This window comes from Pseudomonas sp. LBUM1640 (assembly GCF_059716225.1).
This window is the reverse complement of sequence record NZ_CP166816.1, coordinates 5624910-5736887: the sequence shown is the minus strand read 5'-3', so window position 1 is coordinate 5736887 and position 111978 is coordinate 5624910. Positions and strand designations below refer to the sequence as shown.

Here is a 111978-nt window from a genome sequence, read left to right as displayed (position 1 = left end):
TGCCGCCCAGGCCTCCTTTGGGCAAGTTGTCGAGCAAGGCTTTACGCCCGACCACCGCGCCCAATGGCACGCCACCGGCGATGCTTTTGCCGAGCAGGATCAAGTCCGGCTCGATGCCCAGGCGCGAGAAGGCGAAGCGCTGGCCGGTACGGCCGAAGCCTGACTGGATTTCGTCTGCAATCAGCAGGATGTTTTTTTCATCGCAAAAACGTCGCAGAGCGTGGGCGAACTCAATGTCCAACGCGAGGAAACCGCCTTCGCCCTGCACCGGCTCGATGATGAAACAGGCCACGTCCTCAACGTCGATTTCTACACTGAACAAACGCTCCATCGCCTTCAGCGCCTCAGCGCAGGTCACGCCGTTATCCGCGCTGGGGTAGGGCAGGTGATACACCGGGCCGGGCAGTACGCCGACCTTTTGCTTGTAGGGCGCCACCTTGCCATTGAGGTTGAGTGTGGCCAGGGTTCGGCCGTGGAAGGCACCGTCAAACGCGATAACCGCCGTGCGGCCGGTGGCGCCGCGCACAATCTTCAAGGCGTTTTCCGCCGCTTCCGCGCCGCTGTTGGTGAGCATGCCGCTCACCGGGTAATTCACCGGGATAAACGCAGTAAGACGATCCATCAGTTCGATGTAGGGCGCGTGCGGGGCTGCGTTGAACGCGTAGTGGGTCAGTTTGGTCGCCTGGTGTTGAATCGCCTCAACCACACCCGGGTGGCAATGCCCGAGGTTGAGCACGCCGATGCCGCCGACAAAGTCGATGTAGCGCTTGCCCGTGGCGTCCCAGACCTCGGCGTTTTTGCCGTGGCTGAGGCTGATGGGGTGAACGATGGAAATCGACTGGCTGATGGTTTCGCGGCTCATGAATCTCGGACTCGGCAATGGCGGGCGTCTTTTTATCTAAGCCGCGCGCCCGGCCTTGCCGCAAACGAAATAAAGTCGCCGGGTCATTATTAAAAGTCGGGATGTGCTCTTGAGTAGTCCACCATCCAGTTCAAGAAGGCTTTCACTTTAGGGACCTCGCCGGCATGTTCGGCGTGCGCGATAAAGTGCGCGCCGGCGCTGGGCATTGCGTAATCCCACGGGATCATCAAGCTACCGTTGGCCAACTCTGCGGCGACCAGATACTGCGGCACCAACGCGACGCCATAGCCCGATTGCGCCGCGCGAATGCACATGTAGAACGTGTCGAACCGCGGCCCGTGGTAGCTGTTCTGCGAATGCAGGCCTTGTTCCAGGAACCATTCATGCCAGGCTTCCGGGCGCGAGGTGCATTGCAGCAAGGTGTGGCGCGACGAGGCATCGCTGCCTTCGGCGACAAACCCAGGCGCGCAGACCGGCACCACGGCTTCACGAAATAGCTCGATGCACGTCGCCCCCGGCCACGAGCCCCGGCCGAAGAAAAACGCGATGTCGGCTTTGGCCTGCAACACGTCGAAGGGCTCCAGTTCGTTGCGCACATCCAGGTGAATGTTCGGATGCTTGGCCGCGAAATCCTTGAGCTTGGGCACCAGCCAACGGTCGCCGAACGTCGGTTGGGTGGCGATGCGCAGCACTTCGGTCTCGCCGCCATAGGTGAGGATATAGCGGCTGGAGATGTCCACTTGAGTCAGGATTTTGTGCACTTCGGCCAGGTACAGCGAGCCCGCCGGCGACAGGTACAAACGCTGGCGCACCCGTTCGAACAGGTTGTGGCACAGCATCTCTTCGAGCTGCGCCACCTGCTTGCTCACCGCACTCTGGGTCAGGTGCAGCTCTTCGGCGGCGCGGGTAAAACTCAGGTGGCGGGCGGCGGCTTCGAAGCATTGCAGGGCGGTCATCGAAGGGGTCAAGCGTTTTGAGATCATGCAGTTCATTCCAAATCGGAAGGAGCCTTTGCCTAAAGGTCGTTTGTGGCAGGCGTGTAAAGCCGTCGATACTGCGCGGCAACACTATAAACCGGCGCGGGCAGTGCGGCGCCGAATAATAAAGATCGACAGGGAGTGCCTCGCATGAACAACTTCAAAACCACCTTGGCCGCCATTACCGCCGCTGCGGTCGTCGGCCTGGCGGGCAGCGCCCAAGCGGGCGTGACCCTGGACGCGATCCAGAAAAAAGGCTTTATCCAGTGCGGTGTCAGCGACGGCCTGCCGGGCTTCGGCGTACCGGACAGCAAGGGCAAGATGACGGGCATTGACGTGGACGTGTGCCACGCGGTCGCGGCGGCGGTATTCGGCGATGCCTCCAAAGTGAAGTTCAGCCAGTTGACCGCCAAGGAGCGTTTCACTGCGCTGCAGTCCGGCGAAATCGACCTGATCTCGCGCAACACCACCTGGACCAGCTCCCGCGATTCGGGCATGGGCCTGGTGTTTACCGGTGTGACCTATTACGACGGCATCGGCTTTCTGGTGAACAACAAACTGGGCGTGACCGCCGCCAAGCAACTCGATGGCGCAACCATTTGCATCCAGGCCGGCACCACCACCGAACTCAACGTTTCCGATTACTTTCGCACCCACGGCATGAAGTACACGCCGATTACCTTCGACACCGCCGACGAAAGCGCCAAGGGCCTCGAAGCCGGGCGCTGTGATGTGCTGACCACTGATCAGTCGGGCCTGTATGCACAGCGTATCAAGATGGCTCACCCGGACGAGTTCGTGGTACTGCCGGAAGTGATCTCCAAAGAGCCGCTCGGGCCGCTGGTGCGCAAGGGCGACGATGAGTGGTTCAGCATCGTCAAATGGACGCTGTTTGCCATGCTTAATGCCGAGGAAATGGGTATTACCTCGCAGAACGTCGAAGAGCAGGCCAAGTCCACCAAGAACCCTGATGTTGCGCGGTTGCTCGGTGCCGATGGCGATTACGGCAAAGACTTGAAACTGCGCAAGGACTGGGTGGTGCAGATCGTCAAGCAAGTGGGCAACTATGACGAAGTGTTCGAACGCAATATCGGCCAGGGCAGCGTGTTGAAGATCAAGCGCGGGCTCAATGCGTTGTGGAGCAACGGCGGCATTCAGTACGCGCCGCCGGTGCGCTGATCACGTAAAGCTATCGTGGGAACTGTGGTTACTCCGACACCACATCCTTTCCCGCCGCCTTGGACCGATACAGCGCTTGATCGGCGCGGGCCACCAGGGCGGCCGGAGTTTCACCCATACGACGCTCTACCACACCCAGGCTCAGGGTCACTTTGAAGTCGCCCACGGCGGGTATCTCGGTGATTTTCAGCCGAACCCTTTCGGCCATTTGCTTGGCGGTATCCAACGTGCTTTTGGGCAGGATCACCATAAATTCATCACCGCCCCAGCGCGCCAGCAAATCACCAGCGCGTACACAGGCAGCAAGGCCCTCCACGACCCGCACCAGGGTCTTGTCGCCTATGCCGTGGCCATGTTGGTCGTTGATCGGCTTGAAGTCATCGATATCCATGGCCACCAGTGCCAGCGGCAAGCGGAAACGCTCGGCACGCTCGCATTCCTCCAGCAGTACTTTTTCCAGGCGATAACGGTTGGCGATACGCGTCAGGGCGTCCTGTTCGGCCAGTGAGCGGTTTTCATCCAGCTGCATTTGCAGTTGCTGATTGACCCGTGACAATTCACGGGTGCGTTCGGCCACCAGCGCCTCCAGGGATTGGTTGCGCTTCTGCAGTTTTTCGATGGAGTTCTTGCGGGTATGAATATCGCGGTGCGCGCCGACCATGCGCGCCACCGAACCGTCGTGGTTACGGGCAATCACGTAGCCCCGGTCTTCGATCCAGAGGTAGCTGCCGTCTTCTTTTCGGCAGCGATATTCGGCTTGGTAATGGGGCGCGCGTTGGCTGATGTAGTCATCAAACACGGCCATCACGCGGGGGTAGTCCTCGCTGTGAATCACGTTCTCCCAGGTGAACACGCTGTTCTCCAGGGAGTGGCGGGGGTAGCCCAGCATTTCGTACCAGCCGGGGTTGCGGTAGACGAAACCGGTGTTAGCGTTCCAGTCCCAGATGCCGTCACTGACCAGCTCCATGACGGCGTGCAACATATCGGCGTTGAGCTCGGAAAAGTCATTGCGTAGCGGTTTATTGCCGGAGGTATCGTCCATTTTTGCGCTTCCCTGCGTGTGCTGGCTTTCACGGCCAGTCTTCGTTGACGCCAATACTCCGTGGCTGGCGCTACTGTACATCGGGGCTTGCGCGGTTTGAATAGGGCGGGTGTGCTGCTTTAGTTGGGTGGCGATGAGCCATCATCTGCTTCGGTGCGGCACGCTCTATCGTGTTTGCCTGAGTTGATTTTCACGTCATCACCGGTCTTGCATTGGAATTGGGTACAAGCCGTACTTCTACCCGCTGGCCCAAGGCCCTTGCAGCACTCGCCAGGGTTGCCAGTGTCATGCCTGCATCGTTTTGATCCAGCGCACGATCTACTGCAGTACGGCTGGTGCACATACGTTCTGCCAGTGCTTTTTTGCTGACTTTTTGCGCCTTCATCGCTTGCGCCAACTGCCAGGCGATAACACGCTTCAATGCGGCGGCGGACACTTCTTCTATGAGCCCATCGGCGTTGAGGAAATCATCGAAGTTGGAGCCAATATGTTTATTCATGGAGATTCCTCAAAGCTTGTTTTTACGACGTCTGGCGGTGCTCAGGTCGACTGACGGAGTTTTCTGGCTCTTTTTGATGAAACCGTGCAGCAGCACTATTTCACGGTCAACTAACGTAAAAATGACCCGCGCAATGTTCTCATTGAGGTCACTTCGTACTTCCCAAAGCCTGTGCTCCAGCTTTCGAACCAACGGCATTCCCAGCGGCCATCCAATCTGGACTGCTTTGATGTCAATGCCTATGAGTTTGCGTGACTCTCTGGGCAGTTCCGTCAGCCATTCACGCACGGGTTCGTTGCCAGCCTCCGTTCTGAAAAACGCGACGTTCAACATTAGATGTAAGTCGTTCACAAAGAGTGCACCAAAATAGGTTCATATGGCAATCAGCGATTGATGAGGCATTTCGCAAAAAGCGGTCAGAGCCTGGCATTTTTTTTGTGAGCGATGGAGGTGGATGGTTTTCAGAAAATTTCATAAAAAACATATGTTTATGACTTTTCCTGAAGGTGAGTGCGAGGATGGTTTTTCTTATGTGAGAAAACTTACTCCGGCGCCAGCATCCGCGTCCGTGGCTTCCCATCTGCGTTGTGCTGGTAAATCGCCTCCGGCTGGCCCTGCTCATTGAAAAACACCTGGCCTATGCCTGCTGAATTCCACAGCCGCTCACCTGCCTCGGCATGCTGCGGAATATGCGGCACCACCTGCATGGTGCGCCGGCGAGTGAACCAGTTGAGTGGGGAGCGGGGCGAGTAGAGCCAGCGATTCAGGCGGTCGAACCATTCCAGCAGGCGAGGGGGGAATTCGTTCTTGACGCCGCTGCTGGTGATCTGCCAGATCCTGGGGCCGCCGTTGCGGTGGCGGATCAGCACTTCGTAGACGAACGAGTAATGCACGTCGCCCGAGAGGATCACGTAGTTACCCGGCGTGCGCGAGTGGCGGAAAATGTTCAGGATCACCTGGGCGGCGCCGCGATGGGCCATCCAGTTTTCGGCGTCCACCAGCAGCGGGTAACCACACCAGCTGAACACCTTCTGCACGGTCTCGATCAGCTTGACGCCAAAGATCGGCGCGGGCGAGACGATGATGGCCGAAGGGTGGTCCAGCAGTTCCTGTTGCAGTTCGCTCAAGGCTTCCCAGTCCAGCAGGCCGGAGGGTTGCTTGAGCGTGAACTCGCTGCGCCAGCGCCGTGTGCGGGTGTCGAGCACCACCAGGGCGGGCGTGGTGGGCAGTACGTAATGCCAGCGCTGGAACTTCAGCAGCGTTTCCAACAGGTCATCTTGCGCACCCGCCTGCAGATGATTGTCTTGCACCTGGGCGGTCAGTTTCTGGGTTTGGTTCAGCAGCTCGCCAAACACCTCCGGTTGGTTACCCCAGCCCTGGCACAGCAGGTAAGCGAGCAGGGCGTTGCCGATGATGCGCTTGGAGAACGGGTGGCCGTAGGCAGTTTGTTCCCATTGTGCGCTGAGGTTCCAGTCATCGGTGATGTCGTGATCGTCGAAGATCATCAGTGTCGAAAGGTGCGCGAAGACCCGCGCGACGCCTGGCAGGCCGTCACGGAATTGCTCTATGTGCACCAGCTCCTGGGCATAGCGCTGCTGCTCCTCGACGCTCAGTTGCGGCGGTTGCGGCGCGATCAGCGTCCAGGGCGTGGGCGACCATGCCAGCAGGTACATCGCGATCACTTCGGCAAAGGTCACCAGGTGATTGTCGGCGGTGCTGCTGGTGAAAATCGGCTTCTTCACGCCACCGAAAAACCGTTCGCGCAGCGTCTCGTTGCTGTCCAGCGCCGGGAGCAGGTCCGCTCGATGGTAGTAGCTGGCGCGATGCCCATAGAGGCTGGCGCTGTCATCCACCACCGCGCCTTCCAGGTATTCGTCGTACAGGCCCAAACACGCGATCAGTGCATGAATGGCGCGCAGCATCGGCCCGGCGACATCGTCGGCGTAGATCTGGTCGCCACTCATCATCAGCAAGGCTGGGCGTTCGGGCGGCGTGTGGGCGTCGGCCAGCAGGCGGTCGACGCACAGCAAGCCTTCGTCGGCTCGGTGGTGCGGTTTGCGGCACGAGCCATGCACCAACTGGTGAATACGGCTGTGCAGCACGAAATTGGGGTGTTGGTTTTCGGCGTACAGCAGGTGCGGTGCCCATTCGGCAATGCCGCGGCTGTCGATCAGCAGGTCATAGCCGATGACCACGTCTGGCGGCAGGGCCTCGTCCAGTCGCACGTCGATCAGGTGGATGAAGGCGTGGCGCCCCACCGGTACGACCTGGCACTGGTCTTTACCCAGCAGAATATCGCGAGTGTGTTCAGCAACGTGCAGGCGCAGGGTCAGCGACAGTTCACGGCTGCCCACCAGCCACAACACCAAGCGTTGCGACGTTAGTCGGCGTAACAGCGGCCCAGCAAGTACGGCGGGCAGGGTGCCTGCTTGAAGCATAGGGATGATGGCTCTGTGCGAGGGAGGCACGTAGGTTAACTCAGTGGATGTCAGTGTTTTGTTAAGCAATGGCGGGGAAGTGGAGAGCTGGCGCTCTCCTTTTTTCGCCCTACAGAAGATTACCTTTGCCCAGGCTATCAAGGCTGCCAGAGCGCCTGTTGTTTTTCGGTGCGCTCACACTGCTGACGTCTGCGCTCGCCCCCTGATCGCTGACGCTGACTAGCTTTGCCACGTGTGCGACCTGTTTGAAGTCGACTGGCTGGATAATGTTGATGTAGCTCGTGGCAATGTTGAAAAAAACATTCATCGTGGTTTTCTCGGTCAGGCTAAGAGAGTGTGGTTGAGTTATCGCGCTGTAAACGCGGACTGAACTTACAAAGCCTTGGCTGACGGAGCTATACACGTCTTTGATCAAAACGTGACAAGACTGCGCGCCCCTGAGTCGCTGCAGACGGCGTGAAAAGGCTTCAAAAATCATCCCCGGCGCCCGCCCCGCAGGTGTTCTGCGCGGGTATCGTCGCGCCTTCCTTACCCTCCAGCACAAAGGCCGCCCGGTGTTCGGCCACCCCATTTCGCAATGCGCTGTAGTAATCCGGCAGCTTTTGCAGGCTGTCGGTGAGGGGCAGCAGTGACGCGCGTGTATCCACCGTGCCACCCACCAGGCTGACGGTGCCCAGGGCCTGCACAGTGTCGCTGTCCCCCACTGCTGCAAACCTTGATCGACGACTATCGCGACCAAGGCATCGACATTCGGTTTTGCGGCCCGCCACGGCTGGTGTATTTCGGTCGCCCGCAGGGCCTCAAGCGTGTGATGACTAACTTGATGGACAACGCGATCCACTATGGCCAGGCGCCGGAAATCGAGCTGCTGCAACTGTCGGGCGAGGTCGTTATCCACGTGCTGGATCGTGGGCCGGGTATTCCTGCCGAGCATCGGGAACAGGTGTTCACGCCGTTCTATCGCCTGGAAGGCTCACGCAACAAAAGCACCGGCGGCGTAGGGCTTGGGCTCTCCACTGCGCGGGCAATTGTGTTGGAGCATGGCGGCACGCTGACCCTGGCTGATCGCCAGGGCGGTGGCTTGGTGGCGGTGGTGGTGTTGCCGGTTTAACAGGCGGGCTCTATGTGGCAAGCCCGTTCGCCATAGTCAGGTGTGTGAATCCTCGATGGCCTTTGGCACCGTAAAGCGAAACTCGCTACCCTGGCCCACCTCACTTTGCGCATCGATCCACCCGCCGTGTGCCTGCACGATCCCTTGGGTGATATACAGCCCCAGCCCGCTGCCAGTGGGGTTGTTTTCGGTCTGGGTCCAGTAACGATCGAACACATGCGGCAACTGCTCAGGCGCAATGCCTTCACCGGAATCGCGCACCGAAAACAGCACCTCTTGGGCGTTGCTCACGGCGCTGACCTCGATAGTGCCCAGACGCGCAGTGAACTTGATGGCATTGCCGATCAGGTTCGACAACACCTGGAACAGACGCTCCGGGTCGCCGTTTATCTGCAGCTGCGGCTCTGCGTTGAACGACAGCTCGATGCCTTTCTCCATCGCCAGCGGCGCGAGCAGGGCATAGGCTTCTTCGAACATCTGGCTGACGTCCAGCAACACCGGCTTGACCACGTAGCGGCCAGCCTCGATTTTCGAGGTGTCGAGCAAGTCTTCCAGCAGCACGTTCATACGCCCGGCGGCTTGTTGCATGGTGTCGATAGCCGAGGAGATGCGTCGCGACGTGTGCAGGCCTTCGGAGCTGAAAGCCTTTTGCATCATGCCGCAGAGCATCGAAATAACGGTCATCGGGTTGCGCAGGTCGTGGGACACCACCGCCACCAGGTCATCACGCGCGCGCACGGCCTGCTGCTCGCGCAACACTTGGCGGGCGAGGTCATTTTCCAGGGCGGAGCGGCGCAGGTCGTTGGCGGCGAAGCGGTCGCCATGGCTCCACTTGGTGGAGATGCCGGCCATTTCCACTTTCCAGATTTCAAACGAGGTACGTGGCCGAAGGCGCAAGCCGTCGTCGGAATTTTCCAGGTTGAGCGGTTTGTTCGGGTTGCCGCTCCAGTGGATGTTCTCTTTCACTTCCGGTCGAAACCACAGCACGCCGTTGTCCACAGGCTTGGGCAGGCTCATGGCCAACACCCCACTGGCGACCTGCTGGAACTCGGCGGCTGGCGGGTACACAGAGGTCAGGTTGTGGCTGGCAAACACCGGCTCGCCGCTGGCGTGCAGCCACCTGTGCAGGGCACGAATTTGTGCAGGTGTAGGACAGTTGCCGTAGCAGTGCAGCTGTTTGTCTTCAATGATCGCCACGCCGCCCGACAGGGTCAGGTCCATCAGCACATGCGGCTGCTGGGCCAGGCCATCAAACACGTTTTGTTCAGAGGCTTTCATCGCCCGGTCGAGCAGGGCCAGTGCCTCGACTTTTTCTTCGCGCTGACGGCTCAGGTCCAGGGCTTCCATGGCGCTGATCTGCAACGACAGCACCTGGCCGATGGTTTGGCAGGCGATGCGCAGGTCATTGGGCACCAACAGTGGCTCGCGGTGACCGCAACTGATCAGCCCCCAGAGCTTGTCGCCTGTCATCAGCGAGATGCTCATGGACGACAGCACGCCCATGTTTTGCATGTACTGGCAGTGAATCGGCGACACGCTGCGCAGGGTGGCAAAGCTCAAATCCAGTGGCTCGCCGGTGTGCGGATGCAGCTTGGGCAGCAATGGCACCGGTTCATAGGCCGCGTTCGGGATGATGCGCAACCAGTTGGTGCGGTACAGCTCGCGCGCTTGCTCCGGGATGTCGGATGCCGGGAAAAACAGCCCGTTGAACAGCTCCATGGACGGCGACGATGCCTCGGCGATCACTTGGCCGTGGCCTTCCTCTTCGAAGCGATAGATCAGCACCCGGTCGTAACCGGTGATGGCCTGGATTTCATTCACACTGATTTCGTACAGCGCTTGCAGGGTTTTCGCCGACTGCAGACGTTGCAGCATTTTGCCCAAGTCACTGGTGCGGCCGTTGCGCGCGTGGGGTTTGAAGTCTTCCAGGCGTGGTTCGAATTCCAGCACCAGTACGGCTTGATGGCGATGCAGCAGGCCTTCAAATTGCACACCCTTGAAGGTGACATGCAGCGCCTGCGCGTCAAAAAACGTGTTGTTTTCTGCCATGGCCTGCACGGCTTGGGTGTGTTCTGCGCCGATCAAGGTGTGCAGCGGCTGACCCAGCAGCGTCTCAGGGGCATGGCCAAACACGCTGCTTACGTTGGCGCTGACCTGCAGGATGTTCAGGTCAGGTTCCGACAACGTCAGCAATACGCCGTGGGGCTGAATCGCGCCTGGGATGCGAATCGGCTCGTCGGCACAGTTGGTAAGCAGTTCTTCAAAATCTGCGGGTTTCATAGCAGTACCTCCTGGCTGACGAGCCATTGCTCAAAGCCGCTGAATGTCGAACAGGCCGCCGCTACCGCACGCTGTTTGGCGTGTGCGTTGAGGGGCTGGCGGCCCAGGTAATCGAGAAAGTCTTTCCAGCGCCGACCCGTCTCGGCGCCGTACACGTTGAGAAACGCGCCGCCGTTATCCGCGTCGATGCCCAGCCGTTGGGCCATTTCCCGGCGCAGCACTTGGCCGCCCAAGGTGGCGCCTTCCAGCACATACAGGGCACCCAGGCAGGCGGCGGGGGTGTCGAGGGGCGGGAGTTCGGTGCAATGCGCCAGGGCACTGATGGCTCTGTCATTCAGGCCGAGGGCGTGGAGATCGCTCAGCAGTGTTGGCGTTTTCACACGCAACACAGCGTCGTATTCATTGGGGATCAAGCCGCTGTCGTACAGTGCCGCTTCGATTGGCGCATAAAAGCCGTAGTACGCCTGAAGCAGGCGCCGATACCAATCGGCATCCAGGTGATCAGAGAAAAACGGCAGGCGTTTTTCCAATGCTACATGCAGCAGGCTGGTGCCTGTGCGCAACGCTTCCAACAATGAGGGCGCACTAACATCAGGGGCCTGTGAATGCATTCAATGAGCTCGAACTGTGGGCCTTTCGGCCATGAATGACGCGAGTAAATGGGCGACGATTCTACACAACTCATTGTCGTCAACTGCGCGCACACGGCGAAAAGGTTGACCGGCGAATCAGAAAAGTCGCTCATGGCGTGATTAATGACCACGCGGCAGCTCATCAAGTTCGCTTTAAGTGATATTGCGGTGCTATCAATGCAGAGAGCTGACCCTTTGAGTCAGCGCGGTTTGCACGCACTCAACCAGGTGTTCGGCGCTCCACGGCTTCGGCAAAAACCGCACGGACCCGCCCAACTGCTCTGCCAGCTTGGTATTGCCGGAGGTCAGCACCACCGGCACCAACGGCCACCGATGCGCCACCACCTTGCTCAAGTCATACCCGTTGAGTAAACCCGGCATCTGGATATCGCTGACAATCAAATCCACGGGGTCATCGCCGCGTTCCAGGTAAATCATCCCTTCATCCGCTGAAGGAAACGAAGTGACATGCGCCCCGAAATCCTCCAGTACATCGACCATCAACAAGCGAATTATATCGTCGTCTTCCAGCACTAAAATCGATGGCTGAGCCATGATCCTTACTCCACCATCAGGGTTCAGTAAGGTGGAGTGGGGCGGGTGTGAATAGGTTCGATTGGATGTGTGCGGGGCGATGGGTGGTCGCTTTTGAGCGGTTCCACAGGGCGCGCGCGCTGCGCCATTGCGAGGTTGATACAGGCATAATTGACTCACCGTTGCCCGATGTGGAGCCCTTCATGAAGTACGCCTTATTGACCCTCGCCCTGATCCTCAACACCGCCCCGGCTTTTGCGGCGGGCGATGCCGAGGCGGGCGGCAAGCTCTTCAGCAAGACCTGCGGCGGCTGCCACAGCATTGGCGAAGGCGCGCGCGGCGGCTTCGGGCCTGAGCTTAACGGCATCATCGGCCGACCCGCCGGCACCACCACGGATTACCAGTACTCCGACGCGATGAAAAACTCCGGCGTGGTCTGGACCCGCGACAAACTCGCCGCCTACATCGAGGCGCCGAAGAAGGTGGTCAGCGGCACGCGCATGATCTTCTGGGGCATCAGCGACCCGGAAAAGATTGAAAACATCCTGGCCTACCTGGAAACCTTCCAGCCCAAATGATCACTCGCGCACGTTTTTGAACAGCATCAACCGCGCACTTTCATGCAGCCCGCGCGTCAGCCCCTGCAAGCGTTGAAACTCTTCAGGGTGCTGCTCGGCCACGTCATCCCGAGGGGTTTGCGACGCCAGGTCATGCAGGGTCGGTGAGCTGCCGTCGTGTTGCATCTGCAGCAGGAAGTCCTTGGTTACGCCGCCGATAATCGGGAACGTGCCCTCGTGCAACACCAGCGGCACCACACGTTCGCCTTCCGGCGCCGGTTGCTGGATGTCGCGGCCCATTGCGCCATTGCTAAACGGTACACCCGCCATGCCGGCCACCGTCGGTAACAAGTCCGCCAGGCCCACGGCCTCTTCAATCACCCGCGGTTGCAGGCCGGGTGCGTGGATCAACATCGGCACATTGTTGCTTTCCAGGCCCAGTTGCTCGAAGGCCGGCGCCATGTGCGGGATCTGGCTGATGCGCGTGTTGTGGTCGCCGAAGAACACGAAAATGGTGTTGTCGTACCAGCCGCCGACCTTGGCGATGTCCATCAGGCGGCCGATGTTGAAGTCCAGCAGGCGCACCGCGTTGTATTGCTCAACGCTGCGCGAACCGGCGGCCTGGGCTTGCTCCAATGTCACGTCACGCACCTTAAAACCGTCGTTTTGCTTGGGGATGGTGAACGGGCGGTGGTTGCCGGAGGTTTGCACGTAGGCGAAGAAGGGCGTGTCCTTGGGCACGGCGCGCAGCAGTTGGTCGCCTTCCTTGAACAGGTCCAGGTCGGAGATGCCCCACACGTCCACCCGCGGCGAGCGCCAGGCGCTTTCGTCAAACAGCTGCACGCCGTCGATGCTCTGGCGAATCAACGCATTGATATTCGCCCAGCCGGCATTGCCGTTGATCATGTAGAACTTCTGGTAGCCCTCGAACGCATTGATCAGCGTGTGTTGCCGGGTGATCAGCGGGTTACGCGTGGCGGTCTCCTGGCGGGTCACATCGGGCACGCCAGTGATGCTCGCCCACACGGTTTTGGCGGTGCCGGTGACGGGCACGTAGAAGTGTTTGAAGAACCAGCTTTGCGTCGCCAATTTGTCCAGGTTCGGCGTGGGGTTCAGCGGGTTGCCATAGGCACCGACGGCGCTGGTGCCGAGGGATTCGAGCATCACGAAAACCACGTTGGGCGGGCGCTCGCCTTGCAGACGATAGGGCTGCACGCCTTGCTCGCGGGTGAAGTTCAGTTGCTGGGGATCGGGCTGATCAACACCCAAATATCTAGCGACTTGCGGGTAATGCTCGCGCACTTTTGCTTCATCGTATTGCGATTGGCCGACCTTGAGCGTGTCGTACAAAAACAGCACCGGGTTCAGGCCCACGGCGGCGACCTGGCTGTTGCCGGAAAAGAATGCATCGCTCCAGCGCAGCGGCACCGGGTTTTCCAGGTTGAGGTTGGCCACGCGGCCGAGCAGGGCAAGCAATACGCCGACAACACCGACCACGGCGACAGACGCCACCGCCCATTTGCCGATGACGTTGGGTTGGCGATCCAGGGTCAACCGCTCCAGGCACACCAACGCCCACACCCACAGCGCCACCGCCGCCAGCCAACAAGCAGTTATCCACAGCACCGGGTAGGTTTCCCACACCATCTGCTGAGAAATCTGTGCGTCTTGCAGGTAGCGCAACACCGTCGCGTTGATGCGCACACCGAGGTAGGCGTAATGGCCGAAATCGATGATGTACACCAGGCCGACCACGGCCAGCGCCACCACCAGATAGCCGCGCGCCAGCCAGCGCAGGGCGGGCAGGGTGGTGAGGTTCCAGCGCGGGAACCAGGCCAGCAGCGCCAGCGGCAGCAGGATCAACACGGCCAGGCGCAGATCGAAACGCAGGCCGATGCCCAGGGTTTCCAGCAGCGCCGGGGTGTTTAAATCCAAGCCGGAAAAGCTGATCAAAAACACCAGCCGCAGGGCTGCCAACAGCATAAACACCAACCCGATCGCGCCCACGCCGTAGCGCAGGCGGCGTGATTGCAACACACCCATCATTGACCCCTATTCCATCTCACAAACACCACAAAGCAAATGTGGGAGCGGGCTTGCTCGCGAAAGCGGTGGTTCAGTGCCAAATATGCTGCCTGACCCACCGCATTCGCGAGCAAGCCCGCTCCCACAGTTTGAATTGCATTAATCCAGCGATTACGCAGTAGCCCGTCAGGAGCGGATCGACCAGATAATCCCAATAGTTTTCCGAAGCCTTGAGCCGCAGCGCGAACGCCAGGGTGCCCAGCGCCAGCATCCATACCGCCAGCGCATTACGCAGCCACAGCATCAGCAAGGCCACCGCGCCCACCAGCACAATCATCGGCCGGGGGTTGAAGCCCCAGCGGTAAGGGTCGTAATACGTCAGGCCCATCGTGGCCGGATACAACAACAGGCTCAGCACCCCAAACAGCACCAGCACTTGCACCTGATGTGAACGATTAACTGGCGCCACCACGCCCAATCGGCACAGGCTTACCCATGCCAACAACACCAACGTGCTGATCGCCAGGTCATCGGTGAAACTGCGCACATACGCCGCCAACGGCAGCTCATTCACCGGGATAAAGCTCACCACCACCAACACTGGCAGCAACCACGGGCGCCACGGCGCGGTAAATCGCAACATGCTTAAGAGCACAAACCCCAGCAGCACAAAACTCAAATGGGCTTGCCACACAGAAACCATCACAGATGCTCCGCCAGCCAGGCTTCGTTGAAGCTGACATGTTTGATGAAGGTGTTATTCCACGAGTACACCAAGTGGTACGTGCCGTCCGGGCTGCGGCTGAAGTACGGGTACTCGTATTCGAAATCGCAGCCACGCGGTTTGCACACGCGGTAATCCAGGTTGCTCAGAAAGCGCTGTTCCAGTGGCAGGCGCTTGGCTCCGCTGGAGGCGCGAAAGCCTTCGCCGATGATTTCTTTGTAGGCTTCGTGGGAGAACGGCTGGCCGAGCGGATCGGGCGACTGGTCCAGCTCTATCACCGTGCGCCATTGGCTGAACTGCGCGTTGGTGCCATAGAGGCTGAGCTTGAAGCGGCCGTCCTGCAGGTCGTTGAGGGCGACCAACAAACCGTCATCCTCAGTGGCCACCGCCGCCAGCGATGAGTTGGGGTTGGCCGGTTCCAGCGGGTACGGCTCGCTCCAGGTTTGCCCAGCGTCCTCGGTGCGGCTGGCGAGCACGCGGTGATGGGTTTCGCCGGCATAGCGCAACATCGCCACGGCGCGCTGGCCATCCTGCGGCACGATGGTCGGTTGCAGCGAATGCTTGCCACGGCTGATGCGGAATTTGTCGATCACCGCACCGTCGGCGCTCAAGTACAGGTACTCGGCAAACTTGCCCATGAACTCGTGATACACCGGCAGGCCGATAGAGCCATCGGCGTGGAACACCGGCGCCGCGCGCACCAAGGTGCTGATGTTGAAGAATGGCGATGTGATCAATTGCCGGGGCGCCGACCAGTTCGCGCCGAGGTCATCGGAGACCATCACGTTGATCGCACTGGTGGCCCAGCCGCCGACCGACACCGACACATAAAACATCCACAGGCGTTTATCCGGCCCCAGCGCAATCACTGGGTTACCCAGTTTGCGAATGTAGCGCTGGGTGCCGTCGCGGGTGCTTTCGCGCGTGGCCAGCACGTGCTCGGCACCCCATTCGCCGCTGCGCGCATCAAACCGCGCAGTGCGCACCTGCACATCAGCGGCGCCTTCGCGGCTGCCTGCAAACCACACGGCCATCAAGTCGCCGCCGGGCAGGGCCGTGACGGAGGAGGAGTGCACAAAGTCGGTGAGCTGCGAGGACACGAAGCGGCTGGTGTATTGCGGTGCCGTCGCGACTTTTGAGGGGGGCGGGCTTGCTTGGGCAAAGGGGGCTAGAACATGAGGCGGATGGCTAAGCCAGGCGGCGATGAAGACCCCTAGCAGGCTGCAGATCAGTAAAGCGGAGCGCATAGAGAACCTGTCGGAAAAAGGATAACTGCGCACGTTCACCCAGCAGGTGCTCCTGCGGCCGGTGAGCATGGATAACGAGGGGTTGTCCCGCACCTGGTCCCACAAGCGCAGGAGTATTTCCCTGCAGACGTGGGAAGGTTCACAGTGCAAAACCAACCTTAGCGCAACCTTAGTTGGCAACGTGTCGTAACATCTTTCACGCAAGGGCACCCACCAGAAACGGCATGATTCCGCCGTTTCCTACAGAGAATCTGCTATGCGCCTACTCCTAGTCGAAGATGATCGTGCCCTCGGCCAGGGTATTCGCGTGGCATTGGGCGCCGAAGGCTATACGCTGGATTATCTGCAAGATGGCCTCAGCGCCTTGCACGCTCTGCGCACCGAAAGCTTCGATTTGCTGCTGCTCGACCTCGGCCTGCCGCGCCTCGATGGCCTCGACCTGCTGCAGCAACTGCGCGCCGAGCAACACGACTTGCCGGTGCTGATCCTCACCGCCCGCGACGGCACTGCCGAACGCATCGCCGGGCTGGACGCGGGCGCCGATGACTACCTGATCAAACCCTTCGACGTCGAAGAGCTCAAAGCCCGCGTGCGCGCCCTGTTGCGCCGCAGCCAGGGCCGTGCCCAACCGATGCTGGAACACGCCGGCGTCAGCCTCGACCCGGCCACCCAGCAGGTGCGCTACCAGGACGCAGACATCATCGTCACCCCGATGGAATACCAACTGCTGCACCAACTGATGGTGCGCCCCGGCAAAGTCGTGACCCGCGAGCGCCTGGCCCGCGCTTTATATGGCTGGCAGGACCGCGTCGAGAGCAATACCCTCGAAGTACTTATCCACAACCTGCGCAAAAAACTCTGCACCGAACTGATCCGCACCGTGCGCGGCGTCGGCTATGTGCTGGTGCTTAAACCATGACTTCCGTTCGCGCTCGCATCCTCATCCCGGTGCTGATGCTGATCCTGCTGGGCGACGCCCTGATCAGCTGGCTGGTGCTGCGCGACAGCCACCACGAAATCGAAGAGGTCTACGACGCCCAACTCGCCCAAAGCGCCCGCCTGCTGCAAGGCGTGCTGCGCCAACGCGACCCCAGTGAAGCCGACTTTGAGCGTCTTTACCAGGCCTTCGACCACGCCATGAGCCGCATCGGCGAAGACGGCGCCGCCCACCCTTATGAAACGCCGCTGACCTTTCAGGTATGGCGCACCGACGGCCAACTCCTGGTGCGCTCCGCCCAAGCGCCGGTCCTCGACGCAGCGCCCACCCACCTTGGCGCCCACGACCTGACTAACAATGGCAACGACTGGTGCGCCTTCCTCCTCGTCGACCCACAACAGGGCCTGCTGATTTGGGTGGGCGAGCGCGACGACATTCGCCAAGACCTGATCCAGCGCATCGTCAGCCACACGCTTTGGCCCACGCTGATAGGCGTGCCACTGCTGACCGTATTGATTTGGCTGGCCATCGGCTGGGGCTTCAAACCCCTGCGTGCCATGGTGCTGGCGATTCGCGGGCGCAATACCGACACCTTGCAACCGCTGAACCTCAAGCCGCTGCCCACCGACCTGGAACCGATGCAAACCGCGCTTAACCAGCTGTTGGTGCAGATGGATGACCTGCTCGAGCGGGAGCGCCGCTTCATCGCCGACGCGGCCCACGAATTGCGCACGCCGTTGGCGATACTGCGCATTCATGCGCAAAACGCTCAAAGCGCCGCGAGCGAAGAGCAACGGCGAGAAGCGTTGGATTTTCTGGTGAGTGGCGTGGACCGCGCGACGCGGATTGGCAGCCAGTTGCTGACCATGGCGCGTATCGAACCGCAGCTGAGCAACCCGGTGTGTCAGCCTGTGCACCTGACGGAACTGGTGCGCGAAGAACTCGCTGAGCTCACACCGCTGGCCATGGAGAAAGGCGTAGAGCTGGTGTTGGAGGGCGAAGAGGAATGCTGGGTGCACACCGAGCCGGTAGCACTGGCGATTGCCTTGCAGAACCTGGTGACCAATGCGCTGAACTTTTCCCCGGCTGGCAGCGAGGTACGGGTGGTGATTGGCGCCAATGGCTTGAGCGTGGAAGACCAAGGCCCGGGGATCGACGAGGCGGAGTTGGGGCGTTTGTTCGAACGGTTTTACAGCCGGGATAACGCCAATGGCGCGGGTTTGGGCTTGGCGATTGTGGAGAGGATCGTGGCTAAAATTGGGTGCAGGTTGACGTTGCACAATCTGGAGCAGGGCGGCTTGTGCGCGCGGTTGGTATTCAACCAAACCTGAAGCGGCCCCCGGCTCAACGGTGGGGAATGTAGGCGTTGTCGAGCCCCGGCGAGGCTACGACAACTGCCAATGAACGCAAAATCTGTAGCAGGCGAGCTTTTGTGCCGAGCGGGGCAAGCCCTAATGCCATTCAGTTAAGGCGGAGCACTGTAATTGTGGCGAGGGAGCTTGCTCCCGCTGGGCTGCGAAGCGGCCCTGAAAATGGGACTGCTGCGCAGTCCAACGGGAGCAAGCTCCCTCGCCACGCAGGGTTGTGGCGTCATTAGAAAGTTGTGCAGGTACCAATATTACGAAGGGATCAGCTCGGTACGCCTGCCTAACCCAAGCGCCCGGATCGCTGCTCTGCTGCAGAACATTCGTTTAAACTCCGCTCCAGTCATCATCCCCTCACACCGATAAGGACATCCCCCTTGAAGCGAATCGCGCTGCTTTCCCTCACCCTCGCCCTGTGTGCCTGCCAGTCCAACCAACGCGACTCATCGCCCACCTTGCTCAAGGACGGCATCCAACTGCGTCAGAAAACCGTGGCTGTGGATGCAGACCACGCCAAAGTAGTGATGAAAGCCTACGGTGGCACCGCGCCTGTGGAATTCTCGGTACGCCGCGAAGGCGACGCCGACCAGCGCATGGAAACCCTCGGCACAGTGATGGATACCGGTGAAGGCCGAGTTTTCAACTGGATTGCCAAGCTCAACCAGACGGTCGCCAGTGCCGGATTGAAGCGTTTTCCGCAGTTGGAAATCCAGGCTGATCCGGGCAAGAAGTTGACCGTATCCAGTACCGCGAGAGAGTCTCGACCGGGTATCTACTCAATTTGCGGGCCGGTGCTCAGCAACTTCGTGCCCGAGCGGGCGAAGGTGTATCTGGTGGAGTTCCAGTTCAAAGGGGATATGTGTGTGCAGCAGGTGTTTGATGTGACGGATCCGGCAAATCGGGTGTTGGTTGAGGGGGCGGGGAGTGGGGTCAAGTCGGGGTGAGGTTTAGCTTTTATGTGGTGGAGCCTGCGGGAATACCACACCGTTGAAGGTGTGGGTGCAGCAGTCGCAAAATGGCTTCATGCGCTCAGGCGTCAACTGTGGGTTAACTTTTTGCAGCAGGCCTGCTTTGTCGACCCACAGACCGCTGTAGTAAGTGGATTCATCCGTTCGCACGTACTCCTTCTTGTCGCACTCGTGTAAGGCGACCATCCAGAACACTGGCTCCGGGCGGTCCAATCGGGCATTGGCTTCGCTGAAAACTTTGTCCCATGGGTGACCGATTTTGGACAGGAGAAAGCGGTGTAGCGGCGTGTAATCGAAACCGTGTCGTTGATGGCTGTGCATTGAACCGCGGTTGGACACTGCGTTCTTTTCGCTTTTGGTGTGTCGTTCATCCCGGTAAGTGCGACAGCTGCCGTGGCGCACGCCATGGGTTCGGGTGTTGACTGAGCGATAGAGGACGGGCTTTTTCATCGAGTCAAGATTCCTTCCTGGGCTGTTTTGGTAGTGGCGGCCAAGCACCTTGGTAGCGGAAAGAAATTTGGTAGTCGAAAAGGCTGGGCTCTATCACATGTTGAAAGTGCGGCTGGAGAATCGTTATCCAACTGGGGAGAACGTTGAAAACGTCGGCATATATCGCGGTTTCCTCGCTCAAGCCTAATGCTTCAAAGAAACTGTCTGCGTCATCGATATCCGCTGAGTACTCATCTGCTTTCAGGTCATTACTGAGTTTTTCGTACCACCGTAATCTGATTTTCATGACCATTTTCGCACTCCTCTTTATCTGTAAATTCGACGTTTTGGGTCTGCCGGCCCGCGACGTTCGGCGGTATAGGGATCAAATGCGCCCAGGTGTTCCAAATCACTGTTTCGGTAGACTTCCAGTTCCCCTTTCTTGGAATCCCATTCAAATAACTTTCTCCTTTTCGCATCTATCCAGCGATCACGTAAGCCACCCCCGCCTTGTCTTGGCGTCACCGGCCTTTGGGGAATCAAACCTGGAAAGCCCGTTATGTCTTCGGTTTTTGGCGCAGGAAAGTAATCATGATCCGGGTTTCTCAACCCCTTCCGAGGCTCATTCACCACCACATACAGCGGCCGAACCCCCGACTCCACCGGGAACACCAGAATAAAATCCCGATACCCCGGCGGATAAACCGGGTTCACCAGAATCTGCGCCGCCTTCTCCGTCGGCGGGTAAATCCAAATCACCGGCGCTTGCGGCGCAGCCTCCAACGCCGGAATACCCAGCGTGTCGCCTGGATCCACCGCAGGCGTCCAGATCAGCTCCACGCCCTCACCCAAATCCGCCACAAACTGATCGCCACGGCTTTGGAACTGCACCACATCAATCATCTGCCAATCGGCATGGTTGCCCGTGTAAAACCCATACCCCTTGAGCGTGCCGTCCTCAAGTTGCTCCACATGCAAACGCATCTGCGACCGCGCCCGTTGTAACGAACGCAGTTGCTCTTCGCTGTAAAGCGCGCTATCGCCCAGCTCCGAAGGCCAAGCCAACGCCACCAACCCCGCCAGCAGGCCACTGGCTACAGAGCCAGCGACGGTGGCTGCAGACTCCACCACCGCCGAGCGCAACGCCAACTGCCCCAAGCCAGCAGGCAGGGCGCTGCCACTGATCTTGCGCAGAGCAACCGCGCCTCGGCTGTCCACCTCACGGCCACCCAACAGGCTGAAATGGCCGTAGTCCTTGATCAGCTCCAACGGTACGTAACCGGTGGGGGTGTTGTAGCGAATGATGCCGTCAGCCAGTTGGCAAGGCTTGGCGAAGGTGCAGCCGGGAAGCTTTGCGGGCGTAGCTGCCGGGGCGGGTGTTGGGTCAAATAAGGCTATTGGCGGCGAATAGGGCTCCCGTTTCGGCTGCGGGGTCAGGATTCGCCGCTTGAGTTGTTCTTCTTCGGTGATGGGGTACGAGCGTTCTGGCATGACGGGCTCACTTCCTTGTGCGAGGGAGTGAGCGTACGAAGGGGAGTCAGAGGTTGATGTCGGCTTTGTTCGATGGTCTGCGTGGGAAAAGTGGACTGCTGCCTGATTCGACACAGTTGTTTCGATTATTGCGATTTTCGTTTGTTTCGTTTAGTGTTGGTTTCAACTGAGTTGCGTAACGCTGGAGCTACATCATGATCACCAACCAACTTCCCAAAACGATCCTTCCGCTGGAAAAGGAAGTCGAAGCGGCCGTGCAAGGCCAGCGCGAATTGGCGTCCCTGCTATCGACCAAATTTGAAACCCAACGCATCGACATCTTCGACAAAGAAGACAAACCCCACACCCTCGTACTCCCCACCTCAGCACTGCGCTTGCTGGTCGATATTCTCGGTGAGCTCGCTATCGGAAATGCCGTCAAGGTCGTGCCGGTGCATGCCGAATTGACCTCACAGGAGGCCGCTGACCTGCTTAACGTTTCACGCCCGCACCTGGTCAAGATGCTGGAGGAGGGCGCCATTCCTTTTACAAAAACGGGACGGCATCGGCGAATCCGGTTCTCGGACCTGATGGCGTTCAAGCAGCGCCGTGACGAAGAAAGCCAAGAGGCAATGGAAGCGCTGGCGCAACAAGCCCAGGAGTTGGGAATGGGGTATGACGGATGAGGTGTTCGCCTTTTACGGCTTATTATGAGGTTATATTCATTTTTCGTTAATGAGAGAAAAATTTACATGGCATGGAGTTGAACGGATAATCTGCAGTGACTAAATTTTGAGATTGCCCTAAGTTTCATAAGTTAGTTATTTTTATGGTTGTATAATTTATTATATTGCTTCCAGAGTCTTTTTCTTACTGCCGGGGCTATCTTGACAGATGGGCGGGCGCCTGCGGTCGTGACTATATGTACTCTGAAAAAGTGTATGCGTATCCAAGCGATAATGCGGCTTCTATGAAACACAAATCTCTCAGGTTCGTCTAGTGTAATAAAGAAATCATTTAAATAGAAGGCGCGGCCTTCTTCACCATCTGTTATTCTTATCGGGATCTTAGAACAGAATTTCCCTACGCTAGGATCTCTATAGGGGTGAAGAAAAATGAAGCCTTTTACGAATGGAAGTTTCCAGCAGTGATTTGTCACTGTAACTGGTCTAGGACCAATATTTGTAAAGGATAAAACAAATACCTCGCAGTCGAGTATATCCATATTGGTGGAGGGCAAAAGACCTAGGGTTAATATAGATTTCAGGCTAATCCGTTTGTCTCGAACAGAAAGCCAGAGTGCAAATCCTGTAATGAGCAGTGTTCCGATCGCTGAAATCCAGTTAGCAAAGCTGTTAATACACTCCCAAGTTTTACAAGTTTCTAAAATCATTTCTTGTGCTGCCTATAGTGACATTGTTTTTGGAGGGCCGCTTTCATGATTTATTGAGTACATTTCTGCGTTGTCAGAAAACTCGAAGAATAACGCCCAGTATTCTCTAGATATATTGATTCCTTCGTTGAAGTTTTTGCCGTGGCGTGCGCAGTTTGCGTAATAGCCGAACATATAAAATGCAACTGTTTCATCTATTTGTTTTGATTTGACGAGCAAGGCTATCTCTTCAAGAAATGCCATTAGTTTTCTTTTTTTATCCCACATGGCAGCTGCTGCCAAGTCTTCATGGTCCGAGTCAATCAAGCAAAGTATCTCATAAAGATCTTTGTCGTCGAACAAGCGCCTATGCTGCGCTAGGAAAAATTCAGTTCGTTTAAGTTTGGCTGAGATCTCCTTGTCTTGAATTTCCTTTATGCGCTGCTCATCTAGGCGCCTTAACTCTTGATATATTTTGTATAGACCTACTGCTCCGATAATGACTGTGGCCAATACACTGGCAGCTTGCCAATATACTGCCCACTCAGACATGGGCATGCATATGGATGTAAATATAGCGCAATAGCTTTCTGTGGTTGTCAATCAGATAACCTCAAGTATATCGTGAACGATATATCGTTTGACTATTCCCTGAGCACTTACGATCTTCGACACCTTAAGGTGGACTTTTCCTGTTTGACCTTCGTTATGCTCCTGCATTGACTTTAATGAAAGTCCTCTCACACGATTGTCGTCAGGATTTTTCAATGCGAAGGAAACTACTTTTTGATCCTCGTCAGAGTAAAGTCTGCCAAAGTGGCTGAGTATGTTGACTTTTGTTATGTTTCCGGAAATGTACTCCGTTTCGGTTTGCTCTTCTCTTGTGGTAACAAAGTCAAGTGTAATTTTGTCTAGTGTTATCGCATCCCCTACTCGTGGGCGATTAAAGAATATTTTCATTGTTGGGTCTCTTGTTATCGCTTTGTGAATCAGATTCATCGGCGACTCTAGAGCGTCAGCAATTTCATATATGAATAAGTCATTTTTTGCCGCGATTTTCTTTACGTATGATGTCTGAGGTTCTGTAATTATTCCTACAGATGCCGAGATGACCCACGTGAAGTAGTCCCAAAAAACGTTTGTTATCACAGATGGGCCTATTCTCTTTGCAACCTGTTCGTCGAATCGAATGTCTACCTGCTCTTCAAAGCATCCTTTTTTCGACGAGTGAACAAAGGCTCTTGCGCCTTTTGCACTTTGGTTTTTTAGACGTACCTCCTCTTTGTTTGATAGGGAGTGAGCTACTAGGTTGACCGTGCGCGCTAACCCGTAGATCGTATTGGCGGCGTCATAGACGTCTAATAGTCCGTCGTCAGCTACGCCGCCTTCAATGCGAAGTATTAAACTTAACTCTTTAGCTTCCATGCTTTACCTGTTGTGTAAATAAAGGGTTAGTGTTTTTTGAATTCCTGAATGGAAGGCTACTAATTTGCCATTACGTTGTCTATGCGAATTTCCCATTACGAGCGAAACGCTCGGTAATATTTTCCTTCAAAGAACTGATTTCACCTTCGTCCTCATACAGCTAATCTTTCCTACGTCGCTACCAACCCAGCGACCGGACTTGAGAATCCGAGAAACAATAGGCGCATAGGCGCCACCATCCATTAGACTGTTGGCGCTTTTTTGTGCTCGTATGTCTGTGTCATGGCGGCTATGCGTGGGAGGCCTTCGGGTCTGCCGGGTTCCTATTGTCCCGGTTTCTCAGCCCGCGCATAGCTGCCACCCATTCGCATGAGAAACGAACGTGGCGGCTCACTACATTAGGAGCTTAAGCAATGAGCGTTTCTGATAGGTCGTATCCTCGCAGCACCTTCATAACCACCTCCACGCAGCCCGGAGGTGCCCAATGATCAACCCACCCCTCAACAAAACCCTCGGCGTCATCACCTTCTCAACCTGCGGCCAACAGCCCAACCTCCACCGTCTATTCCGCGTCAACTCCGGCGTGCCCATTCGCGATGCCCTGGAGCACGCCTCCGAGCTGCTTCACTGTTCCAAAATGCTCGCCTTGGATGCCGCCATGGACAACAGCGCGGACCGTTATGCCTGGGCGGCGCATTATTTGGGGGAGATGGCGAAGGCAGTGGTGGATGATTTGGCGAATGGGATGTTGCCGAATGGGGTGATGGAGGAGGGGGAGGCTGTTGGTGTGTAGGCGGGTGAGGTGATGGTGTTTGGGCTGGCGTCTTCGCAGGCAAGCCAGCTCCCACATTTTGATCTTGGTACATCCGTGTAAATCGTTTAGCAGTAAAAGAGACCTTGGGACGCCAAGGTCTTTTTTTGCCTGCTGATCAGCTCAGCAGGTGCTTGGAAATGATCCGCGAGATTTCCACAATCGACGTTTTCCCGGTGAATTCAAACTTCACCTTCCCCAGCGACGAAAAGTAAATCTCCAGCTCCGAATCCAGATCAAACGTGCCGGACGTTTCCACCGAGTACGCGACGATGTTTTTGTACGGCAGCGAGGTGAAGTCCTTCTTGCTGCCGGTAATCCCCTGCACGTTCACCGCGATAATGCGTTTGGTGGTGAAGACCACGCCGTCGCGCATGGCTTTGTAGGCGTCGATCACTTCTTCGCCGTCGAGCAGCAGGGCCGAGACGCGTTCGGCGTATTCGTTGTTTTGTTTGAGCTTGAAGAAGCCTTTGTTGTTGAAGTCGATCATGTGCCTGTCCTTGGGTGAATGGGGTGGTAACCGCCTGCGTGTGTGTATGACGTTTTGCTCGCGGATCTGTATCTAACGGCCTGCTGTTCAGCGCCCTACCATAGCGCCCAGCACAACACTTAAGGAGCGATACCATGCCCGAACTGTCCAGCTGGCTGGCCTATGGCCTGATCTCACTCGGCATGGTGCTCACGCCCGGGCCGAATATGATTTACCTCATTTCCCGCTCGATTTGCCAGGGGCGTACGGCTGGGCTGATCTCGCTGGGTGGTGTCGCGTTGGGGTTTGTGGTTTACATGCTGTGCGCAGCATTGGGCATCACCGCGTTGGTGATGGCGGTGCCGTTTGCCTACGACGCGCTGCGGCTGGGTGGTGCGTTGTATCTGGTGTACCTGGCCTGGCAGGCGGTCAAGCCGGGTGGCCGTTCGCCCTTTCAGGTTCGCGATTTGCCCCAGGACAGCCCGCGCAAGCTGTTCATGATGGGCTTTGTGACCAACTTGCTGAACCCCAAGGTGGCGGTGATGTATTTGTCATTGTTGCCGCAGTTCATCGACCCGAACGGCCATGGCAGTGTGCTTGCGCAATCGCTGGTGCTGGGCTTTACGCAGATTGCCATCAGCGTGAGCGTTAACTCGGTGATTGCCATTATGGCGGGCTCCATCGCGGTGTTCTTCGTTACCCGGCCGAGTTGGCAGGTGGTACAGCGTTGGGTGATGGGCTCGGTGTTGATGGGGTTGGCGGTGCGTATGGCGGTTGAAGGGCGGCGGTAAGTCGGGCTCTACAAGATGGCTTTCAAGTAATCCTTGAGTGGGCTGAGTGAGGTATTTAGTTCCTCAAGTGTCGACGCTTGGCGCATGTCCTCCGCGAGCCGTTGCAGCTCGCGACCCATGACGGTATCGGCGCCACCCAAGGATTCAAGTGCTAACGCAATGCACTCATTAAGCTTGAGTTGAATCGTGGCCAAATCCCCTTGGCGCACCAATAACCCGAACACCTCCCGCTCATACCCATCCATCACCAGATCGTCCCGCAGAATCGGGCTCGCGCCTTCGGTCTCATGCGCCAGCTTGAGAGCAAAAAGCGCAACAGCTTCCAGCGTCAACTCCATGGTCCCGGCTCCTCAATGTCTGCGTTCGCCTGTGCATACTCACTTTTCTACAGGCGAAAAAAAAGACCTTGAATTTCAAGGTCTTTTTTTAAGATGGTGCCCCGAGGGAGACTCGAACTCCCACTCCTTTCGAAAACGGATTTTGAATCCGCCGCGTCTACCAATTCCGCCATCAGGGCTCAATGGCGGCGAAGTATAGAGATGAGATTACCGTTGGTCAATCACGTTTCATGGTCTATTTTCACTATTTCCGCTAGACTTCCCGGCCCTGCTAGACGAACCCCATCATGCGCGTTGCTGACTTTACTTTTGAGCTCCCTGATTCGCTGATCGCTCGCCACCCTTTGGCCGAGCGTCGCGCCAGTCGACTGCTGACCCTGGACGGGGTGAGCGGTGCCCTCGCACACCGTCAATTCACTGATTTGCTTGAGCATTTGCGCCCAGGCGATTTGATGGTGTTTAACAATACCCGGGTGATTCCGGCACGGCTGTTTGGCCAGAAAGCGTCCGGCGGCAAGCTGGAAATTCTGGTGGAGCGGGTGCTGGACAGCCATCGCGTGCTGGCGCATGTGCGCTCCAGCAAGTCGCCAAAACCGGGTTCGAGCATCCTGATCGACGGCGGTGGCGAGGCCGAGATGGTTGCGCGCCATGACGCGCTGTTCGAGCTCAAGTTTGCCGAAGAGGTGTTGCCGTTGCTGGAGCGTGTCGGCCATATGCCGTTGCCTCCTTATATAGACCGCCCCGACGAAGACTCGGACCGCGAGCGCTATCAAACGGTTTACTCCCAGCGCCTGGGCGCCGTGGCCGCGCCGACGGCCGGGCTGCATTTCGACCAGCCGCTGCTGGATGCGATTGCCGCCAAGGGCGTCGAAAGCGCCTATGTGACCCTGCACGTGGGGGCCGGCACGTTTCAGCCGGTGCGTGTGGATAACATTGAAGACCACCATATGCACAGCGAGTGGCTGGAAGTCAGCCAGGAAGTCGTGGATGCGGTGGCGGCGTGCAAGGCGCGCGGCGGGCGAGTGGTTGCCGTGGGCACCACCAGCGTGCGTTCGCTGGAGAGTGCGGCGCGTGATGGCGTGCTCAAGCCGTTCAGTGGTGACACCGATATCTTTATTTTCCCAGGCCGGCCGTTCCATGTGGTCGATTGCCTGGTCACCAACTTTCATTTGCCGGAATCCACGCTATTGATGCTGGTGTCGGCATTTGCCGGTTACCCGGAAACCATGGCCGCTTATCAAGCCGCCATCGCCAACGAGTACCGTTTTTTCAGCTACGGTGATGCGATGTTTATCACCCGAAACCCGGCGCCACGCGGCCCTGAGGAAAACTTATGAGTCGTATGTCGTTTGAATTGCTGGCCACGGATGGTAAAGCTCGCCGCGGCCGTTTGACCTTCCCGCGCGGCACCGTCGAGACCCCGGCTTTCATGCCTGTGGGCACCTACGGCACCGTCAAAGGCATGCTGCCGCGTGACATCGTCGCCACCGGCGCCGAGATCATCCTCGGCAACACGTTCCACCTGTGGCTGCGCCCGGGCACGGAAGTGATCAAGAAGCATGGCGACCTGCATGACTTCATGAAGTGGCAAGGCCCGATCCTCACCGACTCCGGTGGTTTCCAGGTGTTCAGCCTGGGCGCCATGCGCAAGATCAAGGAGGAGGGCGTGACCTTCGCTTCGCCGGTCGACGGTTCCAAGGTGTTCATGGGCCCGGAAGAGTCGATGCAGGTGCAGCGCGACCTGGGCTCCGACATCGTGATGATTTTTGACGAATGCACGCCGTACCCGGCAGATGAGGACGTGGCGCGTATTTCCATGGAGCTGTCGCTGCGTTGGGCCCAGCGTTCGAAGAATGCCCACGGCGACAACACGGCGGCGCTGTTCGGTATTGTCCAGGGCGGTATGCACGAAAGCCTGCGCAAGCGCTCGCTGGAAGGCCTGGACAAGATCGGCTTTGACGGCCTGGCCATCGGCGGTTTGTCGGTGGGCGAGCCCAAGCACGAGATGATCAAGGTGCTGGATTACCTGCCGGGCCTGATGCCGGCTGACAAACCTCGTTACCTTATGGGCGTTGGCAAACCAGAAGATCTCGTAGAGGGTGTGCGCCGCGGTGTGGACATGTTCGATTGCGTGATGCCAACCCGTAATGCCCGCAATGGGCATCTGTTCATCGATACAGGCGTGCTGAAGATCCGTAACGCGTTCCATCGCCATGATGATTCGCCGCTGGATCCCACCTGTGACTGCTACACCTGCCAGAACTTCTCGCGTGCTTATCTGCACCATCTGGACAAGTGCGGGGAAATGCTGGGTAGCATGTTGAATACCATCCACAATTTGCGTCACTACCAAGTCCTGATGGCTGGTTTGCGCGAGGCTATTCAACAGGGTACATTGGCCGCCTTCGTCGATGCCTTCTATGCCAAGCGCGGGCTCCCTGTGCCGCCCTTGGACTGAGTTTTCCGACCCTAAGATTCACTATTTGCAACTGGAGTGCTAAATGAGCTTTTTTATCTCTAATGCCATGGCTGACGCCGCCGCGCCTGCCGCTGCCGGCCCTATGGGCGGTGGTTTTGAGTGGATTTTCCTGGTCGGCTTCCTGGTCATCTTCTACCTGATGATCTGGCGTCCACAGGCCAAGCGCGCCAAAGAGCAGAAAAACCTGCTGGGCAGCCTGCAAAAAGGCGACGAAGTTGTGACCACTGGCGGCATCGCTGGCAAGATCACCAAGGTTTCCGATGCTTTCGTGGTTCTGGAAGTCTCCGACACCGTAGAAATGAAGTTCCAGAAGGGCGCCATCGCCGCCACGCTGCCAAAAGGCACGCTCAAAGCGATCTAAGTAACAACCTTTACCAATCGACGGGGCGCGCAAGGCGCCCCGCGTTATAAGCGGGCGGCGTGATGCTGAACAAATACCCTCTGTGGAAATACGTACTGATCCTGGCGGTGCTGGCGATCGGTTTTATTTATTCCGCTCCCAATCTTTATCCTGATGACCCTGCGATCCAGATCACTGGCGCCAGCACTTCGCTGCAAGTCAATCAGGCTGACCTGGACCGCGCGAGCAAAGCGCTCACCGACGCGGGCATCCAGGTTAAAGCGGCAACATTGGCATCTGATGCGAAGGGCGGCTTGCTGCGCCTGGCCAAGGCAGAAGACCAATTGCCGGCCAAAGACGTTGTGCGCAAGGCCATGGGTGACGACTACGTTGTCGCGCTGAACCTGGCACAAACCACGCCAAAATGGCTGCGCAGCATTGGCGCGCACCCGATGAAGCTGGGTCTGGACTTGTCCGGTGGTGTGCACTTCCTGCTGGAAGTCGACATGGACAAAGCCCTCGACGCGCGCCTGAAAGTCTACGAAGGCGACGTGAAGAGCCTGCTGCGCAAAGAGAAGTTGCGTTATCGCAGCCTGCCGCAGCTTAACGGTGCCATTCAGCTGGGCTTCTCTGATGAAGCGACCCGCGAACAGGCCCGTGCGCTGGTCCGCAAGAACTTCAACGATTTCGACATCGTACCGGCTGACCTGAATGGCCAACCTGTACTGCGTCTGGCGATGACCCCAGCCAAGCTGGCGGAAATCCGCGAATACTCCATCAAGCAGAACTTGACCACGGTACGTAACCGCGTCAACGAGCTGGGTGTGGCCGAGCCGATCGTTCAGCGCCAGGGTGCCAACCGCATCGTGGTGGAACTGCCGGGCGTACAGGACACCGCTGAAGCCAAGCGTATCCTGGGTAAAACCGCCAACCTGGAATTCCGTTTGGCGGCTGAGCCGAGTGCTTCCCGCGCGACTGCCGAAGAATTCGAGTTCCGCGAAGGTAACCGTCCTCCAGCGTTGATCGAGCGTGGCTTGATCATCACCGGTGATCAGGTCACCGACGCCAAGGCTGGCTTTGACTCGCAGCACGGCACGCCTGAAGTGAACATCCGTCTGGATGGCCACGGTGGTGAACTGATGAGCCGCGCCACGCGCAGCAACGTCGGTCGCAGCATGGCAGTGATCTTCATCGAGCAGCGCCCAGTCACTACCTACACCAAGCAAATGGTCAACGGCGTCGAGAAAGACGTGCCGGTGCAGACCTTCAAAGAAGAGAAGAAGATCATCAGCCTGGCGACCATCCAGTCGCCGCTGGGTGCTCAATTCCGCATCACTGGCCTGAACGGTCAGGGCGAATCGTCCGAACTGGCGCTGTTGCTGCGTGCTGGTGGCCTGGCGGCGCCGATGTACTTCGTTGAAGAACGTACCATTGGCCCGAGCCTGGGTGCCGACAACATCACCAAAGGTATCGATGCCGCCTTGTGGGGCATGCTGTTTGTGTCGCTGTTCATCATCGCCATCTACCGCTTCTTCGGCGTGATCGCCACCGTGGCCTTGGCGGGCAACATGGTGATGCTGCTGGCGCTGATGTCGCTGCTGGGCGCTACGCTGACCCTGCCAGGTATCGCCGGTATCGTACTCACCATGGGTATGGCGGTAGACGCCAACGTACTGATCTTCTCGCGGATACGTGAAGAGATCGCGGCGGGCATGACCGTACAGCGTGCAATCAACGAAGGCTTCGGCCGGGCATTTACCGCGATTCTCGACTCCAACTTGACCACCTTGCTGGTCGGCGGGATTCTCTTTGCCATGGGCACCGGCCCGGTCAAAGGTTTTGCGGTAACCATGTCCCTCGGTATCTTTACCTCGATGTTCACGGCCATCATGGTGACCCGCGCAATGGTCAACCTGATCTTTGGCGGGCGTGACTTCAAGAAGTTGTGGATTTAAGGGGCTGCCATGTTACGTACAATCAACTTCATGGGCGTTCGCAACGTTGCGTTCGGCGTCACCGTGCTCCTTACCGTTCTGGCGTTGTTCAGCTGGTTCCATAAGGGCCTGAACTACGGTCTGGACTTCACCGGCGGTACGCTCATCGAGCTGACTTACGAGAAGCCGGCCGACGTCACCCTGGTGCGCAACGAGCTGGTCAAGGCCGGCTATCACGAGGCCATCGTGCAGAGCTTTGGTGCGACTACCGACCTGCTGGTGCGTATGCCCGGTGAAGACCCGCAATTGGGTCACCAGGTAGCCGAGGCCTTGCAGAAGGTCGGTGGCGACAACCCGGCGTCGGTAAAGCGCGTTGAGTTCGTTGGCCCACAAGTGGGTGAAGAGCTGCGCGACCAGGGCGGCCTCGGCATGCTGATGGCGCTGGCCGGCATCATGATCTACCTGGCGTTCCGCTTTCAGTGGAAGTTCGGTGTTGGCGCCATTGTGTCGCTGATCCACGACGTGATCGTGACCGTGGGTATCCTGTCCTACTTCCAGATCACCTTCGATCTAACTGTATTGGCGGCGGTGCTGGCGATCATTGGTTACTCGCTCAACGACACCATCGTGGTATTCGACCGGGTTCGTGAGAACTTCCGCGTACTGCGCAAAGCGACGTTGATCGAGAACATCAACGTTTCCACCACCCAGACCCTGCTGCGGACCATGGCGACGTCGATCTCTACTTTGCTGGCGATTGGTGCGTTGATGATCTTTGGTGGCGACAACCTGTGGGGCTTCTCCCTGGCGCTGTTTATCGGCGTTCTGGCGGGCACCTACTCGTCGATCTACATCGCTAACGTGGTGCTGATCTGGCTCAACCTCAACAGCGAAGACTTGATCCCTCCTGCTGCTACCGGCAAGGAGGTCGACGACCGCCCTTGATGGGCGCTTGTTGACACGCTGTTACAAAGAAGGCGCGAGTATTGAACTCGCGCCTTTTTTTTTGCTCCAAGGCTGGGTATAGCGCGGACGTTTCAGTCCGCTTGTGATGGTCAGGAGGTTCACGTGAACAAGTCGTTGCTGGTTGGTGCAGTATTGGGTGCTGTCGGTGTGACTGCCGGGGGTGCTGTTGCCACCTACAGCCTGGTAAAAAGCGGCCCTGAGTATGCGCAAGTGCTGGCGGTGCAGCCGGTGAAAACCCAGATTAAAACCCCGCGCGAGGTCTGCAAGGACGTCGCTGTGACCCGGCAGAAGCCGGTGCAGGATCAACATCAAATCGTCGGCACCGTGGTTGGTGCGTTGGCCGGTGGCCTGTTGGGCAACCAGGTCGGTGGCGGTAATGGCAAGAAGCTGGCTACTGTAGCTGGCGCGGTGGGTGGCGGTTACGCCGGTAACAAGGTTCAGGAAGGCATGCAGAGCCGCGATACCTACACCACTACACAAACCCGTTGTAACACCGTCAACGATATCAGCGACAAAGTTGTCGGCTATGACGTGCGGTACAACCTGGATGGTAAAGAAGGTTCGGTGCGTATGGACCGTGATCCGGGCGGCCAGATTCCAGTGGATAAAGAAGGCCGCTTGATCCTGGGGCAGAACCAGCAGTAATTCCAGGTCGAGCACGGTTCAAAATGTGGGAGCGGGCTTGCTCGCGAAGGTGGAGTGTCAATCAACAGATTTATTGACTGGGCTACCGCTTTCGCGAGCAAGCCCGCTCCCACATTGGGTATGGGTTGAAGCTGCAATTGCCGTATCGCCCAAATCCCAGGCACAAAAAAAGCACCCCTAGGGGTGCTTTTTTGTGTGCGCTCGCTTAGCGCTTCAGCGAAGCCGGCAGGTGCGGCTGGATCGCCGTCAGTACTGCCTTGAAGCATTTGGTGTTACCGGCAACCACGTGGCCTTTCTCAAGGAAGTCGTGACCACCGGTGAAGTCGCTCACCAGGCCGCCAGCTTCTTGAATCAGCAGGGCGCCTGCAGCCATGTCCCACTCGGACAGGCCCGACTCCCAGAACGCATCAAAACGACCGGCAGCTACGTAAGCCAGGTCCAGGCTGGCCGCGCCAGCGCGACGGATGCCGGCGGTCTGGCCAACCAGGGCGCGGAACATGCCCAGGTAGTTTTCCAGGTTATCCATCTGGTCGTCACGGAACGGGAAGCCAGTGCCCAGCAGGGCGCCGTCCAGGCTGGTGCGGCCGCTGACACGCAGGCGACGACCGTTCAGCTGGGCGCCACGGCCACGGCTGGCGGTGAATTCTTCCTGGCGAACCGGGTCCAGGACAACGGCGTGTTCCAGGCGGCCACGGTATTTGCAGGCAATGCTCACGGCAAAGTGTGGGATGCCGCGCAGGAAGTTGGTGGTGCCATCCAGTGGGTCGATGATCCACAGGTAGTCTTCGCCTTCGCCGCTGCCTTTGTGCAAACCGGTTTCTTCGCCGAGGATGCCGTGGGTAGGGTAGGCCTTGCGCAGTGCGTCGATGATTTTCTGTTCGGCGGCGCGATCCACCTCGGATACATAATCCTTGGCGTCTTTTTCGTCGACCTTGATGGTATCCAGGCGCTCGATGGAGCGGAAGATCAATTCACTGGCGCTGCGGGCGGCGCGCAGCGCGATATTCAGCATGGGCTGCATGGATGTGTCACCTAAGGTTGTTAAAGAAAGCCGAGCATTCTAGCAGAAACTTTCTTCAGGTGAAGGACGACGTTACCTTTCATGGCATAACCTTAGGCTGTTCTGTAAGATTTGCTCCCCTTTCCCGTGTCCGAGAGCGCCTCCCTTGCTGCAAAACATTCGTGTCGTCTTGGTCAATACCAGTCATCCCGGCAACATCGGCGGGGTGGCGCGAGCCATGAAAAACATGGGGCTGACGCGCCTGGTGCTGGTCGAACCGCGCGTGTTCCCGCACCACGAGGCCGATGCCCGTGCATCCGGCGCCAATGACATCCTGGAAAAAGCCCAGGTCGTCGCCACGCTGGAAGATGCCTTGGTCGGCTGCAACCTGGTGCTCGGCACCAGCGCCCGTGACCGGCGTATCCCCTGGCCGCTGCTGGATCCGCGCGAGTGCGGCACCAAAGTGGTGGAGGAGGCGGCCGGCGGCGCTGAAATCGCGTTGGTGTTCGGTCGTGAAGACTCCGGCCTGACCAATGAAGAGCTGCAGCGATGTCATTACCACGTGCACATTCCATCAGACCCTGAGTTCAGTTCGCTGAACCTCGGGGCAGCGGTGCAGGTGTTGAGTTATGAAGTGCGCATGGCCTGGCTGGCCGCTGAAGGCCAGCCGAGCAAGGTAGAAAAGGATGAAGTCGCATCGACCAAAAGTGGCGAGTTGGCCACGATGGACGAGCTGGAGCGGTTCTATGAGCACCTCGAGCAAACCCTGGTGGCCATTGAATTCCTCGATCCGGAAAAACCACGGCACCTGATGGCGCGCCTACGTCGCCTGTACGGGCGCAGCTCGGTCAGCCGGGCAGAAATGAATATATTGCGTGGCATCCTCACGGAAACCCAGAAAGCGGCCCGTGGCGAGCTTCTTAAGCGGAAGGATTAAAAATGTTCGAGCGTTTGCGAGAAGATATCCAGAGTGTTTTCCACCGTGATCCGGCGGCGCGCAACGCCTTTGAAGTGCTGACCTGCTACCCGGGCATGCACGCGATCTGGATTCACCGCCTCTCCGGCGCCTTGTGGGGCATGGGCTGGAAATGGCTGGCGCGGCTGGTGTCGAACTTTGGCCGCTGGTTGACCGGGATCGAGATTCACCCCGGCGCCAAGGTGGGTCGTCGGTTCTTTATCGACCACGGCATGGGCATCGTGATTGGCGAGACCGCCGAGATCGGCGACGACGTGACGCTATATCAGGGCGTGACCCTGGGCGGCACCAGCTGGAATAAAGGCAAGCGCCACCCGACCCTGGGTGACGGCGTGGTGGTGGGGGCGGGCGCCAAGGTGCTCGGTCCATTTACGGTTGGTGCCGGTGCTAAAGTTGGCTCCAATGCCGTAGTGACCAAGGCCGTACCGCCGGGCGCCACCGTGGTAGGTATTCCGGGTCGCATCATCGTCAAGCCGCAAGTCGGCGACGAACAGGAGGCCAAGCGCAAAGCCATGGCCGAGAAGATCGGCTTCGATGCCTACGGCGTCAGCGAAGACATGCCCGACCCGGTGGCGCGTGCCATTGGGCAGTTGCTTGACCACTTGCAAGCGGTGGACGGCAAGCTGGATGGCATGTGCGGCGCACTGAAGGAACTGGGCAGCAGCTACTGTGCGAAAGATCTGCCTGAGTTGCGCGAAGAAGACTTCGCCGAGATCAAAAGTGAAGCCCCTACCACCAAGGCTGGTTGAGTACGATCCCCTGTGGGAGCTGGCTTGCCTGCGATAGCGGCGGGTCAGCAGCCTCTAAGTTAGCTGGCTGACCGCTGTCGCAGGCAAGCCAGCTCCCACGCTTGATCTGCATTGGTCTTGAGATTGAGCCCCTTCCCCTGTTCCTGCTGTTCGATCCCGCCCCGCCCTGCTATGATTCGCGCGCCCTTTTTACGGGTAATCCTGACTAAAGTACTAGGTCTTATAGTTGACTTAAATACTCGGGAATCGCATACTTGCTCCCATTCTGAAACACCTTGGTACTTGTCCATGAGACTGACTACAAAAGGCCGATACGCGGTAACCGCCATGCTAGACCTGGCCTTGCACGCGCAAACTGGGCCGGTGTCCCTGGCCGATATCTCCGAGCGCCAAGGCATTTCCCTGTCCTACCTCGAACAGCTGTTTGCCAAATTGCGCCGTAGCAACTTGGTTTCCAGCGTACGTGGGCCGGGTGGCGGCTACCAATTGTCCCGCGACATGCAGGGCATCCAGGTAGCCCAGGTGATCGATGCGGTCAACGAATCCGTCGATGCCACCAAATGCCAGGGTTTGGGTGATTGCCACGCCGGCGACACCTGCCTGACGCACCACTTGTGGTGTGACTTGAGCCTGCAGATCCATGAGTTTTTGAGTGGTATCAGCTTGGCTGATCTTGTGACTCGCCGTGAGGTGCAAGAAGTAGCCCAGCGTCAGGACCAGCGCCGTTGCAACACCAAGGCGCCGCGTCTGGACAAGATCGAAGCGTCCGCCGTCGAGTAACAGCCGCAGAGCTAACGGCACGCCAGCCAGCCTGATTTAGGAGAAAGTCCATGAAATTGCCGATTTACCTTGATTACTCAGCGACCACCCCGGTTGATCCGCGTGTCGCGCAAAAGATGAGCGAGTGCTTGCTGGTTGACGGAAACTTCGGCAACCCGGCCTCCCGTTCCCACGTTTTCGGCTGGAAAGCCGAGGAGTCGGTCGAGATCGCTCGTCGCCAAGTTGCTGACCTGGTGGGCGCCGACCCGCGCGAAATCGTCTGGACCTCCGGTGCCACCGAGTCCGACAACCTGGCTATCAAGGGCGCGGCGCATTTCTACGCGACCAAAGGCAAACACCTGATCACCACCAAGATTGAGCACAAGGCTGTCCTCGACACCATGCGCCAACTGGAGCGTGAAGGTTTCGAGGTCACCTACCTTGAGCCAACCACCGACGGTATCGTCACCCCGGCCATGATCGAAGCCGCGCTGCGTGAAGACACCATCCTGGTTTCCGTGATCCACGTGAACAACGAAATCGGCACCATCAACGACATCGCGGCCATCGGCGAGCTGACCCGTTCCAAGGGCATCCTGCTGCACGTCGACGCGGCGCAGTCCACCGGCAAGGTCGACATCGACCTGTCCAAGCTGAAAGTCGACCTGATGTCGTTCTCCGCCCACAAGACCTACGGCCCTAAAGGCATCGGCGCGCTGTACGTAAGCCGTAAGCCTCGCGTGCGTATCGAAGCCACCATGCACGGTGGCGGTCACGAGCGCGGCATGCGTTCGGGCACCCTGGCGACCCACCAGATCGTCGGCATGGGCGAAGCCTTCCGTGTAGCCAAAGAAGACATGGCTGCCGAAAACGTGCGCATCAAGGCGTTGAGCGATCGCTTTTACAAGCAGGTCGAGAACCTTGAAGAGCTGTACATCAACGGCAGCATGACCGCCCGTGTACCGCACAACCTGAATTTGAGCTTCAACTACGTCGAAGGCGAGTCGCTGATCATGGCGCTCAAGGACCTGGCGGTTTCGTCCGGTTCGGCCTGCACCTCGGCCTCGCTTGAGCCTTCGTACGTACTGCGCGCCCTGGGCCGCAACGACGAACTGGCACACAGCTCGATCCGCTTTACGTTCGGCCGCTTCACCACCGAAGAGCAAATCGACTACGCCGCGCAGAAAGTCTGCGAAGCCGTCAACAAGCTGCGCGTTCTGTCGCCGCTGTGGGACATGTACAAAGACGGTGTCGACATTTCCAAGATCGAGTGGGCGGCACACTAAATATAGAAGCCGCCACCCAAGCTCTGTAGGAACGTGGCGGAAAACGCAGGCGTTTTTACAGGGTTCCAGAGCGGCCCTGATGAGTGAGGATTCAGTACCATGGCTTACAGCGAAAAGGTCATCGACCACTACGAAAACCCGCGCAACGTCGGCAAGATGAACGCGGAAGACCCTGATGTCGGCACTGGCATGGTCGGCGCTCCGGCGTGCGGCGACGTTATGCGCCTGCAGATCAAGGTCAATGACGCTGGCGTTATCGAAGACGCCAAGTTCAAGACTTACGGCTGCGGTTCCGCCATTGCCTCCAGCTCCCTCGCTACCGAGTGGATGAAAGGCAAGACCCTGGATGAGGCTGTCACCATCAGCAACACCCAGCTGGCCGAAGAACTGGCCCTGCCGCCAGTGAAAATTCACTGCTCCGTACTCGCCGAAGACGCCATCAAGGCGGCCGTTCGCGACTACAAGCAGAAGAAAGGCTTGATCTAAGCATTTGGCGACGAGTAAGGAGTCAACGATGGCTATCAGCATGACAGAAGCGGCTGCGCAGCACATTCGCCGCTCCCTGAATGGGCGCGGTAAAGGTGAGGGGATTCGTCTGGGTGTTCGCACCACGGGCTGTTCCGGCCTTGCCTACGTGCTGGAGTTTGTCGACGAGGTAGTTGAAGAGGATCAGGTGTTCGAAAGTCACGGCGAGAAAGTGATCATCGACCCTAAAAGCCTGACCTACCTGGACGGCACCGAGCTCGATTTCGTCAAGGAAGGGTTGAACGAAGGCTTCAAGTTCAACAACCCCAACGTACGCGGTGAATGTGGCTGCGGCGAAAGCTTCAACATCTGAGGCTATTTGTGGGTACTCCTTGTCATTTCGCTTTATTCGAGCTGCAGCCGAGCTTTCGGCTGGACCTCGACCAGCTTGCCACGCGCTACCGAGAGTTGGCGCGTGGGGTGCATCCGGACCGCTTCGCTGACGCTTCCGAGCGTGAGCAACGCCTGGCGCTGGAGCAGTCAGCCAGCCTCAACGAAGCCTATCAGACGCTGAAAAACCCGCCCAAGCGCGCGCGTTACCTGCTCGCGATGAACGGTGGCGAGTTGCCGATTGAAGTTACGGTGCACGACCCGGACTTCCTGATGCAGCAGATGCAATGGCGCGAAGAACTCGAAGACTTGCAGGACGAGGCCGATGTGGCCGGTGTCGCAGTCTTCAAGCGCCGTCTGAAAGTGGCCCAGGATGAACTCAACGAAAGCTTCGCAGCCTGTTGGGATGATGCAGCGCAACGTGAACAGGCCGAGCGCCTGATGCGGCGTATGCAGTTCCTCGACAAGCTCACCTACGAAGTGCGCCAGCTAGAAGAGCGCCTCGACGATTAACCCAGTGCTGCCCGTGCACGCCTGATAGACAGATAAGACCTGATTACCATGGCCCTACTGCAGATCGCCGAACCCGGCCAAAGCCCTCAACCGCACCAGCGTCGCCTGGCGGTCGGGATTGACCTGGGCACCACCAATTCCCTGGTCGCTGCCTTGCGCAGCGGCCTGTCCGAACCGCTGCCCGACGCCGATGGCCAGGTTATCCTGCCGTCCGCCGTGCGCTATCACGCTGACCACACCGAAGTCGGTGAGTCGGCCAAGTTGGCGGCGTCTTCCGATCCTTTGAACACCGTGCTGTCGGTCAAGCGCTTGATGGGTCGTGGTCTGTCCGACGTCAAGCAATTGGGCGACCAGCTGCCGTATCGCTTTGTCGGCGGCGAATCGCATATGCCGTTCATCGACACCGTCCAGGGCCCTAAAAGCCCGGTGGAAGTGTCGGCCGATATCCTCAAGGTGCTGCGCCAGCGTGCAGAAACCACCTTGGGCGGCGAATTGGTCGGCGCGGTGATCACCGTTCCTGCGTATTTCGACGACGCGCAGCGCCAAGCTACCAAGGACGCGGCGAAACTCGCCGGTCTCAACGTACTGCGTTTGCTCAACGAGCCGACGGCTGCCGCGGTGGCCTATGGCCTGGATCAGCACGCCGAAGGTTTGGTTGCTATCTATGACCTGGGCGGCGGCACCTTTGATATTTCGATCCTGCGCCTGACCGGCGGTGTGTTCGAAGTGCTGGCCACCGGTGGCGACACTGCCCTGGGCGGCGATGACTTCGATCACGCCATTGCCGGCTGGATCATCACCAGCGCCGGTTTGTCTGCCGACCTGGACCCGGGCGCGCAGCGTAATCTGCTGCAAACCGCCTGTGCGGCCAAAGAAGCACTGACTGATGCCCGTTCTGTAGACGTTTCCTACGGTTCCTGGTCGGCCCAGCTGACCCGTGAAGCCTTCGACGCGCTGATCGAGCCGATGGTTGCCCGCAGCCTGAAAGCCTGCCGCCGTGCCGTACGTGATTCCGGTGTTGAGCTGGAAGACGTCGCCGCCGTGGTCATGGTTGGCGGTTCGACTCGCGTTCCGCGCGTTCGCGACGCCGTTGCTGAAGCCTTTGGTCGCGAGCCGCTGACTGAAATCGACCCGGATCAAGTCGTCGCCATTGGTGCCGCGATCCAGGCCGATACCCTGGCCGGCAACAAACGCGATGGTGGCGAATTGCTGCTGCTCGACGTGATCCCGCTGTCTCTGGGGCTGGAAACCATGGGCGGCCTGATGGAGAAGGTGATTCCGCGCAACACCACCATCCCCGTCGCGCGTGCCCAGGACTTCACCACGTACAAAGATGGCCAGACGGCCATGATGATTCATGTGCTGCAGGGCGAGCGCGAGCTGATCAGCGATTGTCGCTCCCTGGCGCGCTTTGAATTGCGCGGCATTCCGGCAATGGTCGCCGGTGCAGCGAAGATTCGTGTGACCTACCAGGTCGACGCCGATGGCCTGCTCAGCGTGGCTGCGCGCGAGCTGGCCTCGGGCGTTGAAGCCAGCATCCAGGTCAAGCCGTCTTACGGCCTGACCGACGGCGAAATCGCCAAGATGCTTAAGGATTCGTTCCAATATGCCGGTGACGACAAGGTTGCCCGCGTACTGCGCGAGCAGCAAGTCGACGCCCAGCGCCTGCTTGAGGCTGTACAGGGTGCCCTGGATGCCGACGGCGAGCGCCTGTTGGATGCCGAGGAGCGCATGGTTATCGACCTGCAGATGCAGGAACTGGCCGAACTGATGAAAGGCACCGATGGTTACGCCATCGAGCAACAGACCAAGCGCCTGTCGCAAGTGACCGATGCTTTTGCCGCCCGTCGCATGGACCAGTCGGTAAAAGCCGCCCTGGCCGGGCGCAATCTGAATGAAATCGAGGAATAATTAATGCCGCAGGTCATTTTTCTGCCACACGCCGAGCATTGCCCGGACGGTATGGTCGTGGAGGCTGAGACCGGCAAGTCCATCCTCGAAGTTGCCCATGACAACCACATCGAGATCGAGAGTGCCTGTGGCGGCGTGTGCGCTTGCACTACCTGCCACTGCGTGATTCGCGAGGGTTTCAACTCTCTTGAAGAAGCCGATGAGCTGGAAGAGGACTTTCTGGATCGCGCGTGGGGCCTGGAGCCGACTTCTCGCCTAAGCTGTCAGGCCAAGGTCGGCACTGAAGACATCACCGTCGAAATTCCGAAATATTCCCTCAACCATGCAGCCGAAGCGCCGCATTGATTCAAGGAAATGTCATGAGCCTGAAATGGGTTGATGTACAAGAAATCGCTATACAACTTGCTGAAGCTCATCCTGAGGTCAATCCTCTTACTGTGAACTTCGTCAAGCTGCGCGACCTCGTAATGGCGCTGCCGGAATTCGACGACATCCCGGATCGGGGTGGCGAAAAGGTTCTGGAGGCGATTCAAGGCCTGTGGATCGAAGAAGCAGACTGAGCCGCCTTTTTACGCAGTTAGGCAATACCCAATAACCCGCGTATAATTCGCGGGTTTAATTTTTCGTAAATTACCGTTTCTGGAGTTACACCATGGCTGTTCAACGTACTTTCTCCATCATCAAGCCTGACGCTGTTGCAAAAAACGTCATCGGCGAGATCACCACTCGTTTCGAAAAAGCCGGCCTGAAGGTTGTAGCTTCGAAACTCAAGCAACTGTCCAAAGCTGAAGCTGAAGGCTTCTACGCTGAGCACAGCGCTCGTGGCTTCTTCGGCGACCTGGTTGCCTTCATGATCTCCGGTCCTGTTGTTGTTCAGGTTCTGGAAGGCGAAAACGCTATCGCTCTGAACCGTGAGCTGATGGGCGCTACCAACCCTAAAGAAGCCGCTGCCGGCACCATCCGTGCTGACTTCGCTGAGTCCATCGACGCCAACGCTGTTCACGGTTCGGACTCCGAAGCCGCTGCTGCTCGCGAAATCTCGTACTTTTTCGCTGCTACTGAAGTAACCGCTCGCTAAGCATCGGCTTAAAGAGTGAGGGTGAATCCATGACTACATCGACTGTTAAAACCAACCTGCTGGGTCTGACTCAGCCGGAAATGGAGAAATTCTTCGACTCAATCGGGGAGAAGCGTTTCCGTGCCGGTCAGGTAATGAAGTGGATTCACCACTTTGGCGTCGACGATTTCGACGCCATGACGAACGTCAGCAAGGCCCTGCGCGACAAGCTCAAGGCCATTGCTGAGGTCCGTGGTCCGGAAGTTGTCAGCGAGGACATCTCCAGCGACGGCACCCGTAAGTGGGTGGTGCGCGTGGCGTCCGGCAGCTGCGTCGAGACCGTATACATTCCCCAGGGCAAGCGTGGCACTTTGTGCGTTTCGTCCCAGGCAGGCTGTGCCCTGGACTGCAGTTTCTGCTCCACCGGCAAGCAAGGCTTCAATAGCAACCTCACCGCCGCCGAAGTTATCGGCCAGGTGTGGATTGCCAACAAATCCTTTGGCAGCGTCCCGGCAACCGTCGACCGTGCCATCACCAACGTGGTGATGATGGGCATGGGTGAGCCGCTGCTGAACTTCGACAATGTGATCGCGGCCATGCACTTGATGATGGACGACCTGGGCTACGGCATTTCCAAGCGCCGTGTGACCCTGTCGACCTCAGGCGTGGTGCCGATGATCGATGAGCTGGCCAAGCACATCGACGTCTCCCTGGCGTTGTCGCTGCACGCACCCAATGACGCATTGCGTAACCAATTGGTGCCGATCAACAAGAAGTATCCGCTTAAGATGCTGCTCGAATCTTGCCAGCGCTACATGGCGACCTTGGGCGAGAAGCGTGTGTTGACCATTGAGTACACCATGCTCAAAGACATCAACGACAAGGTTGAGCACGCGGTCGAGATGATCGAGCTGCTCAAGAACACCCCGTGCAAGATCAACCTGATTCCGTTTAACCCGTTTCCACATTCTGGCTACGAGCGGCCGAGCAACAACGCCATCCGCCGTTTCCAGGATCAACTGCACCAGGCGGGCTACAACGTCACCGTACGCACCACGCGTGGTGAGGACATCGACGCCGCGTGTGGCCAATTGGTAGGACAGGTGCTGGATCGCACCCGTCGCAGCGAACGTTATATCGCCGTGCGCGAACTTAACGCCGCCGAAGATTTGCCGCAAATTGCTGTGAATCGAATCTGAGAGAGGATCTCTATGCCCCTGCGCCTTGCGCTGCTTTTACTTTTTACCGGTCTCGTGGCCGGTTGTGTTTCATCGGGCCATGACAGCCCTTTGCATACCGATAAAGGCCGTGATGAGGCGCGAGTTGCCTATGTGCAACTGGGCTTGGGTTACCTGCGCCAAGGGATGAGCGAGCAGGCCAAGGTGCCGTTGAAGAAGGCCCTTGAACTGGACAGCGACGATGCCGACGCGAATGCCGCCTTGGCCCTGGTGTTTCAGGCGCAGGCCGAGCCTGAATTGGCCGATCAATATTTCCACAAGGCCTTGGCCGCGCGTCCTGGCGACCCTCGGCTGCTGAACAATTACGGCAGCTTCCTGTTCGAGCAGAAACGTTATGACCAGGCCTCCCGTTATTTCCAGCAAGCCTGCGCAGATGTCCTCTACCCAGAGCGGTCGCGGGTGTTCGAGAACCTTGGGGTCACCTCGATGCGCCTTGGCCAGCGCGATAGCGCCCGCCAGCAACTGGAAAAAGCCCTGCATTTGAACGGTCGTCAGCCACGCGCGTTGCTCGAAATGGCTGAGTTGTCTTACGAAGACAGGCATTATGTGCCGGCACGTGACTATTACGAGCGTTTTAGCCTGCTCAGCGGGCAAAATGCACGTAGTCTATTGCTCGGTGTGCGCCTGGCGACGGTTCATGAAGAACGCGACACGGCCGCACGTTTTGGCCAGCAACTCGAACGACTCTATCCCGGTACGCCGGAATATCAGCAATACCTGTCGGAGCAATGATGAAAGCGGCGCACCCGGAAGTTGTAGCAGCTAATCGCGTAAACCCAGGCGAGACCTTGCGTCAGGCCCGCGAAAGCAATGGTTGGTCGCTGGCAGAAGTGGCCCTCAAGCTCAATTTGACCACGACGTCCCTGGGCAACCTGGAAGCCGGCGCGTTCGACAAGCTGCCTGGGCATACCTTCGCCCGCGGCTATATCCGCGCCTACGCCAAATTGCTGGGCATTGACCAGACCGTACTGGTACAGGAATTCGACCAATTCACCGGCACCGACTCCCAGGGCAGCAATGTCCATGGCCTGGGTCGTATCGAAGAGCCGGTGCGGGTTTCCCACACAATTTTGCGAATTGTCAGCCTGTTGCTGCTGATCGCCGTGATCGGCGGCGGTTTCGTCTGGTGGCAAGATCAGGCTTCCCAGCGCAGCAAGGACCTGACCAGCAACGCCATGGAGCACGTCGAAGTCGAAAGCGCCGACGGTACCACCCAGATTCATCCGCTGGATGAGCCGGAAGACCAAGCCGTTGCCGAAGGGCAGGCCGCGCCGCAAGCGCCGGCCACTGCCGAGCAGCCAGCGCCGGAGGCCGCCACTGCTCCTGCTGCTACCGCGGCTGTACCGGCGCCAGCTACCCCGGCCGCCCCAACTGCCCAGGCCCAGACGCCTGCGGCTGCGGCACAGGCGCCTGCGACCACCGCACCCACCGCGCCGGCAACACCAGCGGTTGCGCCGCCTGCCGCGCCTGCGCTGATCGCCGGTGACGGGCATATCCAGATTACCTTCGTCGCTGACTGCTGGACGCAAGTCACCGATGGCAACGGCAAAGTGCTGTTCAGCGGTTTGAAGCGTAAGGGAGATACGCTTGACCAAGGCGGCAAGCCTCCTTTGACGCTGCGTCTGGGCTTTGCCCGTGGCGCGCAAGTGGTCTACAACGGCCAGCCTGTGGACGTAGCGCCGTTCACCAGTGGCGAGACTGCTCGCCTCAAGTTGGGACAATAGTCATGCACGGCGAATCTCCAATCAAACGTCGCGTATCGCGCAAGATCTGGGTCGGCTCGGTGCCGGTGGGTGGCGACGCCCCCATCGCTGTACAGAGCATGACCAACAGCGACACCAATGATGTCGCCGCCACAGTCGCCCAGATCAACCGTCTGGAAGCGGCCGGCGTGGACATCGTGCGGATTTCCGTGCCCGACATGGATGCCGCCGAAGCGTTTGGCCGCATCAAGCAGTTGGTCAAGGTGCCGCTGGTTGCCGACATCCACTTCGACTACAAGATCGCCTTGCGCGTTGCTGAGCTGGGCGTCGACTGCCTGCGTATCAACCCGGGCAACATCGGTCGCGAAGACCGTGTGCGCGCGGTGGTGGATGCAGCCCGTGATCGCGGGATTCCGATCCGCATCGGCGTCAACGCCGGTTCCCTGGAAAAAGACCTGCAAAAGAAATACGGCGAGCCAACCCCGGCCGCGCTGGTTGAATCCGCGCTGCGCCACGTTGAGCACCTTGAACGCCTGAATTTCCAGGACTTCAAGGTCAGCGTAAAGGCTTCCGACGTGTTTATGGCGGTAGAAGCTTACCGCCTGCTGGCCAAGGAAATCGTGCAGCCACTGCACTTGGGTATCACTGAAGCGGGCGGTTTGCGCTCAGGCACAGTGAAATCTGCGGTGGGTCTCGGTATGCTGCTCGCCGAAGGGATTGGCGATACTATCCGCATCTCCCTGGCGGCAGACCCGGTTGAGGAAGTGAAGGTCGGTTACGACATTCTCAAGTCCCTGCATTTGCGTTCCCGCGGCATCAACTTCATTGCCTGCCCGAGCTGCTCGCGGCAGAACTTCGACGTGGTGAAAACCATGAACGAACTGGAAGGGCGCCTCGAAGATCTGCTGGTGCCGCTGGATGTTGCGGTGATCGGTTGCGTGGTCAACGGCCCGGGTGAAGCCAAAGAGGCGCACATCGGCCTGACTGGCGGTACACCTAACCTGATTTACATCGACGGCAAGCCGGCGCAGAAGTTAACGAATGACAATCTGGTGGATGAGCTCGAAAGACTGATCCGCCAGAAAGCGGCCGAGAAGGTCGCGGCTGACGCAGCGCTGATCGCGCGCGGCTAAGAACGAATTTAAGGATTAGATGTGAGCAAGTCTCTGCAAGCCATTCGTGGCATGAACGACATCCTGCCGGAGCAGACGCCACTGTGGCGCTACTTCGAGAGCACGGTCGCGCGCCTGCTGGATAACTACGGTTACAAGCAGATCCGCATGCCGATCGTCGAGTTCACCGAGCTGTTCAAGCGCTCCATCGGTGAAGTGACCGACATCGTCGAAAAAGAGATGTACACCTTTGAGGACCGCAACGGCGACTCCCTGACCCTGCGTCCGGAAGGTACTGCCGCGTGCGTGCGCGCCGTGCTCGAGCATGGCCTCACCGGTGGTGGCCAGCCGCAAAAATTGTGGTACATCGGCCCGATGTTCCGCCACGAGCGTCCACAGAAAGGCCGTTATCGCCAGTTTCACCAGATCGGCCTGGAGGTGTTCAACCTCGACGGCCCGGACATCGACGCCGAGCTGATCGTGCTGACCTGGCGCCTGTGGGGCCTGCTGGGCATCCGCGACGCGGTCAAGCTTGAACTCAACAGCCTGGGCACCAGTGAATCCCGTGGCCGCTATCGCGTTGCCCTGGTCGAGTACCTGTCCGCCCACCTCGACAAGTTGGACGAAGACAGCCAGCGCCGTCTGAAGACCAACCCGTTGCGCGTGCTTGATACCAAGAACGCCGGCACCCAAGCCGTATTGGTCGACGCGCCGAAAATGGCCGACTACCTGGACGACGAATCGCGTATCCACTTCGAGGGCCTGAAGGCTCGTCTGGATGCGGCCGGCATTCCGTACGTGATCAACCCGAAGCTGGTACGCGGCCTCGATTACTACAGCAAGACCGTGTTCGAGTGGGTCACCGACAAACTCGGCGCCCAAGGCACCGTGTGTGCCGGTGGCCGTTACGACGGCCTGGTCGAGCAAATGGGCGGCAAGCCGACCACGGGCGTGGGTTTTGCCATGGGCATCGAGCGGCTGATCCTGCTGCTGGAAACCCTGGAGCAGGTCCCGGAAGAAATTTCCCGTCAGGTGGATGTGTACCTGTGCGCCTTTGGCGAGGCCGCCGAACTGGCAGCCCTGGCCCTGAGCGAGAAAGTGCGCGACCAACTGCCAAACCTGCGTCTGCAGATCAATGCCGGCGCCGGCAGCTTCAAGAGCCAGTTCAAGAAGGCCGACAAGAGCGGTGCGCTGTATGCACTGATCCTCGGCGATGACGAACTGGCCCAGCAAGTGATAGGTTTCAAACCCCTGCGTGGCCAGGGCGAGCAACAGAACATTGCCTTTGATGCGCTCGCCGCGCACTTGGCCACCTGCGTCGTGCAGGGTTGAAGCTGTCGAACAGCCGAATTTAGCGATTAAGGAGTATTGGGGTGTCGAGTACTGATGATGAGCAGATGGCCGAGTTCAAGGACTGGTGGCAGCGTAACGGCAAACCCCTGGTTACCGGCGGTCTGCTGGCTTTAGTGGTGGTGTTCGGCTGGCAAGCCTGGCACAAGTATCAGGCCAACCAGTCCCAAGGCGCCTCGATCCTCTATCAGCAATTGCTGGAAACCACGCTGACGCCGGACGGCAAGCCTGATCCTGCCCAAGTGGCGGACCTGGCCGGCAAGCTGAAAAGCGAATTCGGCGGTAGCACCTACGCCCAATACGGCAGCCTGTTCGTCGCGAAAGTAGCGGTCGACACCGGCAAGCTGGATGATGCCGCTACCGAACTGAAGGCCATCGCCGACAAGCCGACCAACCCGACCCTGGGTGAAATCGCACGTCAGCGCCTGGCGCAGGTATTGGCGGCACAGAATAAGGCTGACGAAGCACTCAAACTGCTCGACGGCGATGCTGACAAGGCATTTGTGGCCACTCGTGAAGAGCTCAAGGGCGACCTGTTGGTCCAATTGGGTCGTACCGATGAAGCCTATGCTGCGTACCAAAAAGCCAAGGCGGCGCTGTCTGATGAAGCGGCGGTCGGTGGCTTACAAATCAAGCTGGACGACTTGGCCAAAGGGGATGCGTGACGTGATCCGTTGGAAACATGCAGCATTGCTGGCTCTGGCCGTTCTGGCCGCGGGTTGCAGCAGCAACAGTAAAAAAGAACTGCCTCCTGCCGAGCTGACCAGCTTCAAGGAAGAAGTGGTCCTGCAAAAGCAGTGGAGCCGCTCCGTGGGTGATGGCCAGGGCGACCTGTACAACCTGTTGCAGCCAGCGATCGATGGCGACAACATCGTGGCCACTGACTCCACTGGCGTGATCATTGCCATGGATCGCATGAATGGCGACGTTAAGTGGAAGAAAGACCTCGAGCTGCCGGTTTCCGGTGGCGTGGGTGTCGGCTACGGCATGGTGCTGGTGGGTACGCTCAAAGGCGACGTGGTTGCTCTGGACTCGGCAACGGGTGAAGAGAAATGGCGCGCTCGCGTCACCAGTGAAGTGCTCTCGGCGCCTGCCACCAACGGCGATATCGTCGTGGTGCAGACCCAGGATGACCGTGTGATTGGCCTGGATGCCGCCACCGGCAACCAGCGCTGGTTGTACGACAGCACCCCTGCGGTGTTGACCCTGCGCGGCACCAGTGGTCCGATTGTGACCAATAACCTGGCCGTTGCAGGCCTGTCGACCGGTAAAGTGGTCGCCCTGGATACCCAGAACGGCGTTCCGGCCTGGGAAACCCGTGTGGCCATCCCTCAAGGTCGTTCCGAACTGGACCGCGTTGTGGACATCGACGGTGGCTTGCTGCTGTCGGGCGAAACCATTTATGTGGCCACCTATCAGGGCCGCGTTGCTGCGCTGGACCTGCAAAGCGGCCGCATCAACTGGCAGCGTGATGCTTCCAGCTATGCCGGTGTCGCCCAAGGGTTTGGCAGCGTCTACGTAAGCCTGGCGTCCGGCACCGTTGAAAGTGTCGACGAGCGTTCCACCACTGCACTGTGGAGCAACGACTCCCTGGCCCGCCGTCAGCTGTCGGCACCGGAAGTGTTCTCCAGCTACGTAGCGGTAGGTGACTTCGAAGGTTACCTGCATCTGCTGAGCCAGGTGGACGGTCGTTTTGTCGGTCGCGAGCGTATCGACAGCGACGGCCTGCGTGCCCGTCCGCTGGTTGTGGGTAACATGCTTTACGTGTTTGGCAACAGCGGCAAGCTGGAAGCCCTGACCATCAAGTAAAGAACTATGCTTGGGGTAAAACCCAGGCGGCCCCGCTTCGGCGGGGCATGCGGCATTTGAATATGCTGCCCCGAGCACCAGCCGCTGCCTTGCAGCGGCTTTTGTATTTTCTGAAATAACGAAGTGGAGAGCCGCATGGTTCCCGTAATCGCCCTGGTGGGCCGACCTAACGTCGGCAAGTCCACCTTGTTCAACCGCCTGACCAGGACTCGCGACGCCATCGTCGGCGACTTGTCCGGTCTGACCCGTGATCGCCAATACGGTGAGGCAAAGTGGCAAGGGCGCTCCTACATTATTGTCGACACCGGTGGTATCTCCGGTGACGAGCATGGCATGGACGAAAAGATGGCCGAGCAGTCGCTGCTCGCTATCGAAGAAGCCGATGTTGTGTTGTTCCTGGTGGATGCCCGCGCGGGCTACACCGCTGCCGACCAGATGATTGGCGAGCACCTGCGCAAGCGCAACAAGCGTTCCTATTTGATCGCCAACAAGATCGACAACATCGATCCTGAAGCGGCCCGCGCCGAATTCAGCCCGATGGGCCTGGGCGACGCGATCCCGGTCGCCGGTGCTCACGGTCGCGGCATCACCCAAATGCTGGAAATCGCCCTGCGCGACTTCCCCAAGGATGACGCCGAGGAAGAAGAGGGCGAGGAAGAGATCGTCGCCGAAGGCGAGGAAGCCAAGCGCATTCCTGGCCCGAGCGAAAAAGACGGTATCAAGATCGCCATCATCGGCCGCCCGAACGTCGGCAAGTCGACCCTGGTCAACCGCATGCTCGGTGAAGATCGGGTCATCGTGTATGACCAGCCCGGCACTACCCGCGACAGCATCTACATCCCGTTCGAGCGTAACGACGAGAAGTACACGCTGATCGACACCGCGGGTGTGCGCAAGCGCGGCAAGATCCACGAGGAAGTTGAAAAGTTCTCGGTGGTCAAAACCCTGCAGGCGATCAAAGACGCCAACGTAGTGATCTTCGTGATGGACGCCCGCGAAGGCGTGGTGGACCACGACCTCAACTTGCTGGGCTTTGCCCTGGAAGCCGGTCGCGCCCTGGTGATTGCGATCAACAAGTGGGACGGCATGACGCCGAGCGAGCGCGATTTCGTCAAGATCGAGCTGCAACGCCGCCTGTTCTTCGTCGAATTCGCCGACATTCACTTTATTTCGGCACTGCACGGCACTGGTGTAGGCAACCTCTACGCCTCCGTACAGAACTCGTTCAAGTCTGCGGTCACCCGCTGGCCGACCAACCGTCTGACCCAGATCCTCGAAGACGCAGTCGGCGAGCACGCACCGCCGATGGTCAACAACCGCCGCATCAAGCTGCGTTACGCCCACTTGGGTGGTGCCAACCCGCCGATTATCGTGATCCACGGTAACCAGATCGAGAAGGTGCCAAAGTCCTATGTGCGTTACCTGGAAAACACCTACCGCCGTGTCTTGAAACTGGTCGGTACGCCGATCCGTATCGAGTTCAAAGGTGGCGAGAACCCATACGAAGGCAACAAGAACACCTTGACTGACCGTCAGGTGAACAAGAAGCGTCGTTTGATGACTCACCACAAGAAGGCCGACAAGAAGCGCCGCGACAAGAAATAAGCGCCGCTTCCAGTTGTAAGCTACATGCTGCAAGAGAGGGCTCCTTTGGAGCCCTTTTTTGTGCGCGACGGTTTGTGCCTTGACCCCATGCAGCCCGCAGCTTAAAACTTGGGGCTCACCTGCAGGGGCCTCCGATGATCACCAGTAAGCTGCCGAATGTCGGCACCACTATTTTCACCACCATGTCGCAACTCGCTGCCGAGACCGGCGCGCTCAACCTGTCCCAAGGCTTTCCCGATTTCAATGGCCCTCAGGCGTTGCTTGATGCGGTGGGCAAACATATCGCCCTCGGTCATAACCAGTACGCGCCGATGACCGGCCTGCCTGTGCTGCGCCAACAAGTGGCGGCCAAGATCGCCCGCAGCTATGGCGCCACGGTGAATGCTGACAGCGAGGTGACCATTACCCCTGGCGCCACCGAGGCGATTTTCTGCGCGATCCAGGCGGTGATTGGCAATGGCGACGAAGTCATCGTCTTCGATCCCTGCTACGACAGCTACGAGCCCTCCGTCGAGCTGGCCGGTGGCCGCTGCGTGCATGTGCAACTGAGCCTGCAAGGTTTTGCGCTGGACTTTGAAAAGATCAAGGCCGCACTCTCGCCGCGCACGCGCATGATCATCCTGAACTCCCCACACAACCCGACGGGCGCACTGATCAGCCGCGCCGAGCTGGACCAGTTGGCCGAACTGATCCGCGACCGCGACATTTACTTGGTCAGTGATGAGGTTTACGAACACCTGGTGTTCGACGGCGTGCCTCACGTCAGCGTGCTGGCCCACGAAGAGCTGTATCAGCGTGCGTTTGTGGTCAGCTCCTTCGGCAAGACTTACCACGTCACCGGCTGGAAAACCGGCTATGTGGTCGCGCCACCGGCGCTCACCGCCGAACTGCGTAAGGTGCATCAATATGTCAACTTCTGCGGCGTGACCCCTTTGCAGTACGCTTTGGCGGACTTCATGGCCGAACACCCGGAACATGTTGAAGAACTGCCGGCCTTTTACCAGGCCAAGCGCGACCTGTTCTGCGACTTGCTGGCGCCGTCGCGTTTCAGTTTTACTCGGGTGGCCGGTACTTACTTCCAACTGGTGGATTACTCACAAATTCGCCCGGACCTGGATGACGTCGCCATGTCACTGTGGATGACTCGCGAACACGGCGTGGCGACGATCCCGGTCTCGGTGTTCTACCAGAACCCACCCCAAGGCCAGCGCCTGGTGCGCTTGTGCTTTGCCAAACGCGAGGAGACGCTGCAACAAGCGGCGGAAAAACTATGCGTGATCTGAGTGCATTACCCGACCTGAACATCGCCTTGGTCCAGACCAGCCTGGTGTGGCATGACCGTCAAGCCAACCTCGAACATTTTGAATTGCTGCTGGAGCAGGCCAAAGGCGCCGATCTGATCGTATTGCCGGAGATGTTTACCACCGGGTTCTCGATGGAGTCGGCCACGCTTGCCGAGCGTGAACATGGCCCCACCCATGAGTGGCTACAGGCCCAGGCGGCGAAGTACGACGCGGTAATCACCGGCAGCGTGATTATCCAGGCCGCCGACGGCAGCCATCGCAACCGCTTGCTGTGGGCGCGGCCGGACGGCGAGGTGTTGCATTACGACAAGCGCCACCTGTTCCGGATGGCGGGCGAGCACGACCACTACACACCGGGCGAGCGTCAGGTGCAGTTCGAACTGAAGGGCTGGCGCATTCGGCCGTTGATTTGCTACGACCTGCGCTTTCCGGTGTGGAGCCGTGATGCCCAGGACACTGACTTGCTGCTGTACACGGCCAACTGGCCGGGGGCGCGGCGCCATCATTGGAACCGTTTATTGCCGGCGCGAGCCATCGAGAACCTGTGCTACGTGGCGGCGGTGAATCGGGTGGGCACCGATGGCAAAGGCTTTGCCTACACCGGGGACAGCCAGGTGCTGGATTTCCAGGGTGAGACTTTGCTGAGTGCAGGGGAGGCGGATGGGGTGTTTCAAGTGTGCCTGGAGGCCGCTGAGCTGGCGGCGTATCGCAGCAAGTTTCCGGCGAATTTGGATGCCGATCGCTTTGAGTTCGTCTGATACACCGCCTTCGCGAGCAAGCCCGCTCCCACATTTAGTTGTGTTCACAAATCAAAATGTGGGAGCGGGCTTGCCCGCGAAGAGGCGCTTACTGACAACACAAATCTTGCGCCCAACAAAAAAGCCCCTGAGTTCTCGCCCAGGGGCCTTTTGCATTGCTGCGAATCAGCTTACGCCGCTTTCGCTTCCAACTGGCTCAACGAACGGTTCAGCGCACTGAACAGCGCCTTGAAGCTCGCCGTGGTGATGTTTTCATCAATGCCCACGCCATGCACCGGGCGCTCGCCGTTCACGCGCAGTTCAATATAGGCCGCCGCCTTGGCGTTGGTGCCCGCACCGATGGCATGTTCGTTGTAGTCCATGATTTCCACGCCAATCGGCAGGCCAGCCACCAGTGCTTCCAGGGCGCCGTTGCCTTTGCCTTTCCAGTGCAGGTTGGTTTCGCCCTGGCCCTTGCCCGAGACTTCCACCTCGACAAAGCTGTTGCCGTTCTCTTCCTGCAGGCGATGGCTGACCAGCGCGTAAGGCGTGTTGGCTTGCAGGTATTCACGCTGCAGCAAGGCGTAGATCTGCGGTGCAGTCATCTCCAGGCCCACGCGGTCGGTTTCAGCCTGTACCACTTGGCTGAACTCGATCTGCATGCGGCGTGGCAGGCTGATGTCGTATTCCTGCTCCAGCAGGTAGGCGATGCCGCCTTTGCCCGACTGGCTGTTCACGCGAATCACTGCCTCGTAGCTGCGGCCGATGTCGGCCGGGTCGATCGGCAAGTACGGCACTTCCCACAGCGCGTCGGCTTTCTGCTGGGTAAAGCCTTTGCGGATCGCGTCCTGGTGCGAGCCGGAGAACGCGGTGTGCACCAGGTCGCCAACGTACGGGTGACGTGGGTGCACCTGGATCTGGTTGCACTCCTCGACGACTTTGCGCACGCCGTCGATATCCGAGAAGTCCAGCTGCGGGTCGAGGCCCTGGGTGTACATGTTCAGTGCCACGGTGACCAGGTCGACGTTACCGGTACGCTCGCCATTGCCGAACAGGCAGCCTTCGACACGGTCGGCGCCTGCCATCAGGCCCAACTCGGTGGCGGCCACGCCGGTGCCGCGGTCGTTGTGGGTGTGCAGGCTGATGATCACGCTGTCACGACGGTTGATATGGCGACCGAACCACTCGATCTGGTCGGCATAGATGTTCGGCGTAGCGCATTCAACCGTGGCTGGCAGGTTGAGGATCATCTTGTGCTCAGGCGTCGGGTTCCACACCTCGATCACCGCGTCACAGACTTCCTTGGCGAACTCCAGCTCAGTCGCGCTGAAGGTCTCCGGGGAGTATTCGAAGGTCCACTGGGTTTCCGGCTGCTGGGCGGCGTACTTGACGAACAGCTTGGCCGCGTTGACCGCGATGGCCTTGATGCCGTCTTTGTCCTGGTTGAAGACGATGCGGCGGAAGCTCGGCGAGGTGGCGTTGTACAAGTGCACGATGGCCTTTTTGGCGCCGCGCAGGGATTCGAACGTGCGTGCGATCAGGTCTTCACGGCCCTGGGTCAGCACCTGGATGGTGGTGTCCGCGGGGATGTGATTGTCTTCGATCAGGGTGCGCACGAAGTCGAAGTCGGTTTGCGAAGCGGCCGGGAACGAGGCTTCGATTTCCTTCACGCCCACCGCAACCAGGGTCTTCCAGAAGCGCAGCTTTTTCACCGCATCCATTGGCTCGATCAGCGACTGGTTGCCATCACGCAGGTCGGAGCTGCACCAGATCGGCGCTTCGGTGATGCTTTTCGACGGCCAGGTGCGGTCCGGGATATCAATGGTCGGGAACGCGCGGTACTTCGAAGACGGGTCTTTGAGCATGCTCATCGGGAAATCCTTTGTTGTAGGGGCCGAGAAAAGGCGGCCTGCCGTAGAACTGTTTTTAGGGATAAAGCGTAGAGACGAGGCAGATCGATTCAGCCTGGCAGTCGTGCGCTGACAAGGCACAGGCTGCGGTGCTGGCGGAGCTGAATGAGGGTGTGAGAGGTTTTCATAAGCTCAACCCTAACCGCAGAGGTGAAAGATGGCAAGCAGTCGAGAAAAATTGAGATAAGTTCTGCTATCTGGCGGGTGTGCGAGATTTTATGGCGGGTTTTTAGCTGAGAGTTGTTTTTAATTGCGTGGCCTTTATTGGGGGCGCAATTGTGTTGGCAGACCTGACGCCATCGCGGGCAAGCCCTGCTCCCGCAGGGAATCGCGATCACCTGTGGGAGCCGGGCTTGCCCGCGATGAGGCCGGTATGTTCAATATTTATATCAGGGCTGGAACGCGCCAATAAAGATCGCCGGGTCGACCCGCGCATCGTTAAGGCTGATGTTCCAATGCATATGCGGCCCCGTCGCACGGCCGGTCGAACCGACCTTGCCCACCACGGCACCGCGTGGCAGTTGGTCACCGACCTTCACGTCGATCTTCGACATATGGCAGAACATGCTGATAAAGCCCTGGCCATGGTCGACGAACACGGTGTTGCCGTTGAAAAAGTAATTACCGGTCAGGATCACCTTACCCGCCGCAGGGGTCTTGATCGGCGTGCCGGCACCGACGGCGAAGTCCAGGCCTGAATGGGGGTTGCGTTCCTCGCCGTTAAAGAACCGACGCACGCCAAACTTGCTCGACAGCGGCCCGTTGACCGGCTTGTCCAACAGCAGGTTGCTCGGCGTGTTCGGGCTGAAACTGCGGTAAGCCTTGAGCTGCACGGCCAGCTCGCCCTCGATGCGTTTAAGTTGCGCCGGGGCCGGGTTCACCTGGCTTTTGTTTTTCAGGGTGATGTGCTGCTCGGGGTATTTCTTGAAGCCCACCACAAACGGCAGGCTTTGCCCGCCGCTGGTGATGCGCTGGGTGCCGGGATTAACCGTCAGCGGAATCCCGACAATCGCCAGCCAATTGTTCTGTTCCTTGACCACTAATACCGGTCGATTCTGGTAGGTGGCCTTGGGCGCGGTGGCTGAAGCACCCAGGTCGACCACGGCGACGCCACCCGGCACCGGCTTGTTCAGCAGCCGAGTAATGTAGCTGTCGGCGTGGGCGTTGAAGGTGAGGCACATCAGCATCAGCAGGCTAAATAGACGAGGCATCAATCAATCCAATAACGAAAGGGTGACGGGCGTCAGGTGGTTATCTTCCACCCGAACCTGCAATTGGCCTTCACCGAGGCGCGCGGTCAGGCGCTGGCCGGTGTGGGTTTGCGCGGCATTGCGAATCGCCTGGCCGCGTTCGTCCAGCAAGATGCTGTAGCCACGGCCCAAGGTCGCCAGCGGGCTGACCACCTGCAGCGTCTGCACCTGGCTTTGCAGTTGCAGGCGACGCGCCTTGAGGCCTTCGCGCATGGCACGCGGCAGGCGTTCGGCGAGGCTGTCCAGGCGTTGGCGGAGCAGGGCCAGTTGGCGGCCGGGGTGTTGGCCGGCGAGGCGGGTTTCCAGGCGGATCAGGCGCTCGCGGCGGGTATTGAGGCTGCGCTCGAAGGCACGGCGCATGCGCATGTCCAGGTCGTCCAGGCGCTGGGCCTGTTGGCGCAGGCGCTCGCCGGGGTGGCGCAGGCGGCGGGCCATGCCTTCGAGGCGCAGCCGGTCGTGGCTGAGGCGATTGCGCATCAGCATCACCAGGCGGCGGTGCAGGTTTTCGACTTGGCGCACCAAGTGGCTGGCGTCGGGTGCGAGCAATTCGGCGGCAGCGGAGGGTGTAGGCGCGCGCACGTCGGCGACGAAGTCGCAGATCGACACATCGGTTTCGTGGCCGACGGCGCTGACGATCGGCGTGACACAGGCATCTACCGCGCGCGCCACGGCTTCTTCATTGAAGCACCACAGGTCTTCCAGCGAACCACCGCCACGCGCCAGGATCAGCGCATCAAAACCTCGCGCATCGGCCAGCTTTAGAGCGCGCACAATCTGCGACACGGCTTCGCGGCCTTGGACCGCCGTAGGGATCAATGTCAGTTCAACGTTCGGCGCCCTGCGGCCGAACACGCTGATGATGTCGCGGATTACCGCGCCCGTCGGCGAACTGATAATGCCAATGCGCCGAGGGTGCGCCGGCAGCGGCACCTTGCGCTCGGCGCTGAACAGGCCTTCGGCGCTGAGCTTTTCCTTCAAGGCATCGAAGGCCAGGCGCAGCGCGCCATCACCGGCAGGCTCCACGGTGTCGAGGATCAGCTGGTAGTCGCCACGGCCCTCGAACAGCGAGACCTTGCCGCGCACCTTGACCGCCAAGCCATCCTTCAACGCCTGGCGCACCCGCGCGGCATTGTTGCGGAACAACGCGCAACGCACCTGGGCGCCGCTGTCCTTGAGGGTGAAATACACATGGCCGGAGGCCGGGCGGGCGAGGTTGGAGATTTCGCCTTCGACCCAGATATTGGTGAACACGTCTTCCAGCAACACCCGCGCGCGGCCGTTGAGCTGGCTGACAGTCAGGACTTCGCGGTCCAGGCCCAGACGGGCAAAAGGATCTTTAATCATGGGCGGCAGTTTATAGGCATTCGTGCAAGGTTTGGCAGAATTGCTCGACCAGCGCGCTTGGCGTTTGCGCGCAGGCCAAGGCCACAGTGCTGAGGCAGCCCGGGTCGGCCAGGGGCAAAAAGTGCACGTTGGCGGGGGCGATGTCCTGCATGGATTTTGGTAACAAGGCAATACCGAAGCCGGCCTGGATCAATTGCAGCTGCGTGGTCTTGCGTGACATCACCCGCGCGGCCTTGGGGAAAAATCCTGCACGCATGCACAACTCGGCTGACAGATAGCTCAAGCCGCCGCGTTGCGGATGGGGAATCGAGATAAACGCTTCGTCCTTGAGTTGCGCCAGTTCCACCGGCGTATTGCTGCGTGCCAGCGGGTGGTTCGGTGGCACCGCCAGCAGCAACGCCTCACTGTATAAAGGCACCACGCGTACGCCTTCACGTTGGCGCAACACCGGCAAGCGCAACAGCCCGACTTCCAGGCGACCGTCAGCAATCTCCTCAAGCTGCGCTTCGGAGGACAGTTTGACGATATCCATCGACACGCCGGGGCAGCGCTCAAGCCAAGTACTGATGCCTTGCAGCAAGTGCCCGCTCATCGGCACGGTGCTCGAATGGCTCAGGCGCAGCGTGCCCAGTTGGCCATTGCCGACTTGCGTGGCCATTTCGCTGGCCTTGAGCAACTCACTCAGCAGGTTGCGCGCCCGTGGATAAAAGGCCTCACCGGCTGCCGTCAGCCGAGGTTGACGCGCGGTACGTTCGAACAGTGGCGTTTGCAGCTGGTTTTCCAGCTCTTTGATCTGTCGGCTCAGGGCCGATTGCGCCACAAATAAGCGCTCGGCCGCAGCGCTGAAGCTGCCACTGTCGGCGATTTCGACGAAGTAGCGCAGTTGGCGAGTGGAAATCACGCGTCATGCCTTTTCGAGATGGGTGGAGGGCTTTGAAGATATTAGTCGCAACACTCACCGATAGCTAAAGTGATGGCCATCTCTTTCAAGGACGTGCCCATGAACCCGGTTGAGCTGATGAGTCAGGGGTCGTTTGGCGGCGTTGATTGGCTGGTGATTGGCCTAGGCATCGTCGTGGCGTACATCGTGTTTGGTATCGCAGGTTTTGGTACGGCGCTGGTCGCGGGGCCGATTCTGATTGTGTTTATGCCGTTGTCGAAAATCATCCCGCTGCTGGTGTTGCTGGATTTTGTCGCCGCCTTTGGCAACTTGCTGCGATCGCGACGGGAGGTAAATAAACCAGAGCTGTTGCGATTGCTGCCGTGCATGGCAATTGGCTGCACGCTCGGCGTGGTGTTTTTGCTTAACCTGCATTCGGACCTGTTGCTACTCCTGATGGGGCTGTTTATCAGCGCCTACGCGATTTACAGCCTGGCGGTGACAGCGCGGCCGACGCAGTTGGCGGCGGGCTGGTCGGTTCCCATGGGCACCGTTGGCGGCTTGTTTGGTGCGCTGTTTGGCAGCGGCGGCTTTTTATATGCGATCTATCTGAACAGCCGTTTGCCCAAAGAGGCGGCGCGCGCGACCCAGAGTGCGTTGATCAGTTGCAGCACGGTGGTGCGCTTGAGCCTGTTCCTGATTGCCGGGGTATACGCTGATTGGCCGCTGTTGATGTTGGCGCTGTGCTTGTTACCGACGATGGCCCTGGGGCTGTGGGTTGGGCGCAGGCTGACGATGCGCATGTCCCGTGAGGCTTTTGTGCGGTTGGTGACGTGGTTGGTGTTGGCCAGTGGCATTGCGTTGATCGGGCGGTACTTGAGCACTTGACCTGATTTCTTCAGGGATTAAGCTGCCAGCCTTCAGGGCCTCTTCGCGAGCAAGCCCGCTCCCAAATTTGACTGTGTTCGCAAATCAAAATGTGGGAGCGGGCTTGCTCGCGAAAGCGCCAGGCGCCACACCGCAGGACTCCCATGAACTCCCAAAGCATCCTTGTCCCGAAAATCTCCACCTTGCCCGTCCACGAACCCCGCGCCCGGGCGATCGTGCGTTGGCTGGTGCGCAAGAACATCATCAAGGAAGAATTGACCACCTGCGGGCGCACCGGCAACCGCATGGCTTACGCACTGGCCGACGGCGCTCGCGCCGTGGTGCTGCACCCTGAGGCGCTGCCGTTCAACGAGCCGATCAATGGCCTGGAGATCATCTACAAACGCTGCATCTATACACCGGCCAAAGGCTTTCTCGAAGAAGCCGGCTGCCCGGAATGCCTCAAGGAAGTCGGCGAGGCGCTGTTCGAAAGCCTGGAAGACTGGATGCCCGGCCATACCGACAACTTCACCTGCCCGCTGTGTGGGCACGAAGATGACATCAATGGGTTTCTGTTCCTGCAGGAATGCGGGTTTTCCAACCTGGGTTTCATCTTCAACAACTGGGCGGAGGCGGGGTTCAAGCAGAGTTTTATCGACGAATTTGCCGACTGGCTGGACCAGAAGATGAGTTGGGTCAAAGTCGAGCTTTAACCCGATCGTTCCCACGCTCCTGCGTGGGAATGCATTCCGTGACGCTCCGTGTCGCCCTTGCGCTGGGGCAGGACGCGGAGCGTCCAGGGAGGCGTTTCCACGCAGAGCGTGGGAACGATCAATTATCCATCTATCAGTATTACCAAGTTTGTCAGAGTTTTACATTGAGCCCGACAGGGTGCATGTATATAATGGCGCGCTTCCATTTTCCCGCTCGGGAGCCCCCGCGATGCTGCGTATCAGCCAAGAAGCTCTGACATTCGACGACATTCTCTTAGTGCCCGGTTATTCCGAGGTGCTTCCTAACGAAGTCAGTCTCAAGACCCGCCTAACCCGTGGCATCGAGCTGAATATTCCCCTGGTTTCCGCTGCCATGGACACCGTCACCGAAGCCCGTTTGGCAATTGCCATGGCTCAGGAAGGCGGCATCGGCATCATCCACAAGAACATGACCATCGAGCAGCAAGCTGCCGAAGTGCGCAAGGTCAAGCGTTACGAAGCCGGTGTGGTGAAAGATCCAATCACCATCGAAGCCGACGCCACCGTGCGCGATCTGTTCGACCTGACCCGCCTGCACAACATCTCCGGCGTTCCGGTGCTGCACGATGGCGACCTGGTCGGCATCGTCACTTCCCGTGACGTGCGTTTCGAGAACCGTCTTGAAGTCACTGTCCGCGAAGTGATGACGCCTAAAGAGCGTCTCGTCACTGTCAAGGAAGGCGCCGACAAGAACGATGTGCGCGAGCTGCTGCACAAGCACCGCATCGAACGCGTGCTGATCGTCGACGACAAATTCGCCCTCAAAGGCATGATGACCGTCAACGACATCGAAAAAGCCAAGGCGTACCCGCTGGCCAGCAAGGACGACCAAGGTCGTCTGCGCGTCGGCGCTGCGGTCGGCACCGGTAAAGACACCGGTGACCGCGTTTCGGCCCTGGTCGCTGCCGGTGTTGACGTGGTAGTGGTCGACACTGCTCACGGCCACTCCAAAGGCGTGATCGACCGCGTTCGCTGGGTTAAACAGAATTTCCCTGACGTACAAGTGATCGGCGGCAACATCGCCACCGGCGCAGCCGCCAAGGCCCTGGCCGAAGCGGGCGCCGACGCGGTCAAGGTCGGTATCGGCCCTGGCTCGATCTGCACCACGCGTATCGTCGCCGGTGTGGGCGTGCCGCAAATCAGCGCCATCGCCAACGTCGCCGCTGCCCTTGAAGGCACAGGCGTACCGTTGATCGCCGACGGCGGCATCCGTTTCTCCGGTGACCTGTCCAAGGCCATCGTAGCCGGTGCTTCCTGCGTAATGATGGGCTCGATGTTCGCCGGTACTGAAGAAGCGCCAGGCGAAATCGAACTGTTCCAGGGCCGTTCGTACAAGGCTTACCGCGGCATGGGGTCGCTGGGCGCCATGTCCCAGGCGCAAGGTTCCTCCGACCGTTACTTCCAGGACTCCTCGGCAGGCGCCGAGAAGCTCGTACCGGAAGGCATCGAAGGCCGTGTGCCGTACAAAGGCACCCTCAGCGCGATCATCCATCAACTGATGGGCGGCCTGCGTTCCTCGATGGGCTACACCGGCAGCGCCGACATCGAAGAAATGCGCACCAAGCCAGAGTTCGTACGGATCACCGGCGCCGGCATGGCTGAATCCCATGTCCACGACGTGCAGATCACCAAGGAAGCGCCAAACTACCGCGTAGGTTGAGGCTTCCAGCAAAACGTTAAGTAACCGGGGCTGTTCTTTCAGCCCCGAGTTGTTTCTGATTCATTAGACGAGACTGACTTCATGGCCCTCGACATTCACGCCCACCGCATCCTGATCCTCGACTTCGGTTCCCAGTACACCCAGCTGATCGCCCGCCGCGTGCGTGAAATCGGCGTGTACTGCGAACTGCACCCGTTCGACATGGATGACGAAGCGATCCGCGAATTCGCACCTAAAGGCGTCATCCTCGCCGGTGGCCCCGAGTCCGTGCACGAAGCCAACAGCCCGCGCTGCCCGCAAGCCGTATTCGACCTGGGCGTGCCTGTCTTCGGTATCTGCTACGGCATGCAGACCATGGCCGAGCAACTGGGCGGCAAGGTTGAAGGTTCCGAGCTGCGTGAATTCGGTTATGCCCGCGTGGACGTGGTCGGCAAGAGCCGCCTGCTGGACGGCATCGAAGACCACATCGACGCAGACGGCCTGTTCGGCCTCGACGTGTGGATGAGCCACGGTGACAAGGTCACCAAGATGCCGGAAGACTTCCACATCCTGGCCAGCACCCCGAGCTGCCCGATCGCCGGCATGTTCAACGACGAGCGCGGCTACTACGGCGTGCAGTTCCACCCGGAAGTGACCCACACCAAGCAAGGCGGGCGCATCCTGTCGCGCTTCATCCTCGACATCTGCCAGTGCGAAGCGCTGTGGACCCCGTCGAAAATCGCTGAAGACGCCATCGCCAACGTGCGCGCCCAAGTCGGCACCGACAACGTGCTGCTCGGCCTGTCCGGCGGCGTTGACTCCTCCGTGGTTGCCGCGCTGCTGCACAAAGCCATCGGCGACCAGCTGACCTGCGTGTTCGTCGACAACGGCCTGCTGCGCCTGCACGAAGGCGAGCAAGTGATGGCCATGTTCGCCGAGAACATGGGCGTCAAGGTCATCCGCGCCAACGCTGAAGATCAGTTCTTGAACAACCTGGCCGGCGAGTCCGACCCGGAGAAGAAGCGCAAGATCATCGGCCGCACCTTCATCGACGTCTTCGATGCCCAGGCCAAACACCTGGACAACATCAAGTACCTCGCCCAGGGCACCATCTACCCAGACGTGATCGAGTCAGCCGGCGCCAAGAGCGGCAAGGCCCACGTGATCAAGTCCCACCACAACGTGGGTGGCCTGCCTGAGGAAATGAACCTCAAGCTGGTAGAACCGCTGCGCGAACTGTTCAAAGACGAAGTCCGCCGCCTGGGCCTGGAACTCGGCCTGCCGTACGACATGGTCTACCGCCACCCATTCCCAGGCCCGGGCCTGGGCGTGCGCATCCTCGGTGAAGTGAAAAAGGAATACGCCGACCTGCTGCGTCGCGCCGACCACATCTTCATCGAAGAACTGCGCAAGGCCGACTGGTATCACAAAGTCAGCCAGGCGTTCGTGGTATTCCAGCCGGTGAAATCGGTTGGCGTTGTAGGCGATGGTCGTCGTTACGCGTGGGTCGTGGCCCTGCGTGCCGTAGAAACCATCGACTTCATGACCGCCCGTTGGGCGCACCTGCCGTACGAACTGCTGGAAACCGTCAGCGGCCGTATCATCAATGAAATCGAAGGTATCTCGCGCGTGACGTATGACGTGTCGAGCAAGCCGCCGGCGACGATTGAGTGGGAATGATCCTGCGCTAGCAGGTAAACGCTAAATAACAAAACCCCGGCCATGTGCCGGGGTTTTGCGTTTCAGGCGTCAGGCGTTTAGAAAAACTCATCCAACAGGCAGTAAAACCTCATTCGCTGCTCATCAGGCTCAACCCCATAAAGCTCAAAGAATGGCTTTACCCATTCCGGCCCAGCGTTACGTTCGACGCTGCGTGCCGCCAGGGCCAGGTCTTGATAGCGGTCGCTGATGCCAAGGCGTCCGCAATCAATAAAGCCGCTGAAACGGCCGCCTTGCGCCATGAAATTTGGCAGGCAGGCGTCACCGTGGGCCACCACCAGGTCGTGGGTGTTGGGCTGGGTCGACAAGAGTTCGGCCAGCACATCCTCGGCGCTGCGCCCGAGGCGTTCGTCGTCGAAGTCTGTCTCATCGACCAGCCCGGCACTGACGTGCTGCCGAGCGAGCGCGATGCGCTGTTCAAGGGTGTGATCGAAGGGGCATTGCGCGAGGGGTATCTGGTGCAAGGTATGCAGGGCTGTCGCCAGAATGTCGATGGTCTGCGCGGCAGGCAGCGTGTTGGCGCTGGCCAGATCTTGCCCCGGTACGGCGGTCATCAGCAGCCAGTGGTGGTGGTTTTCTGTCAGCTCGGCCAGCACCACGGGCGCGGGCAAATTAACCTGCTGGAGCCACCGAAGGCGCTCGATTTCGTGCGCAAGTTCGCCGAACTCGTCCACAGGCTTGGCCTTCAGGAACAGGTCTGCTCCACCGCTCTGGCGCAGGCGAAACACGTCCGCCCGCGATTCACCGATGGCCTGTTGCTCAATCAACGCCTGCGGGAACTGTTCGCGCCACTTGCTGGGGATATTCACGGTGTTTGTCCTTTTTCGCCTCAGCGCCGCGCAATATCCGAAAAGTAAAACTTATCCAACGTATGCCGCGATTCGGTGTACTCGAACTGCCGCCCGTCCTGCAAAAACGTCTGGTTGCTCACCACGATCACATGGCTTTGCCCATCGAGGTCCAGGTGTGCCTGGTCGTCTTTGCTGCGGGGCAGGGCTTCGATGGTGCGCTGCGCGTAGCTGATCTGCAGCTGCAAGGTGTCTTCGATAAACGCATAGATCGACTGCTCGGCAATCGAGCGGTCCAGGCCTGGGATCAGGTCGGCGACGAAGTGGTTGATGTCGAGGATCACCCGTTTGCCGCCGATGCGCCGTACCCGTTTGATCCGCGTGATCAGGGTGCCGGGTTCGGCTTCGATATGAGCCAGCAGTGAACCTTCCAACGCGAACTGGCTGAATTCGACGACGTCGGTGCGCACGTCATCGCCCAGGTCTGCGTGGGTTTCGTGAAAGCTGACGATGCCACCCAGTTGGAACTCGATGGGGTTTGGCGACAACACAAAGGTGCCCTTGCCGTGGATTTTTTGTGCAAACCCACGCTCCTGCAACTGCTCGATTGCACGACGCACGGTGCCACGGCTGGCTTGGTAGGCGTCCATCAGTTCGGTTTCGGAGGGAAGGCGCGTGCCCCGTTGCAGGCGTTCAGTGGTGATGCTGGCAAGCAGATCCGTATAGATCTGGTTGTATTTGCTCATGGTTTGGCTCTATGCCCGACGTGATGAAGGTGAACTGCGCAGTTCAAGGCAGGAACCTTAGTGGCAGAGGTGAAATTTGTCCATTGGACCCACGTGGCACAAAAGGAAATGTCTGACTCAAAGTTCAGAAATATAAACAATTTGTGACTCGTACAGACGAGTTGTTGATTTAACTCGTACAGACGAGTACGTTTGGCCTCGGCGTGCTGCCAATGACTGCCCCCAAATAAAAAAATCAAAGTGGAAACCAAGCATGAGCCACGACTATTCGAATATTGCCCGCCAGATTCTCGAGAACCTCGGGGGCAGCGACAACCTTGAACAAGCTGCCCATTGTGTGACGCGCCTGCGCCTGGCGCTCAAGGACCCGAGCCTGGTCAACAGCAGTGCGCTGAACCAGGTCGATCTGGTCAAGGGCTCGTTCTTTACCGGCGGCCTGTTCCAGATCGTTATCGGCCCAGGTGAAGTGGAGCGGGTTTACGCCGCCTTGCGCGAGCAGACCGGTCTTGCCGCCTCCACCATCGCCGACGTGAAAAAGAAAAGCGCTGACAAGATCAACCCTATGCAGCGCCTGGTGCGGGTGTTCTCCGATGTGTTCATGCCGATCCTGCCGGCGCTGATCATTGCCGGCTTGCTCATGGGTGTGAACAACCTGATGGGCGCAAAGGGCATGTTCATCGCGGACAAGACCTTGCTGGAGGCCTACCCGAACCTGGACGGGGTGTGGAGCCTGATCAACCTTATGGCCAACACTTCGTTTGTGTTCCTGCCCGCGCTGGTGGGCTGGTCGGCGGCCAAGCGGTTTGGCGGCAGTGAAATCCTCGGCATCGTGCTCGGCCTGATGCTGGTGCACCCGGACCTGCTCAATGCCTGGAACTACGGTAAGGCGGTCAGCGGGCTTGATGGCCAGAGCATGCCGTACTTCGATATTTTCGGCTGGTTCAAAATCGAGAAGGTGGGCTATCAGGGGCAAATACTGCCGATCCTGATGGCCGCCTATGTCATGAGCGTCATCGAGAAATGGCTGAAGGCGCGTGTACCCAATGCCATTCAATTGCTGGTGATTCCAATCACCACCATTGTCGTCACGGGCGTGCTGGCGCTGGCGATTATCGGCCCTGTGACCCGTCACCTCGGCATCCTGATCACCCAAGGCTTGGTCACGCTGTTCGACCTGGCGCCAATGTTGGGCGGGGCGATATTCGGTCTGCTGTTTGCACCGCTGGTGATCACCGGCATGCACCACATGTTCCTTGCCGTGGACCTGCAATTGATCGCCATTCAGGGTGGCACCTTTATCTGGCCAATGATCGTCATGTCTAACCTGGCCCAGGGCAGTGCGGCGCTTGGGGTGTTCTACATGACGCGCAATGCACGAGACAAAAGCATGGCGTCCACCTCCGCAATCTCCGCCTACTTCGGCATCACTGAGCCGGCGATGTTCGGCATCAACCTGCGCTTCAAGTTTCCGTTCTATTCAGCGTTGCTCGGCTCGGCCATGGCCAGTGTTTTCCTGGCGATGAACCAGGTCCAGGCCTCTGCCATTGGGGTGGGCGGCTTGCCTGGCTTTATCTCGATTATTCCGCAGTTCATCCCGGTGTTTTTGATTGGGATGTCGATCGCGATTGTCGTGCCGTTTGTTTTGACCTGTGTGTTGAGCATGAAGATTGTTCAGCCCGGGTATCGCGTCGCCTGATCTATCGCTTTCGCGGGCAAGCCCGCTCCCACATTTGATCGTATTCCAAGCTGAAGGAGTCCCCATGCAAAGCTGGCAACACTCGGTGATCTATCAGATCTACCCTAAAAGCTTCCATAGCCACGCGGGTAACGCCACCGGTGACCTGCTGGGCATCGTGGACAAACTCGATTACCTCAAATGGCTGGGCGTGGATTGCCTGTGGATCACCCCGTTCCTGCGCTCGCCGCAACGCGACAACGGCTATGACATCAGCGACTACTACGCCATCGACCCAAGCTACGGGACCATGGCCGACTGCGATCTGCTGATCAGCGAGGCGGCCAAGCGCGGCATCACGCTGATGCTCGACATTGTGGTCAACCACACCTCCATCGAGCATGAGTGGTTCCAGCAAGCGCGCAGCAGCCTCGACAACCCGTACCGCGACTTCTACATCTGGCGCGACCAGCCGAACAACTGGGAATCCAAGTTCGGCGGTTCGGCCTGGGAATACGAGGCGCAAACCGGCCAGTACTTCCTGCACCTGTTCGATCACACCCAGGCCGACCTGAATTGGGACAACCCCAAGGTGCGCGCCGAGGTGTTCAAGCTGATGCGCTTCTGGCGCGACAAAGGCGTGGGCGGTTTCCGCCTGGACGTGATCAACCTGATCTCCAAGCCCGCCGATTTCCCGGAAGACAACAGCGACGGTCGCCGCTTCTACACCGACGGCCCGAACGTGCACGAATACCTGCAGCAAATGCACCGCGAAGTCTTCGAAGGGCATGACCTGATCAACGTCGGTGAAATGTCATCCACCAGCCTGGAACACTGTATTCGCTACTCCAATCCGGCGTCGAAAGAGCTGTCGATGACCTTCAACTTTCATCACCTGAAGGTGGATTACCCGAACCTGCAAAAGTGGGTGAAGGCCGACTTCGACTTCCTGCAACTCAAACAGATTTTCTCTGACTGGCAACTGGGCATGCAGGCCGGTGGCGGCTGGAACGCGCTGTTCTGGTGTAACCACGACCAGCCTCGGGTGGTCTCGCGTTTCGGTGACGACGGCGAACACCGCGTGGTCTCGGCCAAGATGCTCGCCACTGCGCTGCACTTCCTCCAGGGCACGCCGTATGTGTACCAGGGCGAAGAGCTGGGCATGACCAACCCGGGCTTTAACAAGATCGAGCAGTACCGCGATGTCGAGACCCTGAACATCTTCCGGCTCAAGCGCGATGCCGGTGAGTCCGAGGCCTCGAGCATGGCGGCGATCATGCAGAAGTCCCGCGACAACGGCCGTACGCCGATGCAGTGGAACCACCAGGCGAATGCCGGTTTCAGCACGGGCGAGCCGTGGATTGGTATCCCGGCCAACGCGGCGCAGATCAACGTCGAAAGCCAGATGGATGATCCGGATTCGGTGCTGCATCACTACCGCGCACTGATTGAGTTGCGTCGCCACGAGCCGCTGATTCAGGAAGGTGTTTATCGCCAACTGCTGCAAGACCATCTCCAGGTCTGGGCGTACCTGCGCGAAGGGCAGGGCGAGCGCTTGCTGGTGCTGAACAACTTTTACGGCACACCCTGCGAAATCCAACTGCCGCCAGGCGTCATCGACGCGGCGCGCGCGCAACGCCTGCTGATCAGCAACTACCCCGACTGCCCGGTGCGTGCCGGCACGCTGGTGTTGCGACCTTACGAATCGTTTGTGCTGCACCTCAAGGACTGAGACCCGCGGTAACCCCCGTATGGGAGTGCGGGGGCGCTTCAAAAAACATAATAAAAATATCGGAGTGCTACATGAAAACAACAATAAAGCTGGGCCTCATTGCTTCATGCCTTACTGCTCCTTTTGCCGCTCAGGCGCTGGAATTTGCCGGTTACTTGCGCAGCGGCGCGGGCACTTCAACGGGCAGTGGCAAGCAGCAGTGCTTCCAACTGCCGGGGGCGCAATCCAAATACCGTTTGGGGAACGAATGCGAGCAATACGGCGAACTGGAGTTGCGCCAGGACCTGCTGACCCTTGACGACGGCTCGGTGCTCAGCGTCGATGCCATGGCATCGCTGTACAACAAGTACGACCGCGCCCTGAAGTTCCAGGGCGAAGACAACGGCTCGGCGCGCATGCCACAGATGTATGCGCAGTGGTCCAACCTGCCTGGCCTCAATGGGGGTTCGGTGTGGGCCGGTCGGCGTTACTACAAACGAAACGACATCCATATCTCCGACTTCTACTATTGGAACCAGAGTGCCACGGGCGGCGGTGTCGAGGACGTGAAAATCGGCGACCTCAAATACAGCTACGCCCTGTCGCGCAAGGACAACCTGTACCAGAAGGAATACGCCACCCGCCACGACTTCAACGTGGCGGGTTTCAAGACCAACCCTGGCGGTGAGCTGGAGTTCGGCTTGAGCTACATCGAAAAAGCCGGTGGCCGCGACGCCAACAGCGGGTGGGCGATCACGGCGCAGCATGTGCAAAAACCGTTTCTCGGTGGCAAAAACAAGTTCGCCTTGCAGTACGGCGAAGGCCCCGGCACCGGCCTGGGTTATACCGGTAATACAGCCCTGGATAACAGCAGCAAAAGCTACCGCGCCGTGGAGTTTTTCGACTGGCAGGTGACCCCGCGTTTCGGCGGGCAGGTGGAGGCGGTGTACCAGAAAGATATTCGCCCCGGCAGCCAGGACCAGACCTGGATGTCCATCGGTGTGCGCCCGGCGTATGCCATCAGCGAACAGTTCAAACTGGTCACCGAACTTGGGCATGATCAGGTCGACGCGGCCGGCGGTACACGCAAGCTGAGCAAATTTACCTTCGCCCCAACCTGGTCGCCCAACGGCCCGGATTTCTGGGCGCGGCCGGAAGTGCGTTTGTACTACACCTATGCAACCTGGAACGAAGCGGCCAAGCGCGCGGCGAATGAACTGGCGGCGGGCTCGGCGTTGTCCGACACCGGCGCTTACGGCACGGCGCGGCATGGCTCGAATGTGGGTGTGCAGGTCGAATACTGGTGGAAATGAACACGAACCCAATGTGGGGGCGGGCTTGTTGTGGCGAGCAAGCTTGCTTGCGCTGGGGTGCGAAGCGCCCCCAAAAAGCCGGAGACTGCTGCGCAGTCAGCGGGACGGTGCGACGATTCGACAAGCGCCCTCGCCTCAGCAAGCCAGCTCCCACCTTGGACCGTCGTTCGCTCAATGATTTTTACAGAACAAAACAGCAGGTGAAGTCATGACCACAACTCAACCCCTGGAACTGCTGGCGCCGCTGTCCGGTGTGCTGCTGGCGCTGGATCAGGTGCCCGACCCAGTGTTCGCCAATCGCATGATCGGCGATGGCCTGTGCATCGATCCTACCTCGCAGACCCTTTGCGCGCCGCTGGCCGGGGTGATCAGCAGTATCCAGGACAGTGGTCATGCGGTCAGCGTTACCGACGACAACGGCGTCCAAGTGCTGATGCATATCGGCCTGGACACTGTGAACCTGGCGGGCCAGGGCTTCACGCCGCTGGTGCAGGAAGGCCAGCGGGTGGAGGTCGGGCAGCCGCTGATTGAATTCGATGCCGACTACGTGGCGCTCCATGCACGCAGTTTGCTGACCTTGATGCTGGTGGTCAGTGGTGAGCCGTTTACGCTGCTCACGCCGGACGGTGGCCTGGTGGATGTGGGCCAGCCGCTGTTGCGAGTTTCACCCGGGGAGGCCGCTGCTGCTGTAGATGAGGAGGCGGGCGATGCACTGTTCTCCAAACCCCTGACATTGCCCAACGCCAACGGTTTGCACGCTCGCCCTGCTGCGGTGTTTGCCCAAGCGGCGAAGGGTTTTAACGCGAGCATTTACCTGCACAAGCAAACCCAGAGCGCCAACGCCAAGTCGCTGGTGGCGATCATGGCGCTGCAAACCGTGCAGGGCGATACCTTGCAAGTGAGCGCGGCGGGCGACGATGCCGCCGCAGCGATCGAGGCACTGGTTGCGTTGCTGGCCGAAGGCTGTGGCGAGACGGTCGGGGCGACTGCAGCGGTGGTGGAGCCTGTCGCGCCGTTGTCATCGGCCACCTTGCTGCACGGCGTGTGTGCATCCCCAGGTTCGGCGTTTGGCCAGGTCGTGCAAGTGGCTGAGCCTGAATTGAAGATTGCCGAAGCCGGTGGTGGCGAAGCGCTCGAGCGTGCCGCACTGGAGCGTGGCCTGCTGGCGGCAACCGAAGCGCTGCAAGCCCTGCAAGCCAAGGCGGTCGGCAGTGCCCAGGCCGAGATCTTCCGCGCCCATCAGGAATTGCTCGAAGACCCAACCTTGCTCGAACAAGCCCATGCCCAGCTGGCCAATGGCAAAAGTGCTGCGTTTGCCTGGAACCGCGCCACGGTGGCCACCGCCACCTTGTTCCAGGGAATGGGCAACGCGTTGCTCGCCGAACGTGCGGCGGACTTGGCCGATGTGGGCCAGCGCGTGCTCAAGCTGATCCTCGGTATCCAGGACCGTGCATGGGACTTGCCCGAGCAAGCCATTCTGATTGCCGAGCAACTGACCCCGTCGCAAACCGCCAGCCTGGACACGCGCAAGGTGCTGGGGTTTGTCACTGTCGGTGGCGGGGCAACCAGCCATGTCGCGATACTCGCCCGCGCACTCGGCCTGCCGGCGATATGCGGTGTGCCGGTGCACGTGCTGACGCTGGCTAACGGCAAGCAGGTACTGCTCGACGCCGATAAAGGCGAGCTGCACCTGGACCCGGACCTGGCTGAAATCGAGCAGCTGCAAGTTGCCCGCCAACAGCAAGTTCTGCGGCGCCAGCGGGAAGTGGCGCAGGCTGCTTTGCCGGCCACCACCCGCGACGGTCACCACGTCGAGGTCACGGCCAACGTCGCTTCGTTGCAGGAGGTGGAACAGTCCCTGAGCTTGGGCGGTGAAGGCGTGGGCCTGCTGCGTTCGGAATTCCTCTACCTGGACCGCAACCGCGCGCCCAGCCCCGAAGAACAGGCCGGCACCTACAGCGCTATCGCCCGCGCCCTGGGCACGGAGCGCAATTTGGTGGTGCGCACCTTGGACGTGGGCGGCGACAAACCGCTGGCCTACGTGCCGATGGAGAGCGAGACCAACCCGTTCCTCGGCTTGCGCGGTATTCGCCTGTGCCTGGAGCGCCCGGAGCTGTTGCGCGAACAGTTCCGCGCGATCCTCGCCAGCGCGGGTTTTGCGCGGCTGCATATCATGTTGCCGATGGTCAGCCTGCTGTCGGAGCTGCACTTGGCGCGCACGATGCTTGAGGAGGAAGCGCTGGCACTGGGGCTCAAAGAGTTGCCGAAGCTGGGGATCATGATCGAGGTGCCATCGGCGGCGTTGATGGCCGATATCTTCGCCCCGCATGTGGATTTTTTCTCCATCGGCACCAATGACCTCACCCAATACACCCTGGCCATGGACCGCGACCACCCACGGCTTGCCAGCCAGGCCGACAGTTTTCACCCGTCGGTGCTGCGCCTGATTGCCACCACGGTCAAGGCCGCGCATGCCCATGGTAAGTGGGTCGGTGTGTGCGGCGCGCTGGCGTCTGAAGCGCTGGCCGTGCCGGTGTTGATCGGGCTCGGCGTGGATGAATTGTCAGTCAGCGTACCGTTGATCCCGACCATCAAGGCCACCGTGCGCGAGCTGGACCTGGCCGACTGCCAGATCATCGCCCGTCAGGTGCTGGGCCTGGAAGAAGCTGCCCAAGTACGCGAGGCGTTGCGTCTGTATCACGCGGCCACGGTTGAAACCTCACCTGTTGTGGAGCATTGAGCATGTTCGAGAAATTACAGCGCGCGTTCTGGAAAGCCCTGACCCCGGATTTGATTGCCGAGACGGTCGTGGCGCCGACACCGACACAGACACCGAGTCTGTTGTCGGCCGATGTGCTGAGTGCACTGGGCGGCGCGGATAACCTCAAGTCACAACAACGCGTGGCGCTGACACGGGTGCGTGTGCAACTGCAGGATGCGACGAGAGTGGATGCGGCTGCGTTAAAGGCGGCGGGTGTGCCGGGGGTGATGGTGTTGACGGGCGGCGTAGTGCATCTGCTCACCGGCCTTTAAGGTCACAAATATCAAGTGTGGGAGCGGGCTTGCTCGCGAAGAGGGAGTGTCAGTCACCAGATGTGTCGACTGATCCACCGCTTTCGCGAACAAGCCCGCTCCCACATTAGTCTTAGGGTGTTTGGGAGAGTGTCTTAAAGCTGCGGGTTTTCTTCCGGCGGCTTGGTCTTATCCACACCCGGTACATGCAAGTTGCCTTCGACCACCTGGTTGCCTTCCAGCTGCGGCTGGGTCACCCAGGTAAGAATGTCGTAGTAACGCCGGATGTTCGCCACAAAGTGCACCGGCTCACCGCCGCGCGCATAGCCGTAGCGGGTCTTGCTGTACCACTGCTTCTGCGACAGGCGCGGCAGCATCTTCTTCACATCCAGCCACTTGTTCGGGTTCAGGCCGTCCTTCTTCGCCAACGTACGTGCGTCTTCCAGATGGCCGGTGCCAACGTTGTAGGCGGCGAGGGCGAACCAGGTGCGATCCGGCTCGGCAATACTGTTGTCCAGTTCATCCTTGATCTTGGCCAGGTATTTGGCGCCGCCCATGATGCTTTGCTTGGCGTCCAGGCGGTTGGACACGCCCATCGCCTGGGCGGTGTTCTGGGTCAGCATCATCAGGCCACGCACGCCGGTCTTGGAGGTGACGGTCGGTTGCCACAACGATTCCTGATAGCCGATGGCCGCCAATAGGCGCCAATCGACTTTTTCTTCCTTGGCGTAGGCCCGGAAGTGCTTCTCGTATTTGGGCAGGCGTTGCTGCAAGTGCTGGGCAAAAGTGTAGGCGCCGACATACCCGAGTACATCGACATGCCCGTAATAGCGGTCTTTAAGACGCTGCAGGGTGCCGTTCTTTTCAACTTTGTCCAGGTAGCTGTTGATCTCGTTGAGCAGGCTGTTGTCATCGCCCGCCGCCACGGCCCAGCTCTGGTTGCTGGCATTGCCGAGGTCGAACGCTACGCGTACGTTGGGGAAGTACACCTGGTTCATGGCGACTTCGTTGGAGTCCACCAGGGTCAGGTCGATTTGCCCCTCATCAACCATGCGCAGCAGGTCGACGACCTCAACGGCGTCGGACTCTTCGTATTCAATCGCTGGGTTCTGCTTTTTAAGCGCCGCCAGTTGCTCGGCGTGGGTGCTGCCCTTGAGCACCATGATCTTCTTGCCCGCCAGGTCCGCCGCAGTGGTCGGGCGGGACTGGCCGTTGCGGTAGATGATCTGCGGCGTCACTTCCAGGTAAGGATGGGAGAAGCGCACCTGTTGTGCGCGTTGCTCGCTGCTGACCAGGCCGGCGGCGGCCAGAACCGGACCGTTGGGTTTGCCCAACTGGCCGAACAGGTCATCGAGGTTGTCGGCGGTCTCGATCTCCAGCTTTACACCCAGGTCATCGGCAAAACGCTTGACCAGTTCGTATTCGAAACCGGTTTCACCGTTGCGGTCCTGGAAATAAGTCGCCGGGCTGTTCCGGGTAACCACCCGCAATACGCCATCCTCCTTGATTCGCTCGAGCGTGCTGGGTTTATCAACACAGGCGCTGAGCATCAGGAAGAGTCCGGTTGCGATGAGCCATTTGGCACATCGCGGGCGCAAAGCAGTAGGGGAGAACATCTGCGCAGTATACGCAAACGACCCACGGCGCCATATATCGACAGCAGGGGACTTGTCTGCTAGCACCCGTAAAACTGGGCTGCAGCCCGCAGAAACGCGGGTTGGCGAGGGTTTATGACGGTTAAAATAACTGCGCGCAAGCCTGTGCAAAACGCCCCGATACTGTGCAAACCGTGCCAACTGACGTTCGGCAGCGGCCAGCCGTGCCGTTTCGGGTGCCGTTGGCGATGGTTTACGCTAGAATGCACGGCCTCAAAGCACACCCCCTTCCCGAGGCTGTCCCGAAGATGTTGATCCTGCGCGGCGCTCCTGCCCTTTCTGCCTTTCGCCACAGCAAACTCCTTGAGCAACTGAGCCAAAAGGTTCCAGCGGTTACAGGCTTGTATGCTGAATTTGCTCACTTCGCCGACGTTACCGGCGTGTTGACCGCCGACGAACAGCAAGTGCTGGCGCGCCTTCTGAAGTACGGCCCAAGCGTTCCCGTTCAAGAGCCTAATGGCCGCTTGTTCCTGGTTCTGCCACGGTTCGGCACCATCTCGCCCTGGTCGAGCAAGGCCAGTGATATCGCCCGCAACTGTGGCCTGGAAAAAATCCAGCGCCTGGAGCGCGGTATCGCTTTCTACGTTGCCGGCCAGTTCAGCGACGCCGAAGCCGAGCTGATCGCCAGCAGCCTGCACGACCGCATGACCCAGATCATCGTCAGCCAGCTGGAACAGGCTGCCGGCCTGTTCAGTCACGCCGAGCCCAAGCCGCTCACCGCGATTGACGTGCTTGGCGGTGGCCGCGCCGCCCTTGAGAAGGCCAACACCGAACTGGGCCTGGCCCTGGCCGAAGACGAGATCGACTACCTGGTCGACGCCTTCAACGGTTTGAAGCGCAACCCCCACGACATCGAGCTTATGATGTTTGCGCAGGCCAACTCCGAGCATTGCCGTCACAAGATCTTCAACGCCAGTTGGGACATCGACGGCGAAAGCCAGGAAAAAAGCCTGTTCGGCATGATCAAGAACACCTACGTGATGCACAGCGAAGGCGTTCTGTCGGCTTATAAAGACAACGCCTCGGTGATCGTCGGCTCCGTCGCCGGCCGTTTCTTCCCCGACCCTGAGACCCGCCAGTACGGCGCGGTGCAGGAGCCGGTGCACATCTTGATGAAGGTTGAAACCCACAACCACCCGACCGCGATTGCCCCGTTCCCGGGCGCCGCCACCGGCTCCGGCGGCGAAATCCGCGACGAAGGCGCGACCGGCCGTGGCGCCAAGCCAAAGGCGGGCCTCACCGGTTTCACCGTATCCAACTTGCAGATCCCGGGCTTCGAACAGCCGTGGGAAGTACCGTACGGCAAGCCTGAGCGCATCGTCACCGCGCTGGACATCATGATCGAAGGTCCGCTGGGCGGCGCCGCGTTCAACAATGAGTTCGGCCGTCCGGCGCTGACCGGTTACTTCCGCACCTTCGAACAGTCCATCACCACCCCGCGTGGCGATGAAGTGCGCGGCTACCACAAGCCAATCATGTTGGCCGGCGGCATGGGCAATATCCGTGAAGAACACGTCAAGAAAGGCGAGATTCTGGTCGGCTCCAAGCTGATCGTGCTCGGCGGCCCGGCCATGTTGATCGGCCTGGGTGGTGGCGCAGCTTCCTCCATGGCCACCGGCACCAGCTCGGCCGACCTCGATTTTGCTTCCGTACAGCGCGAAAACCCTGAAATGGAACGCCGCTGCCAGGAAGTCATCGACCGCTGCTGGCAGTTGGGTGACAAAAACCCGATCAGCTTTATCCACGACGTCGGCGCCGGCGGTTTGTCCAACGCCTTCCCGGAACTGGTCAACGATGGCGAGCGTGGTGGCCGTTTCGAACTGCGCAACATTCCAAACGACGAGCCGGGCATGGCCCCGCACGAAATCTGGAGTAACGAATCCCAGGAACGCTACGTTCTGGCCGTTGGCCCTGAAGACTTCGCGCGCTTCCAGGCCATCTGCGAACGTGAGCGTTGCCCATTTGCCGTGGTCGGCGAAGCCACTGCCGAGCCACAGCTGACGGTCACCGACAGCCACTTCGGCAACAGCCCGGTCGACATGCCACTCGAAGTGCTGCTGGGCAAAGCCCCGCGCATGCACCGTTCGGCGGTACGTGAAGCCGAGCTGGGCGATGACTTCGACCCAAGCGCGCTGGAATTGGCCGACAGCATCGAACGCGTGCTGCACCACCCGGCCGTGGCGAGCAAAAGCTTCCTGATCACCATCGGCGACCGCACCATCACCGGCCTGGTTGCCCGTGACCAAATGGTTGGCCCTTGGCAGGTTCCGGTGGCCGACGTTGCCGTCACCGCCACCAGTTTCGACGTTTATACCGGTGAAGCCATGGCGATGGGCGAGCGTACGCCGCTGGCCCTGCTGGACGCCCCGGCGTCGGGCCGCATGGCCATTGGTGAAACCCTCACCAACATCGCCGCCTCCCGCATCGGCAAGCTGTCTGACATCAAACTGTCGGCCAACTGGATGTCCGCTGCCGGTCACCCGGGTGAAGACGCGCGTCTGTACGACACCGTCAAGGCTGTCGGCATGGAGCTGTGCCCGGAGCTGGGCATCACCATTCCGGTGGGCAAGGACTCGATGTCCATGGCCACCCGTTGGAACGAAGACGGCACCGACAAGAGCGTCACCTCGCCGCTGTCGCTGATCGTCACCGGTTTTGCACCGGTCACCGACATCCGCCAAACCCTGACCCCGCAACTGCGCATGGACAAGGGCACCACCGATCTGATCCTGATCGACCTGGGCCGTGGCCAGAACCGCATGGGCGCCTCGATCCTCGCGCAAACCCACGGCAAGCTCGGCAAGCACGCGCCGGACGTGGATGACGCCGAAGACCTGAAAGCCTTCTTCGCCGTGATCCAGGGCCTGAATGCCGACGGCCACCTGCTGGCTTATCACGACCGTTCCGATGGTGGCCTGCTGACCAGCGTTGTAGAGATGGCGTTTGCCGGTCACTGCGGCCTGAACATCGTGCTCGACAGCGTTGCCGAGGACGCCTCCGAAATCAACGGCATCCTCTTCAACGAAGAGTTGGGCGCGGTGATCCAGGTTCGCCAGGACGCCACCCCAGACGTACTCGCACAGTTCAGCGCTGCTGGCCTGGATGACTGCGTGGCGGTGATCGGCCAGCCGATCAACAACGGCGAGATCAACATCTCGTTCAACGGCGACACCGTGTTTGCCGGCCAGCGCCGCTTGCTGCAACGCCAGTGGGCCGAGACCAGCTACCAGATCCAGCGCCTGCGTGACAACGCCGACTGCGCCGAGCAGGAATTCGACGTAATCCTGGAAGAAGAAAACCCGGGCTTGAGCACCAAGCTCAGCTTCGACGTCAACCAGGACATCGCCGCGCCTTACATCAAAAAAGGCATCCGCCCACAAGTTGCCGTACTGCGTGAGCAGGGCGTCAACGGCCAGGTGGAAATGGCGGCTGCGTTCGACCGCGCCGGCTTTAATGCGATCGACGTGCACATGAGCGATATCCTCGCCGGTCGCGTTGACCTCAACGAGTTCAAAGGCCTGGTGGCCTGTGGCGGTTTCTCCTACGGCGACGTGCTGGGTGCCGGTGAAGGCTGGGCCAAGTCGGCCCTGTTCAACAGCCGTGCGCGCGATGCGTTCCAGGGCTTCTTCGAGCGCAACGACAGCTTCACCCTGGGTGTGTGCAACGGTTGCCAGATGATGTCCAACCTCAGCGAACTGATCCCGGGCAGCGAGTTCTGGCCGCACTTTGTGCGTAACCGTTCCGAGCAGTTCGAAGCCCGTGTCGCCATGGTGCAGGTGCAGGAATCCAACTCGATCTTCCTGCAAGGCATGGCCGGTTCGCGCATGCCAATCGCCATCGCCCACGGTGAAGGCCATGCGGAATTCTCCAGCGAAGAAGCGTTGCTGGAAGCCGACCTGTCCGGCTGCGTGGCCATGCGTTTTGTCGACAACCACGGCAAGGTCACCGAAAGCTACCCGGCCAACCCGAACGGCTCGCCGCGCGGGATCACCGGCCTTACCAGCCGCGACGGCCGCGTGACCATCATGATGCCGCACCCGGAGCGTGTGTTCCGCGCCGTGCAGAACTCGTGGCGCCCTGAAGAGTGGAACGAAGACGGCGCCTGGATGCGCATGTTCCGCAACGCTCGCGTGTGGGTGAACTAAGGCGGTGTACAAGCTCAGCTTCTTTGTGCCCACAAGCTTTGTTGAGACGGTAAAAACCGCCGTCTTCGCAGCGGGTGGCGGGCGCATCGGCCACTACGACAGCTGCGCCTGGCAAGTGCTGGGCCTGGGCCAGTTTCGCGCGTTGGACGGCAGCCAGCCGTTTATCGGGCAAGTTGGCCAGGTTGAAGTGGTGGAAGAATGGAAAGTTGAGCTGGTGGTGGCGGATGAGTTGATCGTGGCGGTTGTGGCTGCGTTGAAACTCAGCCATCCCTACGAAACACCGGCGTATGAGGTGTGGCAGTTGGCGGACTTTTGATCCGGCAGCTATGAAACGAGAAACCCGCTGGGCCGTCACGGACAGCGGGTTTTTTGTGCCTGGAAAACAGAAAACCCCTACAGAGGCTTTGTCGCCAGCGACGGTAGTGTGCCGCGCAGGTGCTACGAGACAATGCATCCGCATCGGCGGGCGCGTGGATGTCTCGGGCTTAGACCCAGTCGAGAAGGTGTTCCTAAATGAAGAAAAACCAGTGGATCGCAGGCAGTGCTCTGGCGGCTATGTTGATCGGCGCCGGAGGCGCGTGGGCTGGCAAACCCGAAGTCAAGGCCAAGAGCAATGTCCAATTCTATGATTCGGGGCGTTTCAACCTGCCATTCTCCGATGGTGTACGAGTGGGCAAAGTGTTCTACACCTCGGGCGAAATCGGTGACGCAGCCGGCTCCAACAAGCTGGTGCCAGGCGGCATCGTGCCGGAATCCCGCCAGGCCCTGGACAACATCAAAGCCACGCTCAAGGCTAACGGCTACGAGCTCAAGGATGTGGTCAAGTGCACGGTGATGCTGGCCGATATCAAAGAGTGGCCAGCCTTCAATGACGTGTACAAGGAGTACTTCAAAAAACCTTACCCGGCGCGCAGCGCGTTCGGCGGTAACCAGTTGGCCTATGATGCCCGGATGGAAATCGAGTGCATTGCGGCGAAGTAATGCGGCTGGAGTGTTGATTCGCCGGTTGTGAATAAAAGAAACCCGCTGGGCCGGTTCGGTCAGCGGGTTTTTTGTTGTCGGTTAAGGCCTATTCGACCTGCTCGCGAAGACGTCGGGACAGGCACCTCAGACCTTTCCCACAGGCCTTTCAGGTTGTCCCTCGGAACTGGCGTCACTAATCTTCTCGGGTCGCTGCCAATGTGGTGACCAGGACTGCAAGCCTGAATTTCACTAGGAGCCTATTACGTTTGGAGCTTTATGATGATCAGCGAAAACTTGCGATCTGGTTCAACCTTGTTTCAATCCGAATCCCAGCAGGTTGGTGATTCGCCCACCGATCAAATCTTCACCGTACTACCCAACCTGAACAGCGAAACCCTCCTCGCCAATGCCTCCCAAGACCTGGCATCCGTGCAGGCGCTGGCGGGCAATCTGGCGTTTGACATCGACGGCCCGCAGCGTGATGCGGTGTTGGGGATTCATCGGATGCTGGAAGGTATTCAGTTGATGGTGGATCGGGTATTGGATCTTCACGAAGTACCAGCACCCACCGCTAGCTGATCGTTCCCTCGCTCCGCGTGGGAATGCATCCTGTGACGCTCCGCGTCCACCCTTGCGCAGGGCTTGAGCCGTTCGCAACGGCGGGACGCGGAGCGTCCTGGGCGGCATTCCCACGCAGAGCGTGGGAACGATCGGTCAGGCGTTGATAGGGCGGGTAACCAACCGCTCCAAAGCCTCACCCAAACCTAAGGCCTTGTCACCAATCAACAAGTGCCAAACACCGCTGTCCAGCTGGCTCACCCCTTGGCAACCGAGCGCAGTGAGGTCAGCCTCCGACAACACTGAATCATCCCCCAGTTCCACCCTCAGCCGGGTCATCGCCACGGCGTCCAGCTGCCGCACATTCCCTCGACCACCCAAGGCGCTCAGCCATTTCTCGGCTTCCTGCACATTCACCGCAACTGGTTTATCCACAGGCGCGACCGTCACAGGCGCAGCGGCAACATACGAAGGCATCGCCAAGCGAATCTCATCAGCAATGCTATCGGCCATCGGCCCAACCACTACCTGCAAACTGCCGCCATTGCCCGGCCGAACTACAGCCATGGCGCCCAGCGCCTTGAGCTCAGCATCCACCGCCTTGTTGCGATCCACCATGTCCAAGCGCAGGCGCGTGGTACAGGCGCCGACACTCAGCAAGTTAGCCGCACCGCCCAGCGCGCGGATATACGCACTGGCGCGCTGGTTATCACTCATCGCTTCTGCCTGCACCACCTGGATATCTTCACGCCCCGGAGTTTTGAGGTTAAAGCGGCGGATGCAATAGTTGAACACGCTGTAGTAGATCACCGCGTACGCCAACCCCACCGGGAACACCAGCCAGCCGTTGGTGGACTTGCCCCAGCCGAGCACCATGTCGATAAACCCTCCGGAGAAGGTAAAACCGAGGTGGATATTGAGCATATTGGTCACGGCCATCGACAGGCCGGTGAGCACCGCATGAATCAGGTACAGGAACGGCGCAAGGAACATGAACGCGAATTCAATCGGCTCTGTCACGCCGGTCAAAAACGAGGTCAGCGCCATCGACAGGAAAATCCCGCCCATCACTTTGCGGCGTTCCGGCAGCGCGTTGCGGTACATCGCCAGGCACGCGGCGGGCAGGCCGAACAGCATCACCGGGAACATGCCGGTCATGAACTGGCCGCCTTTGGGGTCGCCGGCGAAGTAGCGGGTCAGGTCGCCAGTGACGACGGCGCCGGTGGTCGGGTCGGTGAAGGTGCCAAACACGAACCACGCCATGTTGTTGAGGATATGGTGCAGGCCGGTGACGATCAGCAGGCGGTTGAATACGCCAAACACGAAGGCGCCGAAGCTGCCGCTCTCCATCAGCAGTACGCCGAAGCTGTTGATGCCGTGCTGGATCGGCGGCCAGATCAGGCCGAAAATCACGCCCAGGCCCACTGCCGAAAAGCCGGTGACAATCGGTACAAACCGTCGCCCGCCAAAGAAGGCGAGGTACTCCGGCAGCTTGATGTCCTTGAACCGGTTGTACAGCCCGCCCGCCATCAAGCCGCTGGCGATACCGGCGAGCATGCCCATGTTGATGCTGGTGTCCATCACCTTGAGCGTGGAGACCATCACCAGGTAACCAATCGCCCCGGCCAAACCCGCCGTGCCGTTATTGTCACGGGCAAAGCCCACGGCGATACCGATGGCGAAGATCAGCGCGAGGTTGGCGAAGATCGCTTGCCCGGCGTCGTGCATCACCGCGATGTTGAGCAAGTCGGTGTCGCCCAGGCGCAGCAGGAGGCCGGCGATCGGCAAGATCGCGATCGGCAGCATCAGCGCGCGGCCCAGGCGTTGTAAGCCTTCGATAAAATGTTGGTACATGGCGTGTCTCCCTATTCTTGTTGTTTTCAGCTCAGCGGCCAGTGGTGTTGACAGGCTTGGCGAACCGCCTTGGCGCTGCTCAGGTCGAGCAAGCTTTGGCTGAGTTGCCGGCATTGAGCCGCGTCCAGGTGGCGGACGCGGTCCTTGATTTCTCCGATTTGCGGCGGGCTCACCGACAGCTCGCTGACGCCCAGGCCGACAAGCACTGGCGTGGCCAGCGGGTCGGACGCGAGCGCGCCGCATACACCCACCCAACGCCCGTGTTTGGCCGCGCCCGCGCAGGTCTGCGCGATCAGCCGCAGCAGCGCCGGGTGCAGGGCATCGACCCGCGCGGCGAGGCCGGCGTGGTCGCGGTCCATGGCCAGGGTGTACTGGGACAGGTCATTGGTGCCGATGGACAAAAAGTCCGCATGTTTGGCCAACTGCTCGGCCATCAGCGCGGCGGCGGGCACTTCGATCATCACGCCCAGCTCTGGGCGCTGTGTCAGCCCCAGCTCGGCACACAGCTCATCCAGGCGCTGGCGGATCTGCAGCAGTTCATCCACTTCGCTGACCATCGGCAGCAGGATGCGGCAACGTTGCAGCGGGCTGACTTGCAGCAGCGCGCGCAGTTGCTGGTCGAGCAGTTCGGGGCGCACCTGAGCCATGCGAATACCGCGCAAGCCCAACACTGGGTTGGCCTCCACGGGCAGCGGCAGGTAGTCGAGCTGCTTGTCACCGCCCACGTCGATGGTGCGGATGATCACCGATTTGTCGCCCATGGCATCCAGCACGGCTTGATAGGCCTGGCGCTGTTCCTGTTCATCCGGCGCGGTGCGGCGGTCGACAAACAGGAACTCGGTGCGCAGCAGGCCGACACCATCGGCGCCGTTTTCAAAGGCCACTTGGGCCTCGGCACTGGAGGCGACATTGGCGGCCACTTCGATGCTCACGCCGTCGCGGGTTTGCGCCGGTTGTTGCGCTTGGGCCTGTTGCTGTTGGCGGCGGACGTTTTGCGCGTCGCGAATCTGATGCACTTCGGCGTGGCGCGCTTCGCTGGGTGCCAGTTCCAGGCGCCCATTGACCGCGTCGAGTACCACGCGTTGGCCTTGCGGCACATCGAGCACTTCCGCGCCCAACGCCACCACACAAGGCAAGCCTTTGCCACGCGCCAAAATGGCCACATGAGACGTCGCCCCACCTTCAGCCATGCAGATGCCGGCGGCGTTTTGCGCGCTCAGCTGCAGCAGGTCGGATGGCGTCAGTTCATGGGCGCTGACAATCGCCCCGGCAGGCAATTCGAAGTGCCAGGTTTCACCCAGCAGGGCGCGCAGCACGCGTTGCTGCAAGTCCCGCAGGTCATTGGAACGTTCGGCAAACAGCGGCTTGCCGAGCGCCAGCAACACCGCGCATTGCGCCTGGATCGCGTCGCGCCAGGCGTGGGTGGCGGCGCTGCCTTGCTCGATGGCAGCGGTGGCCGCATCCAGCAGGGCTGGGTCTTCGAGCAGGGCGAGGTGGGCGGCGAAGATCTCTTCTTCTTCGATATGTTTGCGTTGGCGGGCGTGGTCCAGGGTTGTGCGGATCTCACCGCGCACTTGCTCAAGAGCCGCATCCAGCCGCTGCAGTTGTTCGTCGGCCGAGTGGTTGCCGGTGTCTGCCGGCAGTTCGATACCGGTAAGACGGAACAGCGGCCCACAGACCAGGCCCGGTGCAGCACACACGCCTTGCAGTACGCCAACTTCGGTATTTGCACGGCGCGCAGCAACGGCCACTGGCGCATGGTGTTCTTCACTGACGGCCACCGACAGCGCGGCCACCAACGCCTGCAACGCCGCCTCGCAATCCTTGCCGCGACAGGTAACGCGCACCTCGTCGCCTTCACCGATGCCCAGCCCCATCAAGCCAATCAGGCTGTCGCACGGCGCCGATTTACCGGCGAAGTGCAACTGCGCCTGGCTGCTGAAGCCTTGCGCGGTCTTGCGGATTAACGCAGCGGGGCGCGCATGCAAACCGCCCCGGTGAGTGATGCGCACGCTGGCGCGGACTTCGGTGACTGAGTTATCCACAGCCGCCTGCGTCGTTGCCGTTGAGCGCGCCACGATCTGCAGCAATGGCTCACCGACCTTGACGGTGTTTCCTGCCAACGGCCGTAGCTCGAAGCGCTCGCCATTGGTGAGAATAATCAGGCTGACCAGGCTTTTGCACTGGCGTGCAATGCGGTCCAAATCAAACTGCACCAGCGCCTGGCCCTTGCTGACCCGCGCGCCGTCCTTCACCAGCAGCGCAAACCCTTCGCCGTTCAGCTCTACTGTGTCGATGCCCACATGCATCAGCACCTCGGCACCGTTTTCGGCGCGAATCGTCAGCGCATGCCCGGTGCGGGCGACGTGGATGATCACGCCGTCACACGGTGCATGCAGGCAATCGTTGAGCGGGTCGATGGCAATACCGTCGCCCATGGCGCCGCTGGCGAACACTTCGTCGGGAACGTTGCCCAGGCTCAGCACCGGGCCACTGAGTGGGGCGCTTAGGGTTAATTCATTATTCTTGTTGGACATGGGCACGGTACTCATCAGGAAAACGCGACTCAGTGAGTGCGGGTAACTTTGCTCAGGTGGCGCGGCTGGTCCGGGTCCATGCCCCGAGCTTGCGCCAGGCCTGCGGCCATTACGTAAAAGCTTTGGATCGCCAGGATCGGGTCCAGGCTTGGGTGTTCGGCGCGGCTCAGGGTCAGGTCGCGTTCGGCGATGTCGTCCGGCGCGGCCAGCAGCACGCGGGCACCGCGTTGGCGCATGTCGGCGGCCAGGCTCAACAGGCCGGCTTGCTCGGCGCCACGTGGGGCGAATATCAGCAGCGGGTAGTTCTCGTCGATCAGGGCCATCGGCCCGTGACGCACTTCGGCGCTGCTGAAGGCTTCGGCCTGGATCGCCGAGGTTTCCTTGAGCTTGAGCGCGGCTTCCTGGGCGACGGCAAAGCCGGCGCCGCGGCCGATCACCATCAATTGCTGGCAGCCACGCAAGGCCTCGATGGCGGTGCTCCAATCCTGTTTGGCAGCGGCACGCAACTCATCGGGCAAGGCGCGGCAGGCTTGCAGCAAGTCGGCTTCCTGGTTCCAGTGGCCGACCAATTGCGCGCTGGCGCTGAGGGTGGCGATAAAGCTTTTGGTCGCGGCCACGCTGTGTTCCGGCCCGGCGCACAGCGGCAGGTGGAATTCGCAGGAAGCTTCCAGCGGTGAGTCTTCGGCGTTGACCAGCGAAATGCTCAGCGCGCCGCGTTTGCGCAGCAGGCGCAGGCTGTTGACCAGGTCCGGGCTTTGCCCCGACTGCGAGAAACCGAACGCCACCTGACCGCTGACTTTCAGCGGCGCCTGCAACAAGGTCACTACCGACATCGGCAACGACGCCACCGGGATGCCCACATGCTGCATGGCCAGGTAGGCGAAATAGCTGGCGGCATGGTCCGAGCTGCCACGCGCAATAGTCATGGCCACTTGCGGTGGCTGACGGCGCAGGCGCCCGGCGATCTCTTCGAGCATCGGGTCCAGGCGCTGCAATTGTGCTGCGACGGCGTCACAAGAGGCCAGGGCCTCTTCAAGCATTTTTGAAGTCAATGGTTTCTCCTTCGACCATTACGTCGGTGAGGTGCAGGTTGCGGTCCAGGCGCACGCAGTCGGCAAAGCTGCCCGGTTGCAGGCGGCCGCGTTCTTCCAGGCCCAGGTAGTCGGCAGGAAATTGCGACAGGCGTTGTGAGGCTTCACTGATGGGCAGGCCGATTTTCACCAGGTTGCGCAGCGCCTGATCCATGGTCAGGGTGCTGCCGGCCAAGGTGCCGTCAGCCAGGCGCACGCCGCCCAGGCATTTGGTCACGGTGTGGCTGCCCAACTTGTACTCGCCATCGGGCATGCCGGCAGCGGCGGTGGAATCGGTCACGCAGTACAGGCACGGGATCGAACGCAGGGCTACGCGCATGGCGCCGGGGTGCACATGCAGCAGGTCGGGGATCAATTCTGCGTATTTAGCGTGGGCCAGCGCGGCGCCGACGATGCCCGGCTCGCGGTGATGCAGCGGGCTCATGGCGTTGTACAAATGCGTGAAACTGGTGGCGCCGGCGGCGAGGGCGGCGACGCCTTCCTCATAGCTGCCCAGGGTGTGGCCGATTTGCATGCGCACGCCGCGTTGGCTGAGCGCGCGGATCAGGCCGTCATGCCCGGCGATTTCCGGGGCGATGGTGATCACCCGGATCGGCGCCAATTGCAGATAGGCCTCCACTTCGGCCATCAGCGCTGTGTGGGCGAAGTTGGGCTGGGCGCCGAGTTTGCCAGGGTTGATGTAAGGGCCTTCCAGGTGCACGCCGAGTACACGGGCGCTGCCGGTTGGGCGCTGTTCACAGAAACTGCCGAGTTCGCCAAGCACGCGGGTGATTTCGTCCACCGGTGCCGTCATGGTGGTGGCGAGTAGTGACGTCGTACCAAAACGCACGTGGGTGCGGGTGATGGTCTCGAAGGCGTCAACGCCCTCCATGATGTCTTTGCCACCACCACCGTGTACGTGCAGGTCGATAAAGCCCGGTAGCAGGTAGGGCAAATCGTTGTCAGCCGGGTCGCACGGCGTGCCTTCGATGGCGACCACTTTGCCGTGTTCGTGCACCAGGCGGCCGCGAATCCAGCCGTGGGGCGTGAGGATATTGTCTTCGGACATGGGCAGTTCTCTAACGTCGCAATTCAGCGGAATAGTCATGACGGCGCAGCTCTGCGACAAAGTCGTAGTAGTCGTTGCGGCAGTAGGTGTCGGTGATTTCAATCGGCGTGTTGTCGGCGGTGTAGCCGACCCGCGTCATCAGCAGCATGGCGGTGCCGGGGGCAATGCCCACCAGCTTGGCGAACTCATCCGAGGCGTTGATCGCCTGGATGTGCTGCAGGGCGCGCACGATGGGCTTGCCGATGCTTTCCAGGTATTCGTACAGCGAATTGCCGATGGCTTGCGGATGTGGCAGCACCGAGGCGGGCATGGCGGTCATTTCAATCGCCATCACCGTGTCATCGGCCTTACGCAGACGTTTCAGGCGCGCGACTTTGTCGGTGGGTGACAGGCACAGGCGGATCAGCTCTTCGTGGGTCGGCGGGGTGATGTCGCGCTCCAGCCACTGGGAAGTAGGCACAAAACCCTTGAGCCGCAGCATCTCGCTGAAGCCCGACAGGCGCGACAGCGGTTGTTCCAGGCGCGGCGTGATAAACGTACCGGAGCCTTGGCTGCGGCGAATCAGGCCTTGGGCAAACAACACTTCCAGCGCTTTACGTGCGGTCACCCGCGAGATGCTCAACTGCTCGCTGAGGGCGCGTTCCGACGGCAAAGCCTGCTCGGATTTCCACTGGCCGGCATGGATCGCCGCTTCCAGGTTGCGCGCCAGTTGCAGGTACAGCGGCGTGGATTGTTTGTCGTCGGGGCGCAGCGTCTGGATGGGATTCATCTGTGAGGTTTCCGATGCGGTTATTGGAGTGTTGTCGCCCGGTAATGGCCGGAAATTAATACCACTTAAATACCATGTCAATGCTGCCAAAACGGTGCGAATACCGGTTTATGGGCGCTTTATTGGTGCTTGGTATCAAGTGGTATTAGAGAGGTCTTTAACGCGCGCAGAACTACGCAGCCCGGCGCGGTGAACTGGTATTCACCGGCAGGCGCTGCCAGGGGCAGGAATTATTTTCAAATTATTTTACGAACGGTACGAAGTTACGGACGAATCTCGATCATGGTGCCGTCTTTGACCAGGTTCCAGACTTCGCGCATGTCCACGTTGCGCATGCCGATGCAGCCGTCGGTCCAGTCCAGGGTGTGGAACCACTGTTCCGGGTATTCCTCGGTGTCGGGGGTGCCGTGGATCATGATCATGCTGCCCGGCTTCACGCCTTCGCGGCGCGCGCGGGCGGAGTCGCTGATATTGGGGTAGGAGATGTGCATGGCCAGGTTGAAGCGGTCGCTGGTTTTGCGCCAGTCGATCCAATAAAAGCCTTCCGGCGTGCGGCGGTCGCCTTCCATCAGCTTGGTGCCTTTGGGGTTTTTACCGAGCGAAATGCGATAGGTCTTGAGCGGCTTGCCGTCATTGATCAACTGCAACTGGTGGGCGGACTTGAGCACCAGGATTTTTTCGACAGGTTTGCCGCCGAGGGTTTCCACCGTGGAGGCCGACGAAAATGTAGCAAACGACAGGCAGATCAAAGCGAGCAACAGACGCATTAAAACGGTTTCCCTTAGAGGCTATCTGCCGGTTTTTTATTCGGTGGGTTTGCCCATGGGCGGTACAGCTTCGCTGCGCACCGGGAACGCCTGCTGGCGGCGGTCAGCGAAAAAGTATTCTAAAGTACGCCCGACCGTGCGGAAAGCCAGCTCTGACCAAGGGATATCGGCTTCATCGAACAGCTTCACTTCGAGGCTTTCGGGGCCGGCGGCGAAGTCCAGGTCGACCAGCTCGGCGCGGTAGAAGACATGCACCTGGCTGATGTGCGGCACATCGATCAGCGTGTAAATGCTCAGGTTGCGCACGCGGGCGCAGGCTTCTTCCAGGGTTTCGCGCATGGCGGCCTGCTCCACCGACTCGCCGTTCTCCATAAAACCTGCGGGCAGGGTCCAGTAACCCAGGCGCGGCTCGATGGCGCGGCGGCACAGCAGCACTTTATCGGCCCACACCGGCACGGTGCCGGCGACGATATTGGGGTTCTGATAATGAATGGTCGAGCAGTGATCACACACAAAACGCAGGCGTGAGTCGCCTTCGGGAATGCGCTGGGTAACCGGTTTACCGCACTGGCTGCAGAAGTTCATGCTGGGGTTCCTGGAGAGTGGGCCTATCTTGGCTTGGCGGGCAGGGCCCTGCAAGTTGTCGTTTCGCGACATGCGCAGGGTTTGGGGTTGGGTGCCTGCCCGCTTTGGTGCATGATGCAAGGTAGCCAACAGACCGAGATGACTCATGCTGGACGAGCTACTTCGCCGGGTAAGCAATCACACCCCTCACACACTGGAAACCGACGGGCGTTTCCCCGAGGCCGCCGTGTTGGTGCCGATTACCCGCAGCGACGAACCTGAGCTGATCCTGACCCTGCGCGCCAGTGGCCTGTCGACCCACGGCGGCGAAGTGGCGTTCCCCGGCGGACGGCGTGACCCCGAAGACCCGGACCTGATCTTTACCGCGCTACGTGAGGCCGAAGAAGAAATCGGCCTGCCGCCCGGCCTGGTGGAAGTCATTGGCCCGTTGAGCCCACTGATCTCCTTGCACGGCATTCGTGTAACGCCCTATGTCGGTGTTATCCCCGATTACGTCGAATACCTGGCCAATGATGCCGAAATCGCTGCGGTCTTCAGCGTGCCCTTGGAGTTTTTCCGCCAGGACCCGCGCGAACACACCCACCGCATCGATTACCAGGGCCGCAGTTGGTATGTGCCCAGCTATCGGTTTGGCGAATACAAGATCTGGGGGCTGACGGCAATCATGATTGTCGAGCTGATCAACCTGCTCTATGACGACGCCCAGATCAGCCTGCATCACCCGCCCAAAAGCTTCATCAATACCTGAGCCATCGCTTGAATGGCACCGCCGTGAGGACACACCATGAAATACCGCCTGGGCGACGCCCGCGTCGAGACTCATCCGCACAGCTGGGTGGCGCCGAATGCCACGCTGGTCGGCAAGGTCAAACTGGAAGAGGGCGCCAACGTGTGGTTCAACGCGGTGTTGCGCGGCGACAACGAGTTGATCCTGATCGGCAAGAACAGCAACGTGCAGGACGGCAGCGTGATGCACACCGACATAGGCTACCCGCTGACCCTGGGCACCGGCGTGACCATCGGCCATAACGCCATGCTGCACGGCTGCACCGTCGACGACTACAGCCTGATCGGCATCAACGCGGTGATCCTCAATGGCGCCAAGATCGGCAAGCATTGCATCATCGGCGCCAATTCGCTGATCGGCGAAGGCAAGGAAATTCCCGATGGTTCGCTGGTGATGGGCTCGCCGGGTAAGGTGGTGCGTGAGCTGACCGAGGCGCAGAAGCGCATGCTTGAAGCCAGCGCCGCGCACTATGTGCATAACTCACAGCGTTATGCGCGTGACCTGGTTGAGCAGGAAGAATGAACCCGATTGAACGCCCCGTCGCCTCGCCGTGCGTGAGCATTTGCGCGTTGGATGATGACGACATTTGCACGGGTTGCCAGCGTACGGTGGAGGAGATCACACGCTGGAGCCGCATGGACAATGCCGAGCGCCGGGTGGTGTTGGGGTTGTGCCATGAGCGGGCGAAGGCGAGTGGGTTGGTGTGGATGATGCCGGGCAAATCTGGCGCCTGATTTGTAGGAGAGCTGCTTTCTTGTGGCGAGGGAGCTTGCTCCCGCTGGGCTGCGAAGCGGCCCCTTATCAGGCGACTGCATTTCTTCAGGTACGCCGCTATCGCCCCTTTTAGGGCCGCTTCGCGCCCCAGCGGGAGCAAGCTCCCTCGCCACAATGATTGCTGTGCATTACCCTGTGCGGCATTACCCACAGGTTCGTCCCTCATGCTCTTCCTGATCGCCTACATCAGCAGCGTCGTGCTGATCAACTTCGCCTTTTCCACCGCCCCGCACCTGGATGTCATCTGGTCTGCCTGGGGTGGCCTGGTGTTTATCCTGCGCGACATGGTGCAAACCCGCTTCGGCCATGGCGCAATCATCGCCATGCTGGCGGCGCTGGTGCTGTCGTATATCACCTCCGACCCGTCCATCGCCCTGGCCAGTGCCACGGCGTTTGCGGTGTCCGAATGCATTGACTGGCTGGTGTTCAGCATCACCAGGCGCCCGCTGCATGACCGCCTGTGGATAAGTTCGGCGCTGAGCATTCCCCTCGATACGTTTATCTTCTTCGGCCTGATCGGCGCGCTGACGCCGGCGGTGGCGGGCACGGCGCTGGTGTCAAAATTCGCAGGCGTCACCGTGGTGTGGCTGATCATGGCCTGGCGCATGCGCAAACGGGCCGTCGCCAACTGAGGCCAATTCTTGCAGTTCATGTAAAATGCCGGCCTTTCTCCCCATGATCCGCTCCCCTGAGGACCTGAGATGACCCGAATCGGAACTCCATTGTCGCCAACCGCGACCCGCGTTTTGCTGTGTGGCTGCGGTGAGCTGGGCAAGGAAGTGGTAATCGAGCTGCAACGCCTGGGCGTTGAAGTGATTGCCGTGGATCGCTACGCCAACGCGCCGGCCATGCAGGTGGCGCACCGTAGCCATGTGATCAATATGCTCGACGGCGCCGCCCTGCGTGCGGTGATCGAAGCGGAAAAACCGCACTTCATCGTGCCGGAAATCGAAGCCATCGCCACCGCCACGCTGGTAGAGCTGGAAGCCGAAGGCTTCACCGTGATCCCAACCGCGCGTGCCACCTCGCTGACCATGAACCGTGAAGGCATCCGCCGCCTGGCCGCCGAAGAGCTGGACCTGCCCACCTCGCCGTACCACTTTGCCGACACCTTCGAAGACTACAGCAAGGCTGTGCAAGACCTGGGCTTCCCGTGCGTGGTCAAGCCGGTGATGAGCTCTTCGGGCAAGGGCCAGAGCCTGCTGCGCAGCGCGGACGACGTGCAAAAAGCCTGGGAGTACGCCCAGGAAGGCGGGCGTGCCGGTAAAGGCCGCGTGATCATCGAAGGCTTTATCGACTTCGATTACGAGATCACCCTGCTGACCGTGCGCCACATCGGCGGCACCACCTTCTGCGCGCCGGTCGGCCACCGTCAGGAGAAAGGCGACTACCAGGAATCCTGGCAGCCGCAAGCCATGAGCCCGATTGCCCTGGCGGAATCCGAGCGGGTTGCCAAAGCGGTGACCGAGGCCTTGGGCGGTCGTGGCCTGTTTGGCGTGGAATTGTTCATCAAGGGCGATCAGGTGTGGTTCAGCGAAGTGTCGCCGCGTCCGCATGACACGGGTTTGGTAACGCTGATTTCTCAGGACCTGTCGCAGTTCGCGCTGCACGCTCGCGCCATTCTGGGCCTGCCGATTCCTTTGATCCGTCAGTTCGGGCCTTCGGCTTCGGCGGTTATTCTGGTGGAAGGGCAGTCGACCCAGACCGCGTTCGCCAACCTCGGCGCTGCTTTGAGCGAGCCGGACACGGCGTTGCGTCTGTTTGGTAAGCCAGAAGTGAATGGCCAGCGCCGGATGGGCGTGGCATTGGCGCGGGATGAGTCGATTGAGGCGGCTCGGGCCAAGGCGACTCGTGCTTCCAAGGCTGTTGTTGTAGAGCTGTAACCCCACGCAGATCGTTCCCACGCTCTGCGTGGGAATGCAGCCCCGGGCGCTCTGCGTCCCAAAGCGTGACGCTCTGCGTCACAAGAGCCGTTCCCACGCAGAGCGTGGGAACGATCTGCGTTCAGGCGACCTTGTTCAAATCGTTATCCCGCGTCTCTTTCAGGCACAGCACAGCAATCAGGCTGAGCAACGCTGCCGCCGACACATACCCGCCGACATAACTCAGCCCGCCCATCGCCACCAGCTTGGTCGCGAAGAACGGTGCAGCCGAAGCGCCGACGATCCCACCCAGGTTATACGCCGCTGAAGCGCCGGTATAACGCACGCGCGTCGGGAACAGTTCCGGCAGCATCGCGCCCATTGGGGCAAACGTGATACCCATCAGGAACAGCTCCAGCGCCAGGAACAACGCCACCGCCCAGGTAGAGCCGTGGGTGAGCAACGGCTCCATGGTGAAACCCGACAGAATTGCCAGGACTGCGCCGACGATCAGCACTGGCTTGCGCCCGTAACGGTCGCTGGCCAAGGCTGCCAGCGGCGTGGCCAAGCCCATGAACAGCACCGCAAAGCACAGCAAACCGAGGAACATTTCGCGGCTGTAGCCCAGCGTCGAAACCCCATAACTCAGGGAAAACGCGGTGGTGATGTAGAACAGCGCATAGCACACCACCATCGAGGCGGCGCCCAGCAGTACCGGCAGCCAATGTTGGCTGAACAACTCTACCAGCGGCACTTTCACCGGTGCTTCCTTAGCGACGGCGTTGGCGAACACCGGGGTTTCATGCAATTTGAGGCGTGCATACAGGCCGACCATCACCAGCGCGGCGCTGAGGATGAACGGGATACGCCAGCCCCAGCTGCGGAACTGTTCGTCGTTGAGGCTCATGGCCAGGATCAGGAACAGGCCGTTGGCCGCCAGAAAGCCAATCGACGGGCCCAGTTGCGGGAACATGCCGAACCAGGCGCGCTTGCCCTTCGGTGCGTTCTCGGTGGCCAGCAACGCCGCGCCACCCCATTCACCGCCAAGCCCCAGGCCCTGGCCGAAACGCAGCACACACAACAGGATCGGGGCCCAGGCGCCGATGCTGTCATAGCCCGGCAGCAAGCCGATCAACGTGGTGCACACGCCCATCAGCAGCAACGAAGCGACCAACGTGGATTTGCGCCCGATACGATCACCAAAGTGACCGAACAGCGCTGAGCCCAGCGGGCGAGCGATAAAGGCGATACCGAAGGTCAGGAACGACGCCAGCATCTGCGCGGTGCCGGAGGTCTGCGGGAAGAACACCGGGCCGATCACCAGCGCAGCAGCCGTGGCGTAGATGTAGAAATCGTAGAACTCGATGGCGGTGCCGACAATGCTCGCGGTCGCAACCCGTGCGGTCGAGTTGAGCGGGGCGGCGGTCGCGGCCTCGTTATAGGTGGTGCTCATTGAGGTATCCCTGACGGTCATTGCGCGTTTGGACGCGGATTATTATTGGTCGAACACCCATGGGTCAGAGGTGTGCGCGGGGCGGCTCGGGATGGGAGCAAACACCGGTCAGACACGGTAAAGCAGTGCCTGGACGCGCTGAGTGCGGGTAGCACGCGGTCGGGCGGGGCTTGGGTAAGCCGGCTCGATTATAGGAAGGGGTTTGAACATACAACAAGGGGGCTGACGAGGATCTCTTGGCTGGAAACCGGATCAATGTGGGAGCTGGCTTGATCTGGCCTAATGAAATTGGACACATCAATAGGGCGCTATGATGGCGCCCAAATCTAAGGTGTGCATGATGATGCGAAAGTCCTATTCCAGCGAGTTTAAGCTCAATGCAGCAAGCATGGTGCTCGATCAAGATCAGCCTGTTCCCGAGGTCTGTGCCAACCTCGATATCGGCCCTACAGCCTTGCGCCGATGGGTTGAGCAGGTCAGGAAAGAACGTACAGGCTCAACGCTAGCTGGCACAAAGGCCATTACCGCCGACCAAAAACAAATACAGGGACTCAAAGCTCTGCTCAGGCAGAAAGAAAGGGATATCGAAATCCTAAAAAAGGCCAGTGTTCTCCTGCTTTTGGACTCCAAAGATCATTCCCTCTGATCAGCGAGCTAGGCGAACAGTATGGCATTTCGGATTGCTGCCGAGTGTTTGAAGTCAACCGCAGCAGCTACTACGCCTGGCGTCAGCGCCAGGGGAAAACCAACCCGGAGCGCGAAGCGCTCAAAGTTGTGCTGATCAAGTTCCACAAAGCCTCAAAAGGTTCAGCCGGCGCCCGAACGCTCGCCAAGGATATGCAGGGTGTAGAGCATAAAGTTGGACGCTACATGGCTAGTCGTTTGATGAAGGAAGCCGGGATCTCCAGCAGCCAACGCAGACCCCATAAGTACAAATCGTCGGGCGCTGAGTCGCTGATAGCTGAGAACGTGCTGGACCGTGAGTTTTATGTGGCGGATATCAACAAAGTCTGGTGCGCAGATATCACCTACATCCAGATAGGTAAACGCTGGCTCTATTTCTCCGTGGTTTTGGATCTATTTGCACGACGGGTGGTGGGATGGTCTTACTCATTGGTCGCCGATGCGACTCTAGCAAGTGTATCGCTGCGCATGGCCGTTGAGCTGAGAGGGCAACCGAAAGGCGTGCTGTTTCACTCAGACCAGGGATGCCAATACACCAGTCATAAATTCAGGGACGAACTGATGGCCCATGAGCTAAAGCAAAGCATGAGTCGAAAAGGCCAATGTTGGGATAACGCCCCGATGGAGCGCTTCTTTGGCAGTTTGAAATCCGAATGGGTCCCTGAAGACGGTTACGATTCAGAGTTCGAGGCCCGTGTTGATATCAACCGATATGTGGCGCGCTACAACAATGTAAGGCGCCACAGCTACAACGGATATCACTCGCCGGCAGCGGCAGAAAAGATGGCCGCTTGAGAACCGAAAAGAATGTCCAAAATTACTGGACCAGATCAGCTTGCCTGCGATTCAGGCGCCTGGGTGTATCAGGAGCACCGAGGTGATGCCATCGCAGGCAAGCCAGCTCCCACAGTTTGAACAGTGTCCAGCAGGAGGTCAGGCGGCGACCGGCACTCGGCTGGTGTGCCAGATCAGTACCTTGCTCACGCGGTTGTCCTCGGTCTCGAGGATTTCCAGGCGATAGCGGCCTATTTTCAGGCACACCGCACAGTCCGGAATGGTCTCCAGCGCTTCGGTCACCAAGCCGTTGAGGGTCTTGGGGCCGTCGCTGGGCAAATGCCAGCCCAGGCTCTTGTTGAGTTCGCGGATCGACGCGGCGCCGTCGATGATGTAGCGGCCGTCGGGTTGCGCTTCGATATGCGGGTTGTCCACCGCCTGATCGCTTTCGAATTCGCCGACGATCTCTTCGAGGATGTCTTCGAGGGTGACAATGCCCAGCACTTCGCCGTATTCGTCCACCACCATGCCCAGGCGCCGCTGCTGTTTGTGGAAGTTCAGCAGTTGCAGTTGCAGCGGCGTACTTTCCGGGACGAAGTAGGGCTCGTGGCAAGCGGCGAGCAGGGCTTCCTTGGTCAGGCTGGCGTCGGGCAGCAGGTGCTGGATCTGTCGCGTATTGAGCACGGCTTCGACTTGGTTGATGTCACTGTGGAACACCGGCAGGCGCGTGCGCTGGGAAGTGCGCAGTTGCTCGATGATTTCTTCGAGCGAGTCATCCAGGTTGATACCGTCTACTTCGCTGCGCGGCACCAGGATGTCGTTGACCGTGATGTTGTCCAGGGCATGGATGCCGGGCATGCCGGGCGTGCGATTATCGTCGGCCTCGGGCTGCGGTTCATCGTCATGGTCGGGCAGCGGCTCGTCGCTCTTTTTCACCACACCGGATTTGCGCGTGAACGGGCGCAGCAACATCAGGCTGATGCCATTGAGCAACCAGGCGATGGGGTAGAGGATTTTCAGCGGCACGCCCAACAGCGTGTTGCCAAAGCCCAGCACGGCTTGCGGGTGGCGAACGGCGAGGGCGCGCGGCAAGTAGTCGGCCAGCACCAGCAGGATCGCGCAGGAGATCAGCCAGCCGAGCCACGGGCCGTTCTGCGCCCAGGCGTAAATCGCCAGCAGCGTGCAAAGAATTACCACGGCGGCGCGACACAGGCTGTTGCACAAAATCAGGCTATTACGCGGGAAATTCAGGCGGGCAGCCGCCTTGTCACCCTGGCGTGTGCCGGGGCGCAGGGCCAGCAAGTGTTGTTGCGCGGCTTCAATGGCGGTAAACAGCGTTGCCCATAACACCAGCAAGGCAATTACCGCGAGCATCGGCCCAAGGGGCAAGTTGTCCATGATGGCTGCCCGTCAGATATGCAGGATGTATTCGCGAACCAGCTTGCTGCCGAAATAGGCCAGCATCAGCAGGCAGAAACCGGCCAGGGTCCAGCGGATTGCCTTGTGCCCGCGCCAGCCGAGGCGGTTACGCCCCCACAGCAACACGCTGAACACCACCCAGGCCAGGCACGCCAGCAGGGTTTTGTGCACCAGGTGCTGGGCGAAAAGGTTTTCGACGAACAGCCAGCCGGAAATCAACGACAGCGACAGCAGCGTCCAGCCGGCCCAGAGGAAGCCGAACAGCAGGCTTTCCATGGTTTGCAGCGGCGGGAAATTTTTGATCAGCCCGGACGGGTGCTTGTTTTTAAGCTGGTGGTCCTGCAGCAGCAGGAGCAAGGCCTGGAACACCGCGATGGTGAACATGCCGTAGGCCAGGATCGACAGCAGGATGTGCGCGAGGATGCCCGGCTCCTCGTCGATCACCTGTACGGTGCCGGTCGGGGTGAATTGCGCCAGCAGCACTGTCAGCACCCCCAGCGGGAATAACAGCACCAACAGGTTTTCCACCGGTATGCGATAGCAGGCCAGCAGCGTCAGTGCGATGACGGCAGCGGCGATCAGGCTGGCGGCGCTGAAAAAGTCCAGGCCCAGGCCAACCGGCGTCATTAAGTGGGTGAACAGGCTCGCGGCGTGGGCCAGCAGGGCGACGACGCCCAGGCCTACCAGCAGACGTTTGTCCGCTTTCGTGCCTTGGGCCAGACGAGTGCCCTGATAGAGAGTCGCAGCGGCGTACAAAATGGCGGCGGCGAGGCTGGGTAGCAAACTGGGTGACAAGGGGACCATAAATCCTGATAGACAAGCCCGAAAGGCGCTGAGTTTGGCACACACCTGCGCTGCACGAAAGACTCCCGGGCCAGACAGCGGGTGTGCACAGGCGCAGTCTTCGCTATAATCCGCGACCTGCCCACGCCGCAGGCTCGCCGAGCGCTGTTTTTAATAGCGATTTACCACAGCCTGGGCCGTCATTACCTCGGTCTACCATAGGGCCAGAAAGGATCGCGCATGTTTGAAAACTTGACTGACCGTCTCTCGCAGACGCTGCGCCACGTAACGGGCAAGGCCAAGCTGACCGAGGACAATATTAAAGACACCCTGCGTGAAGTGCGCATGGCGTTGCTGGAAGCCGACGTGGCCTTGCCGGTGGTGAAGGACTTCGTCAACTCGGTCAAAGAGCGCGCGGTCGGCACCGAAGTGTCCCGCAGCCTCACCCCAGGCCAGGCCTTCGTGAAGATCGTCCAGGCCGAACTCGAAAGCCTGATGGGCGCGGCCAACGAAGATTTGAACCTCAGCGCCGTGCCACCGGCCGTTGTGCTGATGGCCGGTCTGCAAGGTGCGGGTAAGACCACCACCGCCGGCAAGCTGGCGCGCTTCCTTAAAGAGCGCAAAAAGAAATCCGTCATGGTGGTGTCGGCCGACGTGTACCGTCCGGCGGCCATCAAACAGCTGGAAATGCTCGCGGGCGAAGTGGGGGTGACCTTCTTCCCGTCCGACCTGAGCCAGAAGCCGGTCGACATTGCCAACGCGGCTATTAAAGAAGCCAAGCTGAAATTCATCGACGTGGTCATCGTCGATACCGCCGGTCGCCTGCACATCGATGAAGAGATGATGGGCGAGATCAAGGCGCTGCATGCCGCGATCAACCCGGTCGAGACGCTGTTCGTGGTCGACGCCATGACCGGCCAGGATGCGGCCAACACCGCCAAGGCCTTCGGCGATGCACTGCCGCTGACCGGTGTGATCCTGACCAAGGTTGACGGCGACGCCCGTGGCGGTGCTGCGCTGTCGGTACGGGCCATCACCGGCAAGCCGATCAAGTTCATCGGTATGGGCGAGAAGAGCGACGCGCTCGAGCCGTTCCACCCTGAGCGTATCGCCTCGCGTATCCTCGGCATGGGTGACGTGCTCAGCCTGATCGAACAGGCCGAAGCCACGCTCGACAAAGACAAGGCCGACAAACTGGCCAAGAAGCTGAAGAAGGGCAAGGGCTTCGACCTCGAAGACTTCCGTGACCAGCTGCAACAGATGAAGAACATGGGCGGCTTAGGCGGCCTGATGGACAAACTGCCGAACATTGGCGGTGTGAACCTGGCGCAAATGGGCAATGCCCAGGGCGCGGCAGAGAAGCAGTTCAAGCAGATGGAAGCCATCATTAACTCCATGACCCCGGCCGAGCGCCGCGACCCTGAGCTGATCAGCGGTTCGCGCAAACGTCGGATCGCCATGGGCTCCGGCACCCAGGTGCAGGACATCGGTCGCTTGATCAAGCAGCACAAGCAGATGCAGAAGATGATGAAGAAATTCTCCGCCAAAGGCGGAATGGCCAAGATGATGCGCGGCATGGGCGGTATGTTGCCCGGCGGCGGCATGCCTAAAATGTAAAGTATTCGAGCGCAAGCACGCTTGCGCTCCGACCCACACGGAAGTGGGATCTCCAGCAAACCCGCTATTGGCGGGCGCTGACTCGCCGTTTTAACCGACGGCTCTATAGCAGATCTGAGTGGCACGCTGATAGGCGCCAGAAAAAGACATTTGCAAAAGTCCGGATATTCCTTAGAATATGCGGCCTTTCGGGCACCTATGCCCGCTGTGCATTTAGATTTGCAGCACCGACTACAGGAACGATGTTCACATGCTAACAATCCGTCTTGCCCTTGGCGGCTCCAAAAAGCGCCCGTTTTACCACTTGACCGTAACTGACAGCCGCAACCCACGTGACGGCTCTCACAAGGAACAAGTTGGCTTCTTCAACCCGATCGCTCGTGGTCAAGAAGTTCGTCTGTCCGTGAACCAAGAGCGCGTAGCCTACTGGCTGAGCGTTGGTGCACAGCCATCCGAGCGTGTTGCCAAGTTGTTGAAGGACTCGGCTAAGGCCGCAGCCTGAGCAATATGAACGCGACGCCAGCTGTTGCTGATGATTTGATCGTTATCGGCAAGATTTACTCTGTTCATGGCGTTCGCGGCGAAGTGAAGGTGTATTCCTTTACTGATCCGACTGAAAACCTGTTGCAGTACAAAACCTGGACGCTCAAGCGCGAAGGTAGTGTGAAACAGGTCGAGCTGGTCAGTGGACGCGGGAGCGATAAGTTCCTGGTCGCAAAGCTCAAGGGTCTTGATGATCGTGAAGAAGCTCGTCTTCTGGCCGGTTATGAGATCTGCGTGCCGCGCAACCTGTTCCCTGAATTGACCGACGGCGAGTACTACTGGTACCAGCTGGAAGGTCTGAAGGTTATTGATCAACTCGGGCAATTGCTCGGGAAAATCGATCATCTTCTGGAAACCGGCGCCAATGATGTAATGGTGGTCAAGCCTTGCGCTGGCAGCCTGGATGATCGTGAACGCCTGTTGCCGTATACCGAGCAATGCGTGTTGACCGTCGACCTGGCAGCGGGCGAGATGAAGGTGGAATGGGACGCGGACTTCTAAGCGTGGCTAATTTGCGCATTGAAGTGATCAGTTTGTTTCCCGAGATGTTCTCCGCCATCAGCGAGTACGGCATCACCAGTCGGGCGGTGAAACAGGGGCTGTTGCAGCTTACCTGTTGGAACCCGCGAGACTACACGACGGATCGACATCACACTGTGGACGATCGCCCATTTGGCGGTGGCCCGGGCATGGTGATGAAGATCAAGCCCCTGGAAGACGCGTTGGTTCAGGCCAAGGCAGCTGCCGGGGAGAAGGCGAAGGTAATTTACCTGTCCCCTCAAGGCCGCCAGCTGAAACAGGCTGCGGTACGCGAACTGGCGAATGAGGAAGCATTAATCCTGATTGCCGGCCGCTATGAAGGCATTGACGAGCGGTTTATTGAAGCTCATGTCGATGAAGAGTGGTCGATTGGGGACTATGTCCTGTCTGGCGGCGAGCTGCCGGCGATGGTCCTGATAGATGCGGTTACACGACTGCTGCCTGGAGCTTTAGGGCATGCGGACTCCGCGGAGGAAGATTCCTTCACGGATGGTTTGCTGGATTGCCCGCACTACACCCGACCGGAGGTGTATGCGGATCAGCGTGTTCCCGACGTATTGCTAAGTGGCAATCACGCACACATCCGGCGTTGGCGTTTACAGCAGTCCCTTGGTCGGACCTATGAACGACGCGCCGATCTTCTGGAAAGCCGCTCGCTTTCTGGAGAAGAGAAGAAGCTGCTCGAGGAATACATCCTCGCGCGGGACGATAGTTAACAACGTATCGATGGTAGGTCCGACGACTTACCTTAGGAGCACAGCATGACTAACAAAATCATCCTTGCACTCGAAGCAGAGCAGATGACCAAAGAGATCCCTACCTTTGCCCCAGGCGACACTATTGTCGTTCAGGTGAAAGTGAAGGAAGGCGACCGTTCGCGTCTGCAAGCGTTCGAAGGCGTGGTAATCGCCAAGCGTAACCGTGGTGTGAACAGTGCTTTCACTGTTCGTAAAATCTCCAACGGTGTTGGCGTAGAGCGTACTTTCCAGACCTACAGCCCGCAAATCGACAGCATGGCCGTTAAGCGTCGCGGTGACGTACGTAAAGCCAAGCTGTACTACCTGCGTGACCTGTCCGGTAAAGCAGCTCGCATCAAGGAAAAACTGGCTTAAGTCCAGCTTCCCGATGCAGAAAAAAGCAGCCTACGGGCTGCTTTTTTGTGCCTGAAATTTGCCCATTGCCGGTATTTGTCCATGACCACCCGCCTCGAAGAAATCCAGCGTCGCACCGACCTGTCCGTGACCCACGTGACCAAGGCCGTATTCCCGCCGACTACCAACCACCACAACACCCTGTTCGGCGGCACTGCTTTGGCATGGATGGACGAAGTGTCGTTCATCACCGCTACGCGTTTTTGCCGCTTGCCGCTGGTGACGGTGTCCACCGACCGTATCGATTTTAATCATGCGATCCCGGCCGGCTCCATCGTTGAGCTGATCGGCCGCGTGATCAAAGTGGGCAACACCAGCCTTAAGGTCGAAGTCGAAGTGTTTGTGGAAAGCATGAGCGCCGATGGGCGTGAGAAGGCGATCCAGGGCGTGTTCAGCTTTGTGGCAATTGATGCCGACAAGCGGCCAGTGCCGGTGTTGCCTGGGTTTGTTGACTGATCCGAGACCGCTATCGCCGGCAAGCTGCTCCCACATTTGATCGATGTTGATCATGCTAGCAAGCAAAACACAAAACCCATGTGGGAGCTGGCTTGCCTGCGATAGGATCTACCCGACACCCCAGTAATTAACCTGAGCCTCTATGCCCGCCATTGACCACCCTCTGATCGACCGCTTCCTCGACGCCCTGTGGCTGGAAAAAGGCCTGTCGGAAAACACTCGCCAGGCCTATCGCAGTGACTTGGCCCTGTTCAATGGCTGGTTGCAGGAAAAAAACCTCGAACTGATCAATGCCGGCCGCGAATTGATCCTCGACCACCTGGCCTGGCGCCTGGAGCAGCACTACAAGCCGCGCTCCACGGCACGATTTCTCTCCGGCGTACGTGGTTTTTATCGCTACTTGCTGCGGGAAAAACTGATCATCGTTGACCCGACCCTGCAAATCGATATGCCGCAACTCGGCAGGCCATTGCCCAAATCCCTGTCGGAAGCCGACGTGGATGCCTTGCTCGCTGCCCCCGACCTGAGCGAGGCCATCGGCCAACGTGACCGCGCCATGCTCGAAGTGCTCTACGCCTGCGGTCTGCGCGTGACCGAGCTGATCAGCCTGACCCTGGAGCAAGTCAACCTGCGCCAGGGTGTGCTGCGGGTGATGGGCAAGGGCAGCAAGGAGCGGTTGGTGCCGATGGGCGAGGAGGCGATTGTGTGGGTCGAGCGCTACATGCGTGATGCGCGCGGCGAATTGCTCGGTGGGCGGCCCAGTGATGTGCTGTTCCCCAGCCTGCGCGGCGAGCAGATGACCCGCCAGACCTTCTGGCACCGTATCAAGCACCAGGCCAAGGTGGCCGGGATAGGCAAGGCGCTCTCGCCGCATACGTTACGCCATGCGTTTGCAACGCATTTGCTCAACCACGGTGCGGATTTGCGCGTCGTGCAAATGCTGCTGGGGCACAGTGACTTATCCACAACCCAGATCTACACCCATGTCGCGCGCGCGCGTCTGCAGGACATGCACGCCAAGCATCACCCGCGCGGATAAAATTCCGTCGGAAAAGGCCCAATTTGCCTGCCGCAGTCTGCCCCCCGGCCCAACTGTGGTAGGCTTTGCCGGTTAGCAAAGGGGACGGCCTCAGCCCGTATTTACAGATCGGCGTTCCACGCCCGTCCCTGCATCTGCCTTCAGGAGTTCCCATGCGCTTGACCCAGATTATTGCCGCCGCAGCGATTGCGTTGGTTTCCACCTTTGTTGTCGCCGATGACGCCGCCGAGCAAACGATTCGCAAGAGTCTGGCTAACCTGGCGCTCGACACACCCATCGAAAGCATCAGTGCCAGCCCGATGGCCGGCCTGTATGAAGTCAAGCTCAAGGGCAGCCGCGTGCTGTATGCCAGTGCCGATGGCCAGTACATCGTCCAGGGCTACCTGTTCCAGTTGAAAGATGGCAAGCCGGTCAACCTCACCGAGAAAGCCGAGCGCCTCGGTGTGTCGAAGCTGATCAACGGTATTCCCGTGGCTGAAACCGTGGTTTACCCAGCCATTGGCGAGACCAAAACCCACATCACCGTGTTCACCGACACCACCTGCCCGTACTGCCACAAGCTGCATGCCGAAGTGCCTGCGCTGAACAAGCTCGGTGTGGAAGTACGCTACGTAGCGTTCCCGCGCCAGGGCCTGGGCTCGCCGGGTGACGAGCAGTTGCAGGCGGTGTGGTGCTCGGCCGACAAGAAAGCGGCCATGGACAAAATGGTCGATGGCAAGGAAATCAAGGCGGCCAAATGCGCCAACCCGGTTTCCAAGCAGTTTGCCTTGGGCCAGTCGATTGGCGTGAACGGTACACCGGCCATCGTTTTGGCTGACGGCCAAGTGATTCCGGGCTACCAGCCGGCGCCACAAGTTGCCAAACTGGCACTGGGTGCGAGTCAGCAGTAATCGTCGAGCCTTTGACGACCTGCCCCGCCGAACAGTCGACGGGGCATTAATTGAGAGCCGCAGTTGTGCGGCTGTTTTTCACGGCCGACCTTGAGTCGGCCGTTTCATGGGGAGTTCTTCAGTGAAACCGGTCAAAGTAGGCATCTGTGGGTTAGGGACCGTCGGTGGCGGCACCTTCAACGTACTTCAGCGTAATGCTGAAGAAATTTCCCGCCGTGCAGGGCGTGGGATTGAAGTGGCGCAAATTGCCACGCGTTCGCCAAAGCCTCAGTTCCAAACGACCGGTATTGCGATTACCAACGATGTCTTCGCCGTGGCCACCAATCCTGAAATCGATATCGTCATCGAACTGGTCGGCGGCTACACCGTGGCCCGTGACCTGGTGCTGCTGGCCATCGAAAACGGTAAGCACGTGGTCACCGCCAACAAGGCGCTGATCGCCGTGCACGGTAACGAGATCTTCGCCAAGGCGCGCGAGAAGGGCGTGATTGTTGCGTTCGAAGCCGCCGTGGCCGGTGGCATCCCGGTGATCAAGGCGATCCGTGAAGGCTTGTCCGCCAACCGCATCAACTGGGTGGCCGGCATCATCAACGGCACCGGTAACTTCATCCTCACCGAAATGCGCGAGAAGGGCCGTACCTTCGAAGACGTGCTGGCCGAAGCCCAGGCGCTGGGTTACGCCGAAGCCGACCCGACCTTCGACGTGGAAGGCATCGACGCCGCGCACAAGCTGACCATTCTGGCGTCCATTGCCTTTGGTATCCCGCTGCAGTTCGACAAGGCCTACACCGAAGGCATCACCAAGCTGACCACTGCCGACGTGAATTACGCCGAAGCCCTGGGCTACCGCATCAAGCACCTGGGCGTAGCGCGCAGCACACCAGCGGGTATTGAGCTGCGTGTGCACCCGACGCTGATCCCGGCCGACCGCCTGATCGCCAACGTCAACGGTGTGATGAACGCGGTGATGGTCAATGGTGACGCTGCCGGTTCCACCCTGTTCTACGGCGCCGGCGCCGGCATGGAGCCGACCGCGTCCTCGGTGATCGCCGACCTGGTGGACGTGGTTCGCGCCATGACCAGTGACCCGGAAAACCGTGTGCCGCACCTGGCCTTCCAGCCCGATTCGCTGTCGGCTCACCCGATCCTGCCGATCGAGGCGTGCGAAAGCGCTTACTACCTGCGTATCCAGGCCCAGGACCATCCTGGCGTGTTGGCCCAGGTCGCGAGCATCCTCTCGGAGCGCGGTATCAACATCGAGTCGATCATGCAGAAGGAAGTCGAGGAGCAAAACGGCCAGGTGCCGATGATTCTGCTGACCCACCGCGTGCTCGAGCAGCACATGAACGATGCCATCGCCGCCCTGGAAGCCCTGCAAGGCGTGGTCGGCCCGGTGGTGCGGATTCGCGTCGAACACTTGAACTAACGATTTGATCCAGGGGCCCCGAGCGTTCGGCGGCCTCTGTTCGAGAATGTTTTAGAGGAGCCAGTCATGCGTTACATCAGCACCCGCGGCCAGGCACCGGCCCTGAATTTCGAAGACGTTTTGCTCGCAGGCCTTGCCACTGACGGCGGCCTGTATGTGCCGGAAAACCTGCCACGTTTCACCCAGGAAGAAATCGCCTCCTGGGCCGGCCTGCCGTACCACGAGCTGGCCTTCCGGGTGATGCGCCCGTTCGTCACCGGCAGCATTCCGGATGCGGATTTCAAAAAAATTCTGGAAGAAACATACGGCGTGTTTTCCCACAGCGCCATCGCTCCGTTGCGCCAATTGAACGGTAACGAATGGGTACTTGAGCTGTTCCACGGCCCGACCCTGGCCTTCAAGGACTTCGCCCTGCAACTGCTCGGTCGCCTGCTCGATTACGTGCTTGAGAAGCGCGGCGAGCGCGTGGTGATCATCGGTGCCACCTCTGGTGATACCGGCTCGGCGGCCATCGAAGGTTGCAAGCACTGCGAAAACGTCGACATCTTCATCCTGCACCCGCACAAGCGCGTCTCTGAAGTGCAGCGTCGCCAGATGACCACCCTCTTTGGTGAGAACATCCACAACATCGCCATCGAAGGCAACTTCGATGACTGCCAGGAAATGGTCAAGAACAGCTTCGCCGACCAGAGCTTCCTCAAAGGCACGCGCCTGGTCGCGGTGAACTCGATCAACTGGGCGCGGATCATGGCCCAGATCGTTTACTACTTCCACGCAGCCCTGCAGTTGGGCGGCCCGGCGCGTTCGGTGTCGTTCTCGGTGCCGACCGGCAACTTCGGCGACATCTTCGCCGGCTACCTGGCACGCAACATGGGCCTGCCGATCAACCAGTTGATCGTCGCCACCAACCGCAACGACATCCTGCACCGCTTCATGAGCGGCAACCAGTACGTCAAGGAAACCCTGCACGCCACGCTGTCGCCGTCGATGGACATCATGGTCTCGTCGAACTTCGAACGTCTGCTGTTCGACATGCACGGTCGCAACGGCGCGGCCCTGGCCGAACTGATGAGCAGCTTCAAGAGCGGTGGCGGTTTCAGCGTCGAACAAGAGCGTTGGACCGAAACCCGCAAACTGTTCGACTCCCTGGCTGTGGACGATGAGCAGACCTGCGAAACCATCGCTGAAGTTTATGCCCAGACCGGTGAGCTGCTGGATCCGCACACCGCTATCGGCGTGAAGGCCGCGCGCGAATGCCGTCGCAGCCAGGACATTCCGATGGTGATTCTCGGCACGGCTCACCCGGTTAAATTTCCGGAAGCGGTGGAGAAGGCGGGTGTGGGCAAGGCGCTGGAATTGCCGGAGCACTTGGCTGACCTGTTCGAACGCGAAGAGCGTTGCACGGTGTTGGCCAATGACTTGAAGACTGTGCAGGCGTTTGTGAGCCAGCACGGGAATCGTGGCAAGCCGTTGTAAGGCGAACCGCGCAGACAAAAACGCCGCTTTCCCTGCCTTGGGTCAGCGGCGTTTTTTGTTTAAGGCAGGCCTACCTGGTGCGAACGTTTACGCGAGTAGTTTCTGCGCAAGGGCTACGACGGTGCTGAATACCGTAAACATGGCCATGACGACGCCCATTGGGTACCAGAAATTCTCTCGGGTAATCTTGTGAGCTTCCGCATTGAGTTTGCGTTGTTCGGCATAGATGCGTGAGATGTCAGCATGTATCTTCTCTAGCACAGCCTGTTCTTTATCGTGTTCCAGCATTGTATTTGTCCTTGAGTAGTGGGCCCTTTTGATGTGCGCTCTTTTCTGCACAGCAGACGGATTAGCGCTCACCGAGTATAGGATTCACCCTCTGTGCGAGCCTGCGCAAACCGCCAAAACAGCCACCCTTTGCGTAAGCAGTTATGTGCGGCCGTTTTTTGCTTGTCATGTTGCAAGCGCATGCTGGTTAACGTCACTCCCTGACGACCCCATAAAGACGATAAAGCGAACTTTCCTACGTCATAACCAGTCACTTAGGATAGATGCAGCTGCCGTTGAAACGATTGTTCCCGAACTATTGAGTGGTGATCGAGATGGAAAGTATCAGCCTATTGCTCGAAGAAGCACTGAGCCCTTATCAGGTTACGTTGACCACCTCGGGTGTGCAGGGCGAGTGCCTGGTGACTGTGAAGAACCCGGCCGGTGCCATCGTTGTGGAGCGTGATGTCGACCGCGCGCAATTGACCGATAAGCGCGTGCTGGTGGATGTGGTGGATTGCCTGCTGCGCGACCTGAAAATCGCCGAAGGCCGCCTGGAGCCTTCCGTCATTGCCGCATTGCGCAACGCTGCCCAGACCCGCAATAGCGCCGTTGCATGAAGAATTGTTTATCCGGGGAAACTTCCCACGGCATGGCCGGTCAGATTTTGTAACAGCAAGAGCAAGCATTGTGCTCCGGTGTTTGTGGCTTGTTGTACTGGTCTTTGTAGGCCACGTTTAACCCCGAAGTGTCTCCCCACTCTTCGGGGTTTCTTTTTGCCTGCGATTTGCCCTGGGATTGCTCAGCGCTCCGGGGAATCCTGGAAAAAGCTCGGGTTGTCGCGCAAATACTGTTCACGCATGGCCGGGTCCAACCACGAAGCGTAGGACTGCTGTAGCTGCGCCTGTGGGATCTCGCGTAATACCTGGTCGATCCGCTTCATGGCCTGGTGACCTTGCGGCGTGTCCGAGCAACCGATATGCGTACGCTGGTAAGGCGCTGAGCCTTTGATGGGGTAGAACATCAGGTCCTGGGCGGCGATGCCCTGTTGCTTGGCGTGATAGCGAATTTCTGGCCAATAGCCCAGAACCGCCTCCAGTCGCCCAAGGCGCTGCATTTGCAACAGGCTCCCAAGGGCGTCATTGCCGTAATGGAGTGCCAGGGTGTGTGAGTCGACACCTTTGAGCTGTTCATCAATGACCGGGCCGTAGCTGCGCTCGGCCGTTGCCCCGATCCGCGCTGTATGGGAGCCAAGAAAGGCTTGCAGATCGAATTGGCCCTCGACAATAAACGGCGCCATTGCTTGCTGCTGGCTTCGTCGCAGGGTCACCCCGTTAGCCACCGCCACAAATGCCTGGGCGGAAAACACCACATACTTGGCGCGTTCCGCTGTCCACAGTAGCGATGGGTCGCAGGTGAGAGAGGGCCCGCGCAACATTTGAATGCCGCGCGCACGGTTGACGTGCATGACGGTGTGGCGGTATTCCGGCAGGCGTTCGCTGAGTATCGGCAGCAACTGATCCAGGGCCCCTTGGCCTTTCTGTGGGCCTTCGAAGAGGGTGATTGGCGGCAAGTCGCGCAGCAACCAAATCAAGGTTTCTTCGGCGTGCGCAAAGAATGGCCACGCACCGAACATCACGCCGGCGAGGCACAGATGAATGAACCGGCGCTTGTACGGGCGAGCCATCAGATTGCGCCATCCTCACGCAAGCGGGTAATGGCTGTCGCGTCATAACCCAACGCATTGAGCACTACGCTGTTGTGTTCGCCCAACTGCGGGCCGACCCATTCACAACTGCCGGGTGTGTCGGAGAGCTTGGGCACGATCCCCGGCATCTTGAAGTCCTTACCGCCCGGTAACTGAGCCTTGAGAAACATTTCCCGCGCCAGAAACTGTGGGTCGCCCAGCATGTCTTCAGCGCTGTAGATGCGGCTGGCGGGCACTTCTGCCGTGTTGAGTTGCTCGACGATCTGGTCCAGTGGCAGCGAGTTGACCCAGCGGTCGATCACCCCATATAGCTCATCGCGGCGACTGTCACGTCCGTCATTGCTCGCCAATTGTGGGTCATTGGCCAAGTCCTCACGGCCGATAGCGTTCATGAAACGCTTGAAGATCGCATCGCCATTGGCACCAATCTGCACATGCTTGCCATCGGCGCTGGTATGGATCGACGACGGCGTGATGCCGGGCATGATGTTGCCAGTGCGCTCGCGGATAAAACCGAACACATCGAACTCCGGGATCATGCTTTCCATCATCGCGAAAATAGCTTCATACAACGCCACGTCCACCACCTGGCCCTTGCCGCCGTTGACTTCACGATGACGCAGCGCCATCAGCGCGCCGATCACCGCCCACAAGGCGGCAATCGAGTCGCCGATGGAAATCCCGGTGCGCACCGGCGGGCGGTCTTCGAAACCGGTGATATAGCGCAGGCCGCCCATGGACTCGCCCACCGCGCCGAACCCCGGCTGGTCTTTCATTGGCCCGGTCTGGCCAAAGCCCGAAAGGCGCACCATCACCAGCTTCGGGTTCAGGGCATGCAGGGTTTCCCAGCTTAAGCCGAGTTTTTCCAGCACGCCGGGACGAAAGTTTTCAATCAGGATGTCGGCGTCCGCCAGCAACTGTTTGAGAATCGCCAGGCCATCGGGGTGCTTGAGATTGAGTGTCAGCGACTTTTTGTTACGCGCCTGCACAAACCACCACAACGACGTGCCCTCATACAGCTTGCGCCATTTGCGCAGCGGGTCGCCGCCGTCCGGGGATTCGACCTTGATCACCTCGGCACCGAACTCGGCACAGATACGTGATGCAAACGGGCCGGCGATCAGGGTGCCCAGTTCGATGACTTTCAGGCCGGCAAGCGGTTTGGCGTTAAACGACATGAGGATCCTTAGCAAGCGTTGGGCGGTGGTGTGATGCCTTTTAACATAGGCGAGCGGCCCAGGGATAAGGATGATGCAGCGCAGTATTCGTTGATTGGCCCCGCCATCGGTTAGACTGGCCGCCTTTCCCTGTCTCTAGAAGCCCGTTCATGGCCCAGCCGTCCACGACCTACAAATTCGAACTCAACCTCACCGACCTCGATCGTTCGGTGTACGAGAGCGTCAAACAGACCATCGCCCGCCACCCTTCGGAAACCGAAGAGCGCATGACCGTGCGCCTGCTGGCCTACGCCCTCTGGTACAACGAGCAGTTGGCGTTTGGTCGTGGCCTGTCAGATGTAGACGAGCCTGCCCTGTGGGAAAAGAGCCTGGATGATCGGGTTCTGCACTGGATTGAAGTGGGTCAGCCTGACGCCGACCGTCTGACCTGGTGCTCGCGTCGCACCGAACGCACCAGCCTGCTGGCCTATGGCAGCTTGCGTGTGTGGGAAGGCAAAGTGGTGCCAGTGGCCAACAACCTGAAGAACGTACACATCGCCGCCGTGCCGCAGGAAGTCCTGGAGACCCTGGCCAAGGACATGCCCCGCGTGATCAAGTGGGACGTGATGATCACTGACGGCACCATTTTTGTGACCGATGACCGCGGCCAGCACGAAGTGCAACTGCAGTGGCTGGTTGGCGAGCGCGGTTGAAGCTGTAGGCGCTGCTTGTGTGGGAGCGGGCTTGCTCGCGAAAGCATCGCCGCGGTGTAACTGATTCACCGAGTCGTCTGCATCGCAGGCAAGCCAGCTCCCACCGTTGATCTCTATTGATGTCTGAATTGTCGTTTAACCGCTGTATTAGCAGAGAAGCACCTCTCACCCCATGCGTATCGATCCTCGCCCGTTGCCCGCTGTCCTGCCGTTTCTCGGTGAATTGCCACCGCTGTTGACCCGTCTCTACGCCGCACGCGGGGTGCAGTCGGAGGCCGAGCTGGACAAGAGCCTCGCGCGGTTGATTCCCTATCAGCAGCTCAAGGGTATCGATGCGGCTGTAGACCTGCTGGTGACGGCCTTGGAGCAGCGCCAGCGCATCCTCATCGTCGGTGACTTCGACGCCGATGGCGCCACGGCCAGCACCGTGGGCACCCTGGGCCTGCGTTTGCTCGGTGCAGCCCATGTCGACTACTTGGTACCCAACCGCTTTGAATACGGCTACGGCCTGACCCCGGAAATCGTCGCGGTGGCGCTGCAGCGCGAGCCGCAGTTGCTGATCACCGTGGACAACGGTATCTCCAGCGTCGAAGGCGTGGCGGCGGCCAAGGCTGCCGGGTTGAAGGTGTTGGTCACCGACCACCACTTGCCGGGCGATGAGTTGCCGGCGGCAGACGCCATCGTCAACCCGAACCAGCCCGGCTGTGAGTTTCCCAGCAAGGCGCTGGCCGGCGTAGGCGTGATCTTTTACGTGCTGATGGCCTTGCGCGCGCGGTTGCGCAGCCTCGGTTGGTACGACAACAAGCCCCAGCCGAACATCGGCGAATTGCTCGACCTGGTGGCCTTGGGCAGTGTCGCCGACGTGGTGCCCCTGGACGCCAACAACCGCATCCTGGTCCACCAAGGCCTGGAACGTATTCGCGCCGGTCGTGCGCGGCCGGGGATCAAGGCGATCCTTGAAGTTGCCAAGCGCGACCACGCCCGCATCACCTCCACCGACCTCGGTTTTATCCTCGGGCCACGGTTGAACGCCGCCGGGCGACTGGACGATATGAGCCTGGGCATCGAATGCCTGCTCACCACCGACGTCGCTGCCGCGCGGGAAATGGCGGCGCAACTGGACGGCATGAACCAGGACCGCAAATCCATCGAGCAGGGCATGCAGCGCGAGGCACTCGCCCAGCTCAAGGACTTGCCGGTGGAATCGATGCCTTACGGTTTGTGCCTGTTCGACCCGGAGTGGCACCAAGGCGTGATCGGTATTCTGGCGTCGCGGATGAAAGAGCGGTATTTCCGCCCGACCATCGCCTTTGCCGACGCCGGTGATGGCCTGCTCAAGGGCTCAGGGCGCTCTGTGCAGGGTTTTCACATCCGTGACGCCCTGGCAGTCGTCGCCAGCCAGCATCCCAACCTGATCGCCAAATACGGCGGCCACGCGATGGCGGCGGGTCTGACCTTGCCTGAGGCGAACTTCCCACTGTTTGCCGAAGCCTTTGACGCCGAAGTGCGTCGGCAACTGCGCGAGGAAGACCTCACCGGTCGCCTGTTGTCTGACGGCACGTTGGCCGTGGAAGAGTTTCACCTGGAACTGGCGCGCGCATTGCGGCATGCGGGGCCGTGGGGGCAGCACTTTCCTGAGCCGTTGTTTCACGGTGTGTTTCAGCTGGTCGAGCAGCGCGTGGTGGGGGAGCGGCACCTGAAGGTGGTGCTCAAGAGCGAATGCGGCTCCGTGAAGCTCGATGGCATTGCGTTTGGTGTGGACCGTGAGGTCTGGCCTAACCCGACAGTGCGTTGGGTGGAATTGGCCTACAAGCTGGATGTGAACGAGTTTCGTGGTAATGAAACTGTGCAGTTGATGATTGCGCATATCGAACCGCGCTGAATCTAAACAACACTGCAAAAACAAATGTGGGAGCGGGCTTTTGTGGCGAGCAAGCTTGCTTGCGCTGGGGTGCGAAGCGCCCCCAAAATCCTGGGAGTGCTACGCACTCCAGCGGGAGCAAGCTCCCTCGCCACAACAAGCCCGCTCCCACATTTTGTTTTGTGTACAGCCTGGGATTACTCAGCTTTAT

At 59.6% G+C, this 111978-nt stretch carries 111 protein-coding genes, 1 tRNA gene and 2 pseudogenes (2 of these 114 running past the window's edge); 69 read left to right on the top strand and 45 right to left on the bottom strand.

Annotated features, from left to right (window positions below; genetic code table 11):
* Window positions 1-862: the 5' portion of a 2-aminoadipate transaminase gene (locus ACA065_RS25460; protein ID WP_497692020.1), read on the bottom strand. It extends 386 nt beyond the left edge of the window; only the first 862 of its 1248 coding nucleotides appear in the window; the start codon lies at window positions 860-862; its stop codon lies off the left edge, out of view.
* An 89-nt stretch (window positions 863-951) separates the two neighbouring features.
* The gene (locus tag ACA065_RS25455; protein ID WP_497692019.1) at window positions 952-1845 is read right to left on the bottom strand and encodes a LysR substrate-binding domain-containing protein; all 894 of its coding nucleotides are present in this window, start codon (window positions 1843-1845) and stop codon (window positions 952-954) included.
* A 144-nt stretch (window positions 1846-1989) separates the two neighbouring features.
* On the opposite strand from ACA065_RS25455, the gene ACA065_RS25450 reads away from it, so the two are divergent.
* Window positions 1990-3018 carry an amino acid ABC transporter substrate-binding protein gene (locus tag ACA065_RS25450; RefSeq protein WP_497692018.1) on the top strand — a complete coding sequence of 343 codons (1029 nt, stop codon included), beginning with the start codon at window positions 1990-1992 and terminating at the stop codon, window positions 3016-3018.
* A 28-nt stretch (window positions 3019-3046) separates the two neighbouring features.
* Here ACA065_RS25450 and ACA065_RS25445 read toward each other — a convergent pair whose 3' ends face one another.
* From ACA065_RS25445 to ACA065_RS25420, 6 genes and pseudogenes are all read right to left on the bottom strand, one after another.
* On the bottom strand, window positions 3047-4060 hold the full coding sequence (locus ACA065_RS25445; RefSeq protein WP_497692017.1) for a GGDEF domain-containing protein: 1014 nt from the start codon (window positions 4058-4060) through the stop codon (window positions 3047-3049).
* Between the two features lie 190 nt (window positions 4061-4250).
* Complete coding sequence (locus tag ACA065_RS25440) at window positions 4251-4559, bottom strand: Fis family transcriptional regulator (protein ID WP_497692016.1); 309 nt, start codon at window positions 4557-4559, stop codon at window positions 4251-4253.
* Between the two features lie 9 nt (window positions 4560-4568).
* A complete protein-coding gene (locus ACA065_RS25435) occupies window positions 4569-4892 on the bottom strand; it encodes a type II toxin-antitoxin system RelE/ParE family toxin (RefSeq protein ID WP_497692015.1) in 324 nt (107 codons plus the stop codon).
* A 209-nt stretch (window positions 4893-5101) separates the two neighbouring features.
* Window positions 5102-6997: an alkaline phosphatase D family protein gene (locus ACA065_RS25430; RefSeq protein ID WP_497692014.1), complete on the bottom strand. Its 1896-nt coding sequence runs from the start codon at window positions 6995-6997 to the stop codon at window positions 5102-5104.
* 109 nt (window positions 6998-7106) lie between these two features.
* A complete protein-coding gene (locus tag ACA065_RS25425; protein ID WP_497692013.1) occupies window positions 7107-7475 on the bottom strand; it encodes a hypothetical protein in 369 nt (122 codons plus the stop codon).
* Window positions 7465-7707: pseudogene (locus ACA065_RS25420) on the bottom strand (MlaA family lipoprotein); the annotation flags it as partial. The pseudogene ACA065_RS25420 and the gene ACA065_RS25425, both read right to left, overlap by 11 nt.
* On the opposite strand from ACA065_RS25420, the pseudogene ACA065_RS25415 reads away from it, so the two are divergent.
* Window positions 7701-8108 (top strand): annotated as a pseudogene (locus ACA065_RS25415) (sensor histidine kinase); the annotation flags it as partial. The pseudogenes ACA065_RS25420 and ACA065_RS25415 sit on opposite strands and share 7 nt — an antisense overlap.
* A gap of 36 nt (window positions 8109-8144) precedes the next feature.
* On the opposite strand, the gene ACA065_RS25410 reads toward ACA065_RS25415, so the two are convergent.
* From ACA065_RS25410 to ACA065_RS25400, 3 genes are all read right to left on the bottom strand, one after another.
* Window positions 8145-10388, bottom strand: a complete 2244-nt coding sequence (locus tag ACA065_RS25410; RefSeq protein ID WP_497692012.1) for an ATP-binding protein — start codon at window positions 10386-10388, stop codon at window positions 8145-8147.
* The gene (locus ACA065_RS25405) at window positions 10385-10999 is read right to left on the bottom strand and encodes a biliverdin-producing heme oxygenase (RefSeq protein ID WP_497692011.1); all 615 of its coding nucleotides are present in this window, start codon (window positions 10997-10999) and stop codon (window positions 10385-10387) included. The genes ACA065_RS25410 and ACA065_RS25405 overlap by 4 nt, the downstream gene beginning before the upstream one ends.
* A 195-nt stretch (window positions 11000-11194) precedes the next feature.
* Window positions 11195-11575, bottom strand: a complete 381-nt coding sequence (locus tag ACA065_RS25400) for a response regulator (protein WP_497692010.1) — start codon at window positions 11573-11575, stop codon at window positions 11195-11197.
* Window positions 11576-11757: 182 nt separating this feature from the next.
* Between ACA065_RS25400 and ACA065_RS25395 the strand changes: the two genes are divergently transcribed.
* Window positions 11758-12132, top strand: a complete 375-nt coding sequence (locus ACA065_RS25395) for a c-type cytochrome (RefSeq protein WP_448649694.1) — start codon at window positions 11758-11760, stop codon at window positions 12130-12132.
* On the opposite strand, the gene ACA065_RS25390 is transcribed toward ACA065_RS25395, so the two are convergent.
* From ACA065_RS25390 to ACA065_RS25380, 3 genes are all read right to left on the bottom strand, one after another.
* Window positions 12133-14154, bottom strand: a complete 2022-nt coding sequence (locus ACA065_RS25390) for an LTA synthase family protein (protein ID WP_497692009.1) — start codon at window positions 14152-14154, stop codon at window positions 12133-12135.
* A 73-nt stretch (window positions 14155-14227) separates the two neighbouring features.
* Window positions 14228-14839: a hypothetical protein gene (locus ACA065_RS25385; protein WP_497692008.1), complete on the bottom strand. Its 612-nt coding sequence runs from the start codon at window positions 14837-14839 to the stop codon at window positions 14228-14230.
* Window positions 14839-16107, bottom strand: a complete 1269-nt coding sequence (locus ACA065_RS25380; protein WP_497692007.1) for a sialidase family protein — start codon at window positions 16105-16107, stop codon at window positions 14839-14841. The genes ACA065_RS25385 and ACA065_RS25380 overlap by 1 nt, the downstream gene beginning before the upstream one ends.
* Window positions 16108-16363: 256 nt before the next feature.
* Here ACA065_RS25380 and ACA065_RS25375 point away from each other — a divergent pair, with 256 nt between their 5' ends.
* From ACA065_RS25375 to ACA065_RS25365, 3 genes are all read left to right on the top strand, one after another.
* On the top strand, window positions 16364-17026 hold the full coding sequence (locus ACA065_RS25375) for a response regulator (RefSeq protein ID WP_497692006.1): 663 nt from the start codon (window positions 16364-16366) through the stop codon (window positions 17024-17026).
* Window positions 17023-18375, top strand: coding sequence for an ATP-binding protein (locus ACA065_RS25370; protein ID WP_497692005.1), 1353 nt, complete (start codon window positions 17023-17025; stop codon window positions 18373-18375). The genes ACA065_RS25375 and ACA065_RS25370 overlap by 4 nt, the downstream gene beginning before the upstream one ends.
* A gap of 410 nt (window positions 18376-18785) precedes the next feature.
* The gene (locus tag ACA065_RS25365; RefSeq protein ID WP_497692004.1) at window positions 18786-19352 is read left to right on the top strand and encodes a hypothetical protein; all 567 of its coding nucleotides are present in this window, start codon (window positions 18786-18788) and stop codon (window positions 19350-19352) included.
* A 3-nt stretch (window positions 19353-19355) separates the two neighbouring features.
* On the opposite strand, the gene ACA065_RS25360 is transcribed toward ACA065_RS25365, so the two are convergent.
* The 3 genes from ACA065_RS25360 to ACA065_RS25350 are packed head-to-tail and all read right to left on the bottom strand — an operon-like array spanning window position 19356 to window position 21296.
* Window positions 19356-19826: a hypothetical protein gene (locus tag ACA065_RS25360; protein ID WP_497692003.1), complete on the bottom strand. Its 471-nt coding sequence runs from the start codon at window positions 19824-19826 to the stop codon at window positions 19356-19358.
* 4 nt (window positions 19827-19830) lie between these two features.
* Entirely contained in the window at window positions 19831-20118 is a 288-nt protein-coding gene (locus tag ACA065_RS25355; RefSeq protein ID WP_497692002.1) for a colicin E3-like toxin immunity protein, read from the bottom strand.
* 14 nt (window positions 20119-20132) lie between these two features.
* Entirely contained in the window at window positions 20133-21296 is a 1164-nt protein-coding gene (locus ACA065_RS25350; protein ID WP_497692001.1) for an S-type pyocin domain-containing protein, read from the bottom strand.
* Window positions 21297-21490: 194 nt separating this feature from the next.
* On the opposite strand from ACA065_RS25350, the gene ACA065_RS25345 reads away from it, so the two are divergent.
* The gene (locus tag ACA065_RS25345) at window positions 21491-21961 is read left to right on the top strand and encodes a helix-turn-helix domain-containing protein (protein ID WP_497692000.1); all 471 of its coding nucleotides are present in this window, start codon (window positions 21491-21493) and stop codon (window positions 21959-21961) included.
* Window positions 21962-22092: 131 nt separating this feature from the next.
* Here the strand turns inward: ACA065_RS25345 and ACA065_RS25340 are convergent, their stop codons facing one another.
* The 3 genes from ACA065_RS25340 to ACA065_RS25330 are packed head-to-tail and all read right to left on the bottom strand — an operon-like array spanning window position 22093 to window position 24072.
* On the bottom strand, window positions 22093-22668 hold the full coding sequence (locus ACA065_RS25340) for a hypothetical protein (protein ID WP_497691999.1): 576 nt from the start codon (window positions 22666-22668) through the stop codon (window positions 22093-22095).
* A 12-nt stretch (window positions 22669-22680) separates the two neighbouring features.
* A complete protein-coding gene (locus ACA065_RS25335) occupies window positions 22681-23199 on the bottom strand; it encodes a hypothetical protein (RefSeq protein WP_497691998.1) in 519 nt (172 codons plus the stop codon).
* A 51-nt stretch (window positions 23200-23250) separates the two neighbouring features.
* Window positions 23251-24072: a DUF7946 domain-containing protein gene (locus ACA065_RS25330; RefSeq protein WP_497691997.1), complete on the bottom strand. Its 822-nt coding sequence runs from the start codon at window positions 24070-24072 to the stop codon at window positions 23251-23253.
* Window positions 24073-24556: 484 nt separating this feature from the next.
* Here ACA065_RS25330 and ACA065_RS25325 point away from each other — a divergent pair, with 484 nt between their 5' ends.
* Window positions 24557-24865 (top strand): DUF3077 domain-containing protein, encoded by a 309-nt coding sequence (locus tag ACA065_RS25325; RefSeq protein WP_497691996.1) that lies wholly within the window; start codon window positions 24557-24559, stop codon window positions 24863-24865.
* A gap of 136 nt (window positions 24866-25001) precedes the next feature.
* Here ACA065_RS25325 and ACA065_RS25320 read toward each other — a convergent pair whose 3' ends face one another.
* On the bottom strand, window positions 25002-25373 hold the full coding sequence (locus ACA065_RS25320; RefSeq protein ID WP_053257892.1) for a PH domain-containing protein: 372 nt from the start codon (window positions 25371-25373) through the stop codon (window positions 25002-25004).
* 134 nt (window positions 25374-25507) lie between these two features.
* Between ACA065_RS25320 and ACA065_RS25315 the strand changes: the two genes are divergently transcribed.
* Window positions 25508-26143: a LysE family translocator gene (locus ACA065_RS25315; protein ID WP_497691995.1), complete on the top strand. Its 636-nt coding sequence runs from the start codon at window positions 25508-25510 to the stop codon at window positions 26141-26143.
* An 8-nt stretch (window positions 26144-26151) separates the two neighbouring features.
* Here the strand turns inward: ACA065_RS25315 and ACA065_RS25310 are convergent, their stop codons facing one another.
* On the bottom strand, window positions 26152-26481 hold the full coding sequence (locus tag ACA065_RS25310) for a hypothetical protein (protein WP_497691994.1): 330 nt from the start codon (window positions 26479-26481) through the stop codon (window positions 26152-26154).
* Between the two features lie 94 nt (window positions 26482-26575).
* Window positions 26576-26660, bottom strand: a tRNA-Leu gene (locus ACA065_RS25305).
* A gap of 108 nt (window positions 26661-26768) precedes the next feature.
* Here ACA065_RS25305 and queA point away from each other — a divergent pair.
* From queA to ACA065_RS25275, 6 genes are all read left to right on the top strand, one after another.
* Window positions 26769-27818, top strand: coding sequence for a tRNA preQ1(34) S-adenosylmethionine ribosyltransferase-isomerase QueA (gene queA / locus ACA065_RS25300; RefSeq protein WP_497691993.1), 1050 nt, complete (start codon window positions 26769-26771; stop codon window positions 27816-27818).
* 5 nt (window positions 27819-27823) lie between these two features.
* The gene (tgt, locus tag ACA065_RS25295; protein ID WP_003175976.1) at window positions 27824-28939 is read left to right on the top strand and encodes a tRNA guanosine(34) transglycosylase Tgt; all 1116 of its coding nucleotides are present in this window, start codon (window positions 27824-27826) and stop codon (window positions 28937-28939) included.
* Between the two features lie 43 nt (window positions 28940-28982).
* Window positions 28983-29321 carry a preprotein translocase subunit YajC gene (yajC, locus tag ACA065_RS25290; RefSeq protein WP_003175975.1) on the top strand — a complete coding sequence of 113 codons (339 nt, stop codon included), beginning with the start codon at window positions 28983-28985 and terminating at the stop codon, window positions 29319-29321.
* 62 nt (window positions 29322-29383) lie between these two features.
* Window positions 29384-31255 (top strand): protein translocase subunit SecD, encoded by a 1872-nt coding sequence (gene secD / locus ACA065_RS25285; RefSeq protein WP_497691992.1) that lies wholly within the window; start codon window positions 29384-29386, stop codon window positions 31253-31255.
* Window positions 31256-31264: 9 nt separating this feature from the next.
* Window positions 31265-32179 (top strand): protein translocase subunit SecF, encoded by a 915-nt coding sequence (secF, locus tag ACA065_RS25280; RefSeq protein WP_497691991.1) that lies wholly within the window; start codon window positions 31265-31267, stop codon window positions 32177-32179.
* A gap of 123 nt (window positions 32180-32302) precedes the next feature.
* Window positions 32303-32845 (top strand): glycine zipper 2TM domain-containing protein, encoded by a 543-nt coding sequence (locus ACA065_RS25275; protein ID WP_497691990.1) that lies wholly within the window; start codon window positions 32303-32305, stop codon window positions 32843-32845.
* Between the two features lie 205 nt (window positions 32846-33050).
* On the opposite strand, the gene suhB is transcribed toward ACA065_RS25275, so the two are convergent.
* Window positions 33051-33866: a type III secretion system regulator SuhB gene (gene suhB, locus ACA065_RS25270; RefSeq protein WP_003175971.1), complete on the bottom strand. Its 816-nt coding sequence runs from the start codon at window positions 33864-33866 to the stop codon at window positions 33051-33053.
* 145 nt (window positions 33867-34011) lie between these two features.
* Here suhB and trmJ point away from each other — a divergent pair, with 145 nt between their 5' ends.
* The 21 genes from trmJ (at window position 34012) to ACA065_RS25165 (ending at window position 52830) form a co-directional block, all read left to right on the top strand.
* Window positions 34012-34782 carry a tRNA (cytosine(32)/uridine(32)-2'-O)-methyltransferase TrmJ gene (gene trmJ / locus ACA065_RS25265; protein ID WP_003210307.1) on the top strand — a complete coding sequence of 257 codons (771 nt, stop codon included), beginning with the start codon at window positions 34012-34014 and terminating at the stop codon, window positions 34780-34782.
* Between the two features lie 2 nt (window positions 34783-34784).
* Window positions 34785-35570, top strand: coding sequence for a serine O-acetyltransferase (gene cysE, locus ACA065_RS25260; protein ID WP_497691989.1), 786 nt, complete (start codon window positions 34785-34787; stop codon window positions 35568-35570).
* 288 nt (window positions 35571-35858) lie between these two features.
* Window positions 35859-36350 (top strand): Fe-S cluster assembly transcriptional regulator IscR, encoded by a 492-nt coding sequence (gene iscR, locus ACA065_RS25255; RefSeq protein WP_003194020.1) that lies wholly within the window; start codon window positions 35859-35861, stop codon window positions 36348-36350.
* 50 nt (window positions 36351-36400) lie between these two features.
* On the top strand, window positions 36401-37615 hold the full coding sequence (locus ACA065_RS25250; protein ID WP_497691988.1) for an IscS subfamily cysteine desulfurase: 1215 nt from the start codon (window positions 36401-36403) through the stop codon (window positions 37613-37615).
* 99 nt (window positions 37616-37714) lie between these two features.
* Entirely contained in the window at window positions 37715-38101 is a 387-nt protein-coding gene (gene iscU / locus ACA065_RS25245; RefSeq protein ID WP_003175965.1) for a Fe-S cluster assembly scaffold IscU, read from the top strand.
* 28 nt (window positions 38102-38129) lie between these two features.
* Window positions 38130-38453, top strand: a complete 324-nt coding sequence (gene iscA, locus ACA065_RS25240) for an iron-sulfur cluster assembly protein IscA (RefSeq protein ID WP_003209680.1) — start codon at window positions 38130-38132, stop codon at window positions 38451-38453.
* 8 nt (window positions 38454-38461) lie between these two features.
* A complete protein-coding gene (gene hscB, locus ACA065_RS25235) occupies window positions 38462-38983 on the top strand; it encodes a co-chaperone HscB (protein WP_497691987.1) in 522 nt (173 codons plus the stop codon).
* A 48-nt stretch (window positions 38984-39031) separates the two neighbouring features.
* Entirely contained in the window at window positions 39032-40894 is a 1863-nt protein-coding gene (gene hscA, locus ACA065_RS25230; protein WP_497691986.1) for a Fe-S protein assembly chaperone HscA, read from the top strand.
* A gap of 3 nt (window positions 40895-40897) precedes the next feature.
* A complete protein-coding gene (fdx, locus tag ACA065_RS25225) occupies window positions 40898-41239 on the top strand; it encodes an ISC system 2Fe-2S type ferredoxin (protein WP_083356867.1) in 342 nt (113 codons plus the stop codon).
* Window positions 41240-41253: 14 nt separating this feature from the next.
* On the top strand, window positions 41254-41454 hold the full coding sequence (gene iscX, locus ACA065_RS25220; protein WP_032890702.1) for a Fe-S cluster assembly protein IscX: 201 nt from the start codon (window positions 41254-41256) through the stop codon (window positions 41452-41454).
* A 92-nt stretch (window positions 41455-41546) separates the two neighbouring features.
* Entirely contained in the window at window positions 41547-41972 is a 426-nt protein-coding gene (gene ndk, locus ACA065_RS25215) for a nucleoside-diphosphate kinase (protein WP_003175956.1), read from the top strand.
* Window positions 41973-42001: 29 nt separating this feature from the next.
* Window positions 42002-43150: a dual-specificity RNA methyltransferase RlmN gene (gene rlmN, locus ACA065_RS25210; RefSeq protein ID WP_083356870.1), complete on the top strand. Its 1149-nt coding sequence runs from the start codon at window positions 42002-42004 to the stop codon at window positions 43148-43150.
* A gap of 12 nt (window positions 43151-43162) precedes the next feature.
* A complete protein-coding gene (gene pilW, locus ACA065_RS25205) occupies window positions 43163-43921 on the top strand; it encodes a type IV pilus biogenesis/stability protein PilW (RefSeq protein WP_497691985.1) in 759 nt (252 codons plus the stop codon).
* Window positions 43921-44913, top strand: coding sequence for a RodZ domain-containing protein (locus ACA065_RS25200; protein ID WP_497691984.1), 993 nt, complete (start codon window positions 43921-43923; stop codon window positions 44911-44913). Before pilW ends, ACA065_RS25200 begins: the two co-directional genes overlap by 1 nt.
* Before the next feature lie 2 nt (window positions 44914-44915).
* Window positions 44916-46025, top strand: coding sequence for a flavodoxin-dependent (E)-4-hydroxy-3-methylbut-2-enyl-diphosphate synthase (gene ispG / locus ACA065_RS25195; RefSeq protein ID WP_497691983.1), 1110 nt, complete (start codon window positions 44916-44918; stop codon window positions 46023-46025).
* 21 nt (window positions 46026-46046) lie between these two features.
* The gene (gene hisS / locus ACA065_RS25190; protein WP_497691982.1) at window positions 46047-47336 is read left to right on the top strand and encodes a histidine--tRNA ligase; all 1290 of its coding nucleotides are present in this window, start codon (window positions 46047-46049) and stop codon (window positions 47334-47336) included.
* 65 nt (window positions 47337-47401) lie between these two features.
* Window positions 47402-48019: a tetratricopeptide repeat protein gene (locus tag ACA065_RS25185; RefSeq protein ID WP_497695420.1), complete on the top strand. Its 618-nt coding sequence runs from the start codon at window positions 47402-47404 to the stop codon at window positions 48017-48019.
* Window positions 48012-49163: an outer membrane protein assembly factor BamB gene (gene bamB / locus ACA065_RS25180; RefSeq protein ID WP_497691981.1), complete on the top strand. Its 1152-nt coding sequence runs from the start codon at window positions 48012-48014 to the stop codon at window positions 49161-49163. The genes ACA065_RS25185 and bamB overlap by 8 nt, the downstream gene beginning before the upstream one ends.
* A gap of 135 nt (window positions 49164-49298) precedes the next feature.
* Window positions 49299-50768, top strand: coding sequence for a ribosome biogenesis GTPase Der (der, locus tag ACA065_RS25175; RefSeq protein WP_122489126.1), 1470 nt, complete (start codon window positions 49299-49301; stop codon window positions 50766-50768).
* 134 nt (window positions 50769-50902) lie between these two features.
* On the top strand, window positions 50903-52051 hold the full coding sequence (locus tag ACA065_RS25170) for a pyridoxal phosphate-dependent aminotransferase (protein ID WP_497691980.1): 1149 nt from the start codon (window positions 50903-50905) through the stop codon (window positions 52049-52051).
* Complete coding sequence (locus ACA065_RS25165; RefSeq protein WP_497691979.1) at window positions 52039-52830, top strand: amidohydrolase; 792 nt, start codon at window positions 52039-52041, stop codon at window positions 52828-52830. The genes ACA065_RS25170 and ACA065_RS25165 overlap by 13 nt, the downstream gene beginning before the upstream one ends.
* Before the next feature lie 170 nt (window positions 52831-53000).
* Here the strand turns inward: ACA065_RS25165 and leuA are convergent, their stop codons facing one another.
* From leuA to ACA065_RS25145, 4 genes are all read right to left on the bottom strand, one after another.
* A complete protein-coding gene (leuA, locus tag ACA065_RS25160; RefSeq protein WP_497691978.1) occupies window positions 53001-54680 on the bottom strand; it encodes a 2-isopropylmalate synthase in 1680 nt (559 codons plus the stop codon).
* Window positions 54681-55108: 428 nt separating this feature from the next.
* Complete coding sequence (locus tag ACA065_RS25155) at window positions 55109-55930, bottom strand: peptidoglycan DD-metalloendopeptidase family protein (protein WP_497691977.1); 822 nt, start codon at window positions 55928-55930, stop codon at window positions 55109-55111.
* A 3-nt stretch (window positions 55931-55933) separates the two neighbouring features.
* On the bottom strand, window positions 55934-57313 hold the full coding sequence (xseA, locus tag ACA065_RS25150) for an exodeoxyribonuclease VII large subunit (RefSeq protein WP_069551702.1): 1380 nt from the start codon (window positions 57311-57313) through the stop codon (window positions 55934-55936).
* A 10-nt stretch (window positions 57314-57323) separates the two neighbouring features.
* Complete coding sequence (locus ACA065_RS25145; RefSeq protein WP_497691976.1) at window positions 57324-58214, bottom strand: LysR family transcriptional regulator; 891 nt, start codon at window positions 58212-58214, stop codon at window positions 57324-57326.
* Window positions 58215-58313: 99 nt separating this feature from the next.
* On the opposite strand from ACA065_RS25145, the gene ACA065_RS25140 reads away from it, so the two are divergent.
* The 4 genes from ACA065_RS25140 (at window position 58314) to guaA (ending at window position 63131) form a co-directional block, all read left to right on the top strand.
* Window positions 58314-59081: a sulfite exporter TauE/SafE family protein gene (locus tag ACA065_RS25140; RefSeq protein ID WP_497691975.1), complete on the top strand. Its 768-nt coding sequence runs from the start codon at window positions 58314-58316 to the stop codon at window positions 59079-59081.
* A gap of 143 nt (window positions 59082-59224) precedes the next feature.
* Window positions 59225-59773 carry a hypothetical protein gene (locus tag ACA065_RS25135; protein WP_015885727.1) on the top strand — a complete coding sequence of 183 codons (549 nt, stop codon included), beginning with the start codon at window positions 59225-59227 and terminating at the stop codon, window positions 59771-59773.
* Between the two features lie 229 nt (window positions 59774-60002).
* Window positions 60003-61472, top strand: coding sequence for an IMP dehydrogenase (gene guaB / locus ACA065_RS25130; protein WP_016977684.1), 1470 nt, complete (start codon window positions 60003-60005; stop codon window positions 61470-61472).
* A gap of 81 nt (window positions 61473-61553) precedes the next feature.
* The gene (guaA, locus tag ACA065_RS25125) at window positions 61554-63131 is read left to right on the top strand and encodes a glutamine-hydrolyzing GMP synthase (protein ID WP_094949445.1); all 1578 of its coding nucleotides are present in this window, start codon (window positions 61554-61556) and stop codon (window positions 63129-63131) included.
* 77 nt (window positions 63132-63208) lie between these two features.
* On the opposite strand, the gene ACA065_RS25120 is transcribed toward guaA, so the two are convergent.
* Together ACA065_RS25120 and treR are read right to left on the bottom strand one after the other, a co-directional pair.
* Window positions 63209-63979, bottom strand: a complete 771-nt coding sequence (locus tag ACA065_RS25120; protein ID WP_497691974.1) for an APH(3')-II family aminoglycoside O-phosphotransferase — start codon at window positions 63977-63979, stop codon at window positions 63209-63211.
* Between the two features lie 20 nt (window positions 63980-63999).
* Window positions 64000-64704, bottom strand: a complete 705-nt coding sequence (gene treR / locus ACA065_RS25115) for a trehalose operon repressor (RefSeq protein WP_497691973.1) — start codon at window positions 64702-64704, stop codon at window positions 64000-64002.
* Window positions 64705-64957: 253 nt separating this feature from the next.
* Here treR and treP point away from each other — a divergent pair, with 253 nt between their 5' ends.
* From treP to ACA065_RS25090, 5 genes are all read left to right on the top strand, one after another.
* Entirely contained in the window at window positions 64958-66400 is a 1443-nt protein-coding gene (gene treP / locus ACA065_RS25110) for a PTS system trehalose-specific EIIBC component (protein WP_497691972.1), read from the top strand.
* 64 nt (window positions 66401-66464) lie between these two features.
* The gene (treC, locus tag ACA065_RS25105) at window positions 66465-68111 is read left to right on the top strand and encodes an alpha,alpha-phosphotrehalase (RefSeq protein ID WP_497691971.1); all 1647 of its coding nucleotides are present in this window, start codon (window positions 66465-66467) and stop codon (window positions 68109-68111) included.
* 71 nt (window positions 68112-68182) lie between these two features.
* Window positions 68183-69403, top strand: coding sequence for a maltoporin (locus ACA065_RS25100; RefSeq protein WP_497691970.1), 1221 nt, complete (start codon window positions 68183-68185; stop codon window positions 69401-69403).
* Window positions 69404-69611: 208 nt separating this feature from the next.
* Window positions 69612-72143 carry a phosphoenolpyruvate--protein phosphotransferase gene (gene ptsP, locus ACA065_RS25095; protein ID WP_497691969.1) on the top strand — a complete coding sequence of 844 codons (2532 nt, stop codon included), beginning with the start codon at window positions 69612-69614 and terminating at the stop codon, window positions 72141-72143.
* A 2-nt stretch (window positions 72144-72145) separates the two neighbouring features.
* Complete coding sequence (locus ACA065_RS25090) at window positions 72146-72436, top strand: PTS sugar transporter subunit IIB (protein WP_497691968.1); 291 nt, start codon at window positions 72146-72148, stop codon at window positions 72434-72436.
* Window positions 72437-72570: 134 nt separating this feature from the next.
* On the opposite strand, the gene mltF is transcribed toward ACA065_RS25090, so the two are convergent.
* Window positions 72571-74031 carry a membrane-bound lytic murein transglycosylase MltF gene (gene mltF, locus ACA065_RS25085; RefSeq protein WP_497691967.1) on the bottom strand — a complete coding sequence of 487 codons (1461 nt, stop codon included), beginning with the start codon at window positions 74029-74031 and terminating at the stop codon, window positions 72571-72573.
* Window positions 74032-74318: 287 nt separating this feature from the next.
* Here mltF and purL point away from each other — a divergent pair, with 287 nt between their 5' ends.
* The 4 genes from purL (at window position 74319) to ACA065_RS25065 (ending at window position 79757) form a co-directional block, all read left to right on the top strand.
* A complete protein-coding gene (gene purL / locus ACA065_RS25080; protein WP_497691966.1) occupies window positions 74319-78215 on the top strand; it encodes a phosphoribosylformylglycinamidine synthase in 3897 nt (1298 codons plus the stop codon).
* 4 nt (window positions 78216-78219) lie between these two features.
* Complete coding sequence (locus tag ACA065_RS25075) at window positions 78220-78531, top strand: NGG1p interacting factor NIF3 (protein ID WP_497691965.1); 312 nt, start codon at window positions 78220-78222, stop codon at window positions 78529-78531.
* Window positions 78532-78728: 197 nt separating this feature from the next.
* Window positions 78729-79196 (top strand): RidA family protein, encoded by a 468-nt coding sequence (locus ACA065_RS25070; RefSeq protein ID WP_497691964.1) that lies wholly within the window; start codon window positions 78729-78731, stop codon window positions 79194-79196.
* A 261-nt stretch (window positions 79197-79457) separates the two neighbouring features.
* Window positions 79458-79757, top strand: coding sequence for a DUF6124 family protein (locus ACA065_RS25065; protein ID WP_497691963.1), 300 nt, complete (start codon window positions 79458-79460; stop codon window positions 79755-79757).
* A gap of 135 nt (window positions 79758-79892) precedes the next feature.
* On the opposite strand, the gene nagE is transcribed toward ACA065_RS25065, so the two are convergent.
* The 7 genes from nagE to ACA065_RS25030 form a co-directional block, all read right to left on the bottom strand.
* Window positions 79893-81590, bottom strand: coding sequence for an N-acetylglucosamine-specific PTS transporter subunit IIBC (nagE, locus tag ACA065_RS25060; protein ID WP_497691962.1), 1698 nt, complete (start codon window positions 81588-81590; stop codon window positions 79893-79895).
* Between the two features lie 26 nt (window positions 81591-81616).
* Window positions 81617-84127 carry a phosphoenolpyruvate--protein phosphotransferase gene (ptsP, locus tag ACA065_RS25055; protein WP_497691961.1) on the bottom strand — a complete coding sequence of 837 codons (2511 nt, stop codon included), beginning with the start codon at window positions 84125-84127 and terminating at the stop codon, window positions 81617-81619.
* Window positions 84128-84156: 29 nt separating this feature from the next.
* Window positions 84157-85167, bottom strand: coding sequence for an SIS domain-containing protein (locus ACA065_RS25050; protein WP_497695419.1), 1011 nt, complete (start codon window positions 85165-85167; stop codon window positions 84157-84159).
* Window positions 85160-86266: an N-acetylglucosamine-6-phosphate deacetylase gene (gene nagA, locus ACA065_RS25045; RefSeq protein WP_497691960.1), complete on the bottom strand. Its 1107-nt coding sequence runs from the start codon at window positions 86264-86266 to the stop codon at window positions 85160-85162. The genes ACA065_RS25050 and nagA overlap by 8 nt, the downstream gene beginning before the upstream one ends.
* A 10-nt stretch (window positions 86267-86276) precedes the next feature.
* Complete coding sequence (locus ACA065_RS25040; RefSeq protein WP_497691959.1) at window positions 86277-87035, bottom strand: GntR family transcriptional regulator; 759 nt, start codon at window positions 87033-87035, stop codon at window positions 86277-86279.
* A 263-nt stretch (window positions 87036-87298) separates the two neighbouring features.
* Entirely contained in the window at window positions 87299-87802 is a 504-nt protein-coding gene (locus ACA065_RS25035) for a L,D-transpeptidase family protein (protein ID WP_497691958.1), read from the bottom strand.
* Window positions 87803-87838: 36 nt separating this feature from the next.
* Window positions 87839-88387, bottom strand: coding sequence for an NUDIX hydrolase (locus ACA065_RS25030; RefSeq protein ID WP_497691957.1), 549 nt, complete (start codon window positions 88385-88387; stop codon window positions 87839-87841).
* 145 nt (window positions 88388-88532) lie between these two features.
* On the opposite strand from ACA065_RS25030, the gene ACA065_RS25025 reads away from it, so the two are divergent.
* From ACA065_RS25025 to purT, 5 genes are all read left to right on the top strand, one after another.
* Window positions 88533-89135 carry a CoA pyrophosphatase gene (locus ACA065_RS25025; protein ID WP_458292206.1) on the top strand — a complete coding sequence of 201 codons (603 nt, stop codon included), beginning with the start codon at window positions 88533-88535 and terminating at the stop codon, window positions 89133-89135.
* 36 nt (window positions 89136-89171) lie between these two features.
* Entirely contained in the window at window positions 89172-89696 is a 525-nt protein-coding gene (locus ACA065_RS25020; protein WP_497691956.1) for a gamma carbonic anhydrase family protein, read from the top strand.
* Complete coding sequence (locus ACA065_RS25015) at window positions 89693-89908, top strand: DUF1289 domain-containing protein (protein ID WP_497691955.1); 216 nt, start codon at window positions 89693-89695, stop codon at window positions 89906-89908. Before ACA065_RS25020 ends, ACA065_RS25015 begins: the two co-directional genes overlap by 4 nt.
* Window positions 89909-90112: 204 nt before the next feature.
* Window positions 90113-90580: a preQ0 transporter gene (locus tag ACA065_RS25010; RefSeq protein WP_497691954.1), complete on the top strand. Its 468-nt coding sequence runs from the start codon at window positions 90113-90115 to the stop codon at window positions 90578-90580.
* A gap of 69 nt (window positions 90581-90649) precedes the next feature.
* Window positions 90650-91831, top strand: a complete 1182-nt coding sequence (gene purT, locus ACA065_RS25005; RefSeq protein WP_185708145.1) for a formate-dependent phosphoribosylglycinamide formyltransferase — start codon at window positions 90650-90652, stop codon at window positions 91829-91831.
* Window positions 91832-91952: 121 nt separating this feature from the next.
* On the opposite strand, the gene ACA065_RS25000 is transcribed toward purT, so the two are convergent.
* The gene (locus tag ACA065_RS25000; RefSeq protein WP_065930390.1) at window positions 91953-93263 is read right to left on the bottom strand and encodes an MFS transporter; all 1311 of its coding nucleotides are present in this window, start codon (window positions 93261-93263) and stop codon (window positions 91953-91955) included.
* A gap of 340 nt (window positions 93264-93603) precedes the next feature.
* Here ACA065_RS25000 and ACA065_RS24995 point away from each other — a divergent pair, with 340 nt between their 5' ends.
* The gene (locus tag ACA065_RS24995) at window positions 93604-93909 is read left to right on the top strand and encodes a transposase (RefSeq protein ID WP_497690620.1); all 306 of its coding nucleotides are present in this window, start codon (window positions 93604-93606) and stop codon (window positions 93907-93909) included.
* Window positions 93906-94742 (top strand): IS3 family transposase, encoded by an 837-nt coding sequence (locus tag ACA065_RS24990; protein ID WP_497695362.1) that lies wholly within the window; start codon window positions 93906-93908, stop codon window positions 94740-94742. The genes ACA065_RS24995 and ACA065_RS24990 overlap by 4 nt, the downstream gene beginning before the upstream one ends.
* Before the next feature lie 138 nt (window positions 94743-94880).
* Here ACA065_RS24990 and ACA065_RS24985 read toward each other — a convergent pair whose 3' ends face one another.
* Both ACA065_RS24985 and ACA065_RS24980 read right to left on the bottom strand, forming a co-directional pair.
* Complete coding sequence (locus ACA065_RS24985) at window positions 94881-96119, bottom strand: transporter associated domain-containing protein (protein ID WP_497691953.1); 1239 nt, start codon at window positions 96117-96119, stop codon at window positions 94881-94883.
* 12 nt (window positions 96120-96131) lie between these two features.
* Window positions 96132-96944, bottom strand: a complete 813-nt coding sequence (locus ACA065_RS24980; protein WP_497691952.1) for a cytochrome C assembly family protein — start codon at window positions 96942-96944, stop codon at window positions 96132-96134.
* 219 nt (window positions 96945-97163) lie between these two features.
* On the opposite strand from ACA065_RS24980, the gene ffh reads away from it, so the two are divergent.
* From ffh to thrC, 10 genes are all read left to right on the top strand, one after another.
* A complete protein-coding gene (gene ffh / locus ACA065_RS24975) occupies window positions 97164-98540 on the top strand; it encodes a signal recognition particle protein (protein WP_010207982.1) in 1377 nt (458 codons plus the stop codon).
* A 250-nt stretch (window positions 98541-98790) separates the two neighbouring features.
* Window positions 98791-99042 carry a 30S ribosomal protein S16 gene (gene rpsP, locus ACA065_RS24970; protein ID WP_003238923.1) on the top strand — a complete coding sequence of 84 codons (252 nt, stop codon included), beginning with the start codon at window positions 98791-98793 and terminating at the stop codon, window positions 99040-99042.
* A 5-nt stretch (window positions 99043-99047) separates the two neighbouring features.
* On the top strand, window positions 99048-99584 hold the full coding sequence (gene rimM, locus ACA065_RS24965; protein WP_034128640.1) for a ribosome maturation factor RimM: 537 nt from the start codon (window positions 99048-99050) through the stop codon (window positions 99582-99584).
* Window positions 99566-100339: a tRNA (guanosine(37)-N1)-methyltransferase TrmD gene (gene trmD / locus ACA065_RS24960; protein WP_024077235.1), complete on the top strand. Its 774-nt coding sequence runs from the start codon at window positions 99566-99568 to the stop codon at window positions 100337-100339. The genes rimM and trmD overlap by 19 nt, the downstream gene beginning before the upstream one ends.
* 45 nt (window positions 100340-100384) lie before the next feature.
* The gene (rplS, locus tag ACA065_RS24955; protein ID WP_003175895.1) at window positions 100385-100735 is read left to right on the top strand and encodes a 50S ribosomal protein L19; all 351 of its coding nucleotides are present in this window, start codon (window positions 100385-100387) and stop codon (window positions 100733-100735) included.
* Window positions 100736-100816: 81 nt separating this feature from the next.
* Window positions 100817-101230: an acyl-CoA thioesterase gene (locus tag ACA065_RS24950; RefSeq protein ID WP_003193963.1), complete on the top strand. Its 414-nt coding sequence runs from the start codon at window positions 100817-100819 to the stop codon at window positions 101228-101230.
* Between the two features lie 142 nt (window positions 101231-101372).
* A complete protein-coding gene (gene xerD, locus ACA065_RS24945) occupies window positions 101373-102269 on the top strand; it encodes a site-specific tyrosine recombinase XerD (RefSeq protein ID WP_497691951.1) in 897 nt (298 codons plus the stop codon).
* A 152-nt stretch (window positions 102270-102421) separates the two neighbouring features.
* Window positions 102422-103159 (top strand): thioredoxin fold domain-containing protein, encoded by a 738-nt coding sequence (locus tag ACA065_RS24940; RefSeq protein WP_497691950.1) that lies wholly within the window; start codon window positions 102422-102424, stop codon window positions 103157-103159.
* 121 nt (window positions 103160-103280) lie between these two features.
* Entirely contained in the window at window positions 103281-104585 is a 1305-nt protein-coding gene (locus ACA065_RS24935; RefSeq protein ID WP_159959606.1) for a homoserine dehydrogenase, read from the top strand.
* A gap of 66 nt (window positions 104586-104651) precedes the next feature.
* Window positions 104652-106061, top strand: a complete 1410-nt coding sequence (thrC, locus tag ACA065_RS24930; RefSeq protein ID WP_497691949.1) for a threonine synthase — start codon at window positions 104652-104654, stop codon at window positions 106059-106061.
* Window positions 106062-106148: 87 nt separating this feature from the next.
* Here thrC and ACA065_RS24925 read toward each other — a convergent pair whose 3' ends face one another.
* Window positions 106149-106349 (bottom strand): hypothetical protein, encoded by a 201-nt coding sequence (locus tag ACA065_RS24925; protein WP_497691948.1) that lies wholly within the window; start codon window positions 106347-106349, stop codon window positions 106149-106151.
* Between the two features lie 314 nt (window positions 106350-106663).
* Between ACA065_RS24925 and ACA065_RS24920 the strand changes: the two genes are divergently transcribed.
* Entirely contained in the window at window positions 106664-106948 is a 285-nt protein-coding gene (locus ACA065_RS24920) for a DUF3509 domain-containing protein (RefSeq protein WP_497691947.1), read from the top strand.
* Window positions 106949-107130: 182 nt separating this feature from the next.
* On the opposite strand, the gene ACA065_RS24915 is transcribed toward ACA065_RS24920, so the two are convergent.
* The gene (locus ACA065_RS24915) at window positions 107131-108015 is read right to left on the bottom strand and encodes a TIGR02285 family protein (RefSeq protein ID WP_497691946.1); all 885 of its coding nucleotides are present in this window, start codon (window positions 108013-108015) and stop codon (window positions 107131-107133) included.
* Entirely contained in the window at window positions 108015-109214 is a 1200-nt protein-coding gene (locus ACA065_RS24910) for a CaiB/BaiF CoA transferase family protein (RefSeq protein ID WP_497691945.1), read from the bottom strand. The genes ACA065_RS24915 and ACA065_RS24910 overlap by 1 nt, the downstream gene beginning before the upstream one ends.
* Before the next feature lie 149 nt (window positions 109215-109363).
* Here ACA065_RS24910 and ACA065_RS24905 point away from each other — a divergent pair, with 149 nt between their 5' ends.
* Both ACA065_RS24905 and recJ read left to right on the top strand, forming a co-directional pair.
* Window positions 109364-109906, top strand: coding sequence for a YaeQ family protein (locus ACA065_RS24905; protein WP_497691944.1), 543 nt, complete (start codon window positions 109364-109366; stop codon window positions 109904-109906).
* Between the two features lie 172 nt (window positions 109907-110078).
* Window positions 110079-111788: a single-stranded-DNA-specific exonuclease RecJ gene (gene recJ / locus ACA065_RS24900; protein ID WP_497691943.1), complete on the top strand. Its 1710-nt coding sequence runs from the start codon at window positions 110079-110081 to the stop codon at window positions 111786-111788.
* A gap of 176 nt (window positions 111789-111964) precedes the next feature.
* Here recJ and ACA065_RS24895 read toward each other — a convergent pair whose 3' ends face one another.
* A protein-coding gene (locus ACA065_RS24895) for a virulence factor family protein (RefSeq protein ID WP_497691942.1) crosses the window boundary here: on the bottom strand, window positions 111965-111978 show its 3' end. Its footprint extends 1273 nt past the window's final position; the window shows 14 of its 1287 coding nt (coding positions 1274-1287); its start codon lies off the right edge, out of view; its stop codon occupies window positions 111965-111967.

Bases quoted from the DNA above. Each gene is read 5' to 3' on its own strand.
- ACA065_RS25455 (WP_497692019.1), bottom strand. From the start codon at position 1,845: ATGATCTCAAAACGCTTGACCCCTTCGATGACCGCCCTGCAATGCTTC.
- ACA065_RS25450 (WP_497692018.1), top strand. From the start codon at position 1,990: ATGAACAACTTCAAAACCACCTTGGCCGCCATTACCGCCGCTGCGGTC.
- ACA065_RS25445 (WP_497692017.1), bottom strand. From the start codon at position 4,060: ATGGACGATACCTCCGGCAATAAACCGCTACGCAATGACTTTTCCGAG.
- ACA065_RS25440 (WP_497692016.1), bottom strand. From the start codon at position 4,559: ATGAATAAACATATTGGCTCCAACTTCGATGATTTCCTCAACGCCGAT.
- ACA065_RS25435 (WP_497692015.1), bottom strand. From the start codon at position 4,892: ATGTTGAACGTCGCGTTTTTCAGAACGGAGGCTGGCAACGAACCCGTG.
- ACA065_RS25430 (WP_497692014.1), bottom strand. From the start codon at position 6,997: ATGCTTCAAGCAGGCACCCTGCCCGCCGTACTTGCTGGGCCGCTGTTA.
- ACA065_RS25425 (WP_497692013.1), bottom strand. From the start codon at position 7,475: ATGATTTTTGAAGCCTTTTCACGCCGTCTGCAGCGACTCAGGGGCGCG.
- ACA065_RS25410 (WP_497692012.1), bottom strand. From the start codon at position 10,388: ATGAAACCCGCAGATTTTGAAGAACTGCTTACCAACTGTGCCGACGAG.
- ACA065_RS25405 (WP_497692011.1), bottom strand. From the start codon at position 10,999: ATGCATTCACAGGCCCCTGATGTTAGTGCGCCCTCATTGTTGGAAGCG.
- ACA065_RS25400 (WP_497692010.1), bottom strand. From the start codon at position 11,575: ATGGCTCAGCCATCGATTTTAGTGCTGGAAGACGACGATATAATTCGC.
- ACA065_RS25395 (WP_448649694.1), top strand. From the start codon at position 11,758: ATGAAGTACGCCTTATTGACCCTCGCCCTGATCCTCAACACCGCCCCG.
- ACA065_RS25390 (WP_497692009.1), bottom strand. From the start codon at position 14,154: ATGGGTGTGTTGCAATCACGCCGCCTGCGCTACGGCGTGGGCGCGATC.
- ACA065_RS25385 (WP_497692008.1), bottom strand. From the start codon at position 14,839: ATGGTTTCTGTGTGGCAAGCCCATTTGAGTTTTGTGCTGCTGGGGTTT.
- ACA065_RS25380 (WP_497692007.1), bottom strand. From the start codon at position 16,107: ATGCGCTCCGCTTTACTGATCTGCAGCCTGCTAGGGGTCTTCATCGCC.
- ACA065_RS25375 (WP_497692006.1), top strand. From the start codon at position 16,364: ATGCGCCTACTCCTAGTCGAAGATGATCGTGCCCTCGGCCAGGGTATT.
- ACA065_RS25370 (WP_497692005.1), top strand. From the start codon at position 17,023: ATGACTTCCGTTCGCGCTCGCATCCTCATCCCGGTGCTGATGCTGATC.
- ACA065_RS25360 (WP_497692003.1), bottom strand. From the start codon at position 19,826: ATGAAAAAGCCCGTCCTCTATCGCTCAGTCAACACCCGAACCCATGGC.
- ACA065_RS25355 (WP_497692002.1), bottom strand. From the start codon at position 20,118: ATGGTCATGAAAATCAGATTACGGTGGTACGAAAAACTCAGTAATGAC.
- ACA065_RS25350 (WP_497692001.1), bottom strand. From the start codon at position 21,296: ATGCCAGAACGCTCGTACCCCATCACCGAAGAAGAACAACTCAAGCGG.
- ACA065_RS25345 (WP_497692000.1), top strand. From the start codon at position 21,491: ATGATCACCAACCAACTTCCCAAAACGATCCTTCCGCTGGAAAAGGAA.
- ACA065_RS25340 (WP_497691999.1), bottom strand. From the start codon at position 22,668: ATGATTTTAGAAACTTGTAAAACTTGGGAGTGTATTAACAGCTTTGCT.
- ACA065_RS25335 (WP_497691998.1), bottom strand. From the start codon at position 23,199: ATGTCTGAGTGGGCAGTATATTGGCAAGCTGCCAGTGTATTGGCCACA.
- ACA065_RS25330 (WP_497691997.1), bottom strand. From the start codon at position 24,072: ATGGAAGCTAAAGAGTTAAGTTTAATACTTCGCATTGAAGGCGGCGTA.
- ACA065_RS25325 (WP_497691996.1), top strand. From the start codon at position 24,557: ATGATCAACCCACCCCTCAACAAAACCCTCGGCGTCATCACCTTCTCA.
- ACA065_RS25320 (WP_053257892.1), bottom strand. From the start codon at position 25,373: ATGATCGACTTCAACAACAAAGGCTTCTTCAAGCTCAAACAAAACAAC.
- ACA065_RS25315 (WP_497691995.1), top strand. From the start codon at position 25,508: ATGCCCGAACTGTCCAGCTGGCTGGCCTATGGCCTGATCTCACTCGGC.
- ACA065_RS25310 (WP_497691994.1), bottom strand. From the start codon at position 26,481: ATGGAGTTGACGCTGGAAGCTGTTGCGCTTTTTGCTCTCAAGCTGGCG.
- queA (WP_497691993.1), top strand. From the start codon at position 26,769: ATGCGCGTTGCTGACTTTACTTTTGAGCTCCCTGATTCGCTGATCGCT.
- tgt (WP_003175976.1), top strand. From the start codon at position 27,824: ATGTCGTTTGAATTGCTGGCCACGGATGGTAAAGCTCGCCGCGGCCGT.
- yajC (WP_003175975.1), top strand. From the start codon at position 28,983: ATGAGCTTTTTTATCTCTAATGCCATGGCTGACGCCGCCGCGCCTGCC.
- secD (WP_497691992.1), top strand. From the start codon at position 29,384: ATGCTGAACAAATACCCTCTGTGGAAATACGTACTGATCCTGGCGGTG.
- secF (WP_497691991.1), top strand. From the start codon at position 31,265: ATGTTACGTACAATCAACTTCATGGGCGTTCGCAACGTTGCGTTCGGC.
- suhB (WP_003175971.1), bottom strand. From the start codon at position 33,866: ATGCAGCCCATGCTGAATATCGCGCTGCGCGCCGCCCGCAGCGCCAGT.
- cysE (WP_497691989.1), top strand. From the start codon at position 34,785: ATGTTCGAGCGTTTGCGAGAAGATATCCAGAGTGTTTTCCACCGTGAT.
- iscR (WP_003194020.1), top strand. From the start codon at position 35,859: ATGAGACTGACTACAAAAGGCCGATACGCGGTAACCGCCATGCTAGAC.
- ACA065_RS25250 (WP_497691988.1), top strand. From the start codon at position 36,401: ATGAAATTGCCGATTTACCTTGATTACTCAGCGACCACCCCGGTTGAT.
- iscU (WP_003175965.1), top strand. From the start codon at position 37,715: ATGGCTTACAGCGAAAAGGTCATCGACCACTACGAAAACCCGCGCAAC.
- iscA (WP_003209680.1), top strand. From the start codon at position 38,130: ATGGCTATCAGCATGACAGAAGCGGCTGCGCAGCACATTCGCCGCTCC.
- hscA (WP_497691986.1), top strand. From the start codon at position 39,032: ATGGCCCTACTGCAGATCGCCGAACCCGGCCAAAGCCCTCAACCGCAC.
- fdx (WP_083356867.1), top strand. From the start codon at position 40,898: ATGCCGCAGGTCATTTTTCTGCCACACGCCGAGCATTGCCCGGACGGT.
- iscX (WP_032890702.1), top strand. From the start codon at position 41,254: ATGAGCCTGAAATGGGTTGATGTACAAGAAATCGCTATACAACTTGCT.
- ndk (WP_003175956.1), top strand. From the start codon at position 41,547: ATGGCTGTTCAACGTACTTTCTCCATCATCAAGCCTGACGCTGTTGCA.
- rlmN (WP_083356870.1), top strand. From the start codon at position 42,002: ATGACTACATCGACTGTTAAAACCAACCTGCTGGGTCTGACTCAGCCG.
- pilW (WP_497691985.1), top strand. From the start codon at position 43,163: ATGCCCCTGCGCCTTGCGCTGCTTTTACTTTTTACCGGTCTCGTGGCC.
- ACA065_RS25200 (WP_497691984.1), top strand. From the start codon at position 43,921: ATGAAAGCGGCGCACCCGGAAGTTGTAGCAGCTAATCGCGTAAACCCA.
- ispG (WP_497691983.1), top strand. From the start codon at position 44,916: ATGCACGGCGAATCTCCAATCAAACGTCGCGTATCGCGCAAGATCTGG.
- ACA065_RS25185 (WP_497695420.1), top strand. From the start codon at position 47,402: ATGGCCGAGTTCAAGGACTGGTGGCAGCGTAACGGCAAACCCCTGGTT.
- bamB (WP_497691981.1), top strand. From the start codon at position 48,012: ATGCGTGACGTGATCCGTTGGAAACATGCAGCATTGCTGGCTCTGGCC.
- der (WP_122489126.1), top strand. From the start codon at position 49,299: ATGGTTCCCGTAATCGCCCTGGTGGGCCGACCTAACGTCGGCAAGTCC.
- ACA065_RS25170 (WP_497691980.1), top strand. From the start codon at position 50,903: ATGATCACCAGTAAGCTGCCGAATGTCGGCACCACTATTTTCACCACC.
- ACA065_RS25165 (WP_497691979.1), top strand. From the start codon at position 52,039: ATGCGTGATCTGAGTGCATTACCCGACCTGAACATCGCCTTGGTCCAG.
- leuA (WP_497691978.1), bottom strand. From the start codon at position 54,680: ATGAGCATGCTCAAAGACCCGTCTTCGAAGTACCGCGCGTTCCCGACC.
- ACA065_RS25155 (WP_497691977.1), bottom strand. From the start codon at position 55,930: ATGCCTCGTCTATTTAGCCTGCTGATGCTGATGTGCCTCACCTTCAAC.
- xseA (WP_069551702.1), bottom strand. From the start codon at position 57,313: ATGATTAAAGATCCTTTTGCCCGTCTGGGCCTGGACCGCGAAGTCCTG.
- ACA065_RS25140 (WP_497691975.1), top strand. From the start codon at position 58,314: ATGAACCCGGTTGAGCTGATGAGTCAGGGGTCGTTTGGCGGCGTTGAT.
- ACA065_RS25135 (WP_015885727.1), top strand. From the start codon at position 59,225: ATGAACTCCCAAAGCATCCTTGTCCCGAAAATCTCCACCTTGCCCGTC.
- guaB (WP_016977684.1), top strand. From the start codon at position 60,003: ATGCTGCGTATCAGCCAAGAAGCTCTGACATTCGACGACATTCTCTTA.
- guaA (WP_094949445.1), top strand. From the start codon at position 61,554: ATGGCCCTCGACATTCACGCCCACCGCATCCTGATCCTCGACTTCGGT.
- treR (WP_497691973.1), bottom strand. From the start codon at position 64,704: ATGAGCAAATACAACCAGATCTATACGGATCTGCTTGCCAGCATCACC.
- treP (WP_497691972.1), top strand. From the start codon at position 64,958: ATGAGCCACGACTATTCGAATATTGCCCGCCAGATTCTCGAGAACCTC.
- treC (WP_497691971.1), top strand. From the start codon at position 66,465: ATGCAAAGCTGGCAACACTCGGTGATCTATCAGATCTACCCTAAAAGC.
- ACA065_RS25100 (WP_497691970.1), top strand. From the start codon at position 68,183: ATGAAAACAACAATAAAGCTGGGCCTCATTGCTTCATGCCTTACTGCT.
- ptsP (WP_497691969.1), top strand. From the start codon at position 69,612: ATGACCACAACTCAACCCCTGGAACTGCTGGCGCCGCTGTCCGGTGTG.
- ACA065_RS25090 (WP_497691968.1), top strand. From the start codon at position 72,146: ATGTTCGAGAAATTACAGCGCGCGTTCTGGAAAGCCCTGACCCCGGAT.
- mltF (WP_497691967.1), bottom strand. From the start codon at position 74,031: ATGTTCTCCCCTACTGCTTTGCGCCCGCGATGTGCCAAATGGCTCATC.
- purL (WP_497691966.1), top strand. From the start codon at position 74,319: ATGTTGATCCTGCGCGGCGCTCCTGCCCTTTCTGCCTTTCGCCACAGC.
- ACA065_RS25070 (WP_497691964.1), top strand. From the start codon at position 78,729: ATGAAGAAAAACCAGTGGATCGCAGGCAGTGCTCTGGCGGCTATGTTG.
- ACA065_RS25065 (WP_497691963.1), top strand. From the start codon at position 79,458: ATGATCAGCGAAAACTTGCGATCTGGTTCAACCTTGTTTCAATCCGAA.
- nagE (WP_497691962.1), bottom strand. From the start codon at position 81,590: ATGTACCAACATTTTATCGAAGGCTTACAACGCCTGGGCCGCGCGCTG.
- ptsP (WP_497691961.1), bottom strand. From the start codon at position 84,127: ATGTCCAACAAGAATAATGAATTAACCCTAAGCGCCCCACTCAGTGGC.
- ACA065_RS25050 (WP_497695419.1), bottom strand. From the start codon at position 85,167: ATGCTTGAAGAGGCCCTGGCCTCTTGTGACGCCGTCGCAGCACAATTG.
- nagA (WP_497691960.1), bottom strand. From the start codon at position 86,266: ATGTCCGAAGACAATATCCTCACGCCCCACGGCTGGATTCGCGGCCGC.
- ACA065_RS25040 (WP_497691959.1), bottom strand. From the start codon at position 87,035: ATGAATCCCATCCAGACGCTGCGCCCCGACGACAAACAATCCACGCCG.
- ACA065_RS25035 (WP_497691958.1), bottom strand. From the start codon at position 87,802: ATGCGTCTGTTGCTCGCTTTGATCTGCCTGTCGTTTGCTACATTTTCG.
- ACA065_RS25030 (WP_497691957.1), bottom strand. From the start codon at position 88,387: ATGAACTTCTGCAGCCAGTGCGGTAAACCGGTTACCCAGCGCATTCCC.
- ACA065_RS25025 (WP_458292206.1), top strand. From the start codon at position 88,533: ATGCTGGACGAGCTACTTCGCCGGGTAAGCAATCACACCCCTCACACA.
- ACA065_RS25020 (WP_497691956.1), top strand. From the start codon at position 89,172: ATGAAATACCGCCTGGGCGACGCCCGCGTCGAGACTCATCCGCACAGC.
- ACA065_RS25015 (WP_497691955.1), top strand. From the start codon at position 89,693: ATGAACCCGATTGAACGCCCCGTCGCCTCGCCGTGCGTGAGCATTTGC.
- ACA065_RS25010 (WP_497691954.1), top strand. From the start codon at position 90,113: ATGCTCTTCCTGATCGCCTACATCAGCAGCGTCGTGCTGATCAACTTC.
- purT (WP_185708145.1), top strand. From the start codon at position 90,650: ATGACCCGAATCGGAACTCCATTGTCGCCAACCGCGACCCGCGTTTTG.
- ACA065_RS25000 (WP_065930390.1), bottom strand. From the start codon at position 93,263: ATGAGCACCACCTATAACGAGGCCGCGACCGCCGCCCCGCTCAACTCG.
- ACA065_RS24995 (WP_497690620.1), top strand. From the start codon at position 93,604: ATGATGCGAAAGTCCTATTCCAGCGAGTTTAAGCTCAATGCAGCAAGC.
- ACA065_RS24985 (WP_497691953.1), bottom strand. From the start codon at position 96,119: ATGGACAACTTGCCCCTTGGGCCGATGCTCGCGGTAATTGCCTTGCTG.
- ACA065_RS24980 (WP_497691952.1), bottom strand. From the start codon at position 96,944: ATGGTCCCCTTGTCACCCAGTTTGCTACCCAGCCTCGCCGCCGCCATT.
- ffh (WP_010207982.1), top strand. From the start codon at position 97,164: ATGTTTGAAAACTTGACTGACCGTCTCTCGCAGACGCTGCGCCACGTA.
- rpsP (WP_003238923.1), top strand. From the start codon at position 98,791: ATGCTAACAATCCGTCTTGCCCTTGGCGGCTCCAAAAAGCGCCCGTTT.
- rimM (WP_034128640.1), top strand. From the start codon at position 99,048: ATGAACGCGACGCCAGCTGTTGCTGATGATTTGATCGTTATCGGCAAG.
- trmD (WP_024077235.1), top strand. From the start codon at position 99,566: ATGGGACGCGGACTTCTAAGCGTGGCTAATTTGCGCATTGAAGTGATC.
- rplS (WP_003175895.1), top strand. From the start codon at position 100,385: ATGACTAACAAAATCATCCTTGCACTCGAAGCAGAGCAGATGACCAAA.
- ACA065_RS24950 (WP_003193963.1), top strand. From the start codon at position 100,817: ATGACCACCCGCCTCGAAGAAATCCAGCGTCGCACCGACCTGTCCGTG.
- xerD (WP_497691951.1), top strand. From the start codon at position 101,373: ATGCCCGCCATTGACCACCCTCTGATCGACCGCTTCCTCGACGCCCTG.
- ACA065_RS24940 (WP_497691950.1), top strand. From the start codon at position 102,422: ATGCGCTTGACCCAGATTATTGCCGCCGCAGCGATTGCGTTGGTTTCC.
- thrC (WP_497691949.1), top strand. From the start codon at position 104,652: ATGCGTTACATCAGCACCCGCGGCCAGGCACCGGCCCTGAATTTCGAA.
- ACA065_RS24925 (WP_497691948.1), bottom strand. From the start codon at position 106,349: ATGCTGGAACACGATAAAGAACAGGCTGTGCTAGAGAAGATACATGCT.
- ACA065_RS24920 (WP_497691947.1), top strand. From the start codon at position 106,664: ATGGAAAGTATCAGCCTATTGCTCGAAGAAGCACTGAGCCCTTATCAG.
- ACA065_RS24915 (WP_497691946.1), bottom strand. From the start codon at position 108,015: ATGGCTCGCCCGTACAAGCGCCGGTTCATTCATCTGTGCCTCGCCGGC.
- ACA065_RS24910 (WP_497691945.1), bottom strand. From the start codon at position 109,214: ATGTCGTTTAACGCCAAACCGCTTGCCGGCCTGAAAGTCATCGAACTG.
- ACA065_RS24905 (WP_497691944.1), top strand. From the start codon at position 109,364: ATGGCCCAGCCGTCCACGACCTACAAATTCGAACTCAACCTCACCGAC.
- recJ (WP_497691943.1), top strand. From the start codon at position 110,079: ATGCGTATCGATCCTCGCCCGTTGCCCGCTGTCCTGCCGTTTCTCGGT.